At 53.6% G+C, this 112,680-nt stretch carries 115 protein-coding genes and 2 tRNA genes (2 of these 117 running past the window's edge); 50 read left to right on the top strand and 67 right to left on the bottom strand.

Annotated features, from left to right (window positions below; translation table 11 throughout):
- The 6 genes from ACTRXA_RS02130 to ACTRXA_RS02105 all read right to left on the bottom strand — a co-directional run.
- Positions 1–219 carry the start of an AAA family ATPase gene (locus ACTRXA_RS02130; protein WP_442425555.1) on the bottom strand. Its footprint begins 747 nt before the window's first position, so 219 of the gene's 966 nt are visible here — the first part of the coding sequence; its start codon is at positions 217–219; its stop codon lies beyond the left edge, outside the window.
- Positions 220–294: 75 nt separating this feature from the next.
- Entirely contained in the window at positions 295–879 is a 585-nt protein-coding gene (locus ACTRXA_RS02125; RefSeq protein ID WP_442425554.1) for a hypothetical protein, read from the bottom strand.
- Complete coding sequence (locus tag ACTRXA_RS02120) at positions 815–4,021, bottom strand: efflux RND transporter permease subunit (protein WP_442425553.1); 3,207 nt, start codon at positions 4,019–4,021, stop codon at positions 815–817. Before ACTRXA_RS02120 ends, ACTRXA_RS02125 begins: the two co-directional genes overlap by 65 nt.
- A gap of 45 nt (positions 4,022–4,066) precedes the next feature.
- Positions 4,067–5,725: an efflux RND transporter periplasmic adaptor subunit gene (locus tag ACTRXA_RS02115; RefSeq protein ID WP_442425552.1), complete on the bottom strand. Its 1,659-nt coding sequence runs from the start codon at positions 5,723–5,725 to the stop codon at positions 4,067–4,069.
- Positions 5,722–7,026, bottom strand: coding sequence for a TolC family protein (locus ACTRXA_RS02110; protein WP_442425551.1), 1,305 nt, complete (start codon positions 7,024–7,026; stop codon positions 5,722–5,724). The genes ACTRXA_RS02115 and ACTRXA_RS02110 overlap by 4 nt, the downstream gene beginning before the upstream one ends.
- Positions 7,027–7,120: 94 nt before the next feature.
- On the bottom strand, positions 7,121–7,390 hold the full coding sequence (locus ACTRXA_RS02105) for a hypothetical protein (RefSeq protein WP_442425550.1): 270 nt from the start codon (positions 7,388–7,390) through the stop codon (positions 7,121–7,123).
- 206 nt (positions 7,391–7,596) lie between these two features.
- On the opposite strand from ACTRXA_RS02105, the gene ACTRXA_RS02100 reads away from it, so the two are divergent.
- The 17 genes from ACTRXA_RS02100 to ACTRXA_RS02020 all read left to right on the top strand — a co-directional run bounded on the left by ACTRXA_RS02100 (position 7,597) and on the right by ACTRXA_RS02020 (position 25,089).
- Positions 7,597–9,111, top strand: a complete 1,515-nt coding sequence (locus tag ACTRXA_RS02100) for a tetratricopeptide repeat protein (protein ID WP_442425549.1) — start codon at positions 7,597–7,599, stop codon at positions 9,109–9,111.
- On the top strand, positions 9,101–9,760 hold the full coding sequence (locus ACTRXA_RS02095) for a precorrin-2 dehydrogenase/sirohydrochlorin ferrochelatase family protein (RefSeq protein WP_442425548.1): 660 nt from the start codon (positions 9,101–9,103) through the stop codon (positions 9,758–9,760). Before ACTRXA_RS02100 ends, ACTRXA_RS02095 begins: the two co-directional genes overlap by 11 nt.
- A 78-nt stretch (positions 9,761–9,838) precedes the next feature.
- Positions 9,839–10,012 (top strand): hypothetical protein, encoded by a 174-nt coding sequence (locus ACTRXA_RS02090; protein ID WP_442425547.1) that lies wholly within the window; start codon positions 9,839–9,841, stop codon positions 10,010–10,012.
- An 8-nt stretch (positions 10,013–10,020) separates the two neighbouring features.
- Positions 10,021–10,614: a VOC family protein gene (locus ACTRXA_RS02085; RefSeq protein ID WP_442425546.1), complete on the top strand. Its 594-nt coding sequence runs from the start codon at positions 10,021–10,023 to the stop codon at positions 10,612–10,614.
- A 36-nt stretch (positions 10,615–10,650) separates the two neighbouring features.
- The gene (locus ACTRXA_RS02080) at positions 10,651–12,072 is read left to right on the top strand and encodes an FAD-binding oxidoreductase (RefSeq protein ID WP_442425545.1); all 1,422 of its coding nucleotides are present in this window, start codon (positions 10,651–10,653) and stop codon (positions 12,070–12,072) included.
- Positions 12,073–12,200: 128 nt separating this feature from the next.
- A complete protein-coding gene (locus ACTRXA_RS02075; protein ID WP_442425544.1) occupies positions 12,201–12,743 on the top strand; it encodes an HNH endonuclease in 543 nt (180 codons plus the stop codon).
- Positions 12,744–12,789: 46 nt separating this feature from the next.
- On the top strand, positions 12,790–14,112 hold the full coding sequence (locus ACTRXA_RS02070) for an HPr family phosphocarrier protein (protein WP_442425543.1): 1,323 nt from the start codon (positions 12,790–12,792) through the stop codon (positions 14,110–14,112).
- A gap of 45 nt (positions 14,113–14,157) precedes the next feature.
- Entirely contained in the window at positions 14,158–14,667 is a 510-nt protein-coding gene (locus tag ACTRXA_RS02065; protein WP_442425542.1) for an NUDIX hydrolase, read from the top strand.
- 127 nt (positions 14,668–14,794) lie between these two features.
- Positions 14,795–17,308 carry a transglycosylase SLT domain-containing protein gene (locus tag ACTRXA_RS02060; protein ID WP_442425856.1) on the top strand — a complete coding sequence of 838 codons (2,514 nt, stop codon included), beginning with the start codon at positions 14,795–14,797 and terminating at the stop codon, positions 17,306–17,308.
- Between the two features lie 3 nt (positions 17,309–17,311).
- On the top strand, positions 17,312–18,007 hold the full coding sequence (locus tag ACTRXA_RS02055; protein ID WP_442425541.1) for a CvpA family protein: 696 nt from the start codon (positions 17,312–17,314) through the stop codon (positions 18,005–18,007).
- 26 nt (positions 18,008–18,033) lie between these two features.
- Positions 18,034–18,894 carry an aminotransferase class IV gene (locus ACTRXA_RS02050; protein WP_442425540.1) on the top strand — a complete coding sequence of 287 codons (861 nt, stop codon included), beginning with the start codon at positions 18,034–18,036 and terminating at the stop codon, positions 18,892–18,894.
- Positions 18,895–18,919: 25 nt separating this feature from the next.
- Positions 18,920–19,528: a dephospho-CoA kinase gene (gene coaE / locus ACTRXA_RS02045; protein ID WP_442425539.1), complete on the top strand. Its 609-nt coding sequence runs from the start codon at positions 18,920–18,922 to the stop codon at positions 19,526–19,528.
- 48 nt (positions 19,529–19,576) lie between these two features.
- On the top strand, positions 19,577–20,173 hold the full coding sequence (locus tag ACTRXA_RS02040; RefSeq protein WP_442425538.1) for a flagellar basal body-associated FliL family protein: 597 nt from the start codon (positions 19,577–19,579) through the stop codon (positions 20,171–20,173).
- A gap of 77 nt (positions 20,174–20,250) precedes the next feature.
- On the top strand, positions 20,251–20,595 hold the full coding sequence (locus ACTRXA_RS02035; RefSeq protein ID WP_442425537.1) for a hypothetical protein: 345 nt from the start codon (positions 20,251–20,253) through the stop codon (positions 20,593–20,595).
- A gap of 959 nt (positions 20,596–21,554) precedes the next feature.
- Positions 21,555–22,388 (top strand): flagellar hook-length control protein FliK, encoded by an 834-nt coding sequence (fliK, locus tag ACTRXA_RS02030; protein ID WP_442425536.1) that lies wholly within the window; start codon positions 21,555–21,557, stop codon positions 22,386–22,388.
- On the top strand, positions 22,385–22,675 hold the full coding sequence (locus ACTRXA_RS02025) for an EscU/YscU/HrcU family type III secretion system export apparatus switch protein (RefSeq protein WP_442425535.1): 291 nt from the start codon (positions 22,385–22,387) through the stop codon (positions 22,673–22,675). The genes fliK and ACTRXA_RS02025 overlap by 4 nt, the downstream gene beginning before the upstream one ends.
- A 239-nt stretch (positions 22,676–22,914) precedes the next feature.
- Positions 22,915–25,089, top strand: coding sequence for a LysM peptidoglycan-binding domain-containing protein (locus ACTRXA_RS02020; protein ID WP_442425534.1), 2,175 nt, complete (start codon positions 22,915–22,917; stop codon positions 25,087–25,089).
- Positions 25,090–25,104: 15 nt separating this feature from the next.
- On the opposite strand, the gene ACTRXA_RS02015 is transcribed toward ACTRXA_RS02020, so the two are convergent.
- The 3 genes from ACTRXA_RS02015 to ACTRXA_RS02005 all read right to left on the bottom strand — a co-directional run bounded on the left by ACTRXA_RS02015 (position 25,105) and on the right by ACTRXA_RS02005 (position 27,367).
- The gene (locus tag ACTRXA_RS02015) at positions 25,105–25,878 is read right to left on the bottom strand and encodes a M14 family metallopeptidase (RefSeq protein WP_442425533.1); all 774 of its coding nucleotides are present in this window, start codon (positions 25,876–25,878) and stop codon (positions 25,105–25,107) included.
- A gap of 5 nt (positions 25,879–25,883) precedes the next feature.
- Complete coding sequence (gene nth, locus ACTRXA_RS02010) at positions 25,884–26,537, bottom strand: endonuclease III (protein ID WP_442425532.1); 654 nt, start codon at positions 26,535–26,537, stop codon at positions 25,884–25,886.
- Positions 26,538–26,605: 68 nt separating this feature from the next.
- Positions 26,606–27,367, bottom strand: a complete 762-nt coding sequence (locus ACTRXA_RS02005) for a formylglycine-generating enzyme family protein (RefSeq protein WP_442425531.1) — start codon at positions 27,365–27,367, stop codon at positions 26,606–26,608.
- 157 nt (positions 27,368–27,524) lie between these two features.
- Between ACTRXA_RS02005 and ACTRXA_RS02000 the strand changes: the two genes are divergently transcribed.
- A complete protein-coding gene (locus tag ACTRXA_RS02000) occupies positions 27,525–28,574 on the top strand; it encodes a FlgT C-terminal domain-containing protein (RefSeq protein WP_442425530.1) in 1,050 nt (349 codons plus the stop codon).
- Here ACTRXA_RS02000 and carB read toward each other — a convergent pair.
- The 6 genes from carB to pyrR are packed head-to-tail and all read right to left on the bottom strand — an operon-like array spanning position 28,568 to position 36,592.
- Positions 28,568–31,822, bottom strand: a complete 3,255-nt coding sequence (gene carB / locus ACTRXA_RS01995) for a carbamoyl-phosphate synthase large subunit (protein WP_442425529.1) — start codon at positions 31,820–31,822, stop codon at positions 28,568–28,570. The two genes, ACTRXA_RS02000 and carB, sit on opposite strands and share 7 nt — an antisense overlap.
- Positions 31,822–32,694 (bottom strand): hypothetical protein, encoded by an 873-nt coding sequence (locus ACTRXA_RS01990; RefSeq protein WP_442425528.1) that lies wholly within the window; start codon positions 32,692–32,694, stop codon positions 31,822–31,824. The genes carB and ACTRXA_RS01990 overlap by 1 nt, the downstream gene beginning before the upstream one ends.
- On the bottom strand, positions 32,691–33,818 hold the full coding sequence (gene carA / locus ACTRXA_RS01985; RefSeq protein WP_442425527.1) for a glutamine-hydrolyzing carbamoyl-phosphate synthase small subunit: 1,128 nt from the start codon (positions 33,816–33,818) through the stop codon (positions 32,691–32,693). The genes ACTRXA_RS01990 and carA overlap by 4 nt, the downstream gene beginning before the upstream one ends.
- A 21-nt stretch (positions 33,819–33,839) precedes the next feature.
- Complete coding sequence (locus tag ACTRXA_RS01980; protein WP_442425526.1) at positions 33,840–35,132, bottom strand: dihydroorotase; 1,293 nt, start codon at positions 35,130–35,132, stop codon at positions 33,840–33,842.
- Complete coding sequence (locus tag ACTRXA_RS01975) at positions 35,116–36,054, bottom strand: aspartate carbamoyltransferase catalytic subunit (RefSeq protein WP_442425525.1); 939 nt, start codon at positions 36,052–36,054, stop codon at positions 35,116–35,118. Before ACTRXA_RS01975 ends, ACTRXA_RS01980 begins: the two co-directional genes overlap by 17 nt.
- Positions 36,055–36,058: 4 nt before the next feature.
- The gene (pyrR, locus tag ACTRXA_RS01970) at positions 36,059–36,592 is read right to left on the bottom strand and encodes a bifunctional pyr operon transcriptional regulator/uracil phosphoribosyltransferase PyrR (protein ID WP_005010416.1); all 534 of its coding nucleotides are present in this window, start codon (positions 36,590–36,592) and stop codon (positions 36,059–36,061) included.
- Between the two features lie 219 nt (positions 36,593–36,811).
- Here pyrR and ACTRXA_RS01965 point away from each other — a divergent pair, with 219 nt between their 5' ends.
- Positions 36,812–37,414 carry a cob(I)yrinic acid a,c-diamide adenosyltransferase gene (locus ACTRXA_RS01965; RefSeq protein ID WP_442425524.1) on the top strand — a complete coding sequence of 201 codons (603 nt, stop codon included), beginning with the start codon at positions 36,812–36,814 and terminating at the stop codon, positions 37,412–37,414.
- 6 nt (positions 37,415–37,420) lie between these two features.
- Here ACTRXA_RS01965 and ACTRXA_RS01960 read toward each other — a convergent pair whose 3' ends face one another.
- Together ACTRXA_RS01960 and ACTRXA_RS01955 are read right to left on the bottom strand one after the other, a co-directional pair.
- Positions 37,421–37,717, bottom strand: coding sequence for a 2Fe-2S iron-sulfur cluster-binding protein (locus ACTRXA_RS01960; protein WP_442425523.1), 297 nt, complete (start codon positions 37,715–37,717; stop codon positions 37,421–37,423).
- A 102-nt stretch (positions 37,718–37,819) separates the two neighbouring features.
- Positions 37,820–38,728, bottom strand: coding sequence for a DnaJ C-terminal domain-containing protein (locus ACTRXA_RS01955; RefSeq protein ID WP_442425522.1), 909 nt, complete (start codon positions 38,726–38,728; stop codon positions 37,820–37,822).
- A gap of 99 nt (positions 38,729–38,827) precedes the next feature.
- Here ACTRXA_RS01955 and ACTRXA_RS01950 point away from each other — a divergent pair, with 99 nt between their 5' ends.
- From ACTRXA_RS01950 to ACTRXA_RS01940, 3 genes are read left to right on the top strand one after another with little or no spacing between them, the layout of a single operon-like run.
- Complete coding sequence (locus ACTRXA_RS01950; protein WP_442425521.1) at positions 38,828–39,649, top strand: tetratricopeptide repeat protein; 822 nt, start codon at positions 38,828–38,830, stop codon at positions 39,647–39,649.
- Entirely contained in the window at positions 39,636–40,292 is a 657-nt protein-coding gene (locus ACTRXA_RS01945) for a TlpA family protein disulfide reductase (RefSeq protein WP_442425520.1), read from the top strand. The genes ACTRXA_RS01950 and ACTRXA_RS01945 overlap by 14 nt, the downstream gene beginning before the upstream one ends.
- 14 nt (positions 40,293–40,306) lie before the next feature.
- Positions 40,307–41,293 carry a methyltransferase gene (locus ACTRXA_RS01940; protein WP_442425519.1) on the top strand — a complete coding sequence of 329 codons (987 nt, stop codon included), beginning with the start codon at positions 40,307–40,309 and terminating at the stop codon, positions 41,291–41,293.
- 84 nt (positions 41,294–41,377) lie between these two features.
- Here ACTRXA_RS01940 and ACTRXA_RS01935 read toward each other — a convergent pair whose 3' ends face one another.
- Genes ACTRXA_RS01935 through ACTRXA_RS01910 form a run of 6 tightly spaced genes read right to left on the bottom strand, consistent with a single transcriptional unit; the run spans position 41,378 to position 45,608 of the window.
- Entirely contained in the window at positions 41,378–41,653 is a 276-nt protein-coding gene (locus ACTRXA_RS01935; RefSeq protein WP_442425518.1) for a DUF6980 family protein, read from the bottom strand.
- Positions 41,654–41,669: 16 nt separating this feature from the next.
- Positions 41,670–42,161, bottom strand: a complete 492-nt coding sequence (locus tag ACTRXA_RS01930; RefSeq protein WP_442425517.1) for a hypothetical protein — start codon at positions 42,159–42,161, stop codon at positions 41,670–41,672.
- Positions 42,162–42,178: 17 nt separating this feature from the next.
- Complete coding sequence (locus ACTRXA_RS01925; protein WP_442425516.1) at positions 42,179–42,970, bottom strand: methyltransferase domain-containing protein; 792 nt, start codon at positions 42,968–42,970, stop codon at positions 42,179–42,181.
- On the bottom strand, positions 42,967–43,791 hold the full coding sequence (locus tag ACTRXA_RS01920) for a DUF429 domain-containing protein (protein WP_442425515.1): 825 nt from the start codon (positions 43,789–43,791) through the stop codon (positions 42,967–42,969). Before ACTRXA_RS01920 ends, ACTRXA_RS01925 begins: the two co-directional genes overlap by 4 nt.
- Positions 43,792–43,797: 6 nt before the next feature.
- Positions 43,798–44,469 (bottom strand): hypothetical protein, encoded by a 672-nt coding sequence (locus ACTRXA_RS01915; RefSeq protein ID WP_442425514.1) that lies wholly within the window; start codon positions 44,467–44,469, stop codon positions 43,798–43,800.
- Complete coding sequence (locus ACTRXA_RS01910) at positions 44,454–45,608, bottom strand: aminotransferase class I/II-fold pyridoxal phosphate-dependent enzyme (RefSeq protein WP_442425513.1); 1,155 nt, start codon at positions 45,606–45,608, stop codon at positions 44,454–44,456. The genes ACTRXA_RS01915 and ACTRXA_RS01910 overlap by 16 nt, the downstream gene beginning before the upstream one ends.
- A gap of 79 nt (positions 45,609–45,687) precedes the next feature.
- Here ACTRXA_RS01910 and ACTRXA_RS01905 point away from each other — a divergent pair, with 79 nt between their 5' ends.
- Positions 45,688–46,077: a hypothetical protein gene (locus ACTRXA_RS01905; protein WP_442425512.1), complete on the top strand. Its 390-nt coding sequence runs from the start codon at positions 45,688–45,690 to the stop codon at positions 46,075–46,077.
- Between the two features lie 3 nt (positions 46,078–46,080).
- Here ACTRXA_RS01905 and ACTRXA_RS01900 read toward each other — a convergent pair whose 3' ends face one another.
- Genes ACTRXA_RS01900 through ACTRXA_RS01870 form a run of 7 tightly spaced genes read right to left on the bottom strand, consistent with a single transcriptional unit; the run spans position 46,081 to position 53,922 of the window.
- On the bottom strand, positions 46,081–46,518 hold the full coding sequence (locus tag ACTRXA_RS01900) for a DUF1566 domain-containing protein (RefSeq protein ID WP_442425511.1): 438 nt from the start codon (positions 46,516–46,518) through the stop codon (positions 46,081–46,083).
- Positions 46,519–46,569: 51 nt separating this feature from the next.
- A complete protein-coding gene (locus ACTRXA_RS01895) occupies positions 46,570–47,427 on the bottom strand; it encodes an aminotransferase class IV (RefSeq protein ID WP_442425510.1) in 858 nt (285 codons plus the stop codon).
- Entirely contained in the window at positions 47,424–48,914 is a 1,491-nt protein-coding gene (locus tag ACTRXA_RS01890) for an anthranilate synthase component I family protein (protein ID WP_442425509.1), read from the bottom strand. The genes ACTRXA_RS01895 and ACTRXA_RS01890 overlap by 4 nt, the downstream gene beginning before the upstream one ends.
- A gap of 56 nt (positions 48,915–48,970) precedes the next feature.
- Positions 48,971–50,179 carry an ABC transporter permease gene (locus tag ACTRXA_RS01885; protein WP_442425508.1) on the bottom strand — a complete coding sequence of 403 codons (1,209 nt, stop codon included), beginning with the start codon at positions 50,177–50,179 and terminating at the stop codon, positions 48,971–48,973.
- Positions 50,166–50,888: an ABC transporter ATP-binding protein gene (locus ACTRXA_RS01880; RefSeq protein WP_442425507.1), complete on the bottom strand. Its 723-nt coding sequence runs from the start codon at positions 50,886–50,888 to the stop codon at positions 50,166–50,168. Before ACTRXA_RS01880 ends, ACTRXA_RS01885 begins: the two co-directional genes overlap by 14 nt.
- On the bottom strand, positions 50,885–52,213 hold the full coding sequence (locus tag ACTRXA_RS01875) for an efflux RND transporter periplasmic adaptor subunit (protein WP_442425506.1): 1,329 nt from the start codon (positions 52,211–52,213) through the stop codon (positions 50,885–50,887). The genes ACTRXA_RS01880 and ACTRXA_RS01875 overlap by 4 nt, the downstream gene beginning before the upstream one ends.
- Complete coding sequence (locus ACTRXA_RS01870; RefSeq protein WP_442425505.1) at positions 52,210–53,922, bottom strand: TolC family protein; 1,713 nt, start codon at positions 53,920–53,922, stop codon at positions 52,210–52,212. Before ACTRXA_RS01870 ends, ACTRXA_RS01875 begins: the two co-directional genes overlap by 4 nt.
- Positions 53,923–54,312: 390 nt before the next feature.
- Between ACTRXA_RS01870 and ACTRXA_RS01865 the strand changes: the two genes are divergently transcribed.
- The 4 genes from ACTRXA_RS01865 (at position 54,313) to ACTRXA_RS01850 (ending at position 57,941) form a co-directional block, all read left to right on the top strand.
- A complete protein-coding gene (locus ACTRXA_RS01865; RefSeq protein WP_442425504.1) occupies positions 54,313–54,960 on the top strand; it encodes a response regulator in 648 nt (215 codons plus the stop codon).
- A gap of 136 nt (positions 54,961–55,096) precedes the next feature.
- Positions 55,097–55,933, top strand: coding sequence for a transketolase (locus tag ACTRXA_RS01860; protein WP_442425503.1), 837 nt, complete (start codon positions 55,097–55,099; stop codon positions 55,931–55,933).
- A complete protein-coding gene (locus tag ACTRXA_RS01855) occupies positions 55,930–56,871 on the top strand; it encodes a transketolase family protein (RefSeq protein WP_442425502.1) in 942 nt (313 codons plus the stop codon). The genes ACTRXA_RS01860 and ACTRXA_RS01855 overlap by 4 nt, the downstream gene beginning before the upstream one ends.
- Positions 56,872–57,062: 191 nt before the next feature.
- On the top strand, positions 57,063–57,941 hold the full coding sequence (locus tag ACTRXA_RS01850; protein WP_442425501.1) for a PhzF family phenazine biosynthesis protein: 879 nt from the start codon (positions 57,063–57,065) through the stop codon (positions 57,939–57,941).
- A 56-nt stretch (positions 57,942–57,997) separates the two neighbouring features.
- On the opposite strand, the gene ACTRXA_RS01845 is transcribed toward ACTRXA_RS01850, so the two are convergent.
- Both ACTRXA_RS01845 and ACTRXA_RS01840 read right to left on the bottom strand, forming a co-directional pair.
- Positions 57,998–58,228 carry a hypothetical protein gene (locus tag ACTRXA_RS01845; RefSeq protein WP_442425500.1) on the bottom strand — a complete coding sequence of 77 codons (231 nt, stop codon included), beginning with the start codon at positions 58,226–58,228 and terminating at the stop codon, positions 57,998–58,000.
- Between the two features lie 155 nt (positions 58,229–58,383).
- Positions 58,384–58,932, bottom strand: a complete 549-nt coding sequence (locus tag ACTRXA_RS01840) for a DJ-1 family glyoxalase III (RefSeq protein ID WP_442425499.1) — start codon at positions 58,930–58,932, stop codon at positions 58,384–58,386.
- A 180-nt stretch (positions 58,933–59,112) separates the two neighbouring features.
- Between ACTRXA_RS01840 and ubiE the strand changes: the two genes are divergently transcribed.
- Positions 59,113–59,844, top strand: a complete 732-nt coding sequence (ubiE, locus tag ACTRXA_RS01835; protein WP_442425498.1) for a bifunctional demethylmenaquinone methyltransferase/2-methoxy-6-polyprenyl-1,4-benzoquinol methylase UbiE — start codon at positions 59,113–59,115, stop codon at positions 59,842–59,844.
- Between the two features lie 30 nt (positions 59,845–59,874).
- Entirely contained in the window at positions 59,875–61,041 is a 1,167-nt protein-coding gene (locus ACTRXA_RS01830) for a S1C family serine protease (protein WP_442425497.1), read from the top strand.
- A 3-nt stretch (positions 61,042–61,044) separates the two neighbouring features.
- Here the strand turns inward: ACTRXA_RS01830 and ACTRXA_RS01825 are convergent, their stop codons facing one another.
- On the bottom strand, positions 61,045–61,257 hold the full coding sequence (locus ACTRXA_RS01825; RefSeq protein ID WP_442425496.1) for a heavy-metal-associated domain-containing protein: 213 nt from the start codon (positions 61,255–61,257) through the stop codon (positions 61,045–61,047).
- Between the two features lie 539 nt (positions 61,258–61,796).
- Here ACTRXA_RS01825 and ACTRXA_RS01820 point away from each other — a divergent pair.
- Positions 61,797–62,024: a flagellar biosynthesis anti-sigma factor FlgM gene (locus tag ACTRXA_RS01820; protein ID WP_442425495.1), complete on the top strand. Its 228-nt coding sequence runs from the start codon at positions 61,797–61,799 to the stop codon at positions 62,022–62,024.
- Between the two features lie 7 nt (positions 62,025–62,031).
- On the opposite strand, the gene ACTRXA_RS01815 is transcribed toward ACTRXA_RS01820, so the two are convergent.
- On the bottom strand, positions 62,032–62,529 hold the full coding sequence (locus tag ACTRXA_RS01815) for a hypothetical protein (protein WP_442425494.1): 498 nt from the start codon (positions 62,527–62,529) through the stop codon (positions 62,032–62,034).
- A 150-nt stretch (positions 62,530–62,679) separates the two neighbouring features.
- Here ACTRXA_RS01815 and tatA point away from each other — a divergent pair, with 150 nt between their 5' ends.
- A complete protein-coding gene (gene tatA, locus ACTRXA_RS01810) occupies positions 62,680–62,958 on the top strand; it encodes a twin-arginine translocase TatA/TatE family subunit (protein WP_442425493.1) in 279 nt (92 codons plus the stop codon).
- Positions 62,959–63,085: 127 nt separating this feature from the next.
- Here the strand turns inward: tatA and ACTRXA_RS01805 are convergent, their stop codons facing one another.
- Positions 63,086–63,598 (bottom strand): hypothetical protein, encoded by a 513-nt coding sequence (locus tag ACTRXA_RS01805; RefSeq protein ID WP_442425492.1) that lies wholly within the window; start codon positions 63,596–63,598, stop codon positions 63,086–63,088.
- 315 nt (positions 63,599–63,913) lie between these two features.
- Here ACTRXA_RS01805 and ACTRXA_RS01800 point away from each other — a divergent pair, with 315 nt between their 5' ends.
- On the top strand, positions 63,914–64,339 hold the full coding sequence (locus ACTRXA_RS01800) for a DUF1566 domain-containing protein (protein ID WP_442425491.1): 426 nt from the start codon (positions 63,914–63,916) through the stop codon (positions 64,337–64,339).
- Here ACTRXA_RS01800 and ACTRXA_RS01795 read toward each other — a convergent pair.
- Positions 64,336–64,764, bottom strand: a complete 429-nt coding sequence (locus ACTRXA_RS01795; protein ID WP_442425490.1) for a hypothetical protein — start codon at positions 64,762–64,764, stop codon at positions 64,336–64,338. The two genes, ACTRXA_RS01800 and ACTRXA_RS01795, sit on opposite strands and share 4 nt — an antisense overlap.
- Positions 64,765–64,837: 73 nt before the next feature.
- The gene (gene nadC, locus ACTRXA_RS01790) at positions 64,838–65,680 is read right to left on the bottom strand and encodes a carboxylating nicotinate-nucleotide diphosphorylase (protein WP_442425489.1); all 843 of its coding nucleotides are present in this window, start codon (positions 65,678–65,680) and stop codon (positions 64,838–64,840) included.
- Positions 65,681–65,761: 81 nt separating this feature from the next.
- Here nadC and ACTRXA_RS01785 point away from each other — a divergent pair, with 81 nt between their 5' ends.
- Genes ACTRXA_RS01785 through ACTRXA_RS01770 form a run of 4 tightly spaced genes read left to right on the top strand, consistent with a single transcriptional unit; the run spans position 65,762 to position 69,222 of the window.
- Positions 65,762–66,829: a DUF2157 domain-containing protein gene (locus tag ACTRXA_RS01785; protein WP_442425488.1), complete on the top strand. Its 1,068-nt coding sequence runs from the start codon at positions 65,762–65,764 to the stop codon at positions 66,827–66,829.
- Positions 66,718–67,704: a DUF4824 family protein gene (locus ACTRXA_RS01780; protein ID WP_442425487.1), complete on the top strand. Its 987-nt coding sequence runs from the start codon at positions 66,718–66,720 to the stop codon at positions 67,702–67,704. Before ACTRXA_RS01785 ends, ACTRXA_RS01780 begins: the two co-directional genes overlap by 112 nt.
- A 7-nt stretch (positions 67,705–67,711) precedes the next feature.
- On the top strand, positions 67,712–68,983 hold the full coding sequence (locus ACTRXA_RS01775; protein WP_442425486.1) for a Glu/Leu/Phe/Val dehydrogenase dimerization domain-containing protein: 1,272 nt from the start codon (positions 67,712–67,714) through the stop codon (positions 68,981–68,983).
- 29 nt (positions 68,984–69,012) lie between these two features.
- Positions 69,013–69,222 carry a YgaP family membrane protein gene (locus ACTRXA_RS01770; protein ID WP_442425485.1) on the top strand — a complete coding sequence of 70 codons (210 nt, stop codon included), beginning with the start codon at positions 69,013–69,015 and terminating at the stop codon, positions 69,220–69,222.
- 38 nt (positions 69,223–69,260) lie between these two features.
- Here the strand turns inward: ACTRXA_RS01770 and hemC are convergent, their stop codons facing one another.
- The 7 genes from hemC to ACTRXA_RS01735 form a co-directional block, all read right to left on the bottom strand.
- Positions 69,261–70,214 (bottom strand): hydroxymethylbilane synthase, encoded by a 954-nt coding sequence (hemC, locus tag ACTRXA_RS01765; protein WP_442425484.1) that lies wholly within the window; start codon positions 70,212–70,214, stop codon positions 69,261–69,263.
- Entirely contained in the window at positions 70,214–71,488 is a 1,275-nt protein-coding gene (gene hemA / locus ACTRXA_RS01760; protein ID WP_442425483.1) for a glutamyl-tRNA reductase, read from the bottom strand. The genes hemC and hemA overlap by 1 nt, the downstream gene beginning before the upstream one ends.
- Position 71,489: 1 nt before the next feature.
- Positions 71,490–72,281, bottom strand: coding sequence for a cytochrome C assembly family protein (locus ACTRXA_RS01755; RefSeq protein WP_442425482.1), 792 nt, complete (start codon positions 72,279–72,281; stop codon positions 71,490–71,492).
- Between the two features lie 182 nt (positions 72,282–72,463).
- Positions 72,464–72,928: a transcriptional regulator NrdR gene (gene nrdR, locus ACTRXA_RS01750; RefSeq protein WP_442425481.1), complete on the bottom strand. Its 465-nt coding sequence runs from the start codon at positions 72,926–72,928 to the stop codon at positions 72,464–72,466.
- A gap of 6 nt (positions 72,929–72,934) precedes the next feature.
- The gene (glyA, locus tag ACTRXA_RS01745; protein WP_442425480.1) at positions 72,935–74,188 is read right to left on the bottom strand and encodes a serine hydroxymethyltransferase; all 1,254 of its coding nucleotides are present in this window, start codon (positions 74,186–74,188) and stop codon (positions 72,935–72,937) included.
- Between the two features lies 1 nt (position 74,189).
- Positions 74,190–74,669 carry a ribose 5-phosphate isomerase B gene (gene rpiB, locus ACTRXA_RS01740; protein WP_442425479.1) on the bottom strand — a complete coding sequence of 160 codons (480 nt, stop codon included), beginning with the start codon at positions 74,667–74,669 and terminating at the stop codon, positions 74,190–74,192.
- A gap of 310 nt (positions 74,670–74,979) precedes the next feature.
- Complete coding sequence (locus ACTRXA_RS01735) at positions 74,980–75,876, bottom strand: pentapeptide repeat-containing protein (protein WP_442425478.1); 897 nt, start codon at positions 75,874–75,876, stop codon at positions 74,980–74,982.
- 125 nt (positions 75,877–76,001) lie between these two features.
- Here ACTRXA_RS01735 and ACTRXA_RS01730 point away from each other — a divergent pair, with 125 nt between their 5' ends.
- Positions 76,002–76,661 carry a CPBP family intramembrane glutamic endopeptidase gene (locus tag ACTRXA_RS01730; protein ID WP_442425477.1) on the top strand — a complete coding sequence of 220 codons (660 nt, stop codon included), beginning with the start codon at positions 76,002–76,004 and terminating at the stop codon, positions 76,659–76,661.
- Positions 76,662–76,738: 77 nt separating this feature from the next.
- Here the strand turns inward: ACTRXA_RS01730 and tatC are convergent, their stop codons facing one another.
- Positions 76,739–77,593, bottom strand: a complete 855-nt coding sequence (gene tatC / locus ACTRXA_RS01725) for a twin-arginine translocase subunit TatC (protein WP_442425476.1) — start codon at positions 77,591–77,593, stop codon at positions 76,739–76,741.
- 390 nt (positions 77,594–77,983) lie between these two features.
- Between tatC and ACTRXA_RS01720 the strand changes: the two genes are divergently transcribed.
- From ACTRXA_RS01720 to ACTRXA_RS01705, 4 genes are all read left to right on the top strand, one after another.
- A complete protein-coding gene (locus ACTRXA_RS01720) occupies positions 77,984–78,163 on the top strand; it encodes a hypothetical protein (RefSeq protein WP_005010316.1) in 180 nt (59 codons plus the stop codon).
- Between the two features lie 6 nt (positions 78,164–78,169).
- Positions 78,170–78,242: transfer RNA gene (locus ACTRXA_RS01715), tRNA-Gly, on the top strand.
- Between the two features lie 30 nt (positions 78,243–78,272).
- Positions 78,273–78,554, top strand: coding sequence for a DUF507 family protein (locus tag ACTRXA_RS01710; RefSeq protein ID WP_005010312.1), 282 nt, complete (start codon positions 78,273–78,275; stop codon positions 78,552–78,554).
- A 14-nt stretch (positions 78,555–78,568) separates the two neighbouring features.
- Complete coding sequence (locus ACTRXA_RS01705) at positions 78,569–78,847, top strand: DUF507 family protein (RefSeq protein WP_442425475.1); 279 nt, start codon at positions 78,569–78,571, stop codon at positions 78,845–78,847.
- Positions 78,848–78,859: 12 nt separating this feature from the next.
- Here the strand turns inward: ACTRXA_RS01705 and larC are convergent, their stop codons facing one another.
- Both larC and ACTRXA_RS01695 read right to left on the bottom strand, forming a co-directional pair.
- Positions 78,860–80,035, bottom strand: coding sequence for a nickel pincer cofactor biosynthesis protein LarC (larC, locus tag ACTRXA_RS01700; RefSeq protein ID WP_442425474.1), 1,176 nt, complete (start codon positions 80,033–80,035; stop codon positions 78,860–78,862).
- A 34-nt stretch (positions 80,036–80,069) separates the two neighbouring features.
- On the bottom strand, positions 80,070–80,348 hold the full coding sequence (locus ACTRXA_RS01695) for a (2Fe-2S)-binding protein (RefSeq protein ID WP_442425473.1): 279 nt from the start codon (positions 80,346–80,348) through the stop codon (positions 80,070–80,072).
- A 224-nt stretch (positions 80,349–80,572) separates the two neighbouring features.
- Between ACTRXA_RS01695 and ACTRXA_RS01690 the strand changes: the two genes are divergently transcribed.
- Complete coding sequence (locus ACTRXA_RS01690; protein WP_442425472.1) at positions 80,573–80,935, top strand: hypothetical protein; 363 nt, start codon at positions 80,573–80,575, stop codon at positions 80,933–80,935.
- Positions 80,936–81,014: 79 nt separating this feature from the next.
- On the opposite strand, the gene ACTRXA_RS01685 is transcribed toward ACTRXA_RS01690, so the two are convergent.
- Both ACTRXA_RS01685 and ACTRXA_RS01680 read right to left on the bottom strand, forming a co-directional pair.
- Positions 81,015–81,091, bottom strand: a tRNA-Met gene (locus ACTRXA_RS01685).
- Between the two features lie 76 nt (positions 81,092–81,167).
- Complete coding sequence (locus ACTRXA_RS01680; protein WP_442425471.1) at positions 81,168–82,535, bottom strand: MBL fold metallo-hydrolase; 1,368 nt, start codon at positions 82,533–82,535, stop codon at positions 81,168–81,170.
- A gap of 175 nt (positions 82,536–82,710) precedes the next feature.
- Here ACTRXA_RS01680 and ACTRXA_RS01675 point away from each other — a divergent pair, with 175 nt between their 5' ends.
- The gene (locus tag ACTRXA_RS01675; RefSeq protein WP_442425470.1) at positions 82,711–83,250 is read left to right on the top strand and encodes a hypothetical protein; all 540 of its coding nucleotides are present in this window, start codon (positions 82,711–82,713) and stop codon (positions 83,248–83,250) included.
- Positions 83,251–83,399: 149 nt separating this feature from the next.
- Here ACTRXA_RS01675 and ACTRXA_RS01670 read toward each other — a convergent pair whose 3' ends face one another.
- Both ACTRXA_RS01670 and ACTRXA_RS01665 read right to left on the bottom strand, forming a co-directional pair.
- Complete coding sequence (locus ACTRXA_RS01670) at positions 83,400–84,605, bottom strand: hypothetical protein (RefSeq protein WP_442425469.1); 1,206 nt, start codon at positions 84,603–84,605, stop codon at positions 83,400–83,402.
- A 60-nt stretch (positions 84,606–84,665) separates the two neighbouring features.
- Positions 84,666–85,427, bottom strand: a complete 762-nt coding sequence (locus ACTRXA_RS01665) for an alpha/beta hydrolase (RefSeq protein ID WP_442425468.1) — start codon at positions 85,425–85,427, stop codon at positions 84,666–84,668.
- Positions 85,428–85,667: 240 nt separating this feature from the next.
- On the opposite strand from ACTRXA_RS01665, the gene ACTRXA_RS01660 reads away from it, so the two are divergent.
- Positions 85,668–87,935, top strand: a complete 2,268-nt coding sequence (locus tag ACTRXA_RS01660; protein WP_442425467.1) for an aconitate hydratase — start codon at positions 85,668–85,670, stop codon at positions 87,933–87,935.
- A 96-nt stretch (positions 87,936–88,031) separates the two neighbouring features.
- On the opposite strand, the gene ACTRXA_RS01655 is transcribed toward ACTRXA_RS01660, so the two are convergent.
- From ACTRXA_RS01655 to ACTRXA_RS01640, 4 genes are all read right to left on the bottom strand, one after another.
- Positions 88,032–88,223 (bottom strand): hypothetical protein, encoded by a 192-nt coding sequence (locus tag ACTRXA_RS01655; protein WP_442425466.1) that lies wholly within the window; start codon positions 88,221–88,223, stop codon positions 88,032–88,034.
- Positions 88,224–88,253: 30 nt separating this feature from the next.
- Positions 88,254–88,460 (bottom strand): SH3 domain-containing protein, encoded by a 207-nt coding sequence (locus tag ACTRXA_RS01650; protein WP_442425465.1) that lies wholly within the window; start codon positions 88,458–88,460, stop codon positions 88,254–88,256.
- Between the two features lie 7 nt (positions 88,461–88,467).
- Positions 88,468–89,415, bottom strand: a complete 948-nt coding sequence (locus tag ACTRXA_RS01645; protein WP_442425464.1) for a M48 family metalloprotease — start codon at positions 89,413–89,415, stop codon at positions 88,468–88,470.
- 160 nt (positions 89,416–89,575) lie between these two features.
- The gene (locus ACTRXA_RS01640; protein WP_442425463.1) at positions 89,576–90,253 is read right to left on the bottom strand and encodes a tetratricopeptide repeat protein; all 678 of its coding nucleotides are present in this window, start codon (positions 90,251–90,253) and stop codon (positions 89,576–89,578) included.
- Positions 90,254–90,442: 189 nt separating this feature from the next.
- On the opposite strand from ACTRXA_RS01640, the gene ACTRXA_RS01635 reads away from it, so the two are divergent.
- Both ACTRXA_RS01635 and larB read left to right on the top strand, forming a co-directional pair.
- Entirely contained in the window at positions 90,443–91,465 is a 1,023-nt protein-coding gene (locus ACTRXA_RS01635; RefSeq protein WP_442425462.1) for an NAD(P)H-dependent glycerol-3-phosphate dehydrogenase, read from the top strand.
- Positions 91,465–92,232 carry a nickel pincer cofactor biosynthesis protein LarB gene (gene larB / locus ACTRXA_RS01630; RefSeq protein ID WP_442425461.1) on the top strand — a complete coding sequence of 256 codons (768 nt, stop codon included), beginning with the start codon at positions 91,465–91,467 and terminating at the stop codon, positions 92,230–92,232. Before ACTRXA_RS01635 ends, larB begins: the two co-directional genes overlap by 1 nt.
- Here larB and ACTRXA_RS01625 read toward each other — a convergent pair.
- The 7 genes from ACTRXA_RS01625 to ACTRXA_RS01595 form a co-directional block, all read right to left on the bottom strand.
- Positions 92,201–93,199 (bottom strand): NAD-dependent epimerase/dehydratase family protein, encoded by a 999-nt coding sequence (locus ACTRXA_RS01625; RefSeq protein WP_442425460.1) that lies wholly within the window; start codon positions 93,197–93,199, stop codon positions 92,201–92,203. The genes larB and ACTRXA_RS01625 overlap by 32 nt on opposite strands.
- A 12-nt stretch (positions 93,200–93,211) precedes the next feature.
- Positions 93,212–94,219 carry a tRNA (adenosine(37)-N6)-threonylcarbamoyltransferase complex transferase subunit TsaD gene (gene tsaD, locus ACTRXA_RS01620; RefSeq protein WP_442425459.1) on the bottom strand — a complete coding sequence of 336 codons (1,008 nt, stop codon included), beginning with the start codon at positions 94,217–94,219 and terminating at the stop codon, positions 93,212–93,214.
- A gap of 99 nt (positions 94,220–94,318) precedes the next feature.
- Entirely contained in the window at positions 94,319–95,710 is a 1,392-nt protein-coding gene (locus tag ACTRXA_RS01615; protein ID WP_442425458.1) for a S41 family peptidase, read from the bottom strand.
- Between the two features lie 112 nt (positions 95,711–95,822).
- Entirely contained in the window at positions 95,823–96,968 is a 1,146-nt protein-coding gene (locus ACTRXA_RS01610) for a murein hydrolase activator EnvC family protein (RefSeq protein ID WP_442425855.1), read from the bottom strand.
- A 44-nt stretch (positions 96,969–97,012) separates the two neighbouring features.
- Positions 97,013–97,918, bottom strand: coding sequence for a permease-like cell division protein FtsX (gene ftsX / locus ACTRXA_RS01605; RefSeq protein WP_442425457.1), 906 nt, complete (start codon positions 97,916–97,918; stop codon positions 97,013–97,015).
- Positions 97,915–98,586: a cell division ATP-binding protein FtsE gene (gene ftsE / locus ACTRXA_RS01600; RefSeq protein ID WP_442425456.1), complete on the bottom strand. Its 672-nt coding sequence runs from the start codon at positions 98,584–98,586 to the stop codon at positions 97,915–97,917. Before ftsE ends, ftsX begins: the two co-directional genes overlap by 4 nt.
- 58 nt (positions 98,587–98,644) lie before the next feature.
- Positions 98,645–99,268 carry a hypothetical protein gene (locus ACTRXA_RS01595; protein WP_442425455.1) on the bottom strand — a complete coding sequence of 208 codons (624 nt, stop codon included), beginning with the start codon at positions 99,266–99,268 and terminating at the stop codon, positions 98,645–98,647.
- Positions 99,269–99,438: 170 nt separating this feature from the next.
- On the opposite strand from ACTRXA_RS01595, the gene ACTRXA_RS01590 reads away from it, so the two are divergent.
- Positions 99,439–100,155 (top strand): HmuY family protein, encoded by a 717-nt coding sequence (locus tag ACTRXA_RS01590; protein ID WP_442425454.1) that lies wholly within the window; start codon positions 99,439–99,441, stop codon positions 100,153–100,155.
- An 83-nt stretch (positions 100,156–100,238) separates the two neighbouring features.
- Positions 100,239–100,925, top strand: coding sequence for a formylglycine-generating enzyme family protein (locus ACTRXA_RS01585; RefSeq protein WP_442425453.1), 687 nt, complete (start codon positions 100,239–100,241; stop codon positions 100,923–100,925).
- Here the strand turns inward: ACTRXA_RS01585 and ACTRXA_RS01580 are convergent.
- Positions 100,922–103,120: an Rne/Rng family ribonuclease gene (locus ACTRXA_RS01580; RefSeq protein ID WP_442425452.1), complete on the bottom strand. Its 2,199-nt coding sequence runs from the start codon at positions 103,118–103,120 to the stop codon at positions 100,922–100,924. The genes ACTRXA_RS01585 and ACTRXA_RS01580 overlap by 4 nt on opposite strands.
- A gap of 239 nt (positions 103,121–103,359) precedes the next feature.
- Between ACTRXA_RS01580 and ACTRXA_RS01575 the strand changes: the two genes are divergently transcribed.
- Positions 103,360–104,922, top strand: coding sequence for a phosphoglycerate kinase (locus ACTRXA_RS01575; protein WP_442425451.1), 1,563 nt, complete (start codon positions 103,360–103,362; stop codon positions 104,920–104,922).
- Here the strand turns inward: ACTRXA_RS01575 and ACTRXA_RS01570 are convergent.
- The 3 genes from ACTRXA_RS01570 to ACTRXA_RS01560 are packed head-to-tail and all read right to left on the bottom strand — an operon-like array spanning position 104,877 to position 111,270.
- Positions 104,877–106,631, bottom strand: a complete 1,755-nt coding sequence (locus ACTRXA_RS01570; protein ID WP_442425450.1) for a glycosyltransferase family 9 protein — start codon at positions 106,629–106,631, stop codon at positions 104,877–104,879. The genes ACTRXA_RS01575 and ACTRXA_RS01570 overlap by 46 nt on opposite strands.
- A gap of 2 nt (positions 106,632–106,633) precedes the next feature.
- Positions 106,634–108,427, bottom strand: coding sequence for a glycosyltransferase family protein (locus ACTRXA_RS01565; protein WP_442425449.1), 1,794 nt, complete (start codon positions 108,425–108,427; stop codon positions 106,634–106,636).
- A complete protein-coding gene (locus ACTRXA_RS01560) occupies positions 108,424–111,270 on the bottom strand; it encodes a glycosyltransferase family protein (protein WP_442425448.1) in 2,847 nt (948 codons plus the stop codon). The genes ACTRXA_RS01565 and ACTRXA_RS01560 overlap by 4 nt, the downstream gene beginning before the upstream one ends.
- A gap of 243 nt (positions 111,271–111,513) precedes the next feature.
- Between ACTRXA_RS01560 and ACTRXA_RS01555 the strand changes: the two genes are divergently transcribed.
- The gene (locus tag ACTRXA_RS01555) at positions 111,514–112,209 is read left to right on the top strand and encodes a molybdopterin-dependent oxidoreductase (RefSeq protein WP_442425447.1); all 696 of its coding nucleotides are present in this window, start codon (positions 111,514–111,516) and stop codon (positions 112,207–112,209) included.
- A gap of 45 nt (positions 112,210–112,254) precedes the next feature.
- Here ACTRXA_RS01555 and ACTRXA_RS01550 read toward each other — a convergent pair whose 3' ends face one another.
- A protein-coding gene (locus ACTRXA_RS01550; RefSeq protein ID WP_442425446.1) for a hypothetical protein crosses the window boundary here: on the bottom strand, positions 112,255–112,680 show its 3' portion. It continues 114 nt past the right edge of the window; only the last 426 of its 540 coding nucleotides appear in the window; its start codon lies off the right edge, out of view; its stop codon occupies positions 112,255–112,257.

Below are 112,680 nucleotides of genomic sequence, written 5' to 3'. Positions count from 1 at the left end.
CAGCGTGGTCTTGCCGATCCCCGGCATGCCGATGATGCGCGGTGAAAGCGGCAGGTCCTTTTCCGCCACCACCAACCAGCAGGCAAGAATCTGGCGCAGGATCTCTTCCTGTCCGATCCATGTGACCTCGCTGTCGTCAGCGGGGCTGAGGGTCAGGTGAATGCCGCCGATGGTGGCGGTCTCATGTTTCGTATTGGTGCTTTTGACGTCGTCCTTCATAAGCCTCGATCAGGTTGAGTTTCGATTCAAGAATACGTTTGGAACCCGTAGGTGTCAAGGAAGCCGGAAAGATGTTCACTGTTTTCCTGTCAGTACCAGAACTTTGGCTGCGATTTTGTGGACTGCCTTGGCCAGTGAGCGTACCGGAAGGGACCTTCCCTGGTTTGAGGAGATGGAAGCGAAGTCTGATTTGGCTGTTTTTCCGATAAACTGCTTCAGGAATGAGGGAGAAATGATTTCAGCCCGCTGAGGTCCTCTGTACTCCATGATTTTTACATCCTGAACCGCCCCCTTTTCGTCGACCAGGGTGATGAACACCGCCTGGGATGGAGGATGGGAATTGGACTGGGCCTTGGAAATGAATGCAAACAGTTTTTGTCCGTCATCCCGGATGCCGTAATAATAGTCCAGGCGCGTGCCGGCGGGAGGCTGACCCGTCAGCCCTTTGATCTTTTCGATTTTCGACTTGGTCAGGTGATCCTTTCTGTATTTGATTTTGCTGATACCTTTAAATACCGATTTCAAGGCATCGAGTTTGCTCAGGTAAACCTTGTTGCGGAGTTCATCCTCCGGGATCACATGAGCAATTCCCGCTTCACTGAATGGAACGAGCAGGAGTGTCCATATGCTCAGAATCACCAGGTAAACTTTTTGCTTCATTGAATACCTCCTCCTTCTTTTCATTCAAGTTGGAATCCCGCTTGAACCGGATTTCCAGGATCAGGTTATAAAGGGCGGGCAGAACGATCAAAGTCAGGATCGTGGCTGAAACCATGCCGCCGACCATGGGGGCGGCGATCCGCTTCATCACATCCGAGCCGGTGCCGGTCCCCAGCATGATGGGGAGAAGACCGCCGACGGTGGACACGACCGTCATCATAATCGGCCGTATCCGTTCTGATGTGCCTTGAAGGACTGCATCGCGGATATCTGTTTTCGAACGGATATCCCCCGCCCGCCGTTTCTGTTTGTAAGCCTGATCGATATATACCAGAACAAGAACGCCGATTTCGGCGGCAACTCCCGCAAGCGCGATGAATCCAACCGCCACGGCCACGCTGAGTTCGTAATTGAGGAAATACAGGTACCAGATACCTCCAACCAGCGCAAAAGGAAGTGACAGCATGACGATGATGCTTTCCGTCATATTGCGGAAGTTGAGATAGAGCAGGACGAATATGACGAACAAAGTGACCGGAACGATGAGTTGCAACCGTTTCTTGGCCCGTTCCATGTACTCGTACTGGCCGCTCCAGATCAGGTTGTAACCGGCCGGCAGTGAAATCCGTTGATTCAATATGCCCTGCGCTCTTTGAACGTAGGTTCCGACGTCGATGTTCTTGATATCAATGTATATCCAGGCATTCAGACGGGCGTTTTCGGTTTTGATGACGGGCGGACCTTTCTTGATATCGATTTTGGCCACCTGCGCCATGGGAATATGCTCTCCACGAGGGGTGGGGATCAGCACCCGTTCCAGGCTGCTGATGCTGTCACGCAATCCCCGGCTGTAACGCAAATTGACTGGATAACGTTCAAGTCCTTCGATGGTGGTGGTGATGTTCATGCCGCCGATGGCCGTCTGGATGACATCCTGTACATCGCCCACCGTCAACCCGTAGCGTGCAGCCTGTTTGCGGTCGATGATAAAATCAAAATAATTTCCGCCGACCACACGCTCGGAATACACGCTGGCAGTGCCGGGTATATTACGGACGACCCCTTCGATGCGTTGCCCCAGTTGCTGAAGCTGATTCAAATTATCTCCGGAAATTTTTATGCCCACAGGAGTCTTGATACCGGTGGACAACATGTCGATGCGGGTTTTGATGGGCATGGTCCAGGTGTTGGTCAATCCGGGAAATTGCAATGCCTGATCCATTTCCTCAATCAAAGTATCCATTGTTACGTTCGGCCGCCAGGCGGATTTTGGTTTGAGTGTGATCGTGGTCTCGATCATCGTCAATGGGGCGGGATCGGTGGCGGTTTCCGCCCGCCCGATTTTTCCAAACACGTTTTTGACTTCCGGAAACTGGCGGATGATCTTGTCGGTTTGCTGCAAAAGCTGGCGGGCTTTGGTTATGGAAATGCCGGGAAGGGTGGTGGGCATGTATAACAGGTCTCCTTCATCCAGAGGTGGCATGAATTCCGATCCGAGTTTTTTAAGGGGAATCAGGGTGGCGAGCACGATTAATACTGCCAACAGAATAATCACTGTCTTCATCCGCAGGACGAGCCAGAGAAGAGGCCGAAAAAGATTTTCCAGCAACCATGTGATGGGGTTTCTCTTTTCCGGCAGGATGCGGCCTCGTATGAAATACCCCATGATGACCGGGACCAGTGTGATTGCCAGAATGGCGGAGGCGGCCATGGAGTAGGTTTTCGTGAAAGCAAGGGGAGAGAACAGCCGGCCTTCCTGCGCTTCAAGTGTGAAAACGGGTAAAAAGGAAACCGTTATGATGAGCAGACTATAGAACAATGCCGGGCCCACTTCCGACGCCGCTTCGTAAATGATCTGCCAGTGATCCTTTTTGCCGCGGTCACGTTCCAGATGTTTGTGGGCGTTTTCGATCATCACAATGGCGCCGTCGATCATGGCTCCAATGGCAATGGCGATTCCGCCCAGCGACATGATGTTCGCATTCAATCCCTGGTACTTCATGACGATGAACGCCATGAGGATGCCCATGGGAATGGTGATGATGGCCACCAGCGAGGACCGGAGGTGAAGAAGGAAAAAAACGCTTATCAGGGCAACGACGACGCTTTCCTCGATCAGTTTTTCTTTAAGGTTGCTGATGGCCCGTTGAATGAGTTTAGAGCGGTCATACACCTCGATGATTTCAACGCCATCCGGGAGCCCCTTTTTCAGTTGATCCAGTTTGTGTTTGACCTTGTGGATAACTTCCAATGCGTTTTCGCCGAAACGCTGGACGATGATGCCGCCAACCGTTTCTCCTTCGCCGTTCAATTCCGCAAGTCCGCGCCGCAGTTCCGGTCCCAGTTGCACGCGGCCGACATCCCTGACCAGGATTGGTGTTCCCTGGGGATCGACCCCCAATGGAATGTTCTCGATATCTTCAAGGTTTTTAATGTAACCAAGTCCGCGCACCATGAATTCCGTTTCAGACATTTCCAGCAAACGGCCGCCGACATCGTTGTTGCTGCGCTGGATCGCATGCTTCACTTTTGTAAGGGGAATGTCGTAGGCCTTCAGCTTGTTGGGATCCACCTCTACCTGGTATTGCTTCACATAGCCGCCGATGCTCGCGACTTCGGAGACACCGGGAACGGTTTGCAGTTCGTACCGCAAATACCAATCCTGGATGGACCGCAACTCCGAAAGGTCGTGTCGGCCGCTGCGATCCACCAGTGCATACTGGTATACCCAGCCAACACCCGTGGCATCGGGGCCAAGGGACGGGGTAACACCTTGCGGCAGTCTTTTGGAGACGAAATTCAGCTGTTCCAGGACCCGGCTTCGAGCCCAGTACAGATCGGTCCCGTCTTCAAAAATAATGTACACGAACGACAGGCCGAAATAGGAATAGCCGCGGACCACCTTGGCGAACGGAACGGACAGCATGGTGGTGGTGAGGGGATAGGTGATCTGGTCCTCGACAATCTGCGGGGCCTGTCCCGGATATTCGGTAAAAACGATCACCTGCACATCGCTCAAGTCCGGAATGGCGTCCAGATTGATGGTTTTCATGGAAACCACGCCCCATATGAAAACACCAAGCGCACCCAGTAAAACCAGAAACCGGTTTTTGAGTGAAACCCCAATGATTCGTTTCAGCATGACTTTCTCCGGGCCATCCCTTCGTTGAAAAAAGGTGTCATGACATCAATGGTTATGGACGGTTTTCTTGTTATCCAGTTTCAACTCAAGCTTCCCCGGTTTTTGAGTTTCTTTGGATTCCGGGTTCCCGGAAGAGCTGTCCAGCTTGTCCATGGCTTCCTTCAAACGGCTTTCGGAATCGATCAGGAAAGCGGAAGAAGTCACCACCGTTTCACCCGACTTCAACCCCTTGAGAACCTGGTAATATCCTTCCGCCTCCACTCCCAGTGCCACTTGCCTGGTTTCAAATTGTCCCTTTTTATTCTGGACCACCACCAGGTCCATATTCCCTGACCGGATCACTGCCTGTTCGGGAACTGCCACCCCGTCTTTGGATAAAGGAGATTTCAGGGTGACATTCGCGTACATGTCCGGTTTCAGTGCCCAATCAGGATTTTCAAATTCCATGCGGACTTTGATCGTCCGGGTTTTGGGATCGAGAAAGGGATCGATATAAGTCACCTTGCCTTTGAACTGCTTCCCCGGAAAATAGGGAAGGTTCATCGTGGCTTCCTGTCCGATTTCCACCCAGGGCATTTCGTATTCATAAATGTCGGCCATGACCCAGATGCTGGACAAGTCTGCAATGGTGTAAAGCGGGGTTCCGGGTTCAACATACTGACCGTGCTCGGCTTTTTTATGGACCACGAATCCCCGGGTCGGAGAATGGATGTGCATGGTCTTTTTCACTTTTCGGGTTTTGATCAGCTCCTGGATCTGGTGTTGCGCCACATCAAACAACTCTAACCGTCTGCGGGTGGAAGAGAGAAGGGTTTGCGCGCCACGGCGGATTTCCCTAAAGGGGCTGTCTTCCAGGGATTCCTTATACTGGAGCGCCAACAGAAATTCTTCCTGGGTGGAAACCAGTTCCGGGCTGTAAATTTCCATCAGCATGTCGTCGTGATCCACTTCCTGCCCGGTAAAATCTACGTACAGTTTCTCAATCCAGCCGCCAAATTTGGTATGGATGTGATGCACCTTCCTCTCGTCATAAGTCAGAGTGCCGGTTGTTCGGATGTTATGGGTCAATTTCCGCACTTTCACTTTTTCCGTTTTGACCCCGATGTTTTGAACCACCGTCGGGTTGATCTTTATGGCCGAGTCCTCCGTCACATCCTCGTAAACGGGGATGAGGTCCATGCCCATGGGGCTTTTTCCCGGATTGTCCCGCCTGTAACTGGGATCCATCGGGGCCTGCCAGTATTTGACTTTTCGTTCCTCCTTTTTCTGTTTCATCTCGGGCATGGGCATTTTTTGATTCTCGGACCCGGACCCCTCCCGCATGGTGCCTTCCGGAGATTTTTCCCGCTGGATTTTCGCCTCGATGTATTCCTTGACGTCTTCTTTTACCGGGATGATGCGTTCCTTTGAGAAAGAGATGAATTCAGAGAAAGCGCGTTTCGTGCCTTCCCATTGAGCAGGGCCGGTCAAAAAGCCGAGGAAATAAAAACCCGTAACCAGAACGAACAACAGCGCCAGGTTCAACCAACGGAAACTCCCTGGATCGGCAGGAGGTCCTGTTTTTGGTTTGACGTGCTTTACAAGAGGAAACAGGACCTCTCCATCATCCCGTTCGGATGCGGATTCCCCAACGTTTGCATCCGTGGAGTCGCCGTTCTCCTTACTTTCATCCTCGGGAGGTTTGTTGTTTTTTTCGTCGGTCATGGTTTCACCGTTATGCTTTTATCCAGATCAAGGAGGCTCTTTCCAACAAGGCTTTCCAAGGCGGCCAGGTTTTGTTCGTATTGGGTCAATTCGCGATGGTATTTTATTTCCCAGTTGAGAAGAGTGACCTGATTGTCGATCAATGTGAGGAAGTCCACCTTGTCCACACTGTAGGCGGCCAGTGCGGATTCCAAAGATTGCTTGGCCTGGGGAATAATGCCTGTTTTTACCAGCTGAATGATCTCTCGGTTTTTCTTCTCCTTGTCCATCATCATTTTTATTTCCATGAATATTTTGTTGCGGACTTTTCGGTACGATTCTCTAAGAACGGAAATGCGGTAATTCTCTTCCGCCACCTTTCGATCCTGTTTGGTCTTCTGCCAGATGGGAATGTTGACTCCAACAAAACCCGATACGAAGTCAGGATGATCCGTGAATGGGGAATCCTGGCGCTGGCCATAGCGAAAGCCCACCTGGAAATCCGGGTAGTATTCCTTTTCAGCCAGTTCCTTCCGCACTTTCATCTTTTCGATGGCTTCCTGTATTTCCTTCAGGGCAGGCCTGTTCTTCTCGGCCAGCGCTTGCAGGTCCTCGACCGTGTAGTGAAATGCCGTCTGTGAGATTCCATGCGGGATGTGCAACGGCGCTTGCGGAAGGCGGTCCATCAGCGTGTTCAAACGCGCGGTTTCCTGGTCCTTCTGTTGCTGGAGTTCAATCAGCCGGTCCAGAATTTTGGACAATTCCACCTGGGCCTGCAGGACATCCTGCTGGATTCCTTTTCCCACTGCGTATTTGGATTCGGCAATGGTGACGAACTGTTCCAAAAGAATCTTGTTTTGGCGGGTGGTGTCGATGGCCGCACGGATGAAGCAGATTTCATAAAAGGACGTTTTGACCTGCCGTACAATCTCCAGTTCCAGATCCTGCAGGGTTTGTTCGGCGATGCGTACATCCTGAAGAGCTTCTTTGGAACGGAGGTTCAGTTTCCCGGGGTAGGGGAGCGCCTGGGTCACTTCGATCTGTTTCTGGGTCATCGCCTCCTGCCCGAAAGAAAAGGTGTCAACGGGCAGGTTCATGAGGCCGAGCATCACCATCGGGTCTTCCAGAGATTCCCGTTGCGGCGGGATTTCTTTCAAAACCTTTATTTTCTGGCGGACCTCCGCCAATTCAGGGTTGTTTTGCAATGCCTCCTGAATGAAACTATTTAATGTGGTTTTAAAAACATGGTGTTGGCCTTCCGTTGCCAGTCCCATGGAAGGGACAAGACACAGAACGACCACAATAATCCAATTGCGGCACATGAATTCCTCCTATCCCGGATTTAATTTTCACGACGGGGATATTAGCCCATTTGGGCTATAATGGTTGCACTTCTAGATGGAGAAATTAAGTGCCTTACCTGGGAGGATGATAAAGCGGAACCGGATGGGGATCCGGCATTTGGGGAATGATCTCGACAAACATACGGATTTCCGGTGGCGCCGAATTGAGGACGGGGGAAACAGAATGGAGAGCGACCGCACAAACGCCACACATCATGACCTGACTGCAATTCATCATGCTGGTTTCTTTCGGCATCATCACCGCCTGTGCTGACTGGCACCACAGGAACAAAACCGAAACGAGAACGATGACTGAGCCGATGTGTTTGAATTTGATGGCCATGGATGGGAAATCCTTTCGGAATAAATTTAGCTCTTATTAGGTGAGTTTGTCAATATAGTGAAATGCAATCTTTTCAATTACTGGCACTTCGTTTGGAATAAATTTCAATTACCGCGTGCATGCATTCATTGTTTCTCATGTGGGCTCGATTCCGTAACTCCATAATTTTCAAGGGTCTCCTCTCTTTTGGCGTGGGGGTGGGGTGTTTGCTTCTGCTGGAAGGGGGGTTGCGTCTGGGGGGATTTGGCGATCAGTTCCAATTTGTCGTGTCTGGTACCCGGCCGCAGGACGAGGGCAAGGTTTCGCTCAACACCCAGTATGTGGCCATGCATTATTTCCAGCACCTGCCCGTCAACATCAACAAACTGTTCACGGACCAGCCGTGGTACGAGGACACCGAGTTTTCGAAAAAAAAGCAACCGGGCGTGTTTCGCATCTTCATGGTCGGTGCTTCCACCACGCGGGGTTTTCCCTACACAGACCGGCGCATCAGTTACTCAGGACTTTTGCAGGAAATCCTGAATGATGTGCTTCCCGGCAAGCGGGTGGAAGTGATCAATGCCGGGTACGACGCACTAAGCAGCTTTGGCGTTCTGGACCTCGCATCCCAATTGATGGATTACGAACCGGATCTCTTTATTGTCTACAGCGGTCATAACGAATTCATAGGGCACTTCGGTGTCAACTCCACGGTCAATTATGGCCAGAACCGGGGCGTCATCCGGTTGGCCACCTTCCTGTTCCACTCGCGGGTGTACCTGGCGTTGGAGCGTGCCGGTTTGTGGTTGAAATCCCGTGACAAGGAGAAGGCGACCCGCGAAAGCCAGGTGAACCTGTTCCGTGCCATGCTGTCCCAGGAAAACATGGTTTGGGACGAACCCCTTCATGCCGAGGCGGAACGCAATTACAAAGCCAACCTGAAGGAATTGATCCAGAAAGCAAAAGATCGCGGGATCCAGGTCCTGCTTCTTACCCTGGTTTCCAACCTGCGTGATTTTTCTCCCATCCGCTCCGGTTTTTCTGAGATTACTTCGACCGATTCACGTTCCCTTATTCTGGAATCAGTAAAGCAGGGCCGTGAGGCAATGAAGGGGGAAAAGTATGAAAAAGCATTGGAGAATTTTCATGCCGCTCATCAGAAGGATGAGCAATACGCGGTAGCGCACTACGGGCTTGCACGGGCTTATGATCGGTTGAACCAGATGGGCAAGGCCAGGTTTCATTATTTGCAGGCCCGCGAATACGACCGCCTTCACCTGCGGGCCTGTCTTCGCTTCAATCAAATTGTAAAGGATGTCGGAGCCGAGGAGGGGGGGCTCGTCCTGGACCTGGCACCCAAATTCGAAAGTGTTTCTAAAAAAGGCCTGCCGGGTGAGGACCTGTTTCTGGAACATGTGCATCCCAATATCAACGGTCACATGGTGATCGCCGACAGCATCGCCCGGTTTTTATCAAAACAGAACCTGCTTGCGTCCGGGGACCAGTGGAAATGGGACCGGTTGCGTCCCGCCCGGGATTACGTGCTGCAGGCGGGATTCAATCAATCCCAGTACCTCAATGCACAGTACACAATAGGAAGGCTGTATCTCGAGTTCCCATTCTATCAATGTGAAGAAGGCGTAGCGGTTTTGAAGAAAATTGGAAAAGCGAAAGCGGAACGCTCCAGTATCGACAACTGTTTCCAAATTTCCCGAAAGGAAAATCCGAATCATGTTGATTGATCTCAATTTGAGGGGCAAGCAGGTGGTGGTGATCGGCGCGGGTCGGGAAGCCACGCGGAAGGTGGAGGCTTTACTGGGACAGGATTGCGAAATCATCGTGGTCGCCGACCGCATCTCCGAACCCATTCGTAAATGGGAAGGGGATGGCCGCCTCCAGTGCACGGTCATGATTGTTGAAAATGGCGAGTTCCTTAAAAATTATGATCGTTTGATACTGGTCATGGCCGCCACCGACTCGCGGGAACTGAACCGCAAACTCGTTAAATCCGGTTTGGAAGCAGGGTGCTATGTTTACGCAGTGGACGATCCGGAAGTGAGCGATTTCAGCCACCCTGCAGTGATATCCCTTGACGACAATGTGAAAGTCGCGATTTCGACCAGTGGAAAAAGTCCGCTGATGTCAGGAACTTTCCGAGCCCGGCTGGAACCGGTTCTGAAGCAGACCATTACCCAGGTAGACCTGTTGCAGGTGGTATTGCAGGAGCGTATGCGGAAATTGGCAATGGAGGTTTTAACCGATACCCGGCAACGTAAGGAATTCCTACAAAGCCTGTTGACCGACCCGGAAATTCAAAGCTTTCTAGAACGAGGGAGCCTTGACGAAGCGGAATACTTTGCCCGCCAGCGCCTGGAGAAAATGAATTCTTAGCGAGGATTCCGGGTGAGAGGGTTGCTGCAACTTTGGTAAAATGGAAACAGGCTAAATTACTTGTCAGGGAGATTCATTTTGAGCAATTCAGTATTTCTTGTCATTGTTGTCGGGATCGTGCTGGCCATGCTGGTCTTGATGGTTCGTTATGCCCGGTTCATTCACAATTATCCTTCTGAGACGGAAAATGATTCGGCGGACCGGTCACAGGTAAAGACCAAGCCACCGGAGTCGCCTGAAGATAAAGCATAAGAATCTCTATGTCTGAATTGGATCAAATTCTAAACGATTACCTGAATCGGTTTATTGACGGCAATCGTGCGGGAAGGCATCTCGTGAACAAACTCAATGATTGTGGCGTTGGCCTGATGCCGGTTCTGGATCATGTGACCATACGCACCCACAACGTTGAGCGGCGCTCCAGTCAGTTTCTGGATCTGGGTTATCAGGAAGACAGGGAAATCGGCGTTCTGGAATTTGACAGCTGGTGGGCCAAGGTGTACCGCAAACCCGGATATCCGGCCTTTTTCATCGATCAGGCTTATGATGATGATCGTGGAAAAGATAGCCTGATCCCTCAGTGGGTCGACGCGCACGGGGATGAATGCTTTCACCACATCGCGGTGTTGGTGGAAAACATCGAGGCGGCCATTTCTTCCATGGAACGTGACGGATTTCGAATGGCAGGGGACATCGTGGGTGGCCCCACATCGGATCTGCGCCAGGTTTTTACTGAACCGGAAACCCGCAATGGCAATGTTTACTCCGTGCTTGAGTTGATCGAACGGCATAACGGTTATGCAGGGTTTTTACCGCCACAGGCTGACAGCCTGATGGAATCCACCCGTCGCTGACCACATCTATCCAGCTTCAACCAGCACCTTTATGAAATGATACGACGTAAAACCGATCCCGAGGCCATCGCGCCTTATTTGAAAGACGCCTCCAACTGTCCCCCGGGGGCGGCCTCTGAAGTGGTGATCCCCGAAACGGTTGAGGAATTGAAATCCTTTCTCAGGGAAAACGATCAGCCTATAACCGTTTCCGGTGCCGGCACGGGTCTCACCGCATCCAGGGTCCCGGTCGAGGGAATCATCGTTTCCATGGAGCGGTTCAAGGAAACCGGAGAGGTGGAGGAGGGGACCATTCGGGTTCAACCGGCGGTGACGCTGGAAGATTTGAACACGCATCTGAAAGGTTCCGGCTGGTTTTACCCGCCCAATCCAACTGAAACTCTCGCTTCCATTGGCGGTACCCTTGCTACCAATGCCTCTGGGTCCCGCAGTTACAAATTTGGCGTCACGCGTGATTACGTGCAGGAACTGGATATTCTCCTTGCCGATGGACGTTCCGCTCACCTGCGACGGGGACAAACTATCGATCAGGCGCTGGAACTCGATGACGGCACCCGGGTTGAGCTGCCTGCCTTGGAATACCGAAGCCCGCAAATCAAAAATGCGGCCGGGTATTTCTACCAGCCGGGAATGGACTGGATCGATCTGTTTGTCGGTTCCGATGGCACCCTTTGCCTGATTACAGGCGTTCGTTTGAAGCTCCAAACAACACCCTTCGATTTTTTGAGCGGAATCCTTTTCATGGACAGCGAAGACAAGTGCTGGAATCTGGTGGAGGCCATCCGGGATGCGTCTTCCGATGTGATCGATCCCTGTTCCCTGGAATATTTCGACCGCCGTTCGCTGGTGCGGCTCAAAAAGAAATTTCAAAATGTTCCCGAAAAAGCCGAAGCCGCTCTGTTTTTTGAGCAGGATGTGCAAACGGAAGAGGAATTTGAAAGCATCCTGGAGTCCTGGTACGAATTCCTGCAATCGCGAGACGTCCTTTTGGAAGATTCATGGTTTGCACAGGGGCCCAAGGACATCGCCCGGTTTCATGATTTCCGCCATCAGGTTCCCCTCCTCCTGAATGAAGAGAACAGCCGCATGGGCCGGGTCAAAATGGGAACCGACATGGCCGTGGACGACGACCACTTTCTTGAGATGATGCGGTTTTACCGGGTTGCATTAGAAGAGAGTGGAATCGATTTTGCCATGTTTGGCCACATAGGCGACAACCACCTTCATATCAACCTGCTTCCTGACAAGAATCAAATCGACCGGGCGAAGGCGCTTTATGGAAAATTTGTGGACCAAATCCTGGAATGGGGAGGCACGGTTTCCGCCGAGCACGGCGTGGGCAAATTGAAAAAAGCCTTCTACCATCAAATGGTTGGCAAAGAAACCCTTGATCAGTTGCGCATCCTCAAGAACCAGCTCGACCCCAGGAACCTTCTTGGTCGTGGTAATCTTTTATAACGATCCGACTACCGGGAAGGACCAGGGAACCCCTGAATCGGGTTGACGGCGAACGAGCTATAAGAGTACAATTTTTCAATTGTTTGCTTGAATGGTGACCTGTATCCTTTCTTTGGAGAAGGTTTGCTATGCTCGACTCTCTAAAAATCCTTGTGCTCAACTACACTTATGAGCCTCTGCAATTCTGCTGTGCGAAGCGGGGGCTGTTGATGGTGTTGAGCGGACGCGCCGAGGAGATTGAAAGCGATGGGTATGTCATCCGATCGCCCTCGCTTTCGTTCCCCCTACCGACGGTGATCCGGGTGCTCAAGGTGGTCAAGCGCAACCGACGCAAACAGGTCGCATTCAGCAAGAAAAACATCCTTCGCCGCGACAATTACACCTGTCAATATTGCGGGGAACGGGAGCATCTGCTGACCGTCGATCACATTCTGCCCAAATCCCGTGGAGGCAAGACCTCATGGACGAACGTGGTGGTGGCGTGCAAACCCTGTAATTTGAAGAAAGGCAACCGCACGGCCTCTGAAGCCGACATGAAACTGATCAAGAAACCCATACGCCCCGAGTTCAGTTTCCATTCCTTTATCATTCCGGAAGGGCCTCCCTCACACATCGAAAGCTGGAAGAAATATCTTCCCAAGAATGTGGCACGGGGCCCCGCCTACAATTGAGCGCGCTCATATTATTCATGCCGCGTCGCTCTGGATGACCTGAAATTTGGAACCGAAATCCCTCAACCAAATCATCACCGAAGAAGAGTTTCTGCCCCTGGTACAGGATGCCAGCGCGTCCTTTTTCCGCAACTTCAATGCTTACCGCGTGCTGGTGAATGAAACGGAACCCACGCGCAAATGTTATTCCAACCTCATCCAGCAGTCCGATTTTCTCGAAAGCTTTCTGGATGAATACGGTGCGCGGGAAAACCGCACCTGGTCCGCCTTCACCGAATACATCGCCAGCATACGGAACCTTGTCATCTCCGGGTTTTACACCAAGCACCTGCTTGACCGGTATCCTTATTACCGGCTTCGGGACTGCGAGGAGGAACAGGAACTGTTTTTTTCCAGAGGACGGAACTTCCTGAATTTCCTCAACCGCTCCATTCTCAACCTGTACGAAGAAGCCATTCGAGCCGCCACCGCGAATGGCCTCAAAATAGTGGGCCAGGCCATCGATCCCGACGAATTTCAGGAAATTGAAGTCACCAAGCAGTTGCCCAAGAATGTCGTAGACGACCTGGTGAAAGAGGACGAGGATCGTGTGATCGATCTGTTCGAAAAAGTGGGAAACGTGAATCAGCTCATCGCGGATATGGGTTTTCAACCCACACACGACCCTCAAAAACTGCGGATGATCGTCCCGGACGTTCTGGATGAGAAAAAAGCCCGCTACCTGATGAATCTGGTGCACAGCATTCAATCGGAGTTCGATACGTACATCAAAAATACGTCCATGGAACAACGGCATAAAAATCTGAAAGATTTCCGTGGCTACATTTCCATGCCCCTGCACCTTCTGGAAGTCACCGTTTGGCTGTGTCATTTTTTTGAGCGTCACGAAGACGAAATCCGCCACAGTGAGTGCAAACGGACCATTTCCAGCCTGGTGGACAAAACGGAACTCCTGGGGCACATCGTTAATTTTGTATTCGAACGGTGCCTGTATTACATTCACGAAGGCCACAAACTGAGCCGGGAAATTCTCAAGAGCTTCGTGAAAACGGTGCGTTATGAGTTGTCGATACCGGAACCTCTCGGTTTCCACGCCCGGCCATCCACTTACATCTCGCTTATTGTTCGAAAGCACGACTCCGATGTGTTTTTGATCGTCGATGGGCAAAAATTCAACGCCAAATCCGTGATGAGCCTGTTGCAGGCGGGCGGTGCCATCGCCGATAAGGGGTATCGCTCTGTGGTATTTGAAGGAGACCAGCGTGCGTTGGATGATATCCGAACTCTCTCCGAACACAATTATTGCGAAGAAGAAAGCATTCCCGATTCTTTGAGTTACCTGCGAGATTTGCAAAAATCCATGCACTGATGGACTTTCCGTCCCCAATTTCATTCCTGCGATTTGAATTTTGTTATGGATGATGGTTCTGAAATATTTGATGTGGTGGATTCCGAAGACAGGGTGATCGGAAGGGCCACTCGCCGGGAAGTGCATTCCAGGGGGCTGTTGCACCGCTCGGTCCATATATTGGTCTTCAATGAAACGGGCGAACTCTTTCTTCAAAAGCGCGCCATGAGCAAGGACGAAAATCCGGGGTACTGGGATACCTCAGCCGCCGGGCACGTGAGCGCCGGCGATGACTACTGGGCAACCGCTCATCGGGAATTGGACGAAGAGTTGGGGATTCGCGAAACCCTCAAGCCGTTTTTACGCATTCAGGCCTGCCCCGAAACCTTTTGGGAACATGTCGAATGTTACACCTGCATCACCCGCCAGCGCATTCGCATCAACCCACATGAGATCGAGGAGGGGCGCTATTGGTCCATCCAGGAAATTCAGAAAGCCCTTCAGACGGGGCGTCCTGCCTTCACCTCCAGTTTCAAGCTTCTTTTTGGCAAATACCTGGAAACGGGAATCCGCTAGTTTTCCTAAGCTATTGAATTTACTTGAGTTCATATGGCATTCTGCGGATAATGGGAATCTGCGGGACCCAATTGGATTCGTTGCAGGGTCCTTCGAAGCGTTTGGAGTTTCTTCAGGTTGTCGGCCCATGGCGGCCTTCCAATATTCCTTTCCGGCTCCGGGAAATGAATGCACATCTCATGAACAACACCCAATGAAATCCTCGGTTTTCCTCATTTTGATTTGCTTCCTTTTGGGTTTATGGCAAGAGCCCGATGTTGCGTCCGCCCGCCAGCTGGATATTTTCAAAAGCGCGAAACCGTTCTCCATCCATTTCTTGTTTTCAGGGCGCATTCCCAATATTGAGAGTCTGGAAACCAAAGAAATCGAGCCACTGATTAAGCAGTTGAAGGAAGAAGAGGGGCGGCTCAAAACCCTGGAGGAAAAAAACCTGCTTTTCCTGGCTCTTGGTTATTTGCATTTGATCAAAGGGGATGAGGAAGAAGCCCTGAATTATTTGGAAAACAAAATTCGCGGCAACTTCATATTACAGGATTTGAGAATGGTGTTTGAATCGCAGGCACGAAACGAACTGGCCAGAAAAGAAAGGGTGTCCGGGGACTTTCCAGCGGCAATCCGCAACCTGGAAGAATGTCTGAAGATTTACCTGGATCTCCACAGAGCTTATCCTTCAAGCCCATATCAAACCGATCTGCCGCGCCTGATGGCGGAAAATGAAAAACATCTGGGTGACCTTTATTTCGAAACGAAACAATTCCACATGGCCTGGCAGTTTTACCGGAAAGCGCTCATGAGGGAGTTTGTCGGCAACGAAGCACATCAGATGGAAGTGCATCTGTCGCTGGCAAAGACCTACGATTCGGAACACAACCTTGAAGAGGCCCTGGATATTTACACGTTTCTAATGGATTCATACGACGACCCACACGTGGAAAGCTCGGCCCGCGCATTTTTAGATGCTCGCCGTCAAGACATGATCAATCGCAAACTTCCTGTCCAGGCGTTGGATCTCCGGTTGAACGGGACGGAGGGTCGGTTGGGATTGGCATCCAAACAGACTGCCCGCAAAAACCCTGACAACGGGTACCAGCACCCTCATGTTCAGGATTTTTACGCGGCTGTGAAACAGAATGATTTTCCCGCGTTATTCGATGCTGCTTTCCGCATCTTGTCGGAGTATCCAGGCCTTTTGGAAGCCCGCGGGGTGATATCAAAAACCAATCAGATGGTGTTCGACTTCATCCAGAAAGGAAACGAATGGGAGGAGAGCATCGACCGGATTCTTCACCTCTATCCGCCGATGGAATTGCGCCGGCTGGCGTTCCTTCTCTGGAGAAACCAGTATTCTGCTCAGGCCGCCCGTGTGTATTCGGTGATTCTTGAAAAGCACCCGACGGAAGTGGAGTCCAGTCACATGGCTCTATACTTTCTGGGGCGTATTCACGAGGACCTTGGCAACAACGATCAGGCGCTCGAATTTTACCAGCAATTGCTGCAAAAATACGATTACGGCGATTACGTCCAATCTGCCGAATTCAAGATTCCATGGATTCATCGTCTTCAGGGAAAGCTGGTGCAGGCGGAACAGGAATTCCAGGCATTTCTGGACAGGTTCAATCCGCGAGCGCCCGAATACGAATCGAACCTCCTGAATGCATATAATTTTGTGGCCGCCTCTTATTACTGGCTCGCCCAGACACAGTCGGCCCTCAATAAAACAGATGAAAGAAAAATCACCTTACGAAAACTGGTGGAACTGCATCCCTTGAATTTTTACGCCATGCTGGCAAGGGTGGATTTGAATATGGAGCCCTTGAGTTTTGTTAAAGAGGAACTCCCGTCGCCGGAAAGCCAGGCGCGGCAGCCAGGTCTGGGCGAAATAGGGCGCAAACGGCTCAAGCGCGCAGAAAAACTGATCGCCATCGGTTTCCTGGAAAAGGGGCTGGATGAATTGGCGCAGGTGACGCATGGACGCGAGTCCAATGCGTTTCTCCACCATTTAATAGAATTATTTCTAAAGGCAGGCGGGTACCAGAAAACCATTGCATTGTCCTGGACCCTGTCTCTACGCAACAACCACGATTCTCTTCCCCCAAGATTGATTGAAACCCTTTTTCCCGAAGCGTTCATGGAGAAGGCCAGGCGGGAAGCAGAGCCTTACCGTCTGGATCCCTATCTGGTACTGGCTTTGATGCGTCAGGAAAGCGCTTTCAATCCAAACGCTCACTCGTCCGCCAACGCCATGGGTTTGATGCAGTTGATTCCGCAAACGGCCAAGCGGGTGTCTCATTCATTGGGTGAACCTGCACCGGAATCGGAAGATTTGAAGAACCCCTCCTTGAATATCAAGCTCGGGGTGAAATACTTGAATCACCTTCTGGAAATGTTCAATGACAATCCCGTCTATGCGCTCGCGGCATACAATGCCGGTCCGAACAGGGTGAAACAATGGAGGGAAATCCGTTCATCGCTGAGTGATATCGAATTCATCGAAAGTATTCCCTTCAATGAAACCCGAAATTATGTGAAGAAGGTTCTCAGGAATTTCGTGATTTATAAAAACCTGTATGAAAAGAAAAACTTCACCAGTTGGGAGCAGATACTGGCCATCCGGATGAGTCCGGCAACATCGGATAATTGAACAATGACATTTTTTGATATCGTCGTTCTCACAATTGTTTTAATCAGCGCAGCTTATTCCGCCTACCGTGGAATGGTGCGGGAACTGTTCACTTTTGCCGGCCTGTTTTTAGGCTACGTGGTGGCGTTGAATTTTCAGGATGAGATGTCGGAAGTTTTACTGAATACTCTCGACAGCCCCACCATTGCGCACATTCTTGCGTTCTTCCTGTTATTCACAGGAGTGTATTTAGCAGTTTATTTTCTGGGAAAACTGCTTAAAAAGTACATTGAGAAATCAGAATCCATCTCGCGCATGGACCGCGTATGGGGTGGCGTTATAGGTGCCGTAAAGGGTATTTTTGTCATTGTTGTAGCCTTGTTCCCCTTACAATACCTCCCTGATACCTACTCCAACATTACGGACGACTCCTCTTTCCACCCCAAGCTGGAAGAACTTGTGGAGGTGTTCGGGGAAAACGTGGATGTTCCAAAAGAATATATTGAAAAGTTAAACGAGACGGACCTTAAAAGCACCATGCGCGAGACTGTGGACGAAGTCAGGGAGCTGAAAAACGGAATTGAGGAGACTCTTGAGAATGGCAAGGAAAAATTCAATGAAGCAGCTGAGATGAAGGATAAGATCCAGGAAGTCTTCACGAAGGAAGACAAGGAAAAGTTAAATGATATTCTTGATAAAATGAATGATGACGAAAAATAATTTTCAAATTTCCTGCGGACCGGCCCATGACCATCAAAATTAACCTGAATGGAACCATTGCCAACGATGCTTCTATTTCCGTACTCGACCATGGTTTTTTATTCGGCGATAGTGTCTACGAAGTGGTTTCCACAATCAATGGGCGGGTCGTTTTCCTGGCTGAGCATTTACGCCGCCTCCGGCAGTCGGCCGCCGCACTGAATCTTGATATACCGTACAGTGACACGAAGTTTGGCGAGGAAGTCCACCGCACCCTGCAATCGGCGGGAAATACCGAGTCCTATGTCCGGATCATTGTGACTCGCGGGGTGGGAGAACTTGACCTCGACCCTACCTCCTGCACGTCACCGAACGTAATCATCCTTGCCAAGGAGGCGGTGATTTACCCTCAGGAAAATTACGACAAGGGAATTCACCTGGCGCTGGTGAGCGTAAAGCGCAACCTGAAAGAATCTTTGAACCCCGGGTTGAAAACCGGCAACTACCTGAACAACGTGCTGGCCAAAATGGAAGCAAACAGAACAGGAGCGGCCGATGCGTTGATGCTCAACTCCTCCGGTTACCTGACGGAATGCACCACCAGCAACATTTTTTTCGTTCAGGATGGTCGCATTTTCACTCCGTCCCTGGACTGCGGCATACTGGAAGGCATCACCCGGGAAAAAATCCTGAGACTGGCGCGTGAAAACGGGTTCCTTGTAGAAGAGGGCGAATGGCCTCCGGAAGCCCTGGAACAGGCGGAGGAGGCTTTCATCACGGGTACGGTGAAAAAGATCATGCCTGTCACCCTCCTGAACAGCCGGCCTGTAGGTAATGGCAAACCCGGGCCTACAACCAGAAAATTGATGCGATTGTACGAGGATTTCCTCAAGCGGGTTTTGGAATGATGGGTTTGAACATAAAGGGGGCGGGGTGGCACTTCTAATCGGCTTGACCGGCGGAATTGGTTCCGGCAAAACCACCGTCGCCGGGATGTTGCAGGAACTTGGCGGGTACGTGATCGATGCCGACCTGTTGTGTCGCGAGCTGGTACGTCCGGATGAACCCGCGTGGCGGGAGATTGTAGAGCATTTTGGGGAATCCATCCTCAATTCCGACCGCACACTGAACCGCGCCGGATTGGGGGATGTGGTGTTTCGCGACCCCGGAGAAAAGCAGGTTCTAGAATCCATTCTGCACCCCCGGGTGTTCGAAGAGGAAGAACGGCGGTTTGCCGGGATCGTCCGGAACGATCCTGAGGCCCTGGTTTTTATTGATGCCGCACTCTTAATTGAATCTGGAAATTACCGTAAAGTAGATAAGGTAATTGTGGTCGCGTGTGACCGGCAAACCCAACTGGAGAATTCTCTTAACAAAGGATTTTTGAGCCGGGAGGAAATCGAACGCCGCATTGACAACCAGATGAAAATGGAAGACAAACTGGCGTATGCGGATTTTATCATTCGAAACGATGGAGACCTTCAGCTCCTTAAACAGAATGTTCGCAGGGTGTTCGAGGATTTGAAGGCTCTCAATAAATAAGACATGGCCCAGGAAGGCAAAGATCAAAAGGATCGTGATCCAGGTATCGTGTTGGAAGATACCGATGATATCGAACGCCTGTTAGCGGAGGAAGAGAAAAGGCAGGAAGATGAGTTAAAAAAGGCGACTCCCTTCCGAAAAGCGATCCTCTGGCTGCAGATTTACCGCGAACAGGCTCTTAAATATGCGGCCGTTTCCCTGGGCGCCGTGCTGTTGTCCGGCATCGCCTATTACCTTTTTTTGATGTTCACCACCCCGGCGTTGGAAACCGATTTCACCCAGCAGGCCCAGGAAGAAGAGGCCCTGCCATTTGAAAAGCCAAATGTGTACGCATTAAAACCATTTTTTCTTCCCATCACGGCCAAGAATGGTACCGAAACCGGTCAGTTTTTAAAGATCCAGGTCAGCCTTCTGCTCAGCAACAACAAACTCGACCAGGAACTCGAAAAGGCTCTTCCCAACCTGCGCTCCGGAATTTACCGGCAATTGTCCCGTAAAACCTTGAAAGACTTCCAGAATCCCAAAAAACCGATTAAAACCCGGTTGAAGCAGGAAATTCTGGCCATGTCCAACTCATTTCTGGTGCGTGGATCAGGGGTTATCACAGACGTGCTCTTCACTGAGTTTGTTGTCACAGCATCCTGAAGGGGCCCCAACTTGACAATTCCCCCTCACAGGGTATATTGATTAAGTAAAAGGCTTTGTTTTAAAAGGTTTAGAATATGCCTATCACGTTTCCAGCAAACACCCAGCATGTTCTGCAGATGAGTTCCGTGGTGGAGAAGGTTCAGGTTCAACAGGCCCTTCATCTGGCACTGGACCAACTGGCGGAAGAAGAGCAGGCGCGTCAGAACGAAGCCAAGCGGTTGGAAGTGCAGGATCCTGAAAACTCCAACCCCACCGACCCGGCCAACCCCGATGAGGGAGGAAATCGCCGCCGCCGCGTGCGTATCAAGAAAAAGAAGGAACCCGCCGATACGAAAGAGCCGGCCTCATCATCCACCGCCGCCCCGTCTGCAGGTATGGCAGAAAAAACGCAAGGAGTCCATCTCGACGTGGTGGCCTGAAAAAGGGATACTTCCCTGCAATGGTTTTCAGCGATTCCCAGCCCAATCTGGTCCGCATTCTTTCCCCTAAAAATGTTTCATTAGAATTCAATACAATCAAGCTGGAAGCCTTCGCAAGCATGTTCAGTCCCGGCGACACCCTTCAGGGTAAGGTGATGCAGGTTCTGCAAGGGGGACGCGCCATTGTCCAGTTTGAGGGAAAGCCGGTTTTGTTGGGATCGGCCCAAAACCTGAAGCCCGGTCAATTGCTCACCGCGAAGGTGGAACAAATCAGCCCTGAGCCGGTTTTGAAATTAATCGATTCCGGGTCCACCACCCCAAAGCCGGGGACTCCCTCAATCCACAAAGCCGGATCCTCTGCCGACGTGACAACCACTTTATCCAAGCGGGCGATGCGTCAGGGGCAGTCCGGGTCTTCGAGTCCCGGTGCCCTGGAATCGAAAGAAACCAAAACCGGTGTTTTCAATCGAACCGGGCAGGATAATGTGGGGGCTTCAGGCAAAGCCGGTTCCGGCGCCTCCACTTCCCATGCTGACAGGGTAAATAGCCCTCATCCCGGTTCAATCCAACCCATTAAAGTGGATAACATGCCACCTGCCCAAATAAATCGATCCGGGCAGGAGGGCAACGCCTCAGCCGCAGTTACGCGTTTGTCACCACAGGGAGAAAAAAGGGCATCTGTGGAACCGGTTTTTTCCCGGCAAGACCTCAACCGGTTGCAAATAGATCCGCGCGGCCGGACGGTATTGCACGCGGTCCGTCCACAGGATGCGGGGACCCTGGTTGTCAAAACCCAGGGTCGGGAGGAGGCGGCAATCAAAATTCCAAACCCTTATTTATTCCGGCCCGGTGACCCAGTGGTGGTGGCTCCCCGGAAGGTCCAGGGCGGATATGGGCTGGAGGCCCGCTCCGCAGACCAGGTGATCCGCCCGGTCACTCCTTCTCTTTTAAAACCTCTCATGACAACACAACAACCCATCGACGAGATGGTCTCGACTCTCAAGCAGGCTGTCGATCAACCAGCCCTGTTGAGGGAATCGAAAATCGACCCGGAACTTCTGAGCAAACTGCGGGATACTCTGCGCCTGCTTTCACCTTCGTCTGAAAATAAACTGGAGGCCCCGCGCATGCAGGAGATGGTGGATCGATCGGGAATCCAGTATGAAACCAAAGTGCGGAACCTGCTTTTGCAGGAAGGAGGAAGCGACCGCTTTCAACGCCTGCAGTTTGACTTGAAAGGTCAATTGATGGACCTGGCGACGCGGCTGGAGGAGGCCACGCAGAAAACCGGGGCTCCCTTGCGGCAGTTGCAGGAGGTTCTCCAGGCGGTTCACCGTTCTGTACAGAGCATTGAGTTTCACCAGTTGTCGAACCAGTTTGCAAAGCAGGAGCAGATTCCCCAGCTGTTGCCCTTGCCGCAATCGTTGTTTGAGGGTGGGTCACAACTAAAAATTTATGTGCGGCGCGACTGGGAAGGAGATTCGCAAAACTCCAATCCTGAAAACAAGTCATTCAACATGGTGTTCTTCCTCGACATGACCGCGCTTGGTCCTTTGAGAGTGGATACCAATGTGCGGCCCGAAGCCCTGTCGGTTTCCATCGAAACGGAAAATCCGGGTGTGAAAACATTCCTGGAAAACCATCTCCTGGACCTGAAAACCCGCATGCAGGAACTGGGATTTGCTGTTCGCATTTCCACTACCCTGAAGGAACAGGTGGACCGGGACCTGCCGGATCATTTGACCCAGTGGGTGATCCAGGAACCCACCCGGCTGGTGGACATCGAGACATGAACGACGAATCCCCCAAAAAGCCCAAAAGCGCTGTTTCGCTTCGCTACGATGGCACCCGGGAAACCGCCCCGGTGGTCACCGCGAAAGGGCAAGGCCTTATAGCAGAACGAATTATAGAACTTGCACGGGAACACAACATCCCCATAAAAGAAGATCCCGACCTCGTGCAGGTCCTTTCCCAGGTGAACCTGAACCAGGAAATCCCACCGGCCATTTATCAAGTCGTTGCGGAGTTGCTGGCATTTGTTTACAAAATGAACCAGGAGTACCAGCCTCCCTCCAAATGATTCGTGCGAGCCCCTGATTCTATCGGATCGTAGAAAGGAAAGGGGCCCAGAAACCCTTGTATTTACTTGGAATCGCGCTTGACCCCCCGTCACCTTTTTGTTATCTTTAAAAAACAATCATTTAGGCTGATCTGGCCTACGCGTTCGTGAAAAATCCGGGAGGGGCGATTCACTTTCTTTCCGACAACGACTCCATACTCGATTCTTCGGACTTTTTTTGAGGGGAAAGGTTCGGTTCCGTGCGATTGAAACAACTCCTGATTGCGTTCGTGCTGTGTCTGGTCAGCCTGACTGCCTCGCCTGTTTGGGCGACGTTTCCAGGTGAGTTCCACGAGCAGAAGGAATTCAACTTCACCGTTCCGGTGGGGTTGGAAACGCAGGTCAGTTTCTGGAAGGCCATTTACAGCAAGTACACCACCCGCCAAGTAGTCATTCACGACGATGAAGACCTGAGCATCATCTACCATGTGGTTGAATTGGGAGACAACAAATCCAACCGCTATCGCCGACGGGAAGTCCGAAAGGCCATCAACAAGTACAAAACCATCCTTCACAAACTGGCCCGGCTCAGCAATTTCAACAACCTGAGTTACGAAGAAGATCGTGTAGCACGCCTGGTGAAGAAGGACTTCTACCAGGCTGCGCGTCGCATCCGCGACCAGCTGGGGCAGGCCGACCGTTTTGAAGACGGCATCCGTCGGGCTGGACGATACATGCCGGAGATCAAAAGAATCTTCAAGGAAGTGGGGGTCCCGGTTCAGTTGTCGGCTTTGCCGCATGTTGAATCTTCCTTCCAGGTCCACGCGTACTCCAGTGCCGGCGCAGCGGGTGTGTGGCAGTTCACACGAAGTACGGGACGCCGGTTCATGAGCATCAATTACGAGGTGGACGAGCGTAAAGATCCCATCCTTGCCGCTTATGCCGCGGCGAAACTGCTCAAATACAATTACGAATCCATCGGAAGCTGGCCTTTGGCCATCACCGCCTACAACCACGGGTTGCGCGGAATGACCCGTGCCAAGAAAAGGCATGGGGACGACATTGTTAAAATTGTGCGGAACTACAAAAGCCGTACCTTTGGATTTGCTTCCCGCAATTTCTTCGCAGAATTCCTGGCAGCCTTGGAAGTGAGCAGCAATCCCAACCTGTATTTCCCCAATCATGTCAGAGAAAAACCAATTAGCTACAGTACGGTGCAACTCCGGGACTACGTGAATATTTCCACCCTGGAAAAATACCTGGGGATGGACCGGGAGGAGATTGCGTTTTACAACCCGGCCCTGCGTCGCCCGGTGATCACGGGTAAAAAGCACGTCCCCAAGCACTACGTATTGAAGGCTCCTGCAGACAGGTATCCAAACCTTGCCGGCCTGTACGAAGATATCCCGGAAGCACTGAAACACAATAAGCAGATGCGGTCCCGCTGGTACAAAGTTCAATGGGGGGACACTCTCATCAGTATTGCCAACCGTCTGGGAACGACGGTTTCCAAACTGAAAGAACTGAACGTCATTGGTCACCGCAACCGGATTTATCGGGGGCAGGTTCTTGAAATTCCCGGCTGGAGTGATGAAAAGGTAAAAGTCACCGAAATCAAAACCGACTGGAACCAGTATGACTTCAAGGTAGGCGATACGTTTCTGTACCGGGTTAAACGGCGCGACACACTGACTCGTATCGCGAAAAAACACGGCGTTCATGTAGGCGTTCTGGCGAAGATCAACAACCTCACAAACCCGCATGCCCTGCGGGTTGGCCAGAGGGTTAAGGTGCCGAAAGATCCAAACATGATCGAGGCCAAACTGGTTGCAAAAAAGCCGGAAACGGTCAAGGAAGAAAAGCTGGAGGTGACGGTTAAGCAGGTCGCAGTGAAGCCGCAGGTCTCCACAAAAAATGAAACGAAAGAGGGCGATACGGTTCTGGCCAGCACGGTCGTTCAGGAGTTCAATACCGACCGGCCGGCATTTCGCCCAATGCGTTTCATACCCCGGATGGAAGGGGAATACCCCATTGGTATCGCCAAGGTGGACTTCGATGAAACCTTAAGCCATTTTGCAGACTGGGCCCGCATCTCGATTCGAGAACTGCGCCGGCTCAATAACCTTCGATGGAGAAGTCGGATTCATATCAATCAGACCATCAAGGTTCCTTTCCGCCGCGTGACACCGGAAGAATTTGAAACCAAGCGGCAGGAGTACCACAAGGCAATCCAGGAAGATTTCTACACCACTTACAAGGTCGAAAAGGTTCTGGTGCGGAAGTTGAAAAAAGGGGATACCTTGTGGGAACTTTGCAACAACGAGTACGTGATTCCGCTTTGGCTCCTGGGTTATTACAACCCTGGAAAAGACCTCAATTCCCTCCACATTGGCGAGGATATCAAAATTCCTCTCATCGCCGAAATCAAGGCCTGATCCCGCTGATTGTTTTTATCGCGGAATCCGGGAAAACTCCCGTAAAGCCACCTCTATGCCCGTGAGGTGAGCTTCTATTCGTTGTTCCAAGGGGAAGCGGCCCGCTGTCTCCATGGTGAACATATGACGGCATCCCCGGACGTATGCGTAAATGGCCATGGGCCAGAAATCCATTTCCTCCGGACCCTTGAGCCGCGCAAGCAAACCCCGGTCAGCAGGCGACTCTTCAATCTCCTCGCTCTCATCGAGAGGCATCACGAGTTCCACTGCATCCAGAATCCTCCGTCCCAGGTCGGACACAAAATTTTCCTGATCTTTCTGGTACAGGTAGTATCCGGCGCTATCGACGTCTTCATGAAGCTCGAGATCAAGATCAAACGGCCCGTTGGCAAATACGGACTTCACACACGCCACCTCCAGGGGTGGATGGTCCGATTGAAAAACCCGGTTCAAGTCCTCTCCCGCATGATTTTCCCGGGTACCTGCTTCGAAGCCGGTTGGATTGATACACGGTATGACCTGGAATTCCCACTCAGCCAGATAAGGTTCGTAAAGTCTGCTTTCAAGAAATGTGCAGACTGCCTCCACCCCCGCGGGTTCGTCCCCGTGAATTCCGGCTGAGATCAAAACCGTTTTACCGCCTCGCGTGCCGAAGGTGATTTTCAATAAGGGGTAGGAGACGTTTCCGGCCTCCAGCGTGCCCAGTGTGTCGATTATCGAACCGGCGGGCGCTGCGGCCCGCACCCTGTCCACCACCTGTTGATGAGAGTTTGGCGTATTGAAATTCATTTATTTTATTTAACGGTTTCTTCAGCCAAAAAACGTTTATCTGAAAATTCGCATTCCTGGACAATGACGCAATCGGAACAGTTGTAGTTTTTTGCCTTGCACACGTATCGGCCCTGCATGATGAGGTAACGATGGGCATTCGGTTTCCACTTTTTTGGAACAATTTCCAAAAGCCTGGTTTCCGCTTCCACCGTGTTTTTGCTGGGAGCAAGGCCGGTCCGGTTGGAAAGGCGGAACACATGCGTGTCAACGGCAATGGTAGGATGGCCGAAGCCTTCGTTCAACACCACGTTTGCCGTTTTGCGGCCCACACCGGGCAGGCTTTCCAGAGCTTCCCGGTTTTCGGGTACTTCACCGTCGAATTTTTCCAGAAGAATCTTACAGGTCTTAAGGATGTTCTTCGCCTTGGTCGGAGCCAGGCCGATACGGCGGATGTGTTTGAGCAGACCCTTCTCACCCGCTTTCAGCATGGCTGAGGGCGTGGGATATTGGGGAAACAGGGTGGCCGTTGCGGCGTTGACGGAGACGTCCGTTGCCTGGGCGCTCAGGATAACCGCCACCAGCAATTGGAAACGGGTTTCATACTCCAGTTCCGATTTCGCTTTGGGAAAGCGACGACTCAATTTAAGGAACAAGGTGTTTGCGGTTTTGCGGTCCAAAGTCTAAAAGAAAAAAGAAAGGTTTAGGGCCCCTTTCCCCAAAAAAGATCCTCCAGATTTACAGAAGGTCAGGGCGAGGGGGTGAGGGTGAGGTCCCGGGCACAGCGCACACCCACAAGAAAATGATAGGTGCCGTCCGAATCTCCCCGGTAACGGACCGTAACACGGATGTTTTCAGGATCGTCCACCCAGGAGCCCCCACGAATCACGCGCCAGCTCTGGCGTTCCTGAGGACCCTGCGGATTGTCCCGCGGGCTGACCTCGTAATAATGGTCGGAATACCAGTCGCTCACCCATTCCCACACACTTCCCAGCATGTCGTGAACACCAAAGGCATTCGCCTTCCGGGTGCCGACGGGATGCGGTTTGCGCACCGAATTGAGGTCGTACCAGACATAATCGCCGTCTATCTCCGGCCCCCAGGGGTAATCGTCCACACCACCGGCTCGGGCGGCATACTCCCATTCCGCCTCGGTGGGCAGGCGTTTTCCCCGCAGGGAACAGTACTCCTGCGCCTCTTTGAATTTGACGTGCTCGACAGGCAGATTGTCGCCGGGGAAATAGGATGGATTTTTGCCCATGGTCTCCACATATTCCTTCTGCGTGGCCTCATGCTTGTCGAGGTAAAATGAGTCTATGCAAACTTGGTGAACCGGCCGCTCACGGCCGTTTTTGCGTCCCACTTCGTATTCGTACACGTTATTGGTTCCCATCATGAAGCACCCGGTGGGGATTTTCACCATGCCCTCCGGCGGGTTTTCGGCAAGAACGGGGGTCACGAATATAAAGAAAGTGGAAAACAGAACGATAAGAATAAAGAGCTTTTTCATGCGGTGTATTTTACTTTGGGTTCGAAAGTTGTCAAGCCAAGGAAATATCTGAATTTACTGTCATCCAGGGTATTGTAGAACCGGAGCCGGTGGAACCCCGGACACAGGAGTTGCGATGCAGTTTCTTAAACCAGTTTTCCAAACAGTATTTGCCTTCATGGCAATGGGCCTCGCGTTTCTGACCGAGGCGGAGGCGTATTATCTCAAGAAAATCACGGTTGTGCCTGTGAAAAATGAATCCGGGTGGACCGGGGAATTTGATCCGGGCTCCCTGATCACCGATATCCTGGTCAAGAAGGTCGAAAAATCCCGCTTGATGGTCGTTTCATCGGGGTCAGGAAAAGGTTATGGCCTCAATCCCGACGTCAACGGCAATGAAATGTTCCTTAAAGGAACCTCTCAACTGATTTTGCGTGCACGCATACTGCGGTTCGAACCGGGGAAGAGGCCGCCACCCCGGCCCCGTCTTTCATTTGAAAAACCCGCCAAGCCGGTGCCGGACAAGAAACTGAGCGCTCTTGCGCAACTGGAGGTGGAATTAATAAACGGGTTCACTGGAAGGTCGTTCTGGAAACAGGATTATGTATACCGTTCCTTGAACGGGGATCTGGCGTTGGGAGAAACTCCTGCATCCCTTGATCCTTTACAGGGAGATTTCTATCGCACGGCTATGGGACAGGTTTTGGACCACACCACAAACCAGATTCTGGAGCGAGTTCTCACCTTCGCAAATAACCAAATGCTGGAAGGTCAAATCGTCGCCCTGAATGGAAAAGAAAACGATCAACGGGTGTTTCTGAACATCGGCAGACACAACGGTGTGAAGGTGGGTGACACGTTTCAGGTATTTCGGGTCTCCTCAGAATATAGGGACCCGTTGAATGATGAAGATTTGGGCCATTGGTACCACAAGATCGGAGCCATCCGCATCGCGGACGTACAACCCGGTTTTGCCGTGGGTGTCGTGCGGGCGGGGGAAAATTTCGTCCAGGGTCACATTGTGCGGGCCGCGAAACTGAATCCCTTCCCATACTGGAAAAAGAAAAAACGAGTGAGGGCGGTGACTCGAAAGGAAAGGGAATTACAAAAGGCTGCTGACAAGGAAAAACCGCCGTTTGAGTCCCCGATTCGGGAAGTCCCGCATTTTACCGATAAGGTGACGCAGTTCAATCTGCTGGATATTGTTCATTGGACCCTGGCTTATTGACTCCGCTGTTTCTGGTTCTGCCAGTACTCCTGCAACGAGCACACATCCAAAGAAGATTCGCGGATTGCTTTCAACGCCCCGACCAGGGCGTACGCTCCGGAAAGTGTGGTGAAGTAAGGCAGGTTTTTGGCCAGCGAGGCCCGGCGCAGGGAGAAGGAATCCTTCACTTCCTGTTCTCCAAAGGTGGTGTTGATCACAAAATCGACCTCTCCGTCCTGAATCGCATCCACAATATGCGGTGACCCTTCTTTCACTTTCCTAATGGTTGTCACCTCGAATCCACGGTCCTGCAAATACTTCGCGGTTCCCTTCGTGGCCAGCAGGCGATAGCCCTGTTCGGCCAGCCGTTTGACCACTTCCACCGTCGCTGGCTTGTCGGCATCCTTGACACTGACGAAAACCGTTCCCTCGAGAGGAAGGGGCGTCCCTGTCGCAATCTGGGACTTGGCAAATGCCTTGCCGAAACTCGCATCGAGACCCATCACTTCCCCCGTCGATTTCATCTCCGGTCCCAGCAGGACATCCACCTCCTGAAATTTGATAAATGGGAATACAGACTCCTTCACCGCGATATGCGGCACCACCGGCTCCTCGGTGAATTTCAGTTCTGCCAGCGATTTGCCCGCCATCACCCGTGCCGCCAGTTTGGCCAGCGGAATGCCGATGGCCTTGCTGACAAAGGGAACGGTGCGCGAGGCGCGCGGGTTGACCTCCAGCACATAGATGTCTTTATCCTTGATGGCGAACTGGATATTGAGGAGGCCGATGACCCCCAGCTCACGGGCCAACGCTTTGGTTTGGATTATGATTTCTTCGATGATCTCCGTCTGAATGGAAAACGGGGGCAGGGAGCAGGCGCTGTCGCCGGAATGAATCCCCGCTTCCTCGATGTGTTCCATGACCCCACCGATGACCACATCTGTTCCGTCGGAGATGGCATCGACATCCACTTCGGTGGCATTTTCAAGAAAATCGTCGATGAGGATGGGGTGCTCAGGGGAAGCCTTGACGGCGTGCTTCATGTAGCGGTCCAGGGATTGCTGCGTGTACACGATTTCCATGGCCCGTCCTCCCAGCACATACGACGGGCGCACCACCACCGGGTAGCCGATGTCGTCGGCAATCTTTTTTGCCTCGGCAAACGAGGTTGCGGTGCCGTTATTCGGTTGCTTGAGGCCCAGTTTGTCGAGAACGGCCTTGAAGCGCTCGCGGTCTTCCGCACGGTCGATGTTGTCCGGACTGGTGCCGATGATAGGAACCCCCGCCTCCCACAAAGACACGGACAGTTTCAACGGGGTCTGTCCGCCGAACTGAACGATGACGCCGTCCGGTTTTTCCACCCGAACGATGTGCATGACGTCTTCGAAGGTCAGAGGTTCGAAGTACAGGCGGTCGGAAGTGTCGTAATCGGTGCTCACGGTCTCCGGATTGCAGTTGACCATGATGGTTTCGTATCCATCTTCTTTCAGTGCGAAGGCGGCATGAACACAGCAATAGTCAAATTCGATGCCCTGGCCGATGCGGTTGGGCCCGCCCCCCAGGATCATGATCTTTTTCCGGTCGGTGGGGTTGGCCTCGCATTCCTCCTCATAAGTGGAATAGAGGTAGGGGGTGTGTGCTTCGAATTCGGCACCGCAGGTATCGACGCGCTTGTATACGGGAAAGAGGTTGAATTCCTTACGTCGGGTTGAGATATCAGCTTCTTTGCACCTCAACAGCCTTGCCAGGTAGAGGTCGGAGAACCCGTATTGCTTGGCCTGCCGCAAGGTCGGTTCGTCCAGCGCGTCACAGTCATCAAGGCGCTGAAGGGATTTCTCGAATTCGATGATTTCGTTCATGTTGTGGAGGAACCAGGGATCGATGCCGGTCAACCCGTAAATTTCATCGATGGAAAGACCACGGCGAAGCGCCGCCGCAACGTGCCACAGTCGGTCCCAGTGCGGCAGGACCAGCATCTTTTTCAATTCCTCGTGATCCTCGATGGGCTGGTGCTGGACCTCCTGCTTCGATTCGAAGTTTTCTTCAAGTCCACAAATCCCGATTTCCAGAGAACGCAAAGCTTTCTGCAGAGCTTCTTTGAAAGTGCGGCCGATCGACATGGCTTCGCCCACCGATTTCATTTGTGTGGTGAGCAGGGGAGGGGTCTTGAAAAATTTCTCAAACGTGAAACGGGGAACCTTCACCACGCAGTAGTCGAGAGTCGGCTCGAACGACGCGGGTGTTTCCCGGGTGATGTCATTCTGGATTTCATCCAGTGTGTAACCGACCGCCAGTTTCGCCGCGATTTTGGCTATGGGAAATCCGGTTGCTTTCGACGCCAGTGCGGAACTGCGCGACACGCGGGGATTCATCTCGATCACGATCATCTCGCCGGTCTTCGGGTCGATGGAAAACTGGATGTTGGAACCTCCGGTTTCGACGCCGATCTCACGGATGATGTCGATGGCGGCATTGCGCATGATCTGGTATTCCTTGTCCGTCAAGGTCTGCGCCGGAGCGACGGTGATGCTGTCCCCGGTATGAATCCCCATCGGATCAAAGTTCTCGATGGAACAGACGATCACCACGTTGTCGCGGATGTCGCGCATGACCTCGAGTTCGTATTCCTTCCAGCCGATAAGCGATTTTTCAATCAGCACGGTGTGCGTGGGGCTGGCGTACAACCCACGTTTCACCAACGTTTCGAATTCCGCCTCTGTCTCCGCCACGCCGCCACCGGAGCCGCCCAGTGTGAACGAGGGACGGATGATGGCGGGAAACCCGGTACCTTTCACGATGTCCCACGCCTCCTGTATGGACGTGGCAAAACCGCTGGGTGCAGACTGCAAACCGATTTTCTCCATCGCCTGCTTGAACAGGCTGCGGTCCTCGGCCTTGTTGATGGTCTGCACGTTGGCTCCGATCATCTCCACATCGTACCGGTCCAGAACCCCGCGCTCCGCCGCCGCCAGCGCGGTGTTGAGTCCCGTCTGCCCACCCATGGTGGGAAGCAGGGCGTCGGGACGCTCTCTTGCAATGATGCGCTCGACCACGTCCGGCGTCACGGGCTCAATATAAGTCCGATGCGTGAATTCGCGATCGGTCATGATCGTGGCCGGGTTGCTGTTGAGCAGGATGACCTCGTAGCCTTCTTCCTTGAGCGCTTTGCAGGCCTGGGTGCCGGAATAGTCGAATTCGCAGGCCTGCCCGATAATGATGGGCCCGGCCCCGATGATCATGATTCGTTTCAGGTCGGTTCGTTTTGGCATCAGTCGCGGTAAATATCCCTCACGTCCACGTTGTGGTAGCGCTCCCACTTGAGGCTCATGTAGGCAAGTTGTTTGATGAGTGAAAGCCGCCGGGCTCGATGACCAATGCGGATTTTGTTTGTTTCCAAATCATCCATCCTGTTCTGGAGTTCGTAAAACCGGATCTCCAACTGGAGTTTCTCTGCATTGAGACTTTCAACTTTTTGGCCCAGCTTCTCTTTTTTCTTTTCCGCTTCGGTGCGATCCCGTTTGAGAGAAAGGTTTTCTATTTTTCGCGTAAAGCTGTCGATATCCTTCTTTAGCGAACCCCACTCCTTATTCATTTTTTTAAGAGTTTTATGGTCCTGCTTCTCTTCCGCAATAACGGGCTTCACTTTGGACAGGATGTATTTGTACGTGGCCCGGGGATGATGACAGAAGTTTTCTGTAAAAAAATACTTTGTGCGGAAGGGAAGGAGTCGCGCTTCGAACACATCCTCCTTGTTGAAAAACAGTTTTCCTTCATCCTCCTTCACCACCAGTTTTTCATCTTCAAACAGATCGCGCACCACCACATGTCCGTTTCCCGACTTTTTCATCAGGAACAAGCTGTGGCGGCTTTCTTTCAATCCCTCGCACAACTCCTTTTCTTCTCCGGAAAACCCTTCCGAGCGGTTCTCCATGAACCTGTGCAATGGAGTTTCACTGCCGTTGATCGGACGGTCGAACAAAAACCATTCCAGGAACAAACCCATGCGTGCTTCATACGATTTGTCGTCCTCGAAAATTTCACCCGACATGGCCTGATATTCTTTCTTGGCCTGGTATATCTCGTCCATCGAGTGCGACTGGGTGATGTCCTCGATCAATTTATTGAGTGTTTCCCGGATCATGAAGCCTGTTTCATCATTTTTACGAACCGTTCAAAAAGATGGGAGGAATCCTGCGGGCCCGGGGCGGCTTCCGGATGGTACTGCACCGAAAACACGGGAAGGGTTTTATGACGGATGCCTTCGACGGTCCGGTCATTGAGATTGAGGGAGATGATCTCGACATCGGGTTGTGTGGTCGCGGCGTCCACCGCAAACCCGTGGTTCTGTGAGGTGATCTCCACCTTTTTTGTTTCCGAATCCATGATCGGCTGGTTCCCGCCGTGATGACCGAAGCGCAGTTTATAAGTACTCCCACCAAGGGCTAGATTCAAAATCTGGTGCCCCAGGCAGATTCCGAAGATCGGCACTTTGCCGATGAGCGACCGTACGGTGTCGATGGCATAAGTTACCGCCGCCGGGTCACCCGGACCATTGCTCAAAAACACGCCGTCAGGCTGGAGCTTCAAAATTTCCTCCGCCGTTGTGGTGGCGGGCACAACCGTCACGCGACACCCGCTTTGCGTTAGCCGGCGCAGGATGTTGTACTTGATCCCAAGATCCATCGCCACAACGAAATAGGCCGTCGCTCCGGCCTTGCGTTCGAAGCGGGTGTACCCTTTGCGCAAGTCCCAGTCGCCTTCCTCCCAGATGTACGGTTGCTCGCATGTCACTTCTTTAACCAGGTCGCGTCCAACCATCTGCGGTGCCCGTTTTGCTTTCTCAACCAGCAACTGCGGATTCGATACATCGTTCGAAATCACCGCCCTCTGCGCGCCTTTATCGCGGATATGCCGGGTGAGGGCGCGCGTGTCGAGTCCCTGGAGACCCACCACTCCGTGCCGTTTCAAAAATGCGTCCAGCGTTTCGGTCGACCGCCAGTTGCTGGGAATGCCGCTCAATTCCTTTATGATGAAGGCGGACAGGTACGGTCGTTCCGATTCATAGTCTTCCGGATTGACACCGTAGTTGCCGATCAGCGGATAGGTCATCACCACCATCTGGCCGCAATAGGAGGGATCGGTCAAAACCTCCTGGTATCCTGCCATGCTGGTGTTGAACACCACTTCCGCCGCGACTTCCTTTTCCGCGCCGAACATCCTGCCGCGAAAAAATCGTCCATCTTCCAATGCGAGAATCGCTTCCATTAATGAGAAACCCTTATGCGGTCAAGATGGATTGGAGTAAACCATCTTGCCGCGGTAGATGGTGTGCCGGACCTGGCCCTTCACCTGCCAGCCGTGAAAAGGGGAGTTTTTGCTTTTGGATTTGAACTTCATCACGTCCACCGTGTACTCCGCGTCGGGATCAAAGATGGTGATGTCCGCATCCCTGCCTTCACTCAAAGTTCCCTTGTCGAGACGGAACACCTCCGCAGGCCGGGAGGTCAGCTTCTCCACCACCTGCGGCAGGGTGAGGACTTTTTCCTCGACCAGCCTGAGGCTCAGGGGCAGGGCGGTTTCCAGTCCCACCACGCCGAAGCAGGCATTCGAGTACTCCACCTGCTTGTCCACCACGTCATGCGGGGCGTGGTCGGTGGCGATCATGTCGATGGTGCCGTCGGCCAGGCCTTCCTTGATGCGCTCGATATCGCGGTCGGAGCGCAACGGCGGGCTCATTTTTGTGTTGGTGTCGTAGCCGCGCACGGCGGTATCCGTCAGCATGAAATGATGGGGCGCCACTTCGGTGGTGACAGGCAAACCCTGTTTCTTGGCCTGCCGGACCAGTTCCACCGAATTGCCGCTGCTTATGTGCGCGACGTGGAGGCGTCCTCCGGTTTTCTCCAGCAGGGCGATGTCGCGATAAACCATAATGTCCTCCGCCTCGTGCGGCATGCCGCCCAACCCCAGTTCGGTGGAGACGGCGCCTTCGTGCATGCAGCCGCCTTTCGTGAGATCCAGGATTTCGCTGTGCTGGATGAGGAGCAGGTCGCACATGCGGCTGTATTCGAATGCCCGTCGCATGAGCTGATTGCTCATCACCGGCCGGCCATCGTCGGATAAAGCCACCGCTCCCGCGTCCTTCAGGTCCTTCATGTCCGTCAATTCCTCGCCCTTGAGTCCTTTGGTGATGGCGCCGATGGGCAGGGCGTTGATGATGGCGCTGGACCGCGCCTGCGCCAGCATGAACTCGGTGACCGACCGCGTGTCGTTGACGGGATCGGTATTGGGCATCATGGCGACGGTGGTGAATCCCCCGGCGGCCGCGGATTCGCATCCCGTCTGGATCGTTTCCTTGTACTCGAATCCCGGTTCCCGGAAATGCACGTGCATGTCGAGGAATCCCGGTGTGACCACACAGCCTTTGGCGTCGATTTCTTTCGCGCCGTCAGTCTCCGCTTTCGAGAGTTTTCCCTGCGGTGCGACCTTCAGAATCCGGCCTTTTTCCACCAGCACGTCGAACTGTCCGTCGCGATCGTTGGCGGGATCGATCACCCGTCCGTTTTTAATGAGCAGTTTCATCGCCGCCTCCCAGCAAAAGAAACATGAGCGCCATGCGCACGGCGACTCCATTGTTGACCTGGTGGAGAATGACCGAATGGCGGCTTTCCATGACATCGAGGGCGATTTCCACGCCGCGGTTGACGGGACCGGGGTGCATGATCAATACATCCTTTCTGGCTTTTTTCAGTTTGTCCTGCGTCAGGCAGAACAGGCTCGCGTATTCACGTATGCTGGAGAACAGGTGCTGTTTTTGCCGTTCCATCTGAATGCGAAGCATCATGATGACGTCGGCATCCTCCACCGCATCGGCGAGGTTGTACGACATCCGCACGCCCAGCTTCTCGATGCCCACCGGCATCATGGTGGGCGGGCCCACCAGCGTCACGTTCATACCGCATTTCTTCATGGCGTGGATGTTCGACCGCGCCACACGGCTGTGGGCGATGTCACCGACGATGAGCACATTCAGTCCGTCCAGTTTCTTCACCCGTTGGCGGATGGTGAGCAGGTCCAACAGCGCCTGCGACGGGTGCTCGTGCTGGCCGTCCCCGGCGTTGATCACCGGCGTCTTGATGTGCGACGCGATCATGTGCGGCACGCCCGACTCCGAATGGCGCACGACCAGAAGGTCCGGGCTCATCGCTTCGAGATTGTAGGCCGTGTCGAGAAGGCTCTCTCCCTTCACCGTACTGCTGGTGGAGCCGGAGATGTTGATGACGTCGGCGCTCATGCGCTTTCCCGCGATCTCAAACGACGTACGGGTGCGCGTGCTGGGCTCGAAAAACAGGTTGATGACGGTGCGGCCGCGCAGGGTGGGGACTTTCTTGATCGGGCGCGTGGAGACTTCGCGGAACGATTCCGCCGTATCGAGGATCAGGTGAATGTCCTCCTGTGTCAGCGATTCGGTTCCCAGAATGTCCCTGCAACTCAATCCCGTCATCGCATCATTCCTTGTTCTGGACCACGACGCGGTCTTTGCCGTCGATTTCCTTCAGTTCCACCTGCACCCGCATTTCGCGCGAGGTGGGGATGTTCTTGCCGACGAAATCGGGGCGGAACGGCAGTTCGCGGTGACCGCGGTCGATCAGAACCGCCAGTTGCACCATCGCCGGGCGCCCGAAATCCATGATGCCGTCGATGGCGGCGCGGATGGTGCGTCCCGTAAACAGGACATCGTCGCACAACACGATCTTGCGACCCTCCAGCGAAAAGTCGATGGCGGTCTTTTTCAATTCCGGTTTCTGTTTGGCGGCGCCAATGTCATCCCGGTAAAGGGTGATATCCAGGATGCCCAGGTCCAGTTTGGCCTTTTCGATCTCCTGGATTTTGGCCTGCAGGCGCTCGGCAAAGGTCACGCCCCGGGTCCGGATGCCCACCAGCGCGAGGTTATCCAAGCCCTTGTTCTTTTCCAGGATTTCGTGGGCGATGCGGGTGATGGCCCGCTGGATATCGTCGGAGTTGAGGACCGTGGACGTCATCGGTCCCCCTTTGCCGGTTGCGGGCAAAAAAAATCCCCCGCGGGTGTGTGCACCTTCGGAGGAGTCATGTCATGTGAGGATACTCTATCTATCATTCCGGATCCCTTGACAATCTCACAGGACTGCCTTAAAGAGGTCTATACGTTGTCTGAATATATCCACTGTGCGGAAGCAAGTCAAGGGGATTTGCTTTACGAACAATAAAGAAAGGACCTCGCATTGGTTCGCATTTCCAAAGTTTATACGAAACAAGGGGACAAGGGAGAGACGTCGCTGGTCGGAGGGGTGCGCGTGCAGAAAGACCATCCCCGGGTGCAGGCCTACGGAACGGTCGATGAACTCAACAGCCTGGTGGGGCTGGTGCGAAGCACGCTGGATCAAATTCCTGCGGAAGCAGAACGGGAACGGGTGGACCAGACCCTGGCTGCCATCCAGCAATGGCTGTTCGATCTGGGGAGTGAACTCGCGACCGATCCGAAGACGAGCAGGAAGATGGACATCGGCGTCAAGGCGGAGCAGGTGGCGTGGATGGAGTCCTGGATGGATACGATGAACCGGGACCTCGATCCGCTCAAAAGCTTCACTCTGCCCGGTGGACGCCTGCCACTGGCGTTTCTGCACCAGTGCCGCACCGTGTGCCGCCGGGCGGAGCGGGAAATCATCACGCTCTCCCGTCAGGAGGAAATCGGGCCCCAGGTGGGCCCCTTCATCAACCGCCTGTCCGATTCCTTTTATGTGCTGGGACGCTGGCTGGCGAAAGTCTCCGGAGACGATGAGATTCTGTGGAAACCGGGAGGGGGGACGGCTCCCGAATGGAAATGAGTCTGTTTACTTGGCGCGGTTGCCCTTCCAGGTGAGGGTCACATCGCCTTTCCTGACTTTTACCTGGCACCCCAGGCGCATGCCTTCCTCAAGGTCTTCCTCGTATAAATAGTCCTTTTCTTCTTCCGTTATCTTCGACAGATTTTCCCGTCCTTCGACCACCGTCAATTCGCACACCCCGCAGGTGCCCTCGGTGCAACCAAAGGACAGCGAGACCTCCACTTCCTCACATATATCGATCAAAGACATGCCGTCCTCGCATTCGTGCGTGACGTTGTCCGGTTGAAATACCACTTTTGCCATACCAACACTCCCTGACCAGATTGAATCCGAATGAGATAAAGAGAAATGGGGGACACCGCGCAGGGCGGCACCGCTAACCAAAACTATTGTTATTTATTAATACTATAGGCCTACTTCTTTCATTTTTTGGATGAGCTCTTTTTGTTCCTCGGTGAGCTCCTTGGGCAGGGCCACTTTGACTTTCACCAGCTGGTCGCCGCGCTTGCCGTTGGCGCGCACGCCCAGTTCTTTCAGCCGCAATTTGGAATTGGGCTGGGTGCCTGCGGGCACTTTCACCTGCTTGGTGCCTTCCAGCGTAGGGACTTCGATGGTGGTGCCCAGAAGGGCGTCACTCAGACCGATCGTCTGCTCGACGAGGATATTGTCCCCCTCCCGCGTGAACAGGGGATGGGGCTGAACGTGAACGCGGAAATACAGGTCGCCGGGAGGTCCGCCGTTCATGCCGGGATGACCTTTGCCGCTCAGGCGAAGTTTTTTGCCCTCTGAGATGCCTGCTGGAATCTTCAGATTGGTATCCTCGCGGCCGGTAGGCCGGTCCACGGAGAACCGCTTTTCCGCTCCCAGGGCGGCTTCTTCGAACGTGATGGTGATGTCACTCAGCATGTCCGCGCCCTTGTTGCGCCGGGGGTGACGCCCCATGCCCGGGCCGAACGGGTCGGGGTACCCTCCACCCTGTCCACCGAAAAACTGGCCGAAACCGCCGCCATATCCCGGTGACCCGCCAAAGCCGAAATTGCGCAGGATCTCGTCCAGGTCGAAATCGCGGAATATGTCCTCCTGCGAATAGCGCTGGCGGAACCCTTCCGCACCGTAGGCGTCGTATTTCTTGCGCTTGTCCTTGTCGCTCAGAACGGCGTAAGCCTCACTGATTTCCTTGAAGCGGTTTTCGGCTTCCGAATCGTTCTTGTTGCGGTCGGGGTGGTACTTCAGGGCAAGCTTCCGGTACGCCTTTTTGATGTCGTCCTGGGAAGCGCCGCGCTCCACGCCCAATATGTTGTAGTAGCTTTTCATGTAGCTAAGTGCTTGATTTATAGGTGGTTCTAATCTAAACTGGCTGTTGTCGCCAATATTATACTCATTAATGTAATGAAACGCCTTTTTAAAATAGCAATGCTGGTATTGGTTTTTTTTATCGGGGCTTGCGCGCATGCCGTGCCGGTACCGGCTCCGGAAGAGGCCCAGGTGCCGCCTCCACCGCCCATCGACCCGGCGGAAATGCACATCTGGACTCCGCCCAGCGAGGAAGAACTGGCCGCCCGTCACCGACGTCAGCAGGTGCTGGACGCGATGAGTTCCGATCTGGAAAAGCTGTTCATGGGATACGCCCACACGCTGGGGGAGGAAATCATCCTGGAAAACCTGGTTTCTTTCCAAACCCCGCAGTACCACCAGTGGAACGAGGGATTCACCGAAAACCTGGAAAGCATCGACGCCATTCACCAAAGCAACGTGGATGAACTGCAAAAGTCCGGTGAAGCGGTGTCCCTGCTTGAGGAGCAGTTGGAAGCCATCCGCAAACAACGCGAGGCACGCCGGTTTCGCCTCGATGAATACCAGATGGCCATCCGCCTGTTCCGCGACGCGCGCTATTCAGAAAGCATCACCGTGTTCAACCGGGTGCTGGCCACCGAGTTCCCTCCCAACCTGCACGACAACATCCTGTTCGGGTTGGGCTCCAACTACTACCGCCTGCGCCAGTATGAAAAGGCGAAATCCTATTTTGATCCCATCGTGGAAAAACACCCCTCCACCGACAAATGGCTGGTGGCCCACGCGATGCTCGGCATGATATACAATCTCGAAGGGCAGAAAAGCCGCGCGCTGTGGATCCTGCAGAAAGCGCTGGATGAAAAACCCACGGGCGAACTGCTGTCCATCCTGCAAAACCTTGTCCTCATCACCCAGGGAAAGAAACCCGATGTCGCAAGTTAATCAACCCGCGCCCAACCTCGACGTGGCCGAGTGGGTGCAGGGCGAAGCCTCCAATATCGACCGGGAACGCGGCAACGTGATCCTCGTCATGGTGTTCCAGGTCAACTGTCCCGGCTGTTTCGTCGGTGGATTTCCGGAAGTCCTCGAAGTGCATCATAAATTTCAGGGGCGGCCGTTGAAGATCTGGGGACTGGCCACGGCTTTCGAGGATTACCGGTTCAACAACCTGGAAAACCTGAAAAAACTCGCGCATACAGGGGAAGTGGTGGGCGAGACGCTGGCCTGCCTGCAGAACAGCAGCATGTTGCAGAACGGCCGGCTGGCTTTTTCCATTCCCTTTCCACTGGCCTGGGACCGGCTGGTGAAACGCGAAGGCGGGGCGACGCCGGAGGAGATCGAAGCCTTTCTCGCACGCGACTTTCCCGGGTACCAGGACATGCCGGGTTACACCCTGAACGCGGTCAAGACGCAGATCAAACAATATTTGGATAAAAAGGAATACGACGCCAGGACCTTCGACCAGTACGGACTGCGCGGCACGCCGTCCACGATCCTGATTGACAAACAGGGCATCCTCAGGCACAAACTGTTTGGATCAGGCTTGAATCTGAGTGACCTCATCGAGCCGTTGCTGAACGAATAACCGGGAGGCGCCTCATGCTCACCTACCAGAAATTCGTCAAAACCATCGATGCACTGGAAGACGCGCGGGTTCTCCTCGCAGCGCTCGAATTCGATGTCTTCACCATTCTCGACAAAAAGGAGATGACGGTCCGGCAGGTTGCCCGCAAGGCGGAAGCGCAGGACGAAGGCATGTCGGCACTCCTGCACGCGCTGGTCGCGCTGGGCGCGCTCAGGAAAACCAAAGACGGCAAGTTCGCCAACACGCCGGAGATGCACAAGCACTTCTGCAGGACCAGCCCGGACTACAAAAAGGGCACCTCTCATCTGAAGATGGAGAAAAACGATGAGTGGAATCAGCTGATCCAGACCATCCGCAAAGGGCGCGACCTCACGGCGTTCGAAGACGGCGACGACCCGGAGTTCCGCCACTGCTTCTCTTACGCCATGCACGAGCGAAGCGAACCCTACGCCTCCAGAATTGCCGCGCTCCTGGCGAAGAAAAAATCCATTGGTAGATTCCTCGACTTGGGCGGCGGACCCGGTTCCTACTGCGCGGCCGTCCTGCGCAAGGATAAAAAGGCGGAGGCAACGCTCCTCGATCGTGACGCCGCCTGCAACGTTGCGCGCGCGCTGTTCGGGAAGGAAAAGTTTTTCAGCCGCTTCACCATGAAGCCCGGCGACCTGTTCGAGACGGATTACGGCAACGGATTCGACACCGTGCTGTTCTCCAACATCCTTCACATCTACAACCCCGCCGAGAACCGCAAGCTCCTCAAAAAAATCCACAAGGCGCTCAAACCCGGCGGCAGGCTGGTGGTGGTGGATTTCTTTTTGAACGAGGACCGCACCACGCCGTACGAAGCGGCGATGTTTTCCCTCACCATGCTGTTGTTCACCGAGACGGGCAAGACCTACACGTTTTCGGAAACCGAGCGCCTGCTCACCAAAGCCGGGTTCCACAAGTTCCAGACCCACAAGCTGGACGAAGGCTCGCACGTCCTCGTTGCGCATAAGAAGTAGTTGCGAGTGTACTGGAGGAGGGGGTCATTAACGGGGGATATGTTTTGCTAGATGTCGGTTTTGGCGGGCGTCGGGCATTGAAGCTTATAAATTTCTTTTTTCCCACCACTCTTCCGTCTTGAATTCTTCGGGATAATCCTGTTCCGTAGGCTCATCGAAACCCAGCTTTTCCAGTTCGTCAAACCATCGGTCCCGCAAACTTGAGGACAACTTGGTTCCACACCATGGACAGTAGTCTATTGTGTTTATAGAGGAGCCCCCATTTAAAACTCTTATTCCAAACTCTCTGAATTCCGACCAAAAAACCAAGGCCGTATCATCTTGAGAATAAGTTTTTATTTTTTCACAACAATACTTCATGGCTCATCATTCCATTTTAAGGTTTGATTCTGCCTTTAAAATGCATTAAATCCACATCCTTAAAGTATTCATCTTCCATTCTAAAATGTGAAACTATTTTCCATCCTTCTTTAAATTTTCTCAAAATATAAGTATGGTGCCCCTGGATTTCTCCAAACTTCCTAGTTGAAATGGTAACTTCTGTAATCAATTCAACATCTTCTTCACGAATAACCAAATCTTGTTTGAATATTTTACCGGCGAAATCCGTTTTTTTGACTTCAAGGACCTTGCAGTCCACCCATCCGGGGTAACCGAATACTTCTGGGTCCACGGGCTCATAATATTCATCAAAATACTTTTGAACATCTTCCCCTGCGCCTCGGCAATACCCCAATACCGTAGATTCCGGAGTTGATAAATCAATCTCAGAAGCCGATACCTGCATTCCCGGCAGTAACAGGAACACTCCTGCGAAAAAGGGCAGTGCAATCCATTTGGTTTTGTTTGACTGTTTTTTCGTTTCCAATTTGAAAGCCCTCCAGTTCACTCTTCACCTGATTTCACCGCCGAGAAGTAATAGAGTTCCCAGTGGGTATAGACACCCTGCGGTGTCGAAAAATTGCGGTCGTGGGTCTCGATCAGGCGGCGCAGTTCCCCCGTCTTCATCATGCGGAGCGGCGCGGCGCCGATCTGTTGCAGGTTGCGGATGAGGTGCCGTGTGCCGGGAAAAAAAATCTCGCGGCTTTCGCGCTCGGCCGCCTGCCACTGAAACCCGCAGCGGGTGAGAAGACTCTTCCAGCTTTCAAGCGACAGCAGGTGCGTCGGACCCTCCAGCCCGCCGGAGTCGCGAAACTCCTGCAACGTTTCCGGACCGAACGTGCTGAACACGATCTGTCCGCCCTTGGGCAGACTCCTATGCAGGATTTCCAGTGTGTGCTGTGGATGCTGGAACCACTGGAACACCGCATTGCCAGCAATCAAACCGGCCTGCGGAAACTCCAGCCGCTCAGCATTGCCTTCCAAAAACTGCGTTGCCTCAGGCAGATCCATATGCTCTTTCAGATACTGGATCATCGCCGGGGCGATGTCGTTCAGGATCAACCGCTCCGCACCGCGCGCCAGCAGGTGCCGGGTGAACAGCCCGGTGCCGCAGCCGATCTCCAGCACCGGCTCGGGCAGGTAAGGGGGCAGCAGTGCCGCCAGCCGCTCGGCCATGGTCTTCTGCAACTGCGCATTCTTGTCGTAGCTCTTGACGTGTTTCGAAAAACTGTGGATGAGGCTCGACTCGAACTCATCTTCGCCGCGTCCGCGGCTGGTTTTGTGATTCGCGTTCATAAAGAGGGGTCTGCAATCCATCCTTCAGACTGGATCACAGTTCGGTTTCCAGTTTTTATTCCAAATCGGGGTTTGCCCTGCCTGCCAGCCCATGCCGCCTGAATGGCACAAAGTACGGCATCAAGCCGGTCCCCGGTATAATTCTGTATAAGAGAATCACACATGTCATCATTCATTTGTACTCGAAATCCATAATCCAACATTGCTTTTCGATCCTGAATTTTTTCCACAATGATTTTCCGGGCTTTTTTACGCTCTCCAGTATCCGATCCCTTGCTCTCTGTTTTATAGGAATTCACAAACTGGCGTGCCAGAAAGCCCGGATAGGCTTCCAGGATGACACGCTTGGAACTTTTCTGGAAAACAGGAGGAATCGTTGCCCCACAACTTAATATTCGGGGTGCCCCCTCATAAAACATTTTAGCCACAGGAGTATTGATTAACTTTAAAGGGCTTTGGGAACCCGCCAGGAAATCAGTGAATCGAAGAGGATCTTTAAAACCTTCTGGTTTCTTCTTTTTGTATTCCAGAATGCGGGTCGAAAACGTTTCGTAAGGCATACGGGAAACAACATCCACATAATCCAGCCATTTGGGGCTCCAACCTTGATCCAGAACGAACGCATGGGGCAACCCAAATGGAAAGTCCATTCCTGTGAAACTGGGTTCCGCTTGCTTTAGAAAATATTCAAAATCATTGAACGTCGTCAGACTTTCCACACTGGTTACAATCAGTGCATCTCCCTTAAGCTCACTCACCGCAAGCGTTATGGGTTTTCTGCGTGTAGGGGAACTGGTGAAATCGACACCAAAAATTTTCATAATCTTTTATTGGGAAGAGATTTGCAGGGCCTCCCGCACGGCGGGAAGCTGGAAAATGGTTTGCAACAGCGGTTCGGGATGGTGACCGCAGTCGTTGACCACTTCCAACGATGGCATGAGCGGTTGCAGGGCAGTGTGTTCGGTGAACGGGTCGCGGTCGCCCAGCACCGCATGGAACCCCGCTGTGGCTTCGGGTGTTGCCGACTCGTCGCGCAGAAACTGGAGGCCGCGTAATAGAACATCCCGCTCCGGGATGCCGCTTTTCGCTTCGGGCGGCAGAACGATGTCGCCCAGCGCCATGAAGTCGCCCAGCACCGTCGGCAGGTCCTGGGTGCGCTCGACCGTCCGCAGAAAAAACTCCAGTTGACCCGACGGGATTTTCCCGCCCAGCCCCGCCTCCTGTCTGAAGGCGAGGATCGGGGCCATCAGGATTTTGACCGCCGCCTCCGGCAGGTGCTCACGGTGATGCAGGAGCCAGAGACTGCCCAGCGAATACCCGATGACGATATCCGGGGCAGGGGTCTGCAAAGCCCTCATCGCTTCCTCCGCATCGAATGGGTCCTTTGGGTACACGCAGCGAACCGTGGCTTCCGGACAGAACGGTTGCGCCAGATTCTTCAGCCAGTCCTGCGGAATGGCCCAGCCGCAGATGAGGGTGATTGTCAAACCGTTCGACATGCGTTCAAAATCTCCAGAAGTTCATGCAGGTGATCCTGCGTGATGCCGCTGTGAAACGACAGGCGCAGGCGCGATGAGTTCGGCGGCACCGTCGGCGGACGCACCGCTCCCGCCAGCATCCCTTTTTCCAGCAGACGGTCGCGCAGGGCCAGCGCGCGGTCAGGGTCGCCGACGATCACCGGCACGATTTGCGAATCGAACGCGTTGGTCGTCCATCCGCCCTTGACCAGTTCCTCGCGGAACCACGCCGCGTTTTTGCGCAGGCGCTGCCGTTCCGTGTGCAGGGACTGCACCCTGCCGATGGCCGCCAATGCCGCTCCGGCGCAGGCCGGGGCAAGGTAGGTGGAGTAAATGAATTCGCCCGCGTGGTTGATGAGGTGATCGGTCACCGTCTGCGATGTCGCCAGCACGTACGCCCCCATGCTGGCCAGCGCCTTGCCCAGCGTGCCGACGAGGATGTCCACATGATCCAGCACCCCCGTCTCCTCGGCCAGCCCTCCGCCGGTGGGACCGAATACGCCGGTGCCGTGGGCCTCGTCCAGCACCAGCACAAAGCCAAAGCGCTGTTTCAATTCCACGAGGGCTTTGAGGTCCGGGTAATCGCCGTCCATGCTGAACACGCTTTCGGTGACGACAAACACCGTTTCGTAGGCACTCTTGTTTTTCTCCAGCAACTCTTCCAGGTGATTCAGGTCGAGATGCGAGTAGCGCTTGTAATCGGCTTTGCCTTGAAGGATCGCCTGGATGACCGAGTGGTGGATGAGCTTGTCCACCAGCACGAGGTCCTTCGTCCCCGGCAGGTGTTTGAGTGCCGCCTGGTTGGCCATGAATCCCGTGTTAAACACCAGTCCCGTGGATTTGCGTTTCCATTTCAGCAGCGCGTCGAGGAGTTGTTCGTGGCAGGGCAGGTAGCCGTAGAGCAGGGGAGAGGCGCCGCTTCCGGCTCCGTACTCTTCCAGCGCCTGCCGCGCCCCGGCGATCACGTCCGGGTCGCTGCGCAGTTGCAGGTAGTCGTTGCTCGACAGGTTGAGGCGACAAATCTGGGCCACCTTCAGCGTGCGCAGGAGGTTGTCTTTGCGGCGTTGCTCGAGTTCTTTTTTAAGGCGGCGTTCCAGCGGCGAGTCCAATGATTTTTCCACTCCCAAGGCTTTCGGAAACAAAAATTATGGTATAAAAGCCCTTTCAAGTCAAAAGCCACTCCAACTTATATATTGAGTCATGGCGGAGATCAAAGATACGGGAAAAGTCTGGATCAAGGGACGCGTCAGCACCGCTTTCGCCATCAAGGTGGACGACACGGTGTTTGTGCCGGGGCAGGAAGAAGGGCAGGAAATCGAATACTGGCTGGAAGACGGCGCGCTGTGCGTCGACCTGCACGATTCCAAAAACGAGACGCGCATCGCGCGGCAATTTCCTTTGAACCTCAAGCCGGAGACAATGGCGTCCCTGTTCAACGGGTTCACCCGCACCAAGCACTGCGACACCAAAGTGGTGATGCCCACCGACGACGGCGTGCTGGAAACGTCGGTGCAGGGAGACGCGTACCGGGATTCGAAGGCCGGTACGCTGAATGCCCGCGCGTTCTGGCAGAGCGCCGCACCGAAGTGATTCTTATTTTCCCTTTGAATTGGAAGACCGCACCAGGCGGGTGGTGTACTCGTCGCGGTTCAATTTGTCCACGAACTCGGCGGTGCCGTCCTGCAGGTTGACCGCGCAGGCCTGTCCTTCATCGTTCACTTCCGAAGTCCATATGACCCGGCCGCATTTGGGCACGAACGCCGGGTGGATGTGGATCGTCTCTCCCTCCCAGTCCACGAGCGTCAGGTCTTCATTATACAGGCTCAGCGCTTCCTCTTTGGTCGGCAGGCGCCAGTCGGCGTGACCGCCGGCATAGACGTTGCGCATGGTCTGGATGTAGTAGTTGGCTTCGTCCCAGGTCACCCACTTTCCCAGGTCACCACGGGCGTCCTTCGGCAGCCATTCCAGGTTCATTTTCTTATCAACGATCACCCCGCGCGGGGTGTCCTCGTACAAATCCTTTGCATCCATAATCCGTATCCATTCCAGTTCGATTCAAATGCGTGCAATTATAATGCACCTTCACAAAGACTCAATCGATTTTAGAAATGCCGCGTGCAAACGTACCGTGACCGGACCCGGCAAACCGTTCCCGATGACCGTATCATTCACGCGAGTGACCGGCAGCAGTTCGATTCCCGTATTGGTGAGGAAAGCCTCGTCGGCCTCAACCAGGTCGGACGTCAGAAGGGTTTCCTCCCGGGATTCGATGCCCAGTTCCGCGGCCCGTTCCAGAACAACCTTGCGTGTGATGCCCGCCAGTACCGATTCCCCGACGGGCGGGGTTCTCAACACACCCCCGTGCATGACAAACACATTGCTGGTGGAGGCATCGCAGATTTCGTCGCGGTGATTCAGCAGGACGGCGTCCCAGTGACCCGCCTCGCGCGCCATGCGCCGGGCAAGTATGTATGGCAGAAAGTTTCCGGATTTCGCCTGCCGGGTCACTTCCGGGAGGCGCGGGGCGCTGTCGGGAACAAGAAGTACCGACACACCTTCGCGATAAAGTGCTTCCGGCAACGGATCAACCGGGCGGGCTGTGATGACGAGCGTCGGCGGCACGTCCGGCACGATGTCGAATCCGGTGCTCTCGCCCCGGCTCAGGGTGAGACGCAGGATGGCGTCGGCCAGTTCATTTCGTTTGAGTACTTCATACAGCAGGTTTTCCAGTTTGGCCGATGCTTCCGGCACGGTGAGGTGAACCTGTTCCGCCGACTGATGCAGCCGGTCCAGGTGATCGGCAAGGTGGAAAATACGTCCCCGATAGGCGCGCAGGGTTTCGAAGACTCCGTCGCCGTAAAGGAATCCCCGGTCGAACACCGACACGCGCGCTTCTTCGTGTCCCACGAAACGGCCGTTGATATACACCACCGACGTCATCCCACCGGCTCCCCGCTCAGCGCCTGGATCATCGCCGCCGCCTTGTCCAGCGTCTCCTGCCATTCTTTCTCCGGAATGGAGTCGGCGACGATTCCCGCCCCGACATGAAAATGCGCCCGTCCGCTTTGTATCAGGATGGTGCGGATGATGATGTTGAGATCGAGGTGGCGATCGAATCCGATATAACCGAACGATCCGCTGTAGGGGCCGCGCAGGGAAGGCTCCAGTTCGTCGATGATTTCCATGCACCGGATCTTGGGACAGCCGGTGATGGTGCCGCCGGGAAACACGGCGGCAAGGATATCGACCACATCCACACCGGGTCTCAGACGGCCCTCGATATTGGAGACGATGTGGCAGACGTGCGAGTACTGTTCGAGAAACATGAGGTCGGTCACCTGCACACTGCCGTGTTCGCAGATGCGCCCCAGGTCGTTGCGCTCCAGATCGACCAGCATCAGATGCTCGGCTTTTTCCTTTTCGTTGAGCAACAATTCTGCCGACAGCCGCGCGTCGTCTTCCTCGTTTTTGCCGCGTGGCCGCGTTCCGGCAATGGGCCGCGTCTCGACCCGGTCCCGCACCACCTTCACCAGCCGCTCGGGAGATGAACTGGCCAGCACCAGTCCGTCGAATTTAAGATAGCCGGAAAACGGCGATGGGTTCACTTTGCGCAGGCGCTGGTAAAGCGGGAAGGGATCGCCTTCGTAGTCAATGGACAGCCGTTGCGCCAGATTGGCCTGGTAGATGTCGCCTTCCTCGATGTACGTTTTGGCACGCTCGACCATGCACTCGTAGTCTCTCTGCGTGATATTGGATTTCAGGGAAGCGGACTGCAGGGAAGGGGGCAGCGAGGTTTTTTGGGGGACCGATTGCGACGCTTCCTCAATGAGACGATCCATTTCCCGCCAGGCCGTTTCCAATTCTTCCTTGACCTGCGAATGAATGGTTCCGGGGTCGTCCTCAATGTTCACTGCGACGATGTATTTGAGGGTCGCCTGCCGGTGGTCGTACACCCACAGCCGTTCCACCTGGAAGAAAAACAAAAGCGGCAGGTCGAGTCCGTCCTTGGCCCGGGGTTGAATGTTTTCGAACCAGTGAGCCATCTCGTAGCTGAGGCAACCCACCCATCCCCCCCAGAAATGATCGACGTAGTCGATCGCATCCAGGCCTGGCTCAAAGTTCAACCGGTGGAGCGCCTCCGGTGCCGGGAAAGGAACCGTTTCCCGGTCTCCGTTGTTGTGAACCTGAAACTGGTTGTTGCGCAGGGAAAGGGCTTTTTCACTGGCTCGTCCGAAAAACGAATAGCGCGCCGTCTCGTCGGGTCCCTTGCCGCTCTCGAACAGGAAGGACCGCTCCGCCTCCCCGTACAATCGATGGTATGCCTCGGCGGGGTTGAATGAATCAACACGCCGTTCTCCGATCACGGGCATGCGTGGGCAGATGGCGGCCAGTTCAATAAAACACGATCTGTCGGGACAGACTTTCATGGCTTCAGGTGCAAGTGATTGTTGGAGTCGATTATATCAGGATGGGAACGATTTGCTCATTCGTAGCGGAGCGCATCGATGGGATTCAGGTTTGCGGCCTTGTTGGCAGGGTACAGACCGAAAAAGACGCCCACCACCATGGAAAACCCGAACGCCAGCAGAATCGAGGGAACGGAGACGATCATATCCCATCCCCCCAGCTTGGACACGCCCATGGAAACACCGGCTCCCATCAGGATGCCGATGAACCCGCCAAAGAAGCTGATGAAAATGGATTCGATCAGAAACTGCTGGCGGATTTCCCGTTTTTTCGCGCCGATGGCAATGCGGATGCCGATCTCCCGCGTGCGTTCGGTGACCGAAACCAGCATGATGTTCATGATGCCGATGCCGCCGACCATCAGGGAGATGAATGCAATGCCGCCCAGAAGGTACTGAAAGGTTTTGGCCGCGTTGCCCCAGCTGTTCAGCCATTCCGCCGAGTTCTGCACGTGAAAATCATTGTCCTGCCCCTCCCGGATGTTATGCCGCCGCTTGAGAAGGGATTCGATGTCCTGTTTGATGGCTTCAATGTCCTGAATGCGCTTCGCCTGCACGTCGATCGATTGCAGGTAGTTGATGCCGAACAGACGCTTCTGCGCGGTGGTGACGGGGATGAAAATCTGGTCGTCCGGATCGAACCAGGACAGGGCTCCCTTGGCAATCATCGTCCCGATAATGAGAAAATTCTGGCCGTCCACCTTGAGGGTCTGGCCGATGGGATCGACGTTATCGAACAGGTTTTTGGTGACGGTCGCTCCCAGCACCGCCACCCGCCGGGCGGTGCGCACTTCCGTGTCGGCAAAATAGCGCCCCTTGTCCAACTGAAAATTGGACATCCAGTAATAATCTTCTTCCGTGCCGCGTACGGTGGCATTGCGGTTTTTGTTGCCGAACTTCAACTGCGCGCTCTGGTACACCTCCGCCGAGACGCCGGTGATGCGGTCGATGTGTTCACGGATGGCCCGGGCGTCGTCGAGGACCAGCGTTTCCACTTTCCCGGTCCGCACGTGGCGGCGGCTTTTCTGCCCGGGTTTGACGGAGATGATGTTGGTGCCGAACTTGGCAATCGTCTCCAGCGTCTGTTTGCGCGCGCCCTCACCCAGGGAGATCATGGAGATGACCGAACCGACGCCGATGATGATGCCGAGGGCCGTCAGAAAAGTGCGCAGTTTGTTGGCCACCAGGCTGCGAAGCGCCATTCGGATGAGATCAAAAATCAGCATGAGCCTCTTCCTTCTTCTGGAGGCGGGGCGCCGATCCGCTGTCCTGAACCAGTTTTCCGTCCTGCATCTGAAAGATTCTTCTGGAGTAGGCGGCAATATCCTTTTCGTGCGTGACAAGGATAATGGTGACGCCTTCTTCGTTCAGCCGGGTGAACAGTTTCATGATCTCCGCACTCGTTTTGGAATCCAGGTTGCCCGTCGGTTCGTCCGCCAGGATGATGCGCGGGTTGATCACCAGGGCCCGGGCGATGGCGGCGCGCTGTTTTTCACCGCCGGACAGTTCGTTCGGCTTGTGTTTGGCGCGGTGGCCGAGACCCACCCTCTGCAACGCGTCCATTGCCTTTTTTGCAGGTTCCTTCACCCGTCCGTACAGCAGGGGCAATTCCACGTTCTCCAGCGCGGTGGCGCGGGGAAGCAGGTTGAAACTCTGGAATACGAAACCGATTTTCTTGTTGCGCACTTCGGCCAACTCGTCCGCAGACAGATTCTGCACATCAATGCCGTCAAGACGGTAGGTGCCGGAAGAGGGGAGATCGAGGCAACCGAGCAGATTCATGAGCGTCGATTTGCCGCTGCCCGACGGCCCCATGATGGAGGCGAACTCCGACGCCTCCATGAAAAAACTGACGTCACGCAGGGCGAACACTTTTTCAGCGCCGAGGTCGTAGGTTTTCGACAGTTTTTGAATTTCGATGAGAGCCACGGTCAACGCCGGAGAATGAACAGCATCTTGCGAATGGTGGACATGGTGTCGTCATCCGGTTTGAAGTGTTCCTTGATTTCTTCCCAGTCCCCGATCAGCACTTCCTGGTTTTCATTCACGCCACCCACCTGGATTTCGATCGGATTCTTCACGCCCAGTTCCACCGGCCGGGCTTGGGGTTGATTGTTCTGAAGAACGGCGACGAAGGTTTTTCCATCCTCACGGTGAATGGCTTCGCGGGGAAGAAAGGTGACGTCCTCCAGTTCCCGGCTGATGATATCCACATTCGCCGTCATCATAGGTTTCAGAATATCACGGCCCTTGCCGTGGATTTCAATTTTGACTTTGAAAATGGTGATGCTGTCCTCGACCAGGCCCTTGGGAGCGATGCGGGTCACCACGCCTTCAAATTCCTCGTTTGGATACGCATCGGTGGTGATCTTCACCTTCTGCCCGACCTCCACCTTGCCGATGTCGGTTTCGTCCACGTCGGCCACGATGAACAGTTTGGACATGTCCGCAATCTTTGCCAACGGTGTGCCTCCGGATACGGTGGTGATGCCGGAAGCGATGATCTGCCCCTGTTCGACCAGCTTTTCAATCAACACACCCGAAATCGGTGCATAGATTTCGGTTTCGGCCAAACGTTCTTTGGCCTCAGCCAGTTCCAGCTCGGCCCGTTTGACATCGGCTTTGGCCAGTTCGATGTCCTGCTTCTTGACCTCGATGTCATGCACGCTGTCTTCAGCAGCACGCAGGTTGGCCTTGGCCTGTTCCAGCAACTCTTCCCGGACTTTGAAGGCCGTTTGTGCGGTTTCCAGCGATTCGCGGGAGGTGAATTTTTTCTGAAACAGGTCCTCCTGCCGACTCAGCTTGTCGCGTGCGTCAACCAGGTTGGCCCTGGCTTCCTCCACCTGGGATTTGGCCCCCTGCAAGTCGGTTCCGTAACGCGTGATCTGGAGTTTGAGGGACGTCTTGGCCTTATCCAGTTGAGCCCGGGCGCTGGCGAGGTTCGCTTCCGCCCGCTTGACATTGCGGACCTCGTCCGACTTGTCCAGCCTCAACAGGAACTTGCCTTTCCGGATGGCATCCCCCTCTTCATAGGGGAAGCTGAGCACTTCGCCGCTGGCCTTGGACTTGACCTCCACCTGGAAGTTGGGTTCGACAATACCGGTTGCGGAAATCTTCACCACCATGGTACCGCGTTCCACCTTGGCGGTCCGGAAGGGATGTTTTTTGGGGCGTTCATTTTCTTTCCCGTCACTCTGGACCAGAAAGAAGGCGCCAGCCGCAAGAACGACCACCCCCAATGTAATAAGGAGTTTTTTCATGGTTTCTGTTCTTCCGCCAGCTCGATCCTGTGATGATCCAGTGTGGAGGCGATGACCTTGCGGAAATTGATACGCGATTTATTGAAATCGATGATGGCAAGAAGTTCCTTGCTTTGCTCTTCGGCCAGATCGGTTTGAAACTCCAGCACCTGGAAACTGGTGGACAGGCCAACTTCAAATTTTTTCAATTCTGCGTTCAGGGTTTCTTCCGCAAGGTGCCGGGCCACTCGCGCCGCCTGCACACGTTTGATATCCGTTTCCAATTGCCGAACCGCTTCCCGCACTTCAATAATGATGGTTTTTTCCAGGTCCTTGATATCGAGAAGGAGCTTGGCGACCTCCAGCTTGGCGGTGGTCAACTGACTTTCTGCCGCCCGGTTTCCGAGTGGATAACTGAACACCACCCCCGCCGTCCAGCTGTCGAAATCCGTGGACAAAGCCCGTTCCATGCCGCGTCCAAAGGTTCCCCCGAACTGGCTGATACGGGGAGCACCTCCAAGGCCGACAGGCCGGGCGTCACCGGTAATCCCGTTGAGGCCGTAGCTGGCCACCAGGTCGAGGGTAGGGTAGGTCTGGTTTTCATTGAACTCCACCTGGATGTTACGTGTATCCAGTTCTTTTTTCTTGGACAGGTAATCCGGGCGTTGTCTCAGCGCCTGGCTGATCGCATGATTGAGGTCGACCTTCGCCTGGGGATCGTACTGCGGCGCGTCGAGGGGCTGGATATTTTTCGTTCCTTTTTCCGAATCGAATGCGATATTCAGAATATTTTTCAGGTTGTCTTCATTATCCTGAATCAGTTTTTCCGCGTTGATGACCGCCTCTTCACGCGAGGCCACCTCGGACTGAGCCTGAAGAATTTCCAGGGGTGCCATGGTGCCCACCTCCACCTGTGCTTTGACACGCTGTTCCAGGTCGCGGGCACGCTGGACGGATTGTTGCTTGACCTTCAAATCCTCCTGGCTGAATACAAGGTCCCAGTAAACATTTTCCGCCGAAGTGAGGATGTCGATGACCTGGTTTTTGAAATCGTACTGGGAGATGGAGAGATTGTTCCGCGCGATATAGATGTTGCTTTTGTTCACATCCTGCCCGAAATTCTTGAGCAGGGGCTGGGTCAAATTGACCTCGAACCTGGTGGTGTACTGGGGGTTCAATCCGGCAAACAGCGAGTTCGTACCATCCCGGATGCCTTCATAGAAAAATTCGTACTCCGTGCCGAAAGTGAGTTTTTGATTGAGCCCGACTTTCCACCGTTGCTGGTCCGTTTCCGAAATCGGCGGATTGGCGAAAGCGGAGGCGATGGGAACCGTGTCATCCTGGGCCCGCACTTCGGCATTGACGCTGGGGTCGAAGGCGGCTTCGTTATTGATGATGTTCTGCCGCTGGATGCGGGAGTTGTACTCCTGAACCGCTATGGCGACATTGTTTGTGAGGGTGGTCTGAATGACATCGGTCAATGACAATTGCAGGACATTGCTCAGTACGATGTCCGGTTTCTTGTTCGCCGAATCTTCGGTCGCAGGTTGGGGGGAACCCTCGGTGTTCCCACTGTCTCCGGCTTCCGTCCCCTGGGTTTCCTGCGTTTCCGTAAGCTGGAGTCCTGCCTGCAGGCGAAACCGGTTTTCCGAGCCCAGCAGGCTGGATTCTGCCTGCGCAATCACCGGAAGAAAAATAAGAACCTGGATGGCCATCATCACTAATCGCACTGAGTACACACCCCTCATCAACATAAGCATAGCCCCTGAATTCTCCAATGGTTAATAGGGAAAAACGATTTTAATATAATAACTTACCGCATTAAAAGGGAAATTGGTCCGAGTTCCCACTTTCATGAAACTTCCTGTACTGCATTCCCTGGTACTCGGTTCCGGCCGCGGGACGCCCCCGAGACCGGCCATTTTTAAGGCGGTTCAAGAGCATCGCTTTGTGAAAAACACGATTCAAAATAATTCGGACCTGAACAGGGCCCATATAGGACCTCCTGTAAAAATGAAAAATTCCTTGTAATTTTTACAGTAACTGTATAGTATAAATGACTATGCTTCCAGGCCTCCCCAATTGCCTGGCTTATTCAATTTCAAAATGTGACCAAGCCCATGAATAATCCTGCTTCGGCTTCCCGTGTTACCGCCGCAGATATATTGAAAGTCATTCCGATAACCCGTAAAACGCTGTGGCTATGGCAGAAAAAGTACAACTTCTTTCCAGACCCGGCCAAGGAAGCACACCCGGGAGGCAAGGGCATTGTCGGGTACTATCCGGCATGGGTGAAAGACCGGTGCAAGCGGGTGTACGAGCTGCAGAAAAGCGGTTACACCATTGCCATGATTAAGGAAATCCTTAAAAAAGAGACCGAGGACAAGTCATCAAAAAAAATACTCGTTGTGGACGATGAGAAAAAATACACAAGCCTCGTCAAGAAGTTTCTGGAAAAGGAAGGATACCTGGTTGAAGTTGCGGGCAACGGTCTGGACGCGGGTCTGAAGGCTGCCGACTTTCTACCTTCCATCATTCTCCTGGATATCAATCTTCCGGGCCTCAATGGACTGGAAGTGTGTGCCAATCTCAAGAATAACCCGAAAACCAGCTTCATGACCATCATTGTGATCTCCGCCAGTCCACAATATACGGAAAAACAGGTTCAGGAGGCGGGCGGCGACCTGTTTATAAAAAAACCGGTGGACCTCGAGGATCTGCTCGAAAAATGCAATGCCATCCTATCTGATAACGTAGTGGCCGAATAGCTTTTCCCGTCAATCATCCCCAATTCCCTGAAAATCCATTTGAATTCGGTTTTTCTCAATTTACCTCTGTAAAATTGGGATGATTTGGAATATGCTGACACAAATCAATACTCTGAACTGAATCCATTTCTTCCATATGAATGACACCACGCAGACAACCGATTCGAAAATAGGGGAGTTGGAAAGCATTGCCCGCGAACTGCGGCGCAAAAGCCTGGAGATCATCCATCGCGCCGGATCCGGTCACCCGGGAGGCAGCCTTTCCGGGGCGGACATCGCGGCGGCCCTGTTTTTCGACGTGATGCGTTTTGACTCGAAAAACCCCCGCGACCCGAAGCGAGACCGGTTTATCCTGAGCAAGGGGCATGCTACGGGCCTCCTTTATGCCACTTTGGCCCGGGCAGGTTACATAGCCGACGAGGAACTGGTCGATTACCGTAAAATCAACAGCAAGCGCAACCTTTCCGGTCACCCGCACCCGAAAACCCCGGGCGTTGAAATCGCCACAGGCAGTCTCGGACAGGGGCTGAGTGCGGGGCACGGCATGGCCTTGGCAGCTCGCCTCGACAACCTCGATTACCGGGTTTATGTGCTGATGGGTGACGGCGAGTTGCAGGAAGGGCAGGTCTGGGAAGCGGCCATGTCCGCCGCCAAATTCAAGACCAACAACCTCATCGCCATTGTCGATTACAACAAGGTGGCTCAGGACAATATCACCAAGGACCTGAAGGATCTGGAACCGATTGAAGACAAATGGAAGTCGTTTGGCTGGGATGTACATCGCATCGATGGCCACGACATGGCGCAGGTGCATCAGGCGCTCAATCTGCCGCTCCATAAGGAAAAACCGCGGGTGATCATCGCCGACACGGTGAAAGGCAAGGGAGTCAGCTTTATGGAAGGCAAAACCGCCTGGCACGGCGTAGCGCCTTCGGATGAAGATTACGAAAAAGCCATGAAGGAGCTGGAATGATCGACGGAGCGACACGGGACGGCTACGGAGCCGCGTTGGTGGAATTCGGCAACAATCCCAAAGTGGTGGTGCTGGATGCCGGCGTGAGTGACAGCACGCGAAGTAAAAAGTTTGGCGACAAATACCCGGAGCGGTTCTTCAACATGGGAATCAGCGAAGGAGATATGGTGTGCACGGCGGCGGGACTCGCGACCACGGGAAAAGTGGCTTTTGCCACCGGATTCGCCTGCTTTCTGCTGGGCCGGACCATGGATCAGGTGCTCGTCAGCATCGCCTATTCCAATACCAATGTGAAGCTCGTAGGGACTCATTCCGGACTCGCCGTAGGTGAAGACGGGCCGACCGCTCAGATGGTGGTGGACATTGCGTACACCCGTGCCATGCCAAACCTCACCGTCATCCAGCCGGCGGATTATCAGGAAGCCTTTGCGGCGACGAAGTTTCTTATCGACCATGAGGGCCCGGTTTACATGCGCCTCGGCCGCGCCAAGGTAAAAGGCATTTACGACGAGAATTTCCAGTTCCAGCTGGGCAAGGGTCATGTGGTGCAAGAAGGGAAGGATCTCGTAATCTTCGCCACCGGCGGCATGGTTGAAGAAAGCCTGTTCGCCATGGAACAGATGGAAAAGGAAGGTCTGAAAGCCACGCTGGTCAATATTTCCACCATCAAGCCCATCGATCAGGAATTGATCGTAGAACAGGCCAAAAAACATGGCCGCGTAATGACCGCTGAAGATCACAATCTCATCGGTGGCCTGGGTGACGCCGTGCTCGAAGTTCTGGCCGACCATGGCGTGCAGGTACCGGTCAGGCGGATCGGCGTGCGCGACCATTTTGCCGAAACCGGATCGAAGAAAGAGCTGTATGAGAAATACGGTCTCTCACACAACCACATCGCCAAAGCCGCCCTGGCTCTTTGCGATGCGCAGCCGGCCTGACGTTTCCACAACGGGCGGCACACGGGCCGCCATCAAACTCACCCCAACCATAACGAGAACAGGGCCCTCTGGATGCCGTCTTTTCACCCTTACCTCAGGTTGACATAATATATGTTATGGGAACCTAGGGTTTGGGGTCGGGTTTTGCGGGTTTGAGTCCCCTTTTTTATTAGTTTGATTTTTAATGGTTTATGGAACTAACCTTTTACCAGGTCGATGTGTTCACAGATCAGCCGCTGGCGGGAAATCCTCTTGCGGTCTTCGTTGATGCGGAAGGCCTGGATGCCGACCAAATGCTGGCCATCGCGCGGGAAATGAACCTGTCTGAAACAACCTTTCTGTTTTCTTCGAAACAGACCGACTGCGATTTTCAGGTCCGAATATTCACTCCCGGAAAAGAAATCCCGTTTGCCGGCCACCCCACACTGGGAACGGCCCACGTTTTGTTCCAGCACGGTTTTTTGGGCCCAGACCGGAATGCCTGCCGATTTGAGATGGGCGTCGGCCCGGTTAACGTCACGCGCGAAGGCGTCGCTTTCATGATGGAGCAGCCTCAGCCTGAAATCCAGGGTCCGCGAACCGATCGGCAAGCCATCGCGCAGGCATTGGGGCTGGACACAAAGGACCTTCATCCCGATCTTCCCGCACAGGTGGTTTCCACCGGCTTTCCGGCCCTGCTCGTTCCCCTTAAATCGTTGGACCCAGCCGGCAGAATCGCCCTCAATCTCACCCGCCTCCGGGGTATCCTGGGCGATGTCGACATGATTTACCCATTCTGCCTGGAAACGGTGAATCCCAGTGCCCACGTTCACACCCGAGGGTTTGCCCCTTTCATTGGCATCCCGGAAGACCCGGCGACGGGAAGCGTGGCCGGGGCAATGGGAGCTTATCTGGCCCAGCACCAAGTGCTGGATACCACCCGCCTTTCGGAGCTGACCCTCGAACAGGGGCTGGAAATAAATAGACCCTCGGAAATCAAGGTCTCTGTGAAAATGACGGGGGGCCAGATTTGTTCCATCCGCGTAGGGGGCAAAGCCCGTACTGTGGCGGAAGGACGACTGTTTCTCTGAAAATAAAAAAGCCCGGAAGCCGAAGCCTCCGGGCTTTTGGGAATCATATGTAAATATCAGGCACTTTTTTTGCCCTTCTGGGGTACTTCAGAAGCGTGCGTGTAGGCGCAACTGGAGCAGAAATGGCCTTCCTCCCGGGAACACATGATACAGGCCACCATCTCCCCGTTTTCACGAACCAGCCCACCACAGTGATTGCAGCGTGGAGCCGGTTTTTCCGCCTTCTTCTTTTTGGAATAGCGTCTGTCGTTGACCAGAAGCTTGCTGCGCGAAATGTTCACATACATAGCAAACCCCCCTTTTCATTATGGGAGCCCCATTTGGGCTCTTTCCCGGTTTGATGTCGCACGCGCCAAAAAGTTTTAATTTTTTTTAAATATTACACAAATCTCCCTAACCCTAATTATCAATAGTTTTAGTCTAAATTAAAAAATAAATAGCCTTATAGACGTGCCAGTACCCCCTTATTAACGGTTTCGACCCGATCCGGACCGAACAGTATCTCCACCAGTTTCATGGCAAACTCGAGTGCGGTTCCAGGCGATCGGCTGGTTACCAGGTTGCCGTCCACCACCACCCTTTCGTCCGAGTATTGAACGCCATCCAGGTTCCCCTGTACAGACGGGTGGGACGTAGTGCGGTGATTTTTCAGCACCCCGGCGGTTTGCAGGACCATCGGTGCCGCACAGATGGCCGCCACAGTTTTGCTGTCCCTGTCCATGTTCTGGACGATGGCGATCACCTTTTCATTATTCTGCAGGTTGGTGGTTCCGGGCTGGCCGCCGGGCAGGACAATCAGGTCGTAGTCATTGTGATCTATTTCGGACAAAAGAACGTCGGCCAGAATCCGCACCCCGCGTGAGCCCTCGATGGGTTCGGACTGGGTTCCGGCGAGGTCCACCCGCGCGCCCGCCCTTCTTAAAATGTCCACCACCGTGATGGTCTCGATTTCCTCGAAACCGGGTGCCACGGCCACCATGACCTTTTTCATAAAAAAACCTCCTGCCGGAACGGGCAGATTTAAAACCTCATACTGCGTGAATATAAAGCGGCCTGAAGGCCTTGTCAAACCCATCCTTTTATTCGGGTTATGGCTTTCCCCTCCATTGTAGTCCCCTCGGGTGGGTGCTAGAATAAAAGGTTATGCGACTTATTTGCGGCCGGAGTGCCGATGCCTGAGCTGGATGAGGAAAGGGAGGCATTTTCCCTCCAGATTCAATCGATGTTCAACGCCATTGCACCGCGGTACGATCTCCTGAACCGCGTTCTGAGTTGCGGCGTGGACCGGTTTTGGCGGAAACGTGCGGTGAGCCGCCTGTCGATGAAATCCGGCGGTCGCTACCTGGATATTGCCTGCGGAACGGGAGATGTGGCTCTGGAATACTTTGAACACCGATCCGAATCGCCCCGCCAGGTGGTGGCTCTGGACTTCAGCGAGGCCATGCTGACCCGGGCCGGAGAGAAATTCAAGGTACGGAACCAGGCAAGCGCCCTGCCCCGGGTTTGCGCCGCGTCGGAGGCCCTGCCGTTTCCCAACAATAGCTTCGACGGCATCAGTGTGGCTTTTGGTGTTCGCAATTTTGCCGATAGGGAACAAGGGCTTCGCGAGATGGTGCGGGTGCTGAAACCGGGATGCCGGGCGGTGATACTCGAGTTTTCTTTGCCACGCCAGCCGGTTTTGCGGGAACCGTACCGGCTCTATTTCGAGCGGGTCCTGCCGGAGGTCGGGCGATGGGTTTCGGGCCATCCGCAAGCGTACACCTATTTACCGCAATCGGTCGGCGTATTTCCGGAACGAGACGAGTTTGCGTCTTTAATGCGCAGGGCCGGTTTTGACACGGTGAGATACCGGGATATGACGTTTGGCATCGTCACTTTGTATGTGGGAGTTCGGGGTGAATAAGGATAGAGTTCTGCCGGAAAGGCCGCAGACATGAAAAAGTTCATTGTTTTCGGGGTGTGGATCGTGCTGGTCTGCGTGACCCTTTACTGGGTGGTCGGCGCGCCTTCCGCGAAAGTGGAAAAACCCCTTGAGCTTCCCCTGGCCTCCACGGTAAACAATCCTTATTCGCATCTGGAGGGCTACGAAACACTGGTGCGCCTGCAGCACGCTTTCGTTACCAACGCACGAAAGATTAAACCCGCGGTGGTCAGCATCAACAACCTCACGGAGATTTCCAATCCCCACTCCCAGCGCGATCTCATGAGTGGCGAGCCCGGGACCTGGTTCAGCAATTTCCGTTACTGGCTGAAACGCACGTTCCGGAAACGCTACCAGATGGAAAGTCTGGGTTCAGGCCTCATTTTCGACGAAGCGGGATACATCGTCACCAACTACCACGTGGTAGAAAAAGCGAATCGCCTGCTGGTGAAATTTCTCGACAACCGGGAGTACACGGCGCAGGTGGTGGGTGTGGACCCCAAAACGGACCTCGCGGTCATTAAAGTATTTTCCCTGTCGCACTTCCAGAAACCGGAGTTCGGCAGTTCCTCGAAGATCGAGGTGGGCGACTGGGTGATGGCGATTGGAAACCCTTACGGCTTGACGGGGACCATCACCGTTGGAGTGGTGAGCGGCAAGGGCCGGATCGACCTGGGGATCGCCACCTTTGAGAATTTTCTGCAAACCGACACCTCGATCAACCCCGGAAACAGCGGGGGTCCTTTGATCGACATGCAAGGCCACGTCATTGGTATCAACACCGCCATAGCGGAACTGGGATCAGGCGTTGGCTTCGCCATCCCCATGGAAACCGTGGAGAAGGTGGCCCGGGACCTGATCGAAAACGGTGAGGTGGAACGCGGCTGGCTGGGCATCGGCATCCAGCACATGACACCGGACATGGCGGAATCGTTTCGCGTGCCGCGGGATCAAAACGGGGTGGTGGTGAACAGCATCGATGAAGGTGCCCCTGCAGACAAAGCCGGCCTGCGGCAGGGAGACATCATCATCGCCTACGACGGCAAGGACATCGCGCATCCGCAGCATCTGCAGAACTACGTGGCCGACACCAAAGTCGGGGAAACGGTGCAGATCAAAATTCTGCGGGATGGCTTGGAGCAGACACTGGAAGTCGAAATCGGCAAGTACCTTTCCTGACCCTCACCCTTCCACCACCTCATAACCCACGTCGGTAATTTTTGATTTGATGTCAGCAAGTGCGGTCTGGTTTTCGTTAAAATCCACGGCAACCCGGTCCTTTTCCAAATCCACATCCACCTTGCTGACCCCTGGAATCGAGCTGACAGCTTTGCTTACGGTTTCCACACAATGACCGCAGGTCATGCCATCCACCTTCAACGTTTCATGTGCCATGTTCACTCTCCATACACCTGATTTTCGGTGAAACAGGATAAAAGCGCAATGATTCCCGCCGGGCAAGAGTTTTATTCTTTGCTCAAACGGGGGCAGGTTAAAACACACCGATTTATTCGATTATATTACGTTTGCTTTTCCGCATTCAATTTCGCAACCCCATATAAATATTTGGTCCCCGTGCCTTCCTGAATGAAACCGGCTGAATTTTTCTATTGTAAAAATAGCCCCTCGATACTCAAGAAATTCCTTCAAATTCCGTAATATAAAGTAGGCCGTCGGGAAGACGGTTCAATTCCAATGATTGAGCCATTGACATCAAGGAGGATGAAAAAATGGTGCCCGCAAAACTCCGAAAAAAGGAGAAAGCGTTTGCCCTCCAGGCCCCCGGTTTACCCGGGGCTAAAGTGAGTTTTCCCCTTCGTGCATCATTGCAGGCCGTGATTTTTCACCCTCTCAACCCGGAAAAGCCGGTACGCCGTTCAACGCAGAAAATGCATCGACGTACAGGATAACCGAGTGGTTTCAAATTAAACCCAATGCGGTTGATAAGAAACAACCATGATTCAACATGCAATGCTGAGGCGACAACCATGAGCAAAAAAGCGGACAATGGAAAAAGGAGAAAGGGCTCGGAAATCCGGCATGAAATTGTGGAGTATTTCCGCACAGGTTTGAAGACGGGTACCTACCAGGTGCGTGCGAGGGAGTTGGCTGACAAAATGGTCCAGAAGATCCGGGATGGGCGTAACCCCTGGATGAACTGAGTTCGAATCAGACCGTTTTCACTTCCTGCAGTTCCGGATAAAATTCGGATTCCTTCAATTTGGTCTCCCACCTCTTTCCAAGCTGGTTGGACCGGAAATCCACTTTCTTCAGGTGGACCAGGTTTTCCACTCCCGCCATCATTTCCAGACCCAGTCTGGTGATACCGTTGCTTCTCAAATCCAGCTCACACAGGTTTTTAATGACCGGTGAGCGGACAATCGCTTCCAGCCCTTCATCGCCCAAATGGTTCTGACGAAGGTCCAGCACTTCCAGCTCCTTCAGGTCGGGGTACATACTGAGGTAGGCCGCTTCCGCCGGTGTGATTTCCATGTTCACCATGCGCAAGACCTTGGGGTTGGCTGTGATTCGAGACTTGATGAACGTCTCAAAAGTAGTGATTTTACGGATCTGGTTTTTACGCAGTTTTTCGTCGATGGCGGCATTGATCTTGTTCAGGTCGCCCTTCATGGCGAAAAACAGTTCCAAAACATAGTCCTGGTTCACGGGAGAGCCCTTGAAAAAATTCGTATTTGCTCATTTTAGAAGGTTGTGGCCGCAAGTCAATCGAACCCTATTAAATTGTTGGTTTTTATGTTATTTTTGTTATACTCAAGCGCGAACAATTAATCTCAGTTTTTTTTGGAGACCGCAATTATGATGGGAATTGGCTTCCCCGAATTGATGATCATTCTGGTCATCATCATGATTATTTTCGGCGCCGGAAAACTTCCCCAGATCGGCAGTGCGTTCGGTCAGAGCATCAAAAACTTCAAAACTTCCATGAAAGAAGTCGACGGCATGGAAGAGAAGGAAGGCGAAGACCAACAGCAACCGGCGGCTATCGAAAACACGGCGGAGACCAACCCGGCACCTGGAGACGGTGGCGAAGAGTCCCCTGCCCCCGAATCTGAAAAGCCCGCTTCCCCTGCCTGATTCAAGCAATCATCCAGCTTGACAAGGTCACTTATTCAAGGGCAAGGCCTGGCCGCAGTGCGTGCAGGTCTTGCCCTTTTTGTGTTTTAAAGGTGGCTTGAGACGAGCCGACCGAGAGGAAGGTTCCCTACCCTTTTTTCAGCGAACTGCCGCTGGTGCTGTCCCACTCCACTGTGTCCGGGCTGGATACGTGCTTGGCCTTGGCCGACCAGTGATCCCATTTCACATTGAGTTCCAGAATCTTCACGCACTGCTTGATGCCGTGCGCGCCATAAAGGTGGGAGCGCAGTTTACCCAGGTCCTCGATGTAGGTGTCGTGTTCGGATTTGTACCGGTCCTGTGCCTCGGCAATGTTGGACAGCGTCTGCTCGGCCTGCAGGTTGTAGTTGAAGATGACTTTTTTGATTTCCTCGTAATCGATCCCGTATGCCAGGTAGCTCCACGCACCCAGGCACAACCCTCCCAGTATCCCCAGAATCTGCTTTGCCTTTTTCTTGTTGAACAGGATGGCGGGAATGATGAATCCAAACGCTGCGAACAGGGCGTAGTTGCTGACGGTTTCGTAAAACTCCAAGGGGGGGACCGACTCGCCGCACTCTCCTGCCGTAGGAGACTGTGCCAGGACCAGTTGGCCCTGCACCCAGGCAGCCCCGTTACCGGCCCATAGGTCCCCCGGCGCTGCCGCACAAACCAGCGCAACACCAAAAAACGCAAACGAAAAAGAGATGCAGGAGACTGTTGGATTTTTCATTCGGGATGGGATGAGAAAAAGAGGTGGTTTGAAATTTCTGCCATAATGTATAAAATTATGGCCTCATCGTCTAGCGAAATATTCCCCGGCCTCCGGGGAATGGACCGCAGTCAATCATACGGCATTTCACCAGCTCCGATCTTCCGGGGCGGTCCGATAAAATCGATCAATACAAAATTTTTTCAGCGATAAAGGGAATGGATTATGAGCGATCAACCCAGATTTGTGGACAACGGCGACGGCACCATCCAGGACAACAAAACCGGTCTTGCCTGGGCAAAAAAGGATTCATTTCAAATAGCCGGAGACTGGGTTAATTTCCAGGAAGCGCTCCAGTTGATCGACCAATTGAATAAAAAAGATTACCTGGGGTTTCATGACTGGCGCATGCCGGAAAAAGAGGAAATAGCGGAACTCTACAACCCTGAATTAAAATTGAACGCACGTTCCAACAAGGAGATTCATATCTCCGACTTGTTTGAACCGGGTTGTGGCATCGGGTCATGGTGCCTGCCGTTCGACCAGCAGGCGGCCTTTTACTTCGAGTTCCAGGGCGGTAACGCCCAGCACTACGATCAGGATTTCACGCAGGGGTACGTACGACCGGTGAGGCTGTGGCCGGATGACTAATCCCGTCCCTCTTTCCGGGTCCGGCTCAGGCACGACTCGATTCGGGGCAATTCTTGCGGCGGGTATATGACGAGATTGATTTCCACGTTTCCCGCCTCCGAGTAGTCGATGGAGGCTATCTGGTAACGTTCCGTTTCCACGCCTTCGGACTGGCCCACATACTGCTGCAGTGCCGAGCGGAGAGCATCCCATTCCAGGTAGGTGAGGAACTGGTCCTCCGTATCCAGGAGGTTCAGCCTTTCGATGAGGTCACCGAACTGGGTGTCCAGAACGACGGACACGGGCTGGCCGGCGCACAGGTCGTGGTAGGTTTTATCCACGCCGATATTGCGGTTGCACGTGATTTTATGAAAAGTGTAATCCCGCAACCGGTCCTCGGCATCGAGCCGCACGGTCATCCGGGCTGAGCTGTCTTTGCAGGGCATGGTGTCCGCATCTCCTTTTTGCAATCACTCCCATTATACAGGGAGAATTGCTGGTCGGGAAAGATAGAACCGATCAACCCGGAAGGTCGAAATTCATGCTGATGTCCACTGCCGGGGCGGAATGGGTCAATCCCCCAACCGAAATACAGTCCAGGCCCACCTTCGCCAGCTGTCCCACTTTTTCAAGCGTCATGTTGCCGGAAGCTTCGGTGCGGGCCCGGCCATTGATCAGGCGCACCGCCTCGGCCATTGTCTCCGGCGTCATGTTGTCCAGCAGGATGATGTCGGCCCCACCCTCGATCGCTTCGTTCACTTCTTCCAGATTGGTCGTTTCAATTTCGATGGGTCCCTCATGACCCGACGCCTTTATCCGCTCCAGTGCCGGTCCTATACCTCCTGCCATCTTGATGTGATTGTCCTTGATCAGCACAGCATCGAACAAGCCGAAACGATGGTTGGTTCCTCCCCCGCACGCTACGGCATATTTTTCGAACACGCGCAGGCCAGGGGTGGTTTTGCGCGTATCAAGAATCTGAACCGATCCCGCCTTCTCTACAAATGCCCGGGTCAGGGTGGCAATGCCGCTCAACCGTTGCAATATATTGAGTGCCGTCCGTTCTCCTTTCAGCAACGCGCCGGCCTTGCCTTCGATGCAGATTAAAATCTCACCCTGCTTCAGAAAACATCCATCTTCGCGTTCATTCGCAAACGTCGCAGCCATGTCAACATGGCGAAAAACAGTGCGAACCAGATCCATGCCACAGACCACGAGGTCCTGTTTGGCAACCACCTGCGCCCGGGCGAGGACTGTGGGATCGACCAGGGTTTCGGTGGTGACATCGCCTTCACCAAGGTCTTCCGCCAGGGAACGCTCGACCCACTCATCTATTTGTTCTTGTGTTGGTTGAGGTCTCATGTTCTCATATTAAAAAGCCGACAAAGTCATTTAAATTAGCACAGAACCCCCCTGTGCGCCATGTTTAGGTAAGAGAGCGGGATGGACCGTTTTCCCAGCAAAAAGAAAGCCCAGGAACGGGTGGATCGGATTCAGGCTTTCCAAAAGGAACTGCAGGAAATTGAAAGTTCCGGACTGATCCGCCTGCCTTACGAGACACGCCGGTTGATCGAAGGTTATCACGCGGACCTGATTACCCGTTTCAAGCACCAATTCGACACGGACAACTCAGCCGCAGAGAAACAGCTTTCGCTGGGCATGCGCATCCTCACCTTCCTTGGAGGGCTGGCTCTCTGCGCCAGCATCTTTTTTTTCTTTTATCAGATTTGGGGCCTGATTCCGGAATCAGTACAAATCGTTTCAGTCATCTCCCTGCCCATTCTTGCAGTACTGACCATGCGGTTCGCCGCCCAGCGCGAGCCTTCACATTATTACGCTTCTTTGATCGGGCTCGTCGCCTTCATCGGTTTCGTTTTGAACCTCAATGTAATGGGGTCGCTGTACAACATCACCCCTTCGCAGAACGCCTTTCTGGTTTGGGGCGCATTTGCCCTGATACTTGCGTACCGGTTTGGACTGCGTCTTCTTTTGCTGGCCGGGTTACTTTGTTTACTGGCTTACCTGTCGGCAACGGTGGGAGCCTTTTCCGGAATATACTGGCTTCATTTCGGAGAGCGGCCGGAAAATTTCATTTTCGGGGGAATCTTTTTACTGGCTTTGCCGTTTTGCATCAAACACCATAAGAACCCACACTTCACCTGGTTTTATCATCTGGTTGCCCTGCTTTCAATACACCTCGCCCTCCTTATCATGTCCTATTGCGGTCATTGCAGTTACCTGATGGGCAATGAAAACAGGATCGAGGTCGGTTACCAGACGGCCGCCCTGGCGGCTTACGGAATAACGGTCTGGCTGGGCGTGCGCCTGCAGTATCCCGGCATCACCCATATTGGAACGACTTTCTGCACCTTGTTTTTTTATACGAAGTTTTTTGACTGGTGGTGGGACGCATTGCCGAAGTCACTTTTCTTTTTCGTGCTGAGTCTGATCACCATTGGTCTGCTGGTGCTTTTCCGCTCCATGCGCGATCGATTCCGGGAGGCGGTATGAAACGCTATGGAATGCCCATCGCGGTCGGCCTGATTCTCTTCATCAATGTCTGGGTGATTGCGGGTGTGGTGTTCAACCGATCCGGAGAACCCGAAGCCCGCATTACGCTGACGGAACGGGAGCTGCCCAAAGCCTGGCAGGAGCGGGAAAACACCGGCTTGTTTCTTCGACTCAACTGGCAGATGCCCGGATTTCAGAAACCGGGGCATTACAACCCGGAACCGGGGTGGTTCACCCGCGATAAACTTATCGACCTCGGATTTCGTGTCGAAATGCCGGCCAATGATCCGAGGGCTTACGACTATTATCGCCGCCAGCTTCCCCGGGATGCGTTTATTGTTTTGGAAATGGAAGGTCCGACCTGGAATCTCTGGCGGAAAGGAGCTGCAGAATACTATGCCTCTCTCAAATCGGATTTGGAAAAGGAAACGGATGAATCAAAAATCCAATCCCTCAACCGGCAGATTGAAAGCCTGAAACGGAGCATGGTCACCCAGTCCCGCCTGTTTGCTGTTGATGCGGGAAGGTCCCCTTCCCAACTTCGGGAGCGCTACCCGGACCGTTCCCGGCACCTCATCGTTCGGGGAATCGTCCGTATAAGGAAATCGGTTCTCCCCGCAGGTGAACGGGGCAAACATGGAAAAAACGAAGTCGCCATTAATGGTTATATCCAGAAAATACTTATAGACCAGCTGCATGTTCCCTATTTATTCCGGGATCGCTTTTTTCAATTTGTATCAAAACCCCGATATTGGAGCCCGGCCCGAAGCCGACGTGCCGGCAAAAAAAATGGAATGGGACCGCGTTATACCGTTACCCTAAGTTATGGTAAGCGGTACGAACCCTGGATCACTGAAATCACCGAACTGAAATGAGGGTTGCTTGAGTAAGGGAAAAATTCCAGAAAAGCTGGTCGCAGAACCATTGACAACCGAGGGGAACCCGCGTCATTTCGCCCCTGCAGATCAACCACCTCAAAACAAGTACCAGGTGGTGGACCCGAAGACGGGTGACGTGTGGGGGTATGTTGTAATTGACAATACCCGACGCGGGCCCGGGCTGGGTGGCATACGTATTGCCGCTGACCTCTCAGTTTGGGAAATCATGCGGCTGGCACGTACCATGACATTGAAAAACAGTGCCGCCAACCTTCCATTTGGAGGGGCCAAGTCGGGCATCGCTTTCGATCCGAATGAGTTCGGCCGGGCCAAGGGAATGAAGCAGGACCTCATCGGTGCCTTTGCGGAAGCCATCTTCCCCATTGACAACTACATCTCGGCGCCGGACATGAGCACGGATGAAAACGACACCCAGCGCATCTTTCAATACAACACCGATATGCTGGGAGACCCGCATCACGGCCGGGGAGCAGCGGGACGCCCTTTCGCAAAGGGGGGAGTGCCCATCGATAAATGGGGGCTCACCGGGCACAGCCTTTATTCTTCCATCAAAACGCTTGAGGACATCGATCCCAATTTTCAAATCAGGGGTGCGCGTGTTGTGATCCAGGGATTTGGCAACGTCGGCGCCGCTATCGGTAACAAACTTGCGGAAGAAGGCGCCCTCATTGTCGGGGCCTCCGATCTGAATGCCGCGTTGTGGTGCTCTAAAGGCCTTCAGATCCGCGAGATCAATCAGGCAAGGAGCAACCCCAAAGGACTTGGTTCGTATCGCGGCCAGGTGGACAAACGGTTTTTCAACGGCAACGTGTCCCGTCTCCTCGAAGCGCCCTGCGACATCCTGATCCCGGCCGCGCGACCGGACGCCATCACAGCCCGCAACGCCGACCGCCTTATGTGCGGTAAAATTTTCCAGGGCGCTAACACGCCCAGTAACAAAATGACCGAATACTACCTCGAGAACCGGAGAAAAATTCTGTCCTATACCGACTTCATCGTCAACTCAGGAGGGGTGATCGGGTGTGCGGTGGAGGTGAAAATGACGCAGGACGAATCCTACCGGGAACGGGTCATGGCAATGGGAAATCACGGCCGGACTTATGTTGAAAATCTTATTTTTGAAACCGTGAGCCGCAATATCCTCACCATCACGAAAAGGTTGAAAGAGCGGGCCGGCAAAGATATTATTTTCCGTGAAGAGGCCACCCGGCTGGCGGAAGAACGGCTGGGCAAGCCGGAAGAATACTGGTTGTGATTTTCAACGTAAAATAGAAAGGGAACTCGATGGGCTACAACGTCGGTCATGGGGACAGGTTGTTTCGGATGATGCTGGGGGTCGCTCTGGTGCTGGGAGGACTCGCGTCCGGCGGATTCTGGGGGTGGACCACGGCATTGGTGGGCGTGGTGATCATCATCACCGGCATGGCCGGCAATTGCTTTATCTACTCCCTGTTCGACATCAGCACCTACTGCCCGCCGCGCAATAAAAGCTGATCCGCATCAACCGTCTGCCCGCTCCGCGTTTGATCCGCTCAGCGATTGTAGATTTCGTCGAGGACCTTTCCCGCGCCCTGCTCCAGGATCTCCAGCGCGCACTGGTCTCCCAGCTTGACCGCATCCTGGATGACTCCCGACCCTTCGGCACGGAACACCTGCTTGCCGTCGAGGCTCCCCACCATGCCACGGATGTGAATGCGGTTGCCGTCCACCGTAGCGTAAACCCCAATCGGCACCTGGCATCCACCTTCCAGTCGATGCAGGAAGGACCGTTCCGCCTCCAGGGCGGTATGCGTATCTTCATGTTCAAGCGGTAGAATTCGCATCATGACTCCCGGGTCGTCCTTGCGCGTTTCGATACCCACCGCGCCCTGCCCGCCCCCGGGTAACATGATCTCCGGCGGAATGCATTCGCTGATGCGGTCGGCCATGCCCATCCGCTTCAAACCTGCCGCAGCCAATATGATACCGTCCAGGTTTTCCTTCTCCATTTTATCGAGCCGCGTTCCGACGTTGCCGCGCATGGGTACGATTTGGAGGTCAGGACGATATGCCAGGAGTTGAGTGGTCCGGCGAAAACTGCCCGTTCCCACTTTCGCTCCTTGCGGCAGTTCGTCCAGCTTCTTGCCATCGCGGGAAATGAGAGCATCGCGCGGGTCCTCGCGCTCCGTGATAACAGACAGCCCCAGCCCGGGAGGCAGTTTCATCGGCACGTCCTTCATGCTGTGGACGGCAATATCAACTTCATTCCGCAACAGGCCTTCCTCAATCTCCTTGGTGAACAGGCCTTTGCCTCCGACCTTCGCCAGCGGCACATCCTGGATCTTGTCCCCGGAAGTCTTGATGGTGATCAGCGACACCGTGATATCCGGGTGCTCCTCTTCAAGCAAAGATTTGATCCAGTTGGCCTGCCAGAGCGCAAGCGGACTGCCCCGCGTGCCAATGCGGATTTCACTGACTTCGTAAATCGATCTAAATAATGGGTCCATTAATCGTCCAAATGAAACAGGTCGCGGATGGCTTTCAAATAAGCCTGGCCTTCAGAAGTGCGGGTTTTCTCCTTCAGGTTGACCGTGGGTTTGTGAAGAATCTTGTTGATGATGGAAAGCGTCATTTGCTCAAGAGCGCTTTTATCTTCCGTTGACAAGTGTTCAAGCCGTTTGAGGGTTTTGTCCAGTTCCTGGCGCCGGATGTCCTCAGCCTTTCGACGCAGGCCAACAATCGTGGGCACCGCGTCCCGCGACTCAATCCAGCTGTTGAACTTGACCACCTCGGAGTGAATGATCTCCATGGCCAGTTCGGCTTCCTTCTCACGTTCCTTCATGTTGGCATCCACGACGCTTTGCAGATCATCAATGTCGTAGAGGTACACGTTTTCGAGGTCATTGACCTCCGGAGCAATGTCACGCGGCACGGCGATATCGATCAAAAACATGGAGCGGTTCTTGCGTTTGTGCAAAGCTTCGTCGACCATTTCTTTGGTGATGATGAAATTGGGTGCGGCAGTGGAACTGATAACGATGTCGGCACGGTACAACTCCTCCTTGAACTCATCAAAACCAAGCGCACTGCCGTTCAGGGTTTTGGCCAGGCCGGCGGCCCGTTCGTACGTGCGGCTGGCAACGTACACGGTTTTGAGACCGTAAGTCATGAGGTGCCGGGCGGCGAGTTCCGCCATCTCCCCCGTACCCACCAGCATGACGGTATGGTTTTCCAGGTTGTCGAAAATCTTCCGCGCCAGTTCGACTGCGGCAGAACTGATGGACACGGCGCTCTCGGCGATGCCGGTTTCCTCACGGATTCGCTTGGCGACGTTGAATGCCTTCTCGAATAACTGGTTGAGGAAGATGCCGGTGGTGCGGAGCGAACGCGCCAGGCTGTAGGCGTCCTTCACCTGTCCCAGGATCTGCGCTTCGCCGACGATCATGGAATCCAGGCTCGCCGACACGCGGAACAGGTGCTCGATGGTTTTGTCCTCGGTGTAGGAGTAGAAATGCTCGTCGAGGACATCGATGGGGATCTGGTGGTAATCCGAGATGAAGCGCTTGAGCCGCAGGACTCCGTTGTTGATGTCGTTCACACGGGCGTAGATCTCCACCCGGTTGCAGGTGGAGATGATGAGGTTTTCCTCGATCTCCGGATACTGGTTGAGTTTTTCCGAAGACTCCTCAATGGTCCCCTGCGTGAACGCCAACCGTTCCCGTAATTCTACGGGCGTGTTCTTGTGGTTGACGCCAACGATCACCAGATTACTGTGTTCCATATCACACGTGCAGAAGGTAACTGAACATGACCGTAATGAATCCCGCTACCGACCCCCACGCGGCTTTACGGCCACGCAGTCCCGTCATGAATCGGCCGAAAAACACGATGCCGTATATGATCCAGCCAAACACCAGGGGCCACGTCCGGACCACGTCCCATGAAAAAAACGGCGACTCCGTCGCCTGGGTGGTCCAGATGCCGCCGGTCAAAAAGCCCAGCGTGAACAGCGGAAATCCGATCGCCACCACCTTGAAGTTCAACTGGTCCATCGATTCCAGGGGAGGCATGCGAAAATACATGATGCCAAGCTTTTTGGATTTCACCTGCCGTTCCTGAATCAGGTACATCACTCCCACCGCAAAGGCGATGGCGAATGCGGCGAACCCGAGAATGGACAGGGTGCGGTGCAGGGTCATGAGGCTCCGGAACTGGGATTCCGGAAAGTGCACCACCTCTTCCGACAGGAAGGTCGCGTACAAAAGAATCAGGAAAGCCAGGGGGATGACAAACGATCCCAAGTCCTTGATCTTGTATTTCCAATGGGTAATAAAGTACACCACAACCACCACCCATGAAAAGAAAATTGCCACTTCAAAGGAGGTGGTGTAAGGCCCATGGCCGGTTTCCTGCGAACGCAGGCCGATGATCACCGTATGAAAAAACAGTCCGACCCCAGCGGTGACCGTCGCCAGCGAGGACACGAACTGACGCCGGTATATCAGGTAAACGAAATACTCCAGAGATGCCATCAGATAACTGATCATGGCAATATTGAAGGTCAGGACTTTCATGTCTCATCAGGTGGCGTGGGGAAAAAAGGCATCCTATCACGGTAGCCAAGGGATTACAATGATTTAGGGTCCAACGCCCTTCGCCCCACCGGTTGGGTTCCTCTTCGATTATAAAGAAAAAACAGGCGGGAGAGAAAGCCTTTTGCACTGGGGGAGGTGCAAACGGTGCCGAAAGCTCCGGTTCAGTGATCTTCCTTGTTCTTGACGAAGTTTCTGAGCTCGGACAAAAACTCGTTGGCGTCCTTGAAATCCCGGTATACCGAAGCGAAACGGACATACGCGACGCCATCCAGATTGTATAGCTCCTTCACCACCTTCTCGCCGACGGTGACAGCGGAAACTTCTTTTTCCCCGGATTCCTGAAAATGTTTCTCGACCCGGTCCACGATCTCTTCCATCTGCTCGATGCTGACGGGGCGTTTCTGGCAGGCTTTCTGGATACCGGACATGATTTTGCGGCGATCGAATTCTTCCCGACGCCCGTCTTTTTTCACGACAAGAAGCGGTGTGGTTTCGATCCGTTCGTAGGTGGTGAACCGCTCGCCGCAATTGAGGCATTCGCGGCGGCGGCGGGTCATGTCCCCTTCCCGGTTGGTGCGGGAATCAATGACCTTGTTTTCCATATTGGAACAGTTTGGGCATTTCATCGAGGTTCAGTACTTGTTGGATAGCTCCATGTGAAACGGGTACTGCTCGCAAAGGTCCCTCACCTGCTTGCGGGTTTTCTCGATGTAGGCGGCATCGTCCACGTGCTCCAGCACACCCACGATCAACTCGCCTATCTTCTTCATCGCGTTTTCCTTCATGCCGCGGGTGGTGAGGGCGGGGGTGCCGATGCGGATGCCGGAGGTGACGAAAGGACTGCGCGTCTCGAACGGCACGGTGTTCTTGTTGACGGTGATGCCCGCCTGGTCGAGCGCCTCTTCCGCCTGCTTGCCGGTGATGCCCTTGTTGTTGAGATCGACCAGAATCAGATGCGTGTCGGTACCACCGCTGACGATCTTGAAGTCGCGTTCCTTGAGAAATTCGCCCAGGCACTGCGCGTTCTTGATGACCTGTTTCTGGTATTCGACGAAATCCGCCTGCAGGGCTTCCTTGAAGGCGACCGCCTTGGCGGCGATGACATGCATCAGGGGACCGCCCTGGATGCCGGGGAAAATTTTCTTATTCACGTCCTTGGCGAATTCCTCCTTGCAGAGGATCATGCCGCCGCGGGGCCCGCGCAGGGTTTTGTGCGTGGTGGTGGTGACGAAATCCGAATACGGTACCGGGCTGGGATACAGCTTGGCCGCGATCAGCCCTGCCGGATGAGCGATGTCCGTCATGATCTTCGCACCCACCTCATCCGCGATTTCCCGGAACCGCTTGGCGTCGATCACCCGGGGATAGGCGCTGGCACCGACGACGATCATCTTCGGCCGGTGTTCCCTGGCCAGCTTTTCAACTTCGTCATAATCGAGAAGCTCGGTCTCCTTGTTGAGACCATACTGCACGACCTTGTAGGTATAGCCCGAAAAGTTCACCGGCGCCCCGTGCGTCAGGTGGCCGCCATGAGACAGGTTCATGCCCAGAATGGTGTCACCGGGTTCACACACGGCGTGATACACGGCCATGTTGGCCTGTGATCCCGAGTGGGGTTGGACATTGGCATGCTCCGCACCGAAAATCTCCTTCGCCCGGTCGATCGCCAGCTGCTCGGCGATATCCACGTATTTGCAACCACCGTAATAACGTTTGTTGGGGTAGCCCTCGGCGTATTTGTTGGTCATCACCGAGCCCAGTGCTTCGAGTACCTGGGGGCTGACAAAGTTCTCGGATGCGATCATCTCCAGCGTGAAATTCTCGCGGTCGATTTCGCCTTTGATGGCATGCGCGATATCCGGGTCGAATTCAGATAAAAGTGACAATTTAAAGTTCTCCTTTGTTAATCATTTTTTCGATGGAATTGATCTTTTCCAGACGGCGGCCGTGGCGTCCTCCTTCAAACGGGGTGCTCATCCAGGTGCGGACAATTTCATAGGCAAGCCCCTTGCCTATTACCCGGCCTCCCATAATCAGGATGTTTGAATCATTATGCTGCCGGCAAAGCTTGGCCGTGTACACATCGTTGCAAAGCGTGCCCCTCACTTTGGGGAACCGGTTGACGACGATGGACATGCCGATTCCGGTGCCGCACATGACAATGCCGTTCAGGTTTTCGTCCTCCGACACCATGGTGGCCACCTTGATGCCGTAATCCGGGTAATCCACCTGTTCGGAAGAGTCCGGGCCGAGGTCCGACACCTCCACACCGTCCGCACGCATGGCCTCAATGAGGGATTGCTTCAATTCGAATCCGGCATGGTCGGAGGCGATCACAATTTTTCCAATTTTATTTTCTCTATTCATACAGCCTTTATTCAATTCCTTGTGATTTCAGGGTTGGTTCTGAGCACAAGGCGGGAAGGTTGATTCGCCCGCGTTGCATGTAGAAGGAGGCTCCGGAAGGAAAGGCCGGGGTACCGGGTTGTGCAACAGCCCAGTGGACCCACCGACGTCGAACCTGAACGTGCCATCTTAACAGATTGCGGACTATTCCGGGAGTGCACTACCGAAATTACCGCATTGCCGGAACACGCCCCAATATTCAATTATTAAATTTAAACATTAAAATAAACTATATAAAGTACTAATTTTAAACTATTTTTTATACCCACAGCTATTCGCGGGGTTTGCACACAAATTCCGTTTTTGAGGTCCATTCCACTTCGAGATCATGAGGCAAAATGGTGCGCTTGTCGATTTTTGCCCCATTGACCTGCTCCGCTGTCAGGTTTTCTACTTTTTGCAAGTTGGCCCCGTGCAGGATGGCTCCGTCCAGTTTGGCCCCGCTCATGTCAGTTTCGCTGAAATTCGAACGCTCCAGGTTGGCCTGGGAAAAGTCACAATTCGACAATTCCGTGCTGATAAAATTGGATTGGCCTAATTGCGCCTTCTTAAAGTTGACGTTCTCGAGTGCCGCCACGCTGAAATCGGTCTGGTTCAGGTTGGCGCTGTCAAAATTGACATTATTGAGTTCGGATTCGCGGAAATCCACCCGTACGAGCCGGATGAAACTGAGGTCGGAATCGGTGATCTGAATGCCCCGGAATGTGGAATGCGTGCCGTCGGCCTGAATGAACTGGCATTTGACCATCTCCACGTTAGCCAGATCGGATTTGGTCAAAATGGATTTGTTGATCTGGCAATTTTCAAACCGTGCGCCCCGAAAGCTGGTATTGGACAATTGAAGTCCGTTCAGCACAATATTGACCAGTTTCGCATCGTCAAACCGGGCCTGCGTCAGGTGGCTGCCGGTGAACTTGCAGTCCGTCAGAACCGCTTCCATAAACTTGACCCCCAACATGTCCGAGCGGCGGAAATCGATTCCGTTTAATTGAGCCTGGCTCATGTCGATGCGCATCAGGTTCGCATCAGTCAAATCGGCTTTGGTCAACCGGATGCCGGAAAGGTCTGCGGCCACCAGATCGTGCTTGGACAGCTCCAGCTTTTTTCGCAGGTCGTCCTCGGACAAATCTGCCGAACGCCAACCGGCATCCATGCTTTCTTCTGACATAGAGTCTCCTATTCACTCATACGAACAAACCGCGGATATACTATCATGGACACCCCAATCTTCCAGAAAGGAAATTAAACCACTTTTCCGGCATGCAACAGAAATCATCGACAGCTCCGTGGAGTTTGAAGGGACCGGCCTGGAGTCTTGCGGGATATATCTGCCTTGTCTATCCTCTGGTGCACCTGCTTGTCCGTGACCCCCATCGGTTTTCCGCATGGATGGGGCCGGTGTATTTCGGACTGGTTTTGACGGTGGTATGGGCCAGAAAGAAGGCGACCCTGGCCCAACTCGGGTTCGCCAGGGAAGCGTGGGTTCGTCATGGTTTGGCGGGAGGCCTCCCCGGCTTGCTATTGGCTGGAGCCGTGCCCTTGCTCGATGCCTTCATCGAAAATTCGGGATTGAACCAGACGGAACTGTTTGCCGGAGCGGAAAACAGAGCCATCGCCCTGCCCTCCGTTGCCACGCTTGCGTTGATTGCAGTGGGACAGGTCGTTTTCACACCCCTTATTGAGCAGGTATTTTTCACCGGGTACCTGCTTCCCGCCCTGTTCCGCGTGGGAAAACCGATGACGGCAATCTATTTCACTGCTGCGTTGTTTGCCCTTGTCCACTTCGATATCAGGTTGAGCCTGTTCCTGATTGGACTGGTCTGTTCCGGATTGTTTTACTGGACCGGCACACTCTGGGCTTCCCTGTTTTTTCATATGGGGTGTGCGCTGGGGGGATGGTTGGTGACCTACTTTTATCCGCGCGTGGTCACGTTTCTCGCGTTTCTGTTGTGAGGGAAAACCCTGTCACGACCGGAGGGTACGCGCTGGGACAACGGAATTCATACCGGGAGAGAAAACCGGCCGCAGAATCACACCGCCTTCTTTTGCGGCTTGACCTTGACCTTTCTTTTCTTGGCTTCTTTCTGTGCCTGTTGCGCTTCCTTCTTCGCTTTACGCATTTCGCGTTCCAGCTGGACCTGCTTCAACACCTGCTCGCGCTGCTTGGGGTCCTCAAAAAACGTGGACACCAGAACGCCGAATTCATACAGACAGTACAATGGCACGCCAAGCAGGAGCTGAGTGACGATATCGGGCGGGGTGAGGATGGCCGCCAGTGCAAACGAGCCGAGGAAGGCCCACTTGCGGTACATTCGCATCTTGATGGTGTTGATGACACCGAATTTGGTTAGAAGGACCATGATCAACGGCGTCTGGAAGGCAAAGGCAAAAGCGAGAATCAGCTTCACGATGAAGGAAAAGTAAAAACCGATTGTGACCTGCATCTGCCAGTACTGCACGCCGTAGTTGAACAGGAACTTCAGCGCCAGGGGCACCACGAGGAAATAGCAGAACGTGCCGCCAAACACGAAAAACAGCGTGCCGAAAAACACGAACATGAATGTGATTTTCTTCTCCTTGACCTTGAGGCCGGGAGAAATGAACATCCAGAAATGGTAAAGAATGAGCGGCATGGAAATGAACAGCGATCCCATGAACGCAACCTTCATGTTGGTGAAAAAGGGCTCCGTGGGGGTGATGAAAGTCAGGCTGGCCCATTGCCTGGGAAGCGGGTCCTCCAGCCAGCCCAGCAGGATCTCGATGAAGTAGAAGCAGATCCCGAAAAAGAAACCCACCACAATGGCCGTCTGAACCACACGGTCCTTGAGTTCCTTGAGGTGCTTGGAGACGGGAATTTTTTCGGTAAAACCCAGGGTGTTTACCACGTTTCATCCTTTTGCAGGTCGCGTTCTGAAATCTTTCGCCGACCGGCCATACAAACAAAGCCCACTGAAGGGCCGGGGCGCATTCTTTCTGGATGTCGGGATGGGCGGAGACACAGTTGAATGTATTAGCGTTTTTCGCCACAACCCATTGCTTGTGACCTCATATTACTTAAAGAAAAAAACAAATACAATGATGATTTCAAACTCCGGTCCCGGTTCCAAAACCCGTTGTGTTTTAAGAATTTGGGATGGATATTATTTGCTTCACTCGGGGAAATATTGGATAATGCATCAAAATACAGGCTCCAGCCTGACGAGCAACCCGGTAAAAGTTGTCACCTCTTTCCAAAAAGCTTTATAATCAGTGAATTAGATTGGCGTTGTGACCGGATGGATCGGACTATCAAAAAAATCACCGGTGTCAAGGTGATCAATATCAGTGAAGAAAGTGCCGAAGCCATCGAGAAAATGGTGGACAAAGCCATCAAGGAAGTTCGCGGCAAAGGACTGGAAATTGTGGATATCCAGACCACTGGCGACAACTTGTTCTTGATCTTGGTTGAAGACTGAAAACAGGCGGGTGTAGCTCAGTTGGTAGAGTGTCAGCTTCCCAAGCTGAATGTCGCGGGTTCGAACCCCGTCGCCCGCTTTCTAATTTTAAAACCAATCACGCAGGTTCATGAGAATTCAGAAAGAATTAATCGACCGCATCGCTAAAAAAACCGTCCGCTCCCTGATCGAAAACAATTTCATCATCTGGGACGACCGGCCGGAAAAACTGGAAGCCATCATTCACGAGATCATCACCGAAGACCTGATGGTGGAAGACCGGCTGAACGAAGAAGTCAAAATGCTGTTGGAATCCCGCACCAAGGACTACGAGCGCGACATGATGGATTACGGACGCGTGTTCCAGATGGTGAAGTCCAAACTGGTCCGGGAACGCGGCCTCATTCTTTAAACAAAGACGCAAAAATGAAACTGAGCAGGGAAAAAGTCAATCACATCAGCAAGCTCATCGTGAAGGATTTCGAAAACCGCGAGGAGATCGACTACAAGGAGGACCTCAACGACGTGCGCCTGGAAATCGCCCGGGTCATCAACGAGGAGTTGAAGATCGACGACAAGGCGGATGCCGAAGCCCGGCGCATCATTGAATCCTACACCACCCGCAAACTCCGCGAGGGAACGGAGGAGTGGGAAATCATGTACCAGAAACACTACGACGAGTACTTCAAGAAACACGGACTGTAATAGACGGTCCGCCTACCCTTTCAATTGCTCTTCGGCATTACGGAGCGCTTCCTCGTACACTTCCCTGAGCGGCACTTTCTTTTTGTTGGCGATTCGCCGGCAGTCTTCATACTCCGGCGAGATATGGACCGGCAGTCCATCCAGCCAGCCCACCTTCACCTTCACCGATCCAAACCGGGTTTTGACCGGTTCCACTTTTCGCTCGAGCACCGTCCGCTCCATCTCGCACGACCGCACCCCGTAAGTCGAAGTTTCCGCCAGGAGGATTCTGGAAAGCGCATCGCGCTTGCGCGGTGGTGACAAAACGGACAACTTCACAGCCGGCCGGTTTTTTTTCATCGAGATGGGCGTGAAGTAGACATCCAGGGCCCCGGCCTCGAACAGGCGATCCATGACGTGATCGTAAAACTCCGGATTCATGTCGTCGATGTTGGTCTCCAGCAAGACCACGCGGTCGGTGGACTTCGTCACCGTCTCTCCCAGGACAGCGCGCAGCAAATTGGGCTGACCGTCGATCTGGTGCGTTCCGGCACCATATCCTACTTTCGAGATGGTCATGAGCGGCATACCCTGGAATTTTTCGGAGAAGAAACCGATCATCGCCGCACCGGTGGGCGTGGTCAGCTCCATCGGCACGCCGCTGGAAAAACAGGGAATGCCTTTCAGCAACTCCAGCGTGGCGGGGGCTGGAACGGGAAGAATGCCGTGTTCGCAGGCGACCGTACCCTCGCCCGTGTTGATGGGGGACGCCATGACCTGCTCCACTTCCAACAGGTGCAGGGCAAACACACCGCCGACGATATCGATGATCGAATCCACCGCCCCCACTTCGTGAAAATGCACCTTGTCGAGGGCGATGCGGTGCACCCGCGCCTCGGCCCGGCCCAGTCGCTCGAACACAGCCACAGCTTTCTCTTTCACCGTAACGGGAAGCTTGGATTTTTCTATGATGGTGCGGATTTCCCCAAATCCACGGTGGTGATGGTGCGAGTGTCCCACCTTCACATCGACCTTGCTGCCTGCCAGATGGCCCCGCTTCACCCTTCGAGATTTGATTTCGTAATCCTTGAGGCCCAGCGTCTGCAGACCTTCGCGCAAAACCTTCAGGTCCACGCCCAGATCCACCAGTGCACCCAGGATCATGTCACCGCTGATCCCGGTATAACAGTCGAAGTAAAGGGTTTTCATAAACAGAGAGACCGGTCAGGGAATCAAATTGGAATCAGTATCTGGCAAACAGTTTACTGAAAATTCCCCGTTTTCGAACCTGTCCGTTGGCCGGAGGGTCGGATTTTTCGGCAGGCTGGAGCTTTTTCTGGTGCTGGTCGAGAAACAGCTGGAGGAGCATGTGGCAGGACTGGCATCCACCCCCGGCACCGCAGGCGGCCGTGATTTCCTCAATGGATTGCAGGTTTTCCTCCCGGATGTGCGTCTTGATGACCCGGTCAGAGACTTGAAAACATTGACAGATGATCTCTTCCCCGGTTCCGGTGGAGTCCATAAAAGTCCCTCAATTCCAATAGCTTATAATGAGAATTATTATCATTTTAAGTTTTCCCCTCCCCTCCTGTCAATCCTAAGTTTCCCAGAGATTCCCACCCAGACAGGGGAAATAAAATGGCCGGAATGCATTCCAGGGAGCATCTTGACTATCAATACAGCCGTTTCATTGGAAGCAATCAGACTTTAGAAACCTCACACCTCATGCCCAAAAGGAGGATCGTAATGAAATACCGTTTCGCAATGGCCATCGTTCTCGGATTCATTCTGGCAACATTCAACCTGGCTTTCGCGGGACCGGGCATAACGGCCGACCAGGATCAACACTCTCCGGTGACGCAGGCCACTTTGAACCAAATCATCGATGACACCCTGAAAGTCGAAACCGTGGGATCCCACCATGAAAGCTGGGAGCAGTACCTGGTCCTTCAAGGCCTTGCGCCCTGCCTGGAAAAATGCCAGAGTAAATTTGAGTCCTGTATGAGCTCGGCGGGCGACGACCCAAGCAAACAGTTTCGCTGCGGGGAAGAACGGACGGCCTGCACCCTGGCATGCGACAACCAGTACTACAACCGGATGGAATTTTAATTCCAGCGGGAAGAGGATAGGTATTGGTCGGAAAAATGAAAAAGGCCCGGAGATATTTCTCCGGGCCTTTTTTTGTATCTGGTGGCGGTGCAGGGACTTGAACCCCGGACGCTACGGATATGAGCCGTATGCTCTAACCAGCTGAGCTACACCGCCTTGAAATCGCGATAAATCCTTGAAGGAAAGCAGTTTAGTTTTTTTACCCCACCCTGTCAATATTATTGCATACCTGCTAATTCCCCTCAAACTGCCCCTTCCAGCGGCGCACATCTTTCAGGTATTTTTCCCGGTCCATGGCCTTATCCGGGGGAAACACCTCCATGAGCGGCTGGGGGAATTTCTTTTCCTGCGGAAAGCATTCAAAATTGCCGCCCACCACACGATACACATTGTGAAAGGTGCGGTACTGGCCCGATGCGCCGACGAAATCCCAGTTGGTCTCGCCTTTTATCAGCCTGTACAGTTCCGAATAGGAGATGCCCTCGTATACATTGACTCTGCCCAGGTATCCCCTGGTGATGGCAGGCGGCTTGCTGAAATCGATGCTCCACACGTCGGAGTCGTCCTCGCCGAACAGTTCCAGCCGGTAGCCAACTTTCCAGTGCCCCCAAGCGGAGGCAACTTCCAATTGCTGAAGTCGCTCAAGGAATTCCTTCTGCAAAAAATTTTCAACGCACTGCTTCTCTTCCGCCTGACGGGCCGGGTCGGTTGTCATGGTGCGGATGCGCGGCACTTCCATCAATGGATTGAAGGCGGTGATGCTGTCGTTGTTCTCCTGAAACTTTACCGTCTCGGACTTCTTTTCGTGGAGGGTCACCCCCTCTTTCGTGATCTCCGCAATGTCGCCCGGATTGAATACGCTCGACTGGATTTCCGGAGCGAACTCACGCAGGTCCTCCAGAAACTGTTCCTGTGTGGTGGGAAACACAAAGTGATTCAGAAAGTCGAAGCGATCAAAGAACCGCTCCCCTGCAGAACCGGGCACGGCGAATTTCGGCGACAGCGCCTTCGCTACCTTCAAAAACGAACTGTACTCCTCGAAAGGCAGGACACAGGGCTTGTGGAAAGCAAAATTCTGCTCGAGCAACGGCTGAAACCGAAGGTGAGCCAAATCCACCCGGCCGCAAATGCGGTGAATGTATTCGATGATTTTGGGTGAGACGATGGTGTCCACCTGGTTCCAGATGCTCACCTCTCCATCCCGCACAATCACACCGTGCTCGGGATAGTAGTCCTCAAGGAGCGAAGGAGTCGGAATGAGGGTCAATCCCTTCACAGTATACGACTCAAAGCTTTCGACTGCGGTGACATCGCTGTAACCCAGTTCCTTCAGGCATTCAAGCATGAGGGGGTCCTGCGGACAAAACACCTTGAGATCCTTAGGCAGGTAGGCCAGCGTGCGGATGTCGAAATGATCCTGATGACGATGCGACAGGTACAATACGTCCGGCCGCTTCAGCTTTTCGCGGTCGATCTCCACCTTCGGGTAATAATGGTTGAGCTCCTCAAAGTGGATGCTGAACAGGCACGGATCGCAAAGCATGGTGGTGTCTTTGGACTCAATCCACAAACAGGCATGACCAATGAGAGTCGTTTTCATGGTTCTAAAACGTGCCGGGTTACAGTGATTATATTCGGAAGTGGGTCAGCATACCGGAAGGCCGGGCTTATCTCAAGGTCTTTCCCTGCTGGGTGGATTCAACTTGACGACCGCGAAAGGATTGCGGAGAATTGGGAACCGAAACGGAAACCTTTATTTTCAGCCACGGAAAACCATGACGCAAGATACCATTCGATTCGAAGAAGGCAAACCCTGCCCTGTGCAGGTGGCGGGCACCGGCGGGGGGTTGTCGATTTCCGCCAACGGCGACATGCTGTTGATCGGCTCCATTCCCAACCCGACCGAGGACCAGATCGCCGCCTGGAGCGGCAAGTGGCGCGCCAAACTCATCACCGAAAGCGAGTTCCCCGCCATCCCCATTTTTGCCATCGGCAGTGAGGACTGGATTCTGGAAGCGCCATGCAATCCCTGTGACAACGAAAAGGAAGCTCCCGGATTCTGCGAGGCCCTTTACGCAAAGGACGATGTTGCCATGGCCGCCATCCTGGTCGATTCCGAAACAGGGCTCATCCGCAAGATCACGCAGGTGCCCCTGGACGAGATGTTCATCGAACGGCTGGTGCTGTCGTGGAACCCCTTCCGTTACGAGGCGAACGATTACAACAAATCATTCACGGCTCAGGAATTCGCGGAAAAGGTCGGGAATATTTTCAAGATGCGGCCGTCCAAAGAACTGTGGATGACCTCCTGGTAGTGGACAAGGTCCACGGGGGGCAGGCAATGGCGTTTCCATCCCTGCAAGGGCCTGCGGGAGCATACCTGAAAACAAACCGGCATTGAACCGGGGCTTCAGTCCATCGTTGCCCGCCGGGCAAGGTCCATCTGCCTCTCCATACCAGGGAACTAGGTGGTGTACTCTTCGTCCTCGTCGAGGTCCTCTTCCTCGTCGTCCTCCTCCTCGGCGACGACATCCTCGAATTCTTCCTCCTCTTCCTCCTCCTCTTCCTCTTCTTCTTCCTCTGCTTCCAGTACGGGGTATTCCAGATTGTCCATGTATTCCGACTCGCGCAGAAAATCGAGACCTTCCTCGTTGAACGGATTGTCGTCCAGGTAGAGCCGCACCAGGTTCGCCATGTGTTCCGAGTCAGCAATCGCTTTCAGTCCCTCGTTGGTGATCCCGTTGTGCTCGATCATCAGGACTTCCAGATTGGCCATGTATTCCGACGCCGCAATCGCCGCGAGCCCCGCATCGTCGATGTGGTTGTGATCGAGTGACAGGAAAGTGAGGTTTTTGAGATATTCGGAGCCCGCAAGGTACCCCGCGCCCACAGGGGTGATGTGGTTGATTTCCAGGTACAGCTTCTTCAGGTCCTTGAGGCCTTCGAACTCGGAGACCACCTTGGCTTCCACGTCGCCCAGGTTGAGCTTGCTGAGGTCCAGGGTCTCGCCATCGTCGCTCAACCGTTTGCGGATCATGTTCAAGGTCAGGAATACCTTGATGGCGTCCTTCCCTTTCTGGGTGAGCTTGTTGGCGCTCAGGTCCAGCCGCTGGAGGTTGATGTAGTTTTTGCTTTCGGCGAGAGCCAGCGCCCCGTCGTCGGTGATCTCCGACTTTTTCAGGTCCAGCATTTCCAGGCTGGGAAGGTTCTGGCAGGCGGCAAGGTGCCTCGCGCCCTCGTCGCCGATGGGGTTTTCCGAGAGCACCAGGCTGGTGAGGTTTTGCAGATTGCTGGACCGGCACAAATGCTGAACCCCTTCGGGTCCAATGTCGTTCCAGGCCAGCCGCAGGGACTTCAACTGCTCCATATTGCGCGACTGCGAAATGTGGCGGCACCCTTCATCACCCAGCTTGTTCTTGTAGAGCTTGAGATACTGGAGATTGCTCAGGTTTTCCGACTCCGCAATATACCGCGCGCTTTCCGAGGAAAGCTTCTGGTTGGGAATAATGAGGCGCCTGAGATTGCGCACCGACCGTGACTTTGCCAATTCCGCCACCCCGGCATCGCCCAGTTTGGTGAAGTGAAAGTCCAGAGTGGACATGTCCCGGCTCAGCTTGAAGCCGTTCCGGATGATTCCCTCAATGTTGTAAAACTTTTTGGCGACGGTCATGGTTCCCCTTCAAACATCAGTGATGCTTCACATTGTACAACAAACCCGGCAAAGACGGGCTCAAACCACCTGTTCGAAAAATCGCAGAAGGCACCGGAAGTAGCCGTAATCCGGCGCCATCAGGATGTCGTTGTGCCCCACTCCGGGCAATATCTGGAGAGCCTTGTCCTCAGACCCCGCCTGCTGGTAGTTCAATTTCGCCTCGTGAGGGTAGATCAGCACATCGTCCTCACCGTGCATGATGAGAAGCGGACATTTGACACGCTCGATCTTTTTACTGTTGTTGAACACCGCATCCTCTTCCGGTGTGGTGGCGTCGATTTTGAGCCCCCGGCGCTCCACCAGGGGAATGGGATCGGCATAGCCGCTCTCAATAACACAGGCCTGGATCTCCGGGTAGGAGGCACACAGTTCGATCGCCGAAGCACTTCCCAGCGAACGGCCCATCACGCAGACCCCGGGCAAAAGATGCCCGCCCTCTTTCAACGCCTTGTAAACAGCATGCGCGTCCGCCAGCGCTCCCCGCAGGGTGGGGTAACCGTCGCTTTTGCCGTAGCCCCTGTAGTCGCAAACGACGAAATCCGCACCCAACTGGTGATAGGCCTGCGCCAGGGCATCGTAGTCGGCGGCGATCTCCCCATTACCGTGGAAAAACAACAGGCTGAAGCGGGCATCCGGGTTGGGATGGCGGCGGACGTGAACCTTGATTTCTCCCTCCACCGGAATGAACAGGTCCTCCGCTTCGGCGGGACCGGGCCCATGATCGGGCCGGGGAAAAAACAAATTCTGGTTGAATTGTGGGGTGTCAAAAATGGAAGTCATGGTGCCCCTCGAAAACTCCCGACTGTTTTCCCCGGTGAAACCCGCAACTCCAGCGTTAACAGGGAAAAATCAGACTTTAAGAGAGTTGAAATTTTGTTGTAATCGTGGCAAAATCTACCGTTCCAATTTGAGACTCTACGAGTTTCCAGCAATCCCTCCCTGAGCCAAAACCTGGCAACCCATAGCGAGGGGCCTACTATAACACCGATAAACTGTATTTTTAAACTAAGGAGCTATTCAATGTTAATGGATCCGGCACCTATTGAAAAACGCTTTGAATCCATGGGCAAGGTTCTCGACGCCGCACGGAAAAATCTGGGGCGTGACCTCACGATCGTCGAGAAAATCCTCTATTCCCATATGGACCCGGCAACGGATTTTTCAAAGCTGGAGCGGGGCAAATCGGATATTTTCCTGGATGCTGACCGTGTTGCCATGCAGGACGCCACGGCTCAGATGGCCATACTTCAGTTCATGTCCGCCAAGATTCCGGAAGTGGCGGTTCCCACGACCGTACACTGTGATCACCTGATTCAGGCGCACACCGGATCGGCTGAGGACCTGAAGGCCGCTGAGGACACCAACAGGGAGGTGTACGATTTTCTCCGCTCCGCCGCCATGAAATACGGCATGGGCTTCTGGAAGCCCGGCTCCGGCATCATCCACCAGGTCGTGTATGAAAACTACACCTGTCCCGGGACGTTGATGATCGGCACCGACTCCCACACCCCGAATGCGGGCGGCATGGGCATGATCGCCATCGGCGTCGGCGGCGCGGACGCGGTGGACGTCATGACCGGCCAGCGCTTCATGACCCGCATGCCGAAATTCGTGGGCATCAAGCTGACCGGCAAGCTGAGTGGCTGGACCGCCTCCAAGGATATCATCCTGAAGGTCGCCACCATGCTGACCGCAAAAGGCGGAACCAACAAAATCATCGAGTACTTTGGCGAAGGCGCCCGCTCCCTCAGCGCCACCAGCAAAGGTACCGTCACCAACATGGGCGCGGAACTCGGCGCCACCACCTCCATCTTCGCCTACGACGACAACATGGACGTGTACATGCGCAAAACCGAGCGCGATGGGATTGCGGACCTGTGCAAGAAGTACCGGGAGTTGCTCGTTTCCGATCCGGACGTCGAAAAGAATCCGGAAAAGTACTACGACGAGGTTTACGAAATCAACCTGTCGGAGCTGGAGCCGCACATTGTCGGCCCGCACACTCCCGATCTCGGCCGCACGGTTTCCCAGATGGGGGCGGATGCGGAAAAGAACGGGTATCCCAAGGAATTGTCTGCGGCGCTGATCGGCTCCTGCACCAACTCCAGCTACGAAGACCTCACCCGTTCCGTCAGCCTGGCGCGTCAGGCCAAAAAGGCAGGCCTCAAGGTGAAGTCGAATTTCCTCGTCACCCCGGGTTCCGAACGCATTTTCCAGACCATCACCCGCGACGGCATCATGAAGGATTTCGAAGATGTCGGCGCCACGGTTCTGGCCAACGCGTGCGGTCCGTGCATCGGGCAGTGGAAACGGGATGACATCCAGAAAGGTGACAAGAACAGCATCATCAGTTCTTACAACCGCAACTTCGCAAAACGGAATGACGGCAACGCCGAGACGCTGAGCTTCATCGGCTCTCCGGAGATCGTGGTCGCCATGGCGTTCGGCGGCCGGCTGGACTTCAACCCGATGACCGATACGCTGAAAACCCCGGACGGAAAGGATTTCAAATTCGAGCCGCCGCAGGGTGAGGTGTATCCGGAACAGGGTTATGCCTCCAAGGACAGCGGTTACCAGGCGCCGACCAATTCAGGCGAAGTCATCATCGATCCGAAGAGCGAGCGTCTGGCATTCCTGGAACCGTTCCCGAAACACGACCCGGTTACGGATTACAATGATCTCAAAGTGCTGTTCAAGGCGGCGGGCAAATGCACGACCGACCACATCTCGCAGGCCGGGCCGTGGCTGAAGTTCCGCGGTCATCTGGACAACATCAGCAACAACCTGTTCCTCGGTGCGGAAAACGCGTACTACGAGGAAACCGGTAAAGGCCACAATGTGTTGACGGGGGAAGTGGACGAGCTCAACAAGATCGCCCGCCAGTACAAGGATAAAGGCATCGGCTGGATTGCGGTCGCGGATGAAAACATCGGCGAAGGCTCCAGCCGCGAGCATGCGGCCATGGAACCGCGGCACATGGGTTGCCGCGCCATCGTGGCCAAATCCTATGCCCGCATCTTTGAGGCCAATCTGAAAAAACAGGGTGTCCTGCCCTTCACCTTCGACAACAAGGATGATTACAACAAAATCCAGCAGAAGGACAGCATTTCCATTGAAGGTCTGGACAAACTGCAACCGTATCAGCCGGTCACCCTGGTGTTGACCCATGAAGACGGTTCGACCGACAAAATCAAGGTGAACCATTCCCTGAACGAAGGGGAGATTCAATGGTTCTATGCCGGTTCGGCCCTGAACTATGTCGGCAGCCAGAAAACGGCGGCAAGCTAATCAGCCCCGCCTTCTGTTTTTCGGGCAATAAAGAAACCCGGGCCCCCCAAGGGGGTCCGGGTTTTCTGTTTTTTTTCGTGAAGTTCGGAAGAAAGCTCAATCGCCGTCCAGAAGGCTTCGCACTCTTAGTTCGTCTTCAATGTTTTGAAGCTTGTTCTGCAGGAACTGCTTTTTGTTATTGTTGCCGGAGTTGTCTTCCTGAGAACGGGCATCCAGCAATTTCTTAGTGTTCTCATACAACACCAGCAGTTCTTCATCATCCAGGTCTTCTACATTTGGACTACCCATAAAAGCCCCACATTACTCCAGAAAGAAAAGTTAAGCATGGGCGGCCCGGTCATCGGAAAGATTGAGAGGAACCTCGATCCATCCCTTTTTCTTTCCGTTTCGCCAGGTGATTTTCAGCCAGTTTCCCCGGGTTTGCAAAACCCGTACACGGGTCCCTTTATTCAAGCGATTGCAGACTTCACCCTTTTCCTTCAGGTGAACGGTGCAGTTTTTTTCCAGTACAATACTACTTTCCATAAAAAGGTCAAAACTTTTCCGGGTCGAGTTGCAGAATTTTATCTTTCCTCGGCTTCCCCTTCCTGACAATTTTTAAATATTCTCCGGGGACGGGCTTGGACTCTAACCGGAGCCCGTTCAAAATGGCAATATCCCAATCTTTTTTTTCGTCTCCCAATTGGTCAATGGCAATACTGCGAAAGGTATCGCCGGGCTTCACCTTATAAATGTCGATATATTCCTGATCATAATCGCGCCGATCGCTTTTGTGAACCCGGCCGCCGTATTCCATTCCTTTGATTTTTTGAAGATACCCCTCACGGTTTCTTTTAAGCGTTCCGCCATGGCGTTTGTTGATCGAATCGGACAGGGTGTCAGCACGAATGATCCGTTCCTTGGTGTCCGGATGAGTCGCCTGAAAACTGTGGTACACCTGGCCTGACAGAATTTCCTGTTGGCGCAGGTTACTTAAAAATTCAACCATGGCATTGGGATCGTATCCCGACTTCTGCGCAATCATCAAACCGTGGGCATCGGACTCCAATTCCGCATCGCGGCCATAGCCCAGGTTGATCGTGTTGAACAACTGCGTGCTGATCATCAACCATTCCCCGGCATTCTTTGGACTGGCAATGGCGCCCCCGATGCTCAGGATCTGAGCCCCGATCTGGCGGATTATCTGTTTCGCCCCATGATGCTGGGTAACGTGGGCGATTTCATGACCCAACACGCCCACAAGTTCCGCTTCACTGTTGACCATTGCAAGTAGGCCGCGGGTGACATAGATATACCCTCCGGGAAGGGCAAAGGCGTTGACTTGCGAACTGTCCACGACCTTGAAAAAGTAACGGCTGAACTCCGGGTTGGACATATTGCTGACCAGATTCTGGCCAAGCTGATTCACGTACAGCTGCAGTTCTTTGTCCTGGTACAATCCGTACTGGGCAATCACCTGGGGATCGGCTTTCTGCCCCATGCTGATTTCAGTTTCTTTATCAATAAAGGGAACTGCCAGGACAGAATCGGGACCTGTGAGGCAGGTCAATGAAAACAAAAAAAGGAGGGAAGAAAGGAAGCGGAACAAATATCTGTATAGGAACGGTGGGAACATACCCTGAACCGTGGAAAAGTACCTGTTACTCGAGTTGCCTCAACTTCCGGTCCACCTTTTCCAGATCCGGATGGCTGGGAAACTTGTTCTTCATTTCTCTTAACATCAAGATTGCATTCTGAGGGTCATTCAACGATTCGTAACAGCGGACCAGACCCATGTAGATATAGAATAGCGGGAAGTCTGAAGAGCTGTCTATAATAGATTTGTAAATTTCAACGGCCTTCTGAAAATCTTTTTTAGCTTCATGGGCATAGGCAAGCCCTTTCTGGGCCAGCACGTAATTCAGGGAATCCCGCCTGGCCTCCTGCGTCACCAGGGTATATTCCTGAATGGCCGAATCGTAGTCGCTCTTTTCGTAAAATGTTTCCGCCATCAACAATTGAGCACGTATTTTTTGGGGGCCCTCGGAAAACTCCTTCAGCAAAGCCTGCATTTGACTTGTAACATTTTCATCCGGCTCGGCCTGTTGACGCTTCTGCAGTTTTTCCATTTCAAAATACAGTTTCTCCATTTCCTGCCATTTTTTATGCTCACTTTCGGTCCACAACCAGGAACCCACAAGCACAGCAAGCACCAGGCCCGCTAATCCGAACACCAGGGCCCGGTTCGCGTCCAGAAACGTGATCATGCGGCCGCCGAAGCGTTGCAGGGAATCAGGTTCTTTCAGGTCTTTTTTGGTAAGTTTTTGTTGCTGGGCCATAGGAAATTTTGTTCAAACCACAGGGTGGCGGGGTGAATGAAAACTGCAGAGGCCCAATTTAAGCACAAAGAAAAATTACGCACAAGCCCAATTTCCACAATCATTTTGCGGTAAAATGCTATATTCGGAAACTTGTCATCCGGGAAAACTTACATTTTCTGAAGCCTGATACGAGGTACGAAACCAGTTATGACAGATTCCTCACGCATTGGAGTGATCGGGGCCGGAAGCTGGGGCACTGCATTGTCCCTTCTCCTGGCTGAACAGGGCCGAAGGGTGGACCTGTGGGCCTTCGAGCCGGAAGTTTGCGCTGCCATCAAAGAGAAAGGCGAAAACACAATCTTCCTGCCGGGAATCGCCCTTCCCGATTCCATCCACCCCTCGACCCGGTTTGAGGACGTGGTGAAGGACAAGGACGAAATCGTTCTGGTGGTGCCGACCCATGTGCTCCGGTCTACTGTGGGTCGTTTCGCTCCGTTGCTCAAACCGGATTGCCTGGTTATCAGCGCCAGCAAGGGTATCGAAAACGACAGCCTGCAATTCGTTCATCAGATCGTGAATGAAACACTGGGAAGGCCGCAGCCGTTTGCGGCACTGTCCGGACCCACTTTCGCCGCGGAAATCGCAGGCAAAACACCCTCGGCCATTGTCGCAGCAGCGGAAAACGAAGAAATTGCAACCCGGGTCAAAGCGTTGTTCGAATCGTCCTTTCTCAAAGTATTCACCAGCACGGACGTGCTGGGAGTGGAACTGGGCGGTGCGCTCAAAAACGTGATCGCCATCGCCACCGGCATCTCCGATGGCCTGGGCCTGGGCTTCAACACCCGGGCCGCACTCATCAACCGGGGCCTGGTTGAAATGACCCGGATTGGCACAGCCCTGGGGGCACGCCTGGAGACCTTTTCCGGACTCTCCGGAATGGGCGATCTGGTCCTCACCTGCACAGGGGATCTAAGCCGCAATCGGACTGTCGGGATGAAGCTGGCAAAGGGAGAATCACTGGACCAGATCACGGGGAGCATGAAAATGGTGGCCGAGGGAGTGCATACGGTGACTTCTGCTTACAGGCTGAAAGAAAACCTGAACATCCAGGCGGCGATCATCGAGGAAACCTACCAGGTTCTCCACCGTGGCAAATCACCCCAGTCCGCCCTTCTGGACCTGATGAACGTTGAAATCGGCTCGGAATTTTCCGGAATTAAAGGATTGTAATGAACCCGCACCAGATTGAAAAACTGCTGAAGGACCTCTTCGCTCAAAAAGTAAAACCCGAAGCCGCCCTGGAACAACTGCGCACCCTGCCCTTCGAGGACCTGGGATTCGCGCATGTGGACCATCACCGTCCATTACGCAACGGCATGGCGGAGGTCATCTATTGCGAAGGCAAAACCGCCCCGCAGATATCCAAAATCATTCAAAAGCAACTGAAAGCCGGGTGCGACATTCTGGCGACGCGCCTGGCGCGGGAATCCTACCTGAAACTGAAAAAGGATCTGCCTTCCAAAGCCAAATACAACCCCGAGGGACGGGTGTTGACGATTTACAAATCCACCAGACCGAAGCCCGTCGGACAGATTCTCGTGGTCACCGCCGGCACCTCCGATATCCCCGTTGCCGAAGAGGCCATCGCCACAGCAGAACTCCTTGGAAGCAAGGTGGACAAGCTGGTGGACGTGGGCGTGGCGGGGATTCACCGCCTGCTGGACAAGGTGGACCGGCTGCGGGAAGCACGGGTTATTGTCGTGGTCGCGGGTATGGACGGGGCCCTGCCCAGCGTCGTTGGTGGGTTGGTCAGCTGCCCGGTGATCGGTGTGCCGACCAGCGTCGGTTACGGGGCCTCTTTCGGTGGGGTGGCGGCGCTCCTCACCATGCTCAACAGCTGCTCCACCGGTGTCGGGGCCGTGAACATCGACAATGGATTCGGCGCCGGATGCCTGGCCCACCGCATCAACGTAATGGACGCGCCTTCCACGAAGTAACCAGCCGCTCCATCCCCTCTTCCGGACTCACCACCGGCTCGTAATTCAACTCCCGCCGCGCGCGGCTTATATCGAAACAATGCGAGGTCGCAAGCTGGCTTGCCAGAAAACGCGTCATGCGCGGCTCCGACTTCAAGCCGAACAGGCGGTGCACCGACTCCAGCAGCGCCCCCAGCCGTTTGCCGTTTCGATAGGAGATCGACCGCGTCACGGGCTTCACGCCCACCGCCTGCAACAGTTCGTTGATCCAGGCCCACAACAACACGGGTTCACCGTCGCTTAAAAAATAAACTCTCCCGCCCACAGGTTTCGCAACCGACAACGCCTGAAGCGCCTTGATATGCCCTTCGACCGCGTTGTCAATATAGATGATATCCACTTTATTTTTTCCCTCACCCACCCGCACCAGCTTTCCCTGACGGGCACGCTCGATAATGCGGGGCACAAGGTGGGGATCGCCGGGCCCCCAGATGAGGTGCGGTCGCAGGATGACCGTGGCCAATCCATGTTGCCCATTGGCTTCCAACACCCGCTGTTCTGCCAGGGCCTTGGTCTTGGGGTAGTCGCAGAGGTAGCGCCGGGCGTAAGGCAGGTCCTCCGTGCCGTTTTCAATGCCGATCCCATCGTACACAACACTGGGGGAGCTGGTGTGGATCAGTTTGCTCACACCGTGTTGCAGGCATGCGGCAATCACGTTCTCCGTCCCTTCGACATTAGTCCGGTAAAAGGTCTCGCGGTCGCCCCAGATTCCGGTCAGCGCTCCGCTGTGGAACACCGCATCCCGTCCCCGGCAGGCGTCGGCCATCGCTTTCCGGTCGGCAAGGTCAACCTGGAGAAAATCGATACCCTCTGGCAGGTCCGGATCATCCCGGCGTCCCAGTGCGGTAACAGCGTGGCCGAGGGCGTGCAGTCGACGGGCAATGTATCCTCCCAGAAAACCGCTCCCACCTGTCACGAGTATGTTCATGGGGATGGTGAATCAGACAGAAAAGTTGGCGTGGGCGTCCAGGGCCAGCAACTCACTCGCAGGCGGAGGCGCGTTGCGGTAGCGGAAGGTTCCGGCACAGGCGATCATGGCCGCATTATCTGTGCAGAGAATCGGTTTCGGCACGAAACACTGGACCCCCCGCTGGTTTGCGGCTTCCTGCAGTGCATGTCGAAGCGCTCCGTTGGCAGCGACCCCCCCGGTAAGAACAACGCGGTCCAATTGTTCCTGTTCGCAGGCGGAAAGGGCTTTTGCAACCAGAACCTCCACCACCGCTGATTGAAACCCGGCGGCGATATCGGCATCGCTCAACCCTTTGCCGTTGTCGCCGCGCCGGGCGATGGCCGTCCTGACAGCGGTTTTGAGTCCGCTGAAACTGAAATCGAGCGACCCCTTCTCCAGCCACGCACGGGGAAAATGGTGAGCATTGGGATTGCCTTCCCTCGCCCGTTTTTCGACGATGGGACCTCCCGGGTATCCCCAGCCCAGCATCTTCGCCACCTTGTCGAACGATTCCCCGGCGGCGTCGTCGCGGCTCCTTCCCAGCACACGGTAATCACCAAACCCGTTCACCCGGTACAGGTCCGTGTGGCCACCGGAAACGATCAACCCGATAAACGGAAACTCGACCGGCTCCTGAAGAAAAATGGCCAGAAGATGCCCTTCCAGATGGTTGACGCCAATGAGCGGCTTGCCCGTGGCGAATGCCAGCCCCTTGGCGGCATTCAGACCCACCAACAGCGACCCGACCAGCCCAGGCCCCTGAGTGACGGCAAACAGGTCGATGTCATCCAGTTTTTTGCCCGCCTGTTCCAGCGCTTCCCGGATAATGAAATGAATTTTATCGACGTGGCTGCGTCCGGCCAGTTCCGGCACGATCCCGCCATATTTCGAATGGATGTCGTGCTGGCTGGCTATGACGTTTGACCGCAAGTGAATGCCGTCTTCCAGTACGGCCGCCGCTGTTTCGTCACAGGAAGTTTCAATACCCAGGGTCAACATGGAAAACCGGGAAAAGATTTCATACTTGGATTAAAAAAACCAAAAGCCGGAAACGGGCACCCGAATCCGGCTTTTGTGAATAAGATCGAGAGAGAAAACTCAGTTGGTATTTTCACTCTTGAAGATTTTGTTCATCACCGACCACCCTTGAAGCAGGGAAACCGCTTCCCGCAGCTGAATGTCGTCTTCCAATTCTTCCAACGCCGCAAGCCGCTCTTCTTTAGCCTCTTTTTCGGCTTTGGTCGGTTCATTTTCGGTGCCTTCAATGCTTTTCTTGCCCTTCAGGTGCTGCTTGAGGTCTTTTTCCCGAAGGAACCTGCGGATTTCATCTTTTTCCTTTTCGGCTTCGGTTTTTTCCCCTGACTCCTCATTTTCCAGAGGCTCTTCCTCAATGATGATGTCGGGGGTGATCCCGTTTTCCTGGATCACCTTACCGCTCGGGGTATAATAGCGAGCCGTGGTGAGGCGAAGAGCGGAACCGTCGCTCAAGGGAATGATGGTCTGGACCGAACCCTTGCCGAACGTCTGCGTGCCCAGGATGACGGCACGCCCCATGTCCTGCAACGCACCGGCAACGATTTCAGACGCACTCGCACTTCCCCCATTGACGAGGATGATCATGGGGTATTGGAAATGTTTGCGGTTCTCATGCGTGGTGAAGCGCATGTTCTGGTCGTCGCTCCGTCCCTGTGTGTACACAATGAGATTTTCTTTGTCGAGGAACCGGTCCGCAACCTCCACCGCCTGGTTGAGCAGTCCTCCCGGATTCCCCCGCAGGTCGAGAATCAGTTTCTGAACCCGGCGTTCCTCGAACTCATTGAGGAAACGGTCCAGGTCCTGACTGGTCGTTTTGGTGAAATTGCGGATTTTTATGTAGCCGATGTTTTCGTAATACACCCGCTTTTTGACACTTTGGACCTTGATGATGTCCCGGGTGATGGTCACTACCTTCGGCTTTTCCATGCCCTTGCGGAAAATGGTTATGTTGACATCGGAACCGCGCTCGCCGCGAAGCAGGTTGACGGCGTCGGTCAGGCTGAGATCGAGGGTCGGCTCGTCTTCAATCCTGATGATCTTGTCACCAGCTTTGATGCCTGCCTTGTCCGCAGGGGTGCCTTCGATGGGGGACACAACGGTGAGAATGCCGTTTCGCACGGTTATTTCGATACCAAGGCCACCGAATTTACCCGAAGTTTCAACCTTCATTTGCTTGAAAGAATCCGGTGGAAGATAGGATGTGTGCGGATCCAGTGTTTTCAGCATTCCCTGGATGGCACCCTCAATCAGTTGTTGGGGATCCACCGCCTCAACGTAATTGGATTCGAGAAGGGCCAAAATTTCGGAGAACACTTTCAGCTTGTCGTAACTTCCTGGATTGGAAAAGTGTTCTTCACTGACTTCCGTTTCCGCGGCCCACGTCGAATTTACGGGAACAAGCCCGCCGCTTAGGGTCAGGGTCCCGGCCAGCATGAGGACAGCACCCGCTTTCATTAATTTTGATGCCCATTTTCCAGATGAAAAACTCAATGTCCCTCTCCACTATAAAAGAGTTGTTTTGCTTCGATTATACCCAATTCCCCCTGCAATAAACATCCCCAAATTTCTACTTTCCGGCAACTTGAAACCAGGGAGAAGGCTTGATGGGCTTGCCTTTGTGGCGCAATTCAAAGTACAGGGCGTCCCCCACCAGCGAGCCGGTATTTCCGGACAGGCCAATCACTTTCCCCTCTTCCACAACTTGCCCTTTCTTGACCTGGATGGAGTCCAGGTGTCCGTACAGCGAATGGTAGTTGTTGCCGTGGCCCAGAATGACAAGGTTGCCGTAACCTTCCAAAAAGCCGGTGTACAGAACTTTCCCGTAAAAAATAGCTTTTACCCGGGTCCCCGCTTTCACACCCAGGTTGACCCCGTTGTAAACAATGTAGGTATCGAACCGGTCATCCCACTTTTTTCCGAATCGGTTCAGCTTTTTGCCCTGTACCGGGTATTGAAGACGTCCCTTCATGTCTTCCAGGCTCAGACCCTGTTTGAGAATCAGTTTTTCCTCAAGCCGACCGATCAGCTCGTTCAATCCTTCCGAGGCTTTGATCAACTCCTTGCGCGTTTGCAGGGCGTAGATTTTTTTGGTTTTTACGTTTTTAAGGAATTGGGATTTGTAAGCGGCTTCCTCTTCCAGTTGCCGCTTTTTCTCCAGGGCCTCCTCTTCATATCGAACCAACGAGATCTGGCTTTTTTCAAGCTTTTCGGTTTCGGCCTGGAGTTTTTCCATTTGCTCCATGTAATCCTGAAAGATCACGGCGTCGTAAGCCATGACATTCTCCATGTATTTGAGCCGGGTGAGGAGCTGGTTGAACGTTTCCGACGAAAACAAAATCTTGACCAGATACATATCCCCGTTTTTGTAGATTTGTCGAAGGCGGTCCTTGAGAACCAACTTGTATTGTTCAAGACGTTTCTTGTGCCTGGCAATGGCCTCCTTCGCCTCGCCAACCCGTCTCTCATTCACCTGGATGTTGTATTGGTAGATTTGCAACTCCCTTTCGCGCAGCTTCTTACGATCCTCAAGGTGGCGAAGGGTTTTCAGGATGCGGGTTTCCTCTTTACCTATTCTCGATAACTCCCGATCCTGTTTCTCAATTTTTTTTCGAAGGGCTTCCAGTTCCCCCTTTTCCTGCTCCAGAAGATTCTCTACCTGGCTGGAGGCTTTTTCTTTCGAGTATGAAGGGACGGCCATTCCGCCGAAAAACACGGTCAAGACAAAGACTCCTGCCAGCTTATATGAAAACTTTATCTTCATCGACTTCGAAACATTTTGAGGAACTGGTTTACTGAAAGGTAGCTGCCTACCCAACCCAGGAATAAACTGCACACAAAAATGCTGCCCACAAATTGCGGTGACAAAAAATGAAATTCCATTCCACGGGTTATGACTTCCAGCGAGCCCTGAAAATTGATTGTCAGAAAGATCTGCAGACCCTTAACCAGGGCCAGGGACAGGGCGGCTCCCAACAGCCCATGCAAGGCCCCTTCCAGCAGATAAGGAAACTTTATGAAACGCGGTGTCGCTCCGATCAAGAGCATGAGTTCGATTTCTTCCCGGCGGGCAAAAATGGAAAGCTTGATGGTGTTGGATATGATCAGGAGGGCACCGATGCTCAACAGGGCCCCAAGTGCAAATAAAAACACCTTCATGAAAATCATAAACGTCTCGAACCGGCCGATCCATTTTTCTCCGTATTCAACGGACTCCACACCCTCTTGAATACGAACCCGTTCGGCAAATGATTTGATCGCCGAGAACTGCCGATCCAGGGCATGGAACTGAATGTTGAAGGACGCAGGCAATGGATTCAGGTCCATCTGCCCTAAAAATTCGGAATGATCTGAAAACATCTCCTTGAAATGCGTCCACGCCTCATCCCGGGACACGTATTTAAAATATTTTACGTCCGAGCTTGCCCGAATGAATTTTTCCAGCTTCGTTCTGGACTCCGACCCAATGTTGTCCTTCAGGTACACGATCAATTGCACCTGGTTGCTCCACGAGGTGAGAAGGGAGTTGAGATTCACATAAACGAAGATGAACAGGCTGAAAATGGATAAGGCGACGGTGATGGATCCCACCGATGCAAGGCAGGTCTGTTTGTTGGATTTGATATTGGAAAGTGCCGCTCGAAAACTGCGTATCAGAAAACTCACGTGAGTACCCGTGTGTCCACAATGCGCCCCCGGTTCAATGTAATAACCGAATGGTTGCCGCTGGCCAGCATGTCCTGGTTGTGGGTGGCGAACACCACGGTCGTTCCCGCCCGATTTGCCTCCTCAAACAGATTGAGGATTTCCTGCGAGATAACCGGGTCGAGATTCCCGGTTGGCTCATCAGCGAGAAGAATCTTTGGCTCCGTAACCAGGGCCCGTGCAATGGCCACACGTTGCTGCTCGCCACCGGATAATTGCAGAGGGTAGGCATCTTTACGGTGCGACAGACCGACATTCTTGAGTGCTTCCCATGCCTTGGAACGAATCAACCGCCGGGGCTGGTTGCTGGTGATTTCCAACGCGAACGCGACGTTCTCAAAAATGGTTTTCCCAGGGAGCAGTTTGTAATCCTGAAACACCACGCCGATATTCCGGCGCAGAAGGTAAAGCATGCTTTCCTTGAATTTACCGATGTTCATGCCGTTGACCAGTACCTGCCCATGGTCATGCTTCTCCCACCGAAAAAGTATTTTAAGAAGGGTGGACTTCCCGGCGCCACTGGGTCCGCTCAAAAACACAAAGGCGCCCTTCTTGATAATCATGGAAATGTCGAACAGGGCGGGTGTGTTGCCTTCGTAGGTTTTGTAAACGTTGTACAGTTGAATCATGCTTGACCGGTCCGAACCATACAAATGCACCCTTCCCCGGGAGGGAACGGGACGGGTTTTAATTCTTGGGAGTGGACGGCGGCAATTCGTCCGCCAGAATGATGTCGCTTTCCATGCTGTCATCGGCAACGTATTCGCCGGTGGACATCATGGCCAGCACATCGTGACCGTAAAATTCGCGGATCTGCGTGTCGGAAAGCATATCCAGATGTATGAATGTCTTGATGATGAGGCGTCCGTCCTCAATCTCATAAGCAAAAACCCCGGTGGTACACACAAGGTACCCCTCGTGGTGACCGAATGTCAGAAGGCCTTCCTCCAGATAATTGTCCAGGGTGATGATACAATTATCCGTGGTCTCCGTGCGTTCGCTGAACCGGTCGATGCAGTGAGTGGTGTACGCCACCTGCGGGTGTGTGAATGATTTGTAGAGCCGGCCCTTGTCCGTGGATTCGCTGTGGGACGGCGAAACCAGGGTGACGAATCCGTGCCGGGTGAAATCCACCAGACAAAGAACGTCCTTACCGAACTTCCGGGCGACTTTCTGGGTGATGCGGTTCATGAAGCGCTGGCGCTTGCGGATGGAAATCCGCCCCGACCGTCCGAAATGCTTCTGATATTCCTTTTTCAGATAAGCTTCGATTTGATGCTTTTTGAAAGCAAAATGTTTGTCTTCAACCATTCTCAAACCTGTAAAATCGGACAAGTGCAACCACAGAACTCATTATACCCATCCTGTTAAAAGGAAAAAAGGCGATTTTGACCTTCTCCATTGAAATTGAAGGAGAAATCGGCGAAACTCCCAGTCTGTTTTCCACTTACAGAGCCCACTCCCTTTGATACAATGACATTATGAACAGTACAGCCAAAACCTTCCTCCTCCTTCTGGGCGCCACGGTTTTTTTCAATCTGATGTTTTATTACCTGTCCTCCAATATCGAGGATTTTGAAAACTTACCACTCCCTCCCAAAAAGGTGGACCGGTACGAAACCAACAACCCCCTGATCAAGGTGGACGCGCAATCGCGGGATACGTGGGCCCTGCTCGACTTTTCAACCGGTAAAATCCACCGCGTGGAGGACATGGAAAAAGACACCCACCGCCTGCAGAAGCTGGACTGGGACCTGGCGTTCCAGCGGACCAAGATTGTCACCAACGGGGGCGTAACCAATCCACAAGGACCGGTTCAGGTAAAAAACCTGGGTCAGGTGGAATTTGACCAGGTGCAAGATGTCCCGGCAGCCCGGACCGATTTCAAGCAGGATGACCGGGGCTGGGGAGGCAGTATCGTCAACCAGGCACTGGTTGACTGGTACATTTACCGCACCCGCACACACAATGTGGAATCCAAAAAGGATGTCTTCCTGATCGATACCGGGGACGGGTTCGTGAAAATGAAGATCATCAATTACTATTGCGAACGTCCGGAATCCGATTGTAAATCCATGATGTGCACGCGCGACGAGGCCGCCTGCCTGACGCTGGAATACCGTTACGTTCCGAAAGGGGAAAACATCTTCCCCACCAACCCCATCGACCAACCGCAAACAGCCCAGGTCAGCCATTGAAGCAGGCAACCCTACTGCTGGTTCTGGTAGTGTTCTCGTTGCTTCCGGCGTGCCAACTCTCCTCCGCATCCGAAAAGGAATCGATGGTCTTGATTCCGGCAGGCGAGTTCCAACTCGGAATGCCCGTATCTGACAACATACCCGCGTTCATGTCCGACCGAACATCCAGCGCCAACGCCCAGCCCATGCAGAAAATGCATCTGGATGCGTTTTACATCGACCGGTTTGAAGTCACCTACGCTGACTTCCTGGCATTCAAACCTTCCGCCCGCTACGCGGAAGGACGGGCCAATCATCCTGTACGCGGTATCAGCTGGTACGAGGCAGACGCCTATTGCCTTTGGTTGGGCAAGCGTCTGCCGACGGAGTTTGAATGGGAGAAGGCCGCACGTGGCGAGGATGGCCGGTTATTCGTCTGGGGAAATGAGTTGGACAAAAACAAAGCCAATTTCGGAAAAACACCCCGGCCGGTCGGCAGTGTGAAGAGCGATACAAGTATCTACGGCGTGCAGGATATGAACGGAAATGTTTCCGAATGGACCGCCAGCTGGTACCAGCCCTACCCCAATTCCCAGCACAAAGATGCCAACTTCGGGGAGAACTTCAAGGTGATTCGCGGCGGTGCCTACAACAAGCGCGAACACGGATTCATGGAGCAGTTCGCCATGGTTCCTTACAGAAATGTGGCGCCCCCAACCATGCGCACCTGGAACACGGGGTTCCGTTGTGCGCAACCGGCTGGAAAGACGGAATCCGGCAATCCGGGCTAAAGCCCGGAAGCCAGATCGTCTCGTATGGGTTTTGGCTCGTCCCCTCCCCGGTCATCGGCCTTGTATGGAGGGTCGAGGACCACTTCATGCAACCGGGAAACATTTTCCACCGGTTGCGGAGAAGACTCTCCACCATCCTCACTTTCCGCACTTTCCGTTTTTTCCACCGTTTTACGGGGTGTGCGCGTTCGGCTGCCTCCACGCCTGCGATTCGGGTTGCGTCGCCCATCACGGGAACGACCCGACCGGCTTCCCCGGGAAGCGGGCTTGTCCTCTCCCGGGCTTTCGGCCTTCGAAGAAGTATCCACGCCCTCATTTTCAACGGCGGGAGATGCCTCCTCCACCGGCAAAACCGGATCGCCTGTCACAATCGGTGGAGCTTCAAAACCGGAGTCTTGAGACTCATCCTTACCGTTTCCCGGAAAAGGTGTGTCCACCATGGTATCGGGGGCAGCCTCCTGCCCTTCTTCGCGTGGTGTCCAGTTGGAACGATTGCGGGAACCGCTGCGCGAATCTCCAGAACGGGAGGAACGTCCCCGGCTGGAGGACCGACGTCCCCGGCCACGTCGGTCCCGGTCTCCGCGGTCCTCAGAACGGGAGTCCGGGCGGGGTTCTTTTCTGACTTCAGTCCGTCCGGTGACCGTCTCCGGTGCCGCAGTCCGGAACTCAACACCGCGAGCTCGACTTTCCATTTGCCGTTCTTCTTCGCGCTTGCGCTCCAGAACGGTATAAGAGAAGCTCTCATACGCCAGGCGGTCCTTCGCCGTGAACTGAATGAGGCATTGCGTTTTGTCCTGCAACTCCTGCAGGTACTTTGTCTTGTGATTCAAAAGGTAACTGGCTACTGCGGAGGAAACCTCCACGGCCAGAACCTTTACGTTGCCATCGGCCAGAATTTCCCGAACTTTGCGCAGGACGCTCAACGACAACGAACTTTCAGTACGTGTGAAACCGGTGCCCTGACACAAACCGCATTGCTCGAAGTTCCCTTCCTTGACCGGCGAGGACAAGCGCTGACGAGACATTTCCAGCAGGCCGAACCGCGAGATGCGTGAAATATTGATACGGGCCTTATCCGATTTACAGCTTTTCTTGATTTCTTTTTCGACGTTGCTCTTGTTCTTCTTCGAGAACATGTCGATGAAATCGATGACGATCAAACCACCCAGATCGCGCAGGCGCAACTGACGCCCGATTTCTTCCGCCGCCTCCATATTCGTGCGTGTGGCGGTGTCTTCCAGGTCACTGGAGCTTGTGGTTTTGCCGGAGTTGACGTCGATCGCCACCATGGCTTCTCCGACATCGAATACCAGCGATCCCCCCGAAGGCAGATCGACACGTTTTTTGTAAATGTTTTCGATCTGCTCTTCGATCTTGTACTGGGAAAAAATGGGTTTGGTTTCCTGGGAATACTTGATCCGATTGCGCATCCGCGGCATTACCAGGCGCATGAACTCCTTCACCGCCTTGTAGGATTCCGCGTTGTCCACAATGATCTCAGAGGTGTCGTTGGTGAAATGGTCGCGCACGGTGCGCACCACCATATCCGGCACCTTGTAGAGAAGGCACGGACCCTTGGTTTCGGGGTCTTGAAGTTTTTCCTGAATTCCCTCCCAGATCTTCATGAGCATCTGAAGGTCTTTCTGTAATTCCAGCTTGGTGCGCCCCATGCCGGCAGTGCGCAGGATCACGCCCATATCTTCCGGCAACTGGAGATCCGAAAGCACCTCCTTCATTTTCTTACGCTCGGATTCATCCTCGATTTTCCGGGAGATTCCACTGGTTTCCTTGGAGCACATAAGCACCAGAAACCGGCCCGGAATGGTGACCGCGTTGGTCAGGGAAGGCCCTTTGGCGTCGCGGCTTTCCTTAACTACCTGCACCAGGAGCTTCTGCCCACGGATGAGCACATCCTGGATCCTGGTTTTTGATTTCCTTTCCCCTGTCTGAAGGTACGATTCTCTCAGAACATCCTTAAATGGGAGGAAGCCGTACTTTTTACCACCAAAATCAACAAAGCAGGCCTCGATGGCGGGTTCCACCCGGGTGATGACGCCCAGATAGACGTTTCCTTTCAGGAGCTCCCGGGAGGAGTGTTCTACTATGTATTCTTGGATTGTTCCATCTTCGATGATTACGGCGCGGCATTCTTCGGGGTGTTCCGCATTGATTAACAGTTTTTTCTTTTTGGACATATCATTGATGGCCTTTCAATTTGGCGCTTGGAAGTCCTCGCCGACTACCTGCCTTGGACATGATAAAACAAAACGAATATTATTTCAAAAACGGTAATTTGTGTTATTTTATGAATGGAATCAAAAGCTTCGCATTGGGAGGCAAGCATCGTTCCGGGCTTCGGCGGAAAACTTGGAATCGGCCTTCCTAACTTTTCAATTATAACACATAAAATCAGTTAATTAGGTCATTTTTCCTCATGGAAAACGTCGCCAAAATGCCGTGTGTGGATGACTTGACCCCGGCAGACCTCATCGAAAAAACCATATTCATCCGAGTCGATTTCAACGTTCCCCTGGTCAACACCAGCAAAGGATACCGCGTCGCCGACGACACCCGCATTCGACGTTTCGTAGACACCACTTTCAAGAAAATTCACGAGCTCACCGACGGCAATTGCCGGATCATTATCGGCTCCCACCTGGGTCGACCCCATAAAAAAAAGGATTTTATGGGATGGGACGGAGTCTTCAACATTCAGTTCGTCTGCTCCCACTTTGACACACTGATAAGGGAATTATACGAGGACACCTACACGATTTTCCCGCCGGAAATTACCGACTCCCACCTGAAAGATTCGCTGAATATCATTTCCAATCACCGCCTGCCTCGGGGAGGCATCAAATTCCTGCCCAATCTCCGCTACCTGTTGGAGCCCAACAATCCGGACACCTACCGCCAGGAGTTTATGGAGGAAGTAGCAACCTGTTCGGACATTTTCATCAACTGCGCCTTCGGATGCAGTCACCGGGTCAGCAAGAGCATCCAGTTGCTTCCACAACAAATGCGCATGCAGGGTAAAACCGTGGTAGCGGGAAGCCTTCTAAATGTTGAAGTGAACCGCCTCGGCAAATTTGCTCAAAAGGCTTTGGATTACCCGGAAAAAACGGCGGTGATTGCCGGTGGGGCTAAGATTGCGGATAAAATCGGCATTTTGAAACAGTTTGTGGACAGCCGGATCCGTCTCATCTTTATTGGTGGAAGAATGGTGAATGCTTTTCTGCTGGCACAAAAGTTTGCCGAAAAAATTCCCACACTCCAGCAGAAAGATCTTCCCGCCAAATTGTTTCTCAACAAGACGGAAGAAGAAAAGGCGGATGTTGTCAAGGAAGTGTGCTACGCGGACGAAATCTTGAAGCTTGCCGAAGCCAATGAAGTCAGTATCGTGTTTCCGGACGACTACAAGATCACCAAGGATTATTTTGAAACCGAGTACGTGGTGAAGGACGAGCCGGACTTTGAGGAAGATTTCCAACTGGACCTGGGGCCGCGTACCATTGAAAACTACGCCCGCAAAATCCTGCTGGAAGGGCAATCAGGAGAAATTCAGAATGTATTCTGGAACGGTCCGCTCGGTGCCTACGATCACCCGCAGACGGAGCAATATGCTGAAGGTTCGGTCAAGCTTGCAGAGCTGCTGTTTTCCGCCGCCATAAGCAACGAAAACATGTCTGTTGTCATCGGCGGGGGCGACTCCGCGGCAATTCTCAACAAGCTCAATCTGGAAGGAATGAAATACCAGGTGCGGGGGCGGATCATTCAGCAGTTGCACAAAACGATCAATGCATCGCTGTTGTCCATCGGGTTCAATAATGTGGACAAATACACCCTGTGCAACTACTTCGCGTCCAATTTTTTCGTATCTACGGGTGGCGGCGCCGCCCTGGAATTCCTGGAGGGTTACCTCAAAGATCGCGGAACCTCCCCCTCACCTTCTTACCTGCCGGGAACGGCCATTCTGCTGGAACTCACTTCCGCCTGACCCATTTCCATCCGGCTCCCATCCAGAAATTCGGTTAAAAATCCCATGATTTCGTTAAGGGACCGGGCTTCCATTTCAAATTTGCGGTAACATTCCTGCGTTTTCCCGGCCAGGTCCAACAGGTCCTCTCCCTCAAAGTTTTCCTTTCTGCGATCGAACATGTCGCAAAGGGGGTTGAGTTCAGGATGGGTCAATCCGGCTCTGCGAATGGCGTTATCGATGCCTGCTATCCGCTCGCCGAGTGCCTGGATCCGGGGCTTGTCAAACCCCCGCTCCCTGTAAACAGACATCAGCTTTTCGCTGACAATTTGGCCATCAGATACGAGTCGGATGAGTCTTTCCAGTTCCTTCCTCTTTTCCTGAACCGCACCCAAAAGAATTTTGTCCTTTTCAATAATAAAATGCTGCTCCAGGAACCGGGTAATGGCTTCCATAGAACCCAATGTGGGATGTTCGCGAACTTCCAGGAGGCGATCCCTCCACATGCGACGGTAGGCTTGAGCGAACAGGGTTTCTAAATTCAGTGGATGACGAATTAGCGGTTTGAAGGCAAGATAACCTTCTTCATCGAAACCTGATTCCAGAAGGTCCACATCAGGAAGGTTCTTCATGAAATCCGGAACCTGCCAGCGACCGATATGAAGGTGGCCACTGATCATGGCCTCTACATGCCGTGCCTGGACTTTGTCGATGCAGATCACGTTACTGCAATGAACCTGATAGCTGCAGGGTGCGCAGGGAATATTTGCACGAAATATGAGGTCGCCTTCTGAAAAGGGACCGGTTTCATACGGATGCGCGTGCGCAAAAAACAGGCCCACGATTCGAACATTCAAAGCCGCCGCAATATGCATGGTACCGGTATCATTGGTCACGAGGTACCGGCAGCGTTTGAGCATACCGATAAGCTGGGTAATGGAAGTCCGTCCACAAAGATTTACTATTCGGTCGGAATGACTGGAAGAACCGGAAATCTGTTCCGCCAGTTCCATCTCCGATTTGACCCCGAATAAAATGATTCGGGCATTGTGGTTTTCGATCAGTCGGTCTGCCAGTTCTGCGAAACGAGACGCGGGCCAGCGGCGGTCGGCAATACTGGACCCGGCCTGAATGCCGATCACCAGTTCGTCCTTATCCAGTTCATAGGTTTTCAGAAGATCCGCAACGGCCGCATCATCCTCAGCCCCATGATCCACCCGAAGACCGTGGGTGACGGGTTCAATGTCCCCTCCCCTTCCGAAAATATCTACTAGATTGAAGGTGTTGTATGCACGGTTCATGGGTTCTGTGAAAAAATACTGAAACCAGGGATGTTCGGTTTTACGGTTTCCTTCTTCATTGCAGCAGAACCCGCGAGTTTCGGGAATCCGCAGATACTTGATCATGTATGCACTGAGAATAGAATGGCTGAGATTGACAACCATGTCGAATTGTTTGGTCCGCAATGCATCAAGCCATGCTTTTAGATATTTTGCCAGCGTCACCCAAATAACTTCCCGTCCCCAGTCACGGTCGTTGTATTGCGTGATATCGAACACCACCAGCTCATCCACGTGAGGAATTTTTCTGGCAAACTCTTCAAACGACTTGTTTACCGCAAGAGTGATTCTGGCATCAGGGTGTTTCCTGCGAAGGCCCGCGATAAGCGGGGTGCATTGGACCAGGTCCCCCATTCGCGTCTGATTGAGTATGAGAATATTCTTGGCCATAGTCAGCTCTTTTTAGGAATGATTTGATCCACCATCAGGAAAAGGAGTTCGGGATCTTTAAAAGACCCTTCTTCTTCATTGATTCGATTGATTACAGATTGAAATTTAAAGTCCCTTTGACCACGAAAAGGTTCCAGAAACTCCCGAAGTTCCGTATCGTCCGCCACCTGGGCAAGCGCCCGATCCAATTCGCTATCGCGACTGCTCGTGCGGATTTCCAGTTCCTGTTCCCTTTCGGAGTAAATGTGCAACAACATTTCATGCATGCGGTGCCTTATGGTGTGTTCCCTTAAGACACGCAGCCGCCCCCGTTCTGCAACCATCCTGCGTTCTTCAGGATGATCGAGATAATAAAGGGCCTTGGCTCGCATTTCTTCCAGGTTCGAGAAAGTAACCATCTCTTCGCCGGTTCGAAAACAGTCCCCAAGTTCCGACCGTTCATCCACCAGTTGGAATCCGCCGCAAGCAGCGATCTCAAAAGTACGGGGATTGACAAAGTCGCCGTTCGGGTTGACTCCATCGTGATAGGTTGAAGAGTGAAGATTCAGGTTAACCTTACCGGCGTTATAAATTTTAACGCAATCCTCGCTGCTCACCCGTTCACCCTTGTTCTGCAAATGAGGCCAGAAAACGGGATTCTGGTTCCAGCCCGTTCCCCAAATCTTGAAATTCTGGTCCAACAGGCGGGTGAAGGCCCTGTGCCGGTTGTAATAACCTTCCCCCATGAATGAAAGGTCCGCGGCAAATTGTTTATACTCGTCTTCATCCAATTCCACAGGGTTCTGAGTCTCGGGGTGTGCCGCCTGGGGAAGATAATAAAAATTATCCAGTCCCTGCGCCTTCAATTTATTGAAAAATTCCCCCTGCTGAATTGTAAAAAAATAGTCGTACTGACCTGCCACATCCTTCCAGTAAGTCAGGGTGTTGAAGTCTTCAACGAACCAGAATGCAACGGGAATTTTCATTTCCTTCAATTTGGTCACGGCTTCCGGGCTCATCGGGGCCTGCGCCAGAGCCAGTACCAGGTCCGGCTTGAACTCGACCGCCCGCGCCACTACGGCATCTCCCATGAGGCTCAAAAACTTGTTATTCAGTGACCGCTGATTATTCTCAATTTTGGTGATTTTCTGCATCTCAAAATAAGAATCCTTAAAACGATCGCAGTCCAAACTGTCGACCTCATGCCCCATGGAAATCAGCGCTTCTTTGCAAAACCGGGCGGTGGGCAATGAACCACCATAAACGGGATTCACTACAAGTATCCGGAGGGAATTGTTTTCCAGCACTTCCATTACCCGAATGCACTGGCTCATCTTCTGGAAATAATCTGGTGAAATAAAAGTGGAGGGAGCATGCACAAACACATCCCAGTTGCTTGTATTGCTTCTGGCCAGGATTTTGGGAGGGGGCTCATCAACACGGAACTGAACCCGGTCGGCAAATACATTGAGGTCCACATGTTCCAGATAAACCCGGAACAGGCTCATTTTTGGCTCAATAACAACCAGCTTATTTGGAAACCGGTCAAGCAAAGCCCGGACGTGGTATCCAAACCCGAGACCGAGGACCACAATTACGGAACTCGACTCTGGATGGAATTCACGAATACTTGCCGCCGCATCCCGTTCCGGATAATAAGTGCTGTGCAGGGAATAATTCCCGTAAATGGGAACGGGCATGCCTTCCACAGAGCGGGCAATTGAAATGTTTTCGGAAACCGGTTCCGATTTCACCCGAGCGGCCAAATGAGGATCCATTCTTTCAAGAATTTTTATATTTGCCTCAAACCGGCTCATGAACAAACCTCACTTTTTGTGATTTCGCTTTTTTCCGGTTTTTCCACATGTGCCATGCCGTTGACATGGCTTGTGTTCATACCCAGAATCGCTTCGATGTTTTTTCGGGAATTTTCCAGTTTTCCTGTTTTTCTTCGGAGGTCTCCCGTATTCAGCGAATGGGGTACCGTTCTCTTGGCCGGACGGGCCACAATTTTGTACTGGATTACGAAAAACCGTTTCAGTTCTTCCGGCGTCAAGTCTGAAATGGTCACCCTTCCGGTGCGCAGGCTGGTCCGGCCGGAGGAAGCGAATTTTTCATACTGAGGGTCGAGGTTTTCTTCCACAACCTGAACTTCGTATCCCGTTTCCGCAAACAGTTTTTGAATTTCCTTCAGGGTATAAAACCGCAGATGCGTGCGGTCCAGTATGCCCTCGTCTTCATAGGTCCAGTTGCCTTCCCCCAGTTGATTCAGGATGCCGTGGTACTGGATATTGGGAATGCTCGCCACCACCACCCCCTGTTCACTGAGATAAGGGAGGGTTTTACGCAAGACCATTGCCGGATCCACGAGATGTTCCAGGACATCCGCAAACAGGATGCAGTCAAATTTCTTTTCCTCGAAAGGCAGGTCCATGGACTCGACGCTTCCTTCCACCAACCGATCCAGATTCCGGCGGGCTTCACCGGCCACCTGAGTATTGATCTCGATACCCGCAACATACGCGCCCTGCCTCTGTTTGATGGCGTTCCCGGTATGTCCGGCACCACACCCGACTTCCAGTACAGACCGGGCCTCCAAAGGCACCAGATGAAGCAGGTCCCGGCGGACATTCCGGTAATAATCGGAAATTCCTCCATCATGGGATACCGTTTCCATTTCCTGAGTGGATAATGCCTTCATCCATTCTCTCACATGAGCGACCAGTGTCAGCGCGCGGTGATCGTAGGTGTGCCGCGCCAATACCTCCTGCCTTCCCGCTTCCGCGATGCGCTCTGCTTCTTCCGGGTTGGCCAGATAGTGCCGCACAGTATCGACGACCGACTCGTCCTGATAAACAACCAGGTGTTTTCCATTCTCAAACAGGTCAATGAGGCCGCTTCCCTCTGCCTCGTCTGTGACCAGCAGGCTGCCGGAACACAACCCCTCGAACACGCGCATGTTGAGGTCGTTGCGCACGGCGTTGTTGAACACGATGCGTGACCGGCTGAACACCGCCGCCATTCCCTGCATGAACTGACGGTCGATGTGGACATCAAAATGTTCACCCAGTTTATCCAGCAACTGTTTGCGCCGCGGCAGGCTGGGAAGGACGCTTCCCACGAACCCGACGTCATACTCTTTTTCCAAATCCTGCTTTCCATGAATTTCCGGGTCGCACGCCAGTGGCAGCCACTCCACATAAGGGATGCCCGCTTTTTTAAATTCATCGACATATTCCCTTTGTGCGAGGAAAACCATGTCGAAATGTTGCGCGATATTAAGATGCTGATCCTTATTCAGGTGGGTGTCGATCAGGTAGCACACTTTCGGCACTTGAAGCGTATGCAGGTCCACCGGAATCGCGTTCAACCCGGTCTCTACGTACAGGTACAGGTTGGGCCGCCAGTCAGCGGGGATTTTTCCGATCACAGACTGGATCGACTCATTCGGTTCGCGTCTGATTTCCGGCTGGTTGGCGGGCCAGTCGAGGGCTCCCATGTTCCAGTTACGGCGATGCTCGGGAGTGAACGCGGAACCGCAGGTAATGACATCATGCTGTTTCCGCAGCGCCCGTTCCAGGTAATGCGCGGTGGTGACGGGATTGCCGTTGGTGTCCATCAGGATATTGAGTTTTTCAGGCAGCTCCCCAAAGCCTTCGGAGGCCCCCTCTTCCATCGCTTCATGGCGGACGAGAAACTGGTCGATCGCCGTCTGCACCGCCTGCTTCCAGTTTTTGACAAACCGGCCGATCGGGAACAGCTGCCCCACCGTCTCCCGCGCGCTCTGACCCATTTCGCGGGCCTTGTCCGGATCATCCAACAATTCCTCAACCCCCCGGCGCAGGGCGGCGATGTCATCGGAAATAAAACCGTTCACTCCGTTTTCGATGGGGGACGTCGCGTTGCGGGTGGAAACCACCGGCATGCCGGTGGCCATGGCTTCCAGCATCGACAGATTGTAGCCGTCCTCGTAACCGTCGACCGTGGTGTTGAGGAACACGCGTCCGCGGCGGTAGTGGTCGCACAGGTCCTCGAATCCGCGGGACAGACGGCTTCCTGGAATCTGTGGGTTCTGTCCGAGGGTGACGCAATCGAATCCTTCGACGATCTGCGAGCTCGCCGTGTAACCCAGCATCAGGTCGCGTTCTTTCAGGTTGTTGGCGACGCGCAGGACGAACCCCCCGCTCCCGTCGTAGCCGCCATATTCGTCCAGCGGCAGGCCGGGGCGGATGATGTCCCCTTCCAGCCCCCAGTCGTCGCGCTTGCTCTGGGAGATGAAAACGCGGTGCACGTCGCGGGTCAGGTCCTCAACCATGCGGTAGTATTCTTCCTTATCCACTTGGTTGCCGCTCAACCCGGCCTCGGTGGTGAATTTGTTATGAAAAACGGCGATCTTGGGCAGGTCGTAGTCCCGTGCCCACGCGAGGTCCCTCATGTTATGCGCCACCAAGAGGGCGTAGCTGCCTTCATCGAGACCCTGCAGGGCTTCTTTCTCACTGACGATGCGACCGTTTTCCGGTAGCGGCCGCATGTTCCGGTCCCATTGCCTCCGCTGACCGGCCCCGGTTTCCGGCTCGATTATGTGGAATTCATACCCGGTGTGGGCCATCAGGCAGATGTAGGGTTCGTGCCAGTTGAAGGTAAGGATTTTCAAGTTCATTTGCGTTGACGTCTCCGCTGTTAATGCCTTTAACTCTTTTCGGAATAATCGAAAAATTGCTTTAGGCTTTATTGGCCCTTTTGGAGAAGTTCCGGGGTGGATTTAAATTATTGTTTTTAAAGGGATTTTAATTATTCGAAACCATTTCCTCCAGGCTCCATCCAAAAAAGGATGGCCCTGATGTCCCGTTCCCCGGCGTTTCCGGCGGAGTTTTTGTAATTGAAGTGAATTCAAAGGTTTTTCATGGAATATCCTGTCCCCGATCCCAATTCCAAGCGCATCCGCACGCGCGAGGCGATGATCCAGTACCAGAAAGCCCGGCAGGAGGGCAAGGAATGGACCGGCGAGGTGCCGATGGGCGAAGGCCCGCTGAACCGCGACGGCATGCCCAAAACCCCGCCGGGGCAGAATGTCACCGACCGCTGGCCGGTGCTCGACCTCGGCTTCCAGCCGGAAATCCCGCTGGAGAACTGGTCACTGACGCTGTCGGGTCTTCTGGACTACCCGGCGACGTTCAACTGGGAGGAGTTCAACAAATTCCCGCAGGTGGAGGATGTGTCGGACTTCCATTGCGTCACCTCGTGGAGCCGGCTGGACAACCGCTGGAAAGGCGTGCGCTTTTCGGACCTGGCGGACCATTGCCGGGTGCAGAAGGAAGTGCGCTACGTGTACATCAAGGCGTACGACGGCTACTCCACCAATCTGCCGATCGAGGAAGCCATGAAGTACGACGTGCTATTGGTCCACACCTGGGAGGGCCTGCCGCTGTCGAAGGAACACGGCGGGCCGGTGCGCATGATCACGCCGCAGTTGTACGCATGGAAGGGAGCGAAATGGATCGGCGAGATCGTCTTTCGCGAGGACGACGAGCTGGGGTTCTGGGAACAACGCGGTTACAACAACAACGCCAACCCCTGGCTGGAAGAACGGTATTGGTGAGTTTTTAAACTTATTGCCCTGGACTTTTTTAAGTAGTTAAGGAATTCAATGAATAAGCCGAAAAAGCCAATTCCCCTCGTGGCAATAAAATTGAACTCCCACCCCATCATAAATGCTCGAAATTCCCTTATGAGACATTTTTATATTCTTGTCACCAGTATTATCTGGATTCGTAATAAATTGAAATTCATTTAATGTCAGTTCAGCGTCCATAAAATAGGAAAGTCCTCGGGGCGGACCATTCCATTCAATCTCGTGAGGACACTTGGCTAATTCAGAAAACTCATCTTTATATAAAAAAAGTAATACATTTTTATTATCTCGGGAACACCAAACCACAGCACTTTGATCCTTGTCACTTTCATATATCGAAGTGTAGCCGTACAGATAGAGCGGTAGTACCATTCCCGGTTTATTTTCGTAATAATTTTCTATTGGCGCGCACCCTTTGGATCGGGCAAATTCCGCCAA

The organism is Nitrospina sp. P1_D6, from assembly GCF_052156615.1.
In the GTDB taxonomy this organism is placed as follows: domain Bacteria; phylum Nitrospinota; class Nitrospinia; order Nitrospinales; family Nitrospinaceae; genus Nitrospina.
This window is presented reverse-complemented; position numbering and strand designations above follow the sequence as displayed.

Bases quoted from the DNA above. Each gene is read 5' to 3' on its own strand.
- ACTRXA_RS01975 (WP_442425525.1), bottom strand. From the start codon at position 36,054: ATGACGGGATTGAGTTGCAGGGACATTCTGGGAACCGAATCGCTGACA.
- ACTRXA_RS01590 (WP_442425454.1), top strand. From the start codon at position 99,439: ATGAACAGTACAGCCAAAACCTTCCTCCTCCTTCTGGGCGCCACGGTT.
- ACTRXA_RS01595 (WP_442425455.1), bottom strand. From the start codon at position 99,268: ATGGTTGAAGACAAACATTTTGCTTTCAAAAAGCATCAAATCGAAGCT.
- ACTRXA_RS01865 (WP_442425504.1), top strand. From the start codon at position 54,313: ATGAATAATCCTGCTTCGGCTTCCCGTGTTACCGCCGCAGATATATTG.
- ACTRXA_RS01895 (WP_442425510.1), bottom strand. From the start codon at position 47,427: ATGACGTCGGTGGTGTATATCAACGGCCGTTTCGTGGGACACGAAGAA.
- ACTRXA_RS01940 (WP_442425519.1), top strand. From the start codon at position 40,307: ATGCTCACCTACCAGAAATTCGTCAAAACCATCGATGCACTGGAAGAC.
- ACTRXA_RS01720 (WP_005010316.1), top strand. From the start codon at position 77,984: ATGGATCGGACTATCAAAAAAATCACCGGTGTCAAGGTGATCAATATC.
- ACTRXA_RS01785 (WP_442425488.1), top strand. From the start codon at position 65,762: ATGGACCGTTTTCCCAGCAAAAAGAAAGCCCAGGAACGGGTGGATCGG.
- ACTRXA_RS01850 (WP_442425501.1), top strand. From the start codon at position 57,063: ATGGAACTAACCTTTTACCAGGTCGATGTGTTCACAGATCAGCCGCTG.
- ACTRXA_RS02120 (WP_442425553.1), bottom strand. From the start codon at position 4,021: ATGCTGAAACGAATCATTGGGGTTTCACTCAAAAACCGGTTTCTGGTT.
- ACTRXA_RS01555 (WP_442425447.1), top strand. From the start codon at position 111,514: ATGGAATATCCTGTCCCCGATCCCAATTCCAAGCGCATCCGCACGCGC.
- hemC (WP_442425484.1), bottom strand. From the start codon at position 70,214: ATGGACCCATTATTTAGATCGATTTACGAAGTCAGTGAAATCCGCATT.
- ACTRXA_RS02005 (WP_442425531.1), bottom strand. From the start codon at position 27,367: ATGAAAAAGCTCTTTATTCTTATCGTTCTGTTTTCCACTTTCTTTATA.
- ACTRXA_RS02085 (WP_442425546.1), top strand. From the start codon at position 10,021: ATGTCTGAATTGGATCAAATTCTAAACGATTACCTGAATCGGTTTATT.
- ACTRXA_RS01830 (WP_442425497.1), top strand. From the start codon at position 59,875: ATGAAAAAGTTCATTGTTTTCGGGGTGTGGATCGTGCTGGTCTGCGTG.
- ACTRXA_RS02035 (WP_442425537.1), top strand. From the start codon at position 20,251: ATGCCTATCACGTTTCCAGCAAACACCCAGCATGTTCTGCAGATGAGT.
- ACTRXA_RS01920 (WP_442425515.1), bottom strand. From the start codon at position 43,791: ATGAAAATTTTTGGTGTCGATTTCACCAGTTCCCCTACACGCAGAAAA.
- ACTRXA_RS01575 (WP_442425451.1), top strand. From the start codon at position 103,360: ATGGAAAACGTCGCCAAAATGCCGTGTGTGGATGACTTGACCCCGGCA.
- ACTRXA_RS02060 (WP_442425856.1), top strand. From the start codon at position 14,795: ATGGCGGCCTTCCAATATTCCTTTCCGGCTCCGGGAAATGAATGCACA.
- ACTRXA_RS01625 (WP_442425460.1), bottom strand. From the start codon at position 93,199: ATGAACATACTCGTGACAGGTGGGAGCGGTTTTCTGGGAGGATACATT.
- ftsE (WP_442425456.1), bottom strand. From the start codon at position 98,586: ATGATTCAACTGTACAACGTTTACAAAACCTACGAAGGCAACACACCC.
- ACTRXA_RS02115 (WP_442425552.1), bottom strand. From the start codon at position 5,725: ATGACCGACGAAAAAAACAACAAACCTCCCGAGGATGAAAGTAAGGAG.
- ACTRXA_RS01635 (WP_442425462.1), top strand. From the start codon at position 90,443: ATGACAGATTCCTCACGCATTGGAGTGATCGGGGCCGGAAGCTGGGGC.
- ACTRXA_RS01695 (WP_442425473.1), bottom strand. From the start codon at position 80,348: ATGGACTCCACCGGAACCGGGGAAGAGATCATCTGTCAATGTTTTCAA.
- tsaD (WP_442425459.1), bottom strand. From the start codon at position 94,219: ATGTTGACCCTGGGTATTGAAACTTCCTGTGACGAAACAGCGGCGGCC.
- carA (WP_442425527.1), bottom strand. From the start codon at position 33,818: ATGGAAGCGATTCTCGCATTGGAAGATGGACGATTTTTTCGCGGCAGG.
- ACTRXA_RS01855 (WP_442425502.1), top strand. From the start codon at position 55,930: ATGATCGACGGAGCGACACGGGACGGCTACGGAGCCGCGTTGGTGGAA.
- ACTRXA_RS01755 (WP_442425482.1), bottom strand. From the start codon at position 72,281: ATGAAAGTCCTGACCTTCAATATTGCCATGATCAGTTATCTGATGGCA.
- ACTRXA_RS01935 (WP_442425518.1), bottom strand. From the start codon at position 41,653: ATGAAGTATTGTTGTGAAAAAATAAAAACTTATTCTCAAGATGATACG.
- ACTRXA_RS01800 (WP_442425491.1), top strand. From the start codon at position 63,914: ATGAGCGATCAACCCAGATTTGTGGACAACGGCGACGGCACCATCCAG.
- ACTRXA_RS01890 (WP_442425509.1), bottom strand. From the start codon at position 48,914: ATGAAAGTCTGTCCCGACAGATCGTGTTTTATTGAACTGGCCGCCATC.
- ACTRXA_RS02065 (WP_442425542.1), top strand. From the start codon at position 14,158: ATGGATGATGGTTCTGAAATATTTGATGTGGTGGATTCCGAAGACAGG.
- ACTRXA_RS01980 (WP_442425526.1), bottom strand. From the start codon at position 35,132: ATGAAACTGCTCATTAAAAACGGACGGGTGATCGATCCCGCCAACGAT.
- ACTRXA_RS01915 (WP_442425514.1), bottom strand. From the start codon at position 44,469: ATGTCGAACGGTTTGACAATCACCCTCATCTGCGGCTGGGCCATTCCG.
- ACTRXA_RS02055 (WP_442425541.1), top strand. From the start codon at position 17,312: ATGACATTTTTTGATATCGTCGTTCTCACAATTGTTTTAATCAGCGCA.
- ACTRXA_RS01585 (WP_442425453.1), top strand. From the start codon at position 100,239: ATGGTCTTGATTCCGGCAGGCGAGTTCCAACTCGGAATGCCCGTATCT.
- ubiE (WP_442425498.1), top strand. From the start codon at position 59,113: ATGCCTGAGCTGGATGAGGAAAGGGAGGCATTTTCCCTCCAGATTCAA.
- ACTRXA_RS01675 (WP_442425470.1), top strand. From the start codon at position 82,711: ATGACGCAAGATACCATTCGATTCGAAGAAGGCAAACCCTGCCCTGTG.
- ACTRXA_RS01875 (WP_442425506.1), bottom strand. From the start codon at position 52,213: ATGAAAAAACTCCTTATTACATTGGGGGTGGTCGTTCTTGCGGCTGGC.
- ACTRXA_RS02050 (WP_442425540.1), top strand. From the start codon at position 18,034: ATGACCATCAAAATTAACCTGAATGGAACCATTGCCAACGATGCTTCT.
- ACTRXA_RS01570 (WP_442425450.1), bottom strand. From the start codon at position 106,631: ATGGCCAAGAATATTCTCATACTCAATCAGACGCGAATGGGGGACCTG.
- ACTRXA_RS01670 (WP_442425469.1), bottom strand. From the start codon at position 84,605: ATGACCGTCGCCAAAAAGTTTTACAACATTGAGGGAATCATCCGGAAC.
- ACTRXA_RS01735 (WP_442425478.1), bottom strand. From the start codon at position 75,876: ATGTCAGAAGAAAGCATGGATGCCGGTTGGCGTTCGGCAGATTTGTCC.
- nrdR (WP_442425481.1), bottom strand. From the start codon at position 72,928: ATGAAATGCCCAAACTGTTCCAATATGGAAAACAAGGTCATTGATTCC.
- larB (WP_442425461.1), top strand. From the start codon at position 91,465: ATGAACCCGCACCAGATTGAAAAACTGCTGAAGGACCTCTTCGCTCAA.
- ACTRXA_RS01615 (WP_442425458.1), bottom strand. From the start codon at position 95,710: ATGAAAGCGGGTGCTGTCCTCATGCTGGCCGGGACCCTGACCCTAAGC.
- ACTRXA_RS01945 (WP_442425520.1), top strand. From the start codon at position 39,636: ATGTCGCAAGTTAATCAACCCGCGCCCAACCTCGACGTGGCCGAGTGG.
- ACTRXA_RS01795 (WP_442425490.1), bottom strand. From the start codon at position 64,764: ATGCCCTGCAAAGACAGCTCAGCCCGGATGACCGTGCGGCTCGATGCC.
- ACTRXA_RS01705 (WP_442425475.1), top strand. From the start codon at position 78,569: ATGAAACTGAGCAGGGAAAAAGTCAATCACATCAGCAAGCTCATCGTG.
- larC (WP_442425474.1), bottom strand. From the start codon at position 80,035: ATGAAAACCCTTTACTTCGACTGTTATACCGGGATCAGCGGTGACATG.
- ACTRXA_RS01655 (WP_442425466.1), bottom strand. From the start codon at position 88,223: ATGGGTAGTCCAAATGTAGAAGACCTGGATGATGAAGAACTGCTGGTG.
- ACTRXA_RS01710 (WP_005010312.1), top strand. From the start codon at position 78,273: ATGAGAATTCAGAAAGAATTAATCGACCGCATCGCTAAAAAAACCGTC.
- ACTRXA_RS01690 (WP_442425472.1), top strand. From the start codon at position 80,573: ATGAAATACCGTTTCGCAATGGCCATCGTTCTCGGATTCATTCTGGCA.
- ACTRXA_RS01680 (WP_442425471.1), bottom strand. From the start codon at position 82,535: ATGAAAACGACTCTCATTGGTCATGCCTGTTTGTGGATTGAGTCCAAA.
- ACTRXA_RS01770 (WP_442425485.1), top strand. From the start codon at position 69,013: ATGGGCTACAACGTCGGTCATGGGGACAGGTTGTTTCGGATGATGCTG.
- ACTRXA_RS01885 (WP_442425508.1), bottom strand. From the start codon at position 50,179: ATGCTGATTTTTGATCTCATCCGAATGGCGCTTCGCAGCCTGGTGGCC.
- ACTRXA_RS01925 (WP_442425516.1), bottom strand. From the start codon at position 42,970: ATGAACGCGAATCACAAAACCAGCCGCGGACGCGGCGAAGATGAGTTC.
- ACTRXA_RS01645 (WP_442425464.1), bottom strand. From the start codon at position 89,415: ATGGGGCAGAAAGCCGATCCCCAGGTGATTGCCCAGTACGGATTGTAC.
- ACTRXA_RS02105 (WP_442425550.1), bottom strand. From the start codon at position 7,390: ATGGCCATCAAATTCAAACACATCGGCTCAGTCATCGTTCTCGTTTCG.
- ACTRXA_RS01565 (WP_442425449.1), bottom strand. From the start codon at position 108,427: ATGAGCCGGTTTGAGGCAAATATAAAAATTCTTGAAAGAATGGATCCT.
- ACTRXA_RS01665 (WP_442425468.1), bottom strand. From the start codon at position 85,427: ATGACTTCCATTTTTGACACCCCACAATTCAACCAGAATTTGTTTTTT.
- carB (WP_442425529.1), bottom strand. From the start codon at position 31,822: ATGCCAAAACGAACCGACCTGAAACGAATCATGATCATCGGGGCCGGG.
- tatA (WP_442425493.1), top strand. From the start codon at position 62,680: ATGATGGGAATTGGCTTCCCCGAATTGATGATCATTCTGGTCATCATC.
- ACTRXA_RS02025 (WP_442425535.1), top strand. From the start codon at position 22,385: ATGAACGACGAATCCCCCAAAAAGCCCAAAAGCGCTGTTTCGCTTCGC.
- ACTRXA_RS01560 (WP_442425448.1), bottom strand. From the start codon at position 111,270: ATGAACTTGAAAATCCTTACCTTCAACTGGCACGAACCCTACATCTGC.
- ACTRXA_RS01650 (WP_442425465.1), bottom strand. From the start codon at position 88,460: ATGGAAAGTAGTATTGTACTGGAAAAAAACTGCACCGTTCACCTGAAG.
- fliK (WP_442425536.1), top strand. From the start codon at position 21,555: ATGACAACACAACAACCCATCGACGAGATGGTCTCGACTCTCAAGCAG.
- ACTRXA_RS01840 (WP_442425499.1), bottom strand. From the start codon at position 58,932: ATGAAAAAGGTCATGGTGGCCGTGGCACCCGGTTTCGAGGAAATCGAG.
- pyrR (WP_005010416.1), bottom strand. From the start codon at position 36,592: ATGACGTCCACGGTCCTCAACTCCGACGATATCCAGCGGGCCATCACC.
- ACTRXA_RS01825 (WP_442425496.1), bottom strand. From the start codon at position 61,257: ATGGCACATGAAACGTTGAAGGTGGATGGCATGACCTGCGGTCATTGT.
- ACTRXA_RS01845 (WP_442425500.1), bottom strand. From the start codon at position 58,228: ATGTATGTGAACATTTCGCGCAGCAAGCTTCTGGTCAACGACAGACGC.
- ACTRXA_RS01860 (WP_442425503.1), top strand. From the start codon at position 55,097: ATGAATGACACCACGCAGACAACCGATTCGAAAATAGGGGAGTTGGAA.
- nadC (WP_442425489.1), bottom strand. From the start codon at position 65,680: ATGAGACCTCAACCAACACAAGAACAAATAGATGAGTGGGTCGAGCGT.
- ACTRXA_RS02095 (WP_442425548.1), top strand. From the start codon at position 9,101: ATGTTGATTGATCTCAATTTGAGGGGCAAGCAGGTGGTGGTGATCGGC.
- ACTRXA_RS01905 (WP_442425512.1), top strand. From the start codon at position 45,688: ATGGCGGAGATCAAAGATACGGGAAAAGTCTGGATCAAGGGACGCGTC.
- ACTRXA_RS01820 (WP_442425495.1), top strand. From the start codon at position 61,797: ATGCGGTTGATAAGAAACAACCATGATTCAACATGCAATGCTGAGGCG.
- ACTRXA_RS01900 (WP_442425511.1), bottom strand. From the start codon at position 46,518: ATGGATGCAAAGGATTTGTACGAGGACACCCCGCGCGGGGTGATCGTT.
- ACTRXA_RS01660 (WP_442425467.1), top strand. From the start codon at position 85,668: ATGTTAATGGATCCGGCACCTATTGAAAAACGCTTTGAATCCATGGGC.
- hemA (WP_442425483.1), bottom strand. From the start codon at position 71,488: ATGGAACACAGTAATCTGGTGATCGTTGGCGTCAACCACAAGAACACG.
- ACTRXA_RS02000 (WP_442425530.1), top strand. From the start codon at position 27,525: ATGGCAATGGGCCTCGCGTTTCTGACCGAGGCGGAGGCGTATTATCTC.
- ACTRXA_RS01580 (WP_442425452.1), bottom strand. From the start codon at position 103,120: ATGTCCAAAAAGAAAAAACTGTTAATCAATGCGGAACACCCCGAAGAA.
- ACTRXA_RS01955 (WP_442425522.1), bottom strand. From the start codon at position 38,728: ATGAAAAGCTACTACAACATATTGGGCGTGGAGCGCGGCGCTTCCCAG.
- ACTRXA_RS02015 (WP_442425533.1), bottom strand. From the start codon at position 25,878: ATGAATTTCAATACGCCAAACTCTCATCAACAGGTGGTGGACAGGGTG.
- rpiB (WP_442425479.1), bottom strand. From the start codon at position 74,669: ATGAATAGAGAAAATAAAATTGGAAAAATTGTGATCGCCTCCGACCAT.
- ACTRXA_RS01950 (WP_442425521.1), top strand. From the start codon at position 38,828: ATGCTGGTATTGGTTTTTTTTATCGGGGCTTGCGCGCATGCCGTGCCG.
- ACTRXA_RS02110 (WP_442425551.1), bottom strand. From the start codon at position 7,026: ATGTGCCGCAATTGGATTATTGTGGTCGTTCTGTGTCTTGTCCCTTCC.
- ACTRXA_RS02080 (WP_442425545.1), top strand. From the start codon at position 10,651: ATGATACGACGTAAAACCGATCCCGAGGCCATCGCGCCTTATTTGAAA.
- ACTRXA_RS02125 (WP_442425554.1), bottom strand. From the start codon at position 879: ATGAAGCAAAAAGTTTACCTGGTGATTCTGAGCATATGGACACTCCTG.
- ACTRXA_RS01990 (WP_442425528.1), bottom strand. From the start codon at position 32,694: ATGATCCGGGAAACACTCAATAAATTGATCGAGGACATCACCCAGTCG.
- ACTRXA_RS02075 (WP_442425544.1), top strand. From the start codon at position 12,201: ATGCTCGACTCTCTAAAAATCCTTGTGCTCAACTACACTTATGAGCCT.
- ACTRXA_RS01960 (WP_442425523.1), bottom strand. From the start codon at position 37,717: ATGGCAAAAGTGGTATTTCAACCGGACAACGTCACGCACGAATGCGAG.
- ACTRXA_RS01640 (WP_442425463.1), bottom strand. From the start codon at position 90,253: ATGGCCCAGCAACAAAAACTTACCAAAAAAGACCTGAAAGAACCTGAT.